Here is a 115,343-nt window from a genome sequence, read left to right on the forward strand (position 1 = left end):
TCCGGGGTGACGACGGGTGCGGGTGTGCAGACCTGCTCCCGCTCCGGCGGGGTCGTGTGCCGCAGCGCCACGGATCCCCGCTGGGGCTCGAAACGGACGGTGCGCATGGTCGCCTCCGCCCCGTCCCAGAGCGCGAGCCTGCCGATCAGCGGGGTCCCCGTTCCCGTGACGAGTTTGATCACCTCGGTGGCCATGATCGTGCCGATGACCCCGGGCAGCACCCCGAACACACCACCCTCGGCACAGGTCGGCACGGTGCCCGGTTCGGGCGGTTCGGGGTAGAGATCGCGGAGGGTGTGGCCGTCGTCGAAGACGGACACCTGACCGGAGAACCGGCTGATCGAGCCCCAGACCAGTGGGATGGCCCGATCAGCGCACGTGTCGGCCACGAGGTACCGGGTGGCGAAGTTGTCGGAACCGTCGACGACGATGTGCGGGTCCAGTCCGTCGAGGATCTCCCCGATCGTGTCCCGGGTGAGCCTGGTGTCGAAGGTCCGGACGGTGACCAGCGGGTTGAGGTCCGCGATGAACTGCGCCGCAGAACGTACCTTGGGTGCGCCGACCGCGGAGGCGGGGTGGATGATCTGGCGCTGCAGGTTGCTCAGGTCGACGACATCGTCGTCGACGACCCCGAGTGTCCCGACGCCGGCGGCGGCGAGGTACTGGAGGACCGGGGACCCCAGGCCACCGGCACCGACGCACAGGACCCTGGCGCCGACGAGCCGCTGCTGCCCCACCAGTCCGATCCCGGGAAGGCTCAGGTGCCTCGCGTACCGCTCGGCGGCACCCTCGGGCAGTTCGACCGGCTGTACGGGAAGTGCGGTGTCAGGCATGAGGGTAGGGCCAGGGGTTGTAGCGGCACACCGCCCCATCGTCCGGGTAGACCTCGGTCGGGCTGATCCCGGTCAGGACGGAGTTGGACAGCGACAGGGTCTGCTGCATCATCACCGGGGCCAGTTCACCGTCACCACCGCAGGGTTCGTGCGCGGCGAAGCCGATACCGTGCCCGACCTCGTGGTTGATGAGGTACTGGCGGTAGGAACCGAGGTCCCCGCCGAAGGGCAGGGCGCCGCGGATCCAGCGGGACTCGTTGAGCAGGACCCGGTTGCCGTCGGAGTAGAAGCAGCTGGTCTCCATCTCCAACGACTGGCCGCACAGTTCGTGGGTGGTGCCGACGGACGTCAGCTGGATCCGGAGATCCGGGGTGCGAGGGTCACTGCCGTCGATGTGCTGGAACGCGAAGCGGGGGTCGGCACTCCATCCCCGGGGGTCCGCGAGGGTCGCGTCGACCATCGCCGCTACGGCGTCGTCGCCCCCGTAGACGGATCCGTCCACGCCCTCCTCGATCTCCACGACGTACGTGAAGGTCTTCTCCCCCCTGCCGAGCGGCGGACCGGCGTAGCCGACGGTGCGGAACTCCCCGGTGCCCTTCTCCGTGTAGGGGGCACCGGGCGGGAGTTCCCCGTTGGGCAGTTCGGGCCGCCGGGCATCGGCGGGATTCGGTCCACCGCCGAGCCCGGTGTCGACGACGCCGGAATCATCCGTCGGCGCCGCGGAGGTCATCCGGGCACGTGCGTCCCCGGTCGTGGAGCCTGCACGCGGATCGGCCTGCGGCGCGGCCGCCTCCCGTGCATCGGTGGTGAAGATGCTGACCAGTACCCAGACGGTGATCACGATGAGCACCGGGATAGCGTAGGCGCGCCATCCGTATTCACGGGCGAAGCGTACAAGCATCGGTTCCACGTCTCTTCAGGTCTCTCCAGTTGCGGTGGGTGGCCGTTCCCGGTGGTGTCGACAGGCCCGGCGTCAGTCGGTCAGTGCAGGAATCCGACGGGGCGTGACGTCGCCGTCCCGACCTCGACGTAGGCGATGCGGCTGTTGCGCGCCAGGACGACGCGTCCCTTGTCGTCGGTGAGCCGGAGGACGCCCCCGTCATCGGCCAGGGCCTCGGTGACCTGCTCGATGATGGCGTCCTGTTCCTCATCGGTGCTGACCACTACTTCGCGGGCGGTGTCGGAAAAACCGATCTTGATGTCCACGTCGTGTCTCCTCGGGTTCGTTCAGATTTCATCGTGCCCACGGACCCGGCCGGATCGACCCGACGGGGGTCCGGCGGGAGTGCACGAAGGTGAAAGGGTGTCCATCGGGAGCCTACGCGCCCGCGGATTCGGGCGCACACGCGGGCCCGGACCGGCCGCTCGGGCCGTCCGGGCGAAGGTGGGCCCGGGGCGCGGTGGGCACCGGGGTGTATACCGGGCATCGACGTGGATACTATGAAGGGGTGTCTGAACAGAAGCAGAAGCCAACGTTCGCCGAACTCGGCGTCGCCAAGGAGATCACCGATGCCCTGGCTGACGCCGGCATGGTCCGGACCTTCGCCATCCAGGAGCTGACTCTCCCGCTCGCGCTCGCCGGGAAGGACCTCATCGGGCAGGCGCGCACGGGCATGGGCAAGACGATGGGTTTCGGTGTCCCGCTCCTCGACAGGGTCTTCGATGACGCCGACGTCGAGGAACTGGACGGGACCCCGCGTGCCCTCGTGGTCACCCCCACGCGTGAACTCGCGGTGCAGGTCGGTGAGGATCTCCGGAGCGCCGCGACGAATCTGCCCGTGCGCATCCTGACGATCTACGGTGGCCGGCCCTACGACGAACAGATCGAGGCGCTCGACGCCGGCATCGACGTGGTGGTCGGCACGCCCGGCCGCCTGATCGACCTGTACAACCGCGGCTGCCTGAAGCTCGACCACGTCGCTGTCCTCGTGCTCGATGAGGCCGACGAGATGCTGGATCTCGGGTTCCTCCCCGACATCGAGAAACTGCTGAAGGCACTGACCCACAAGCACCAGACGATGTTGTTCTCGGCGACCATGCCCGGGCCCATCATCGCCCTGGCCAGGACCTTCATGGATCGCCCGGTGCACATCCGGGCGGAGGAGGTCGGGGCGGCCGCGACCCACGCCAGTACACGCCAGGTCGTCTTCCAGGCACACCGGATGGACAAGACGGCCGTTCTGGCCCGGGTGCTCCAGAGCCGGGGCCGGGGGCGCACGATCATCTTCGCCCGGACCAAGCGCAGCTGCGCCACGATCGCCGAGGATCTCGCCGCGAAGGGGTTCGCGGTGGGTGCCGTCCACGGCGACATGGGTCAGCCGGCGCGGGAGAAGTCGCTCAACGCGTTCCGTGAGGGGGCCGTGGAGATCCTCGTCGCCACGGACGTCGCGGCACGCGGAATCGACATCGACGACGTGACCCACGTGATCAACTACCAGACCCCGGACGACGAGATGACCTACGTCCACAGGATCGGCCGGACCGGCCGTGCGGGGCACACCGGGACCGCGATCACGCTCGTCGGATACGACGAGCTCGTGAAGTGGGACCTGATCAACAAGGAACTCGATCTCGGACAGCCGGAGCCTCCGGCCTGGTTCTCCACCTCGCCGGAGCTCTACGAGGCGCTCGACATCCCCGAGGGCGCCGGAGAGAGCGTCGGGCCCGCGCGCAAGGTCTTCGGAGGTCCCTCCGTGACCCGCCCCGCGGGTGCCCGGTCGGCCGGCCGCCGGCCGCACCGTGACCGCCCCTCCGGCGGCGGTGGCGGAGGTTCCCGCCACGGCCGGGACACCGGCTCCCGCGGTGGACGGGGAGGACGGCGATGAACGGATCCTCCACCGGAACCCCGGAGAAGGGCACCGTCATCCTGCAGCGCAGCCGTAGGGATCTCATCGCGACCGGGGTGATCACCGCGGTGGCGCTCCTCGGCGTCGGCACCGTGTGGTTGACCTCGGAGAACCGGGCGGCGGACCTGCAGACCGCCGCCGAGCCCCACGTGGCGGCGGCGGCCCCCGCCGCAGCACCCGCGCAGGTGCACGAGGCGTGGCGCGCCACGGACTCCGCCGTCCCGGCACAGCCGCAGGTCCAGTCCGCGGCCGGGCTCGTCTTCACCGCGGAGGGCGGCACCCTGACCGCCACCGCCCCGACGACCGGTGACACCGTCTGGTCCTACCACCGCGACAACCACGAGATCTGCTCCGTGAGCACAGCCTTCGACCGGGTCTACGTCACGTACCGGACGGGTGTCGGGTGCGGGGACGTCATCGGGCTCGACGCCGCCAGCGGCGAGTACCGGGCGGCACGGTCCGCCGTCACCTCGGACGAGACCGTTCCGGTCCGCTCGAACGACGCGGTGGGCATCGTTTCCCGCGACCGGGTGGAGCTCTGGCGCAACGATCTCGTGCGCACCGTCGAGTACGGCGACGTGGAGGCCAAGCAGGAACCGAACATGCAGCCGAACGAGGACTGCACCATCAGTTCGGCGCTGACCCGCAAGGATCTCCTCTCCGTGGTCGAGTACTGTCCCCCGAGCGAGGGCCAGGGGGCGGGGTACTGGCTCAGAATGCAGGATCGGGTCCCGGATGACTCCCGGAAGCCGGAGATCAAGACCCAGGTCTTCCTGGGCGGAACCCGGGCCGAGGTCGTCGCGGCGGGCGAGGCCGGCGCCGTGGTCTACCGCGATTCAGCGGGCGGGGAACAGCCGCGGATGACGGGCTTCAACCTCGACGGCAACGAGACCGGTGTCGCCGTGGTGCCCCCGTCGCCCCTGGTCGATTCATCCGGGGAGCTGTTCTCCCCCGTCGTCGCTGACCTGCCGCACCATCTGACGTGGTTCGACGGAGTTCGCCTCTACCTCTTCAAACCCGAGGCACTGATCCTCGACCACTACTTCCAGGATGCCCTGGGTACGGGTGTCGCCGTCGGCGACCGGTTGCTCTATCCCACGGCGGAGGGGATCGCGGTGGCCAACTGGGACACGGAGGAGATCGAACGGGTCATCCCGGTGGACCGTGGCGGCTACAGCGGGCAGGTGACCCTGTCCCTCGTCGGAGATGTGCTCGTGGAGAAGCGGGGCGACGGCGGGGAGGTCGTGGCGCTCGTCAGCTGAAGACGCCGGCCGCCCAGCTGAGCGATCTTCTGTTGAATGTGAGATAGAGGCCGGCCAGGGCGCATGCCGCGACGATGACCGCGGGGACGATCAGCCCCGCGGAGGCGATGTACCAGGAGACCGGCAGCAGCAGCATCTGGAGGATGACCACCGGGCCGCGTCCCCACCGGCGTCCCCGCCGGAGAGCGAAACCCGCGGCGGCCACGGTCCCGAACACCGCGACGAAGAACGCGGCGGTCCCGTAACCGACGAAGACGTTCTCACTGCCGTCCGAGGTCACCGTGCCGTAGTCATGCTGGCCGGTGATCTCGCGGAAGACGAGGAACACCGCGTAAGCGAGTCCGACGAGGGACTCACAGATACCGAGCACCCCGGCCCGCCGGATGTCCGCCGGCGGCTTCCGGGATTCTGCCGTGTCGCCGGTTTCCGGGGACACGGACGGGGAACTGGGCACGTCGCGGTGGGAATCAGTCACTCCCCAAGCGTACCGCGTGGGTGCACGCCTTCCGTGTGCGCGGGGTTACACTCGACGCCATGCGCGCCTTGATGCTCTCCAACCCCAACTCGACGGCCCTGACGCCACAGGTCACCCGACAGGTGGTGACCCCGCTTCTGGAGGCGACCGAACTGACCTCGGTATTCACCCAGTACGCCGGGCACGCGGAGGACATCTGCAGAGGTCTGACGCGCGAGGACGTCGACATCGTGGTCGTCGTGGGCGGGGACGGTACGGTCAACGAGGTGATCAACGGGCTCCTGGGCCGCGAGCCGGAGAGCCGACCCGGTCCCGGCGAGCTGCCCAAGGTCGCGGTGGTACCGACGGGCTCCGCCAACGTGTTCGCGCGCGCTCTGGGCCTGCCCAACGAACCCGCCGGAGCCGCGGCACAGGTGCGCGACCTCATTCTCTCGGGCACGTACCGGCGTCTCCCCCTCGGGCGCGTCGAGGACCGTTGGTTCTGCGTGAATGCGGGATTCGGTCTGGACGCGAACGCCATAGCGCTCATGGAGGATCTGCGGGACGCAGGCAAGTCGGCGACACCGTGGCGCTACGCGATGGTGACGGCTACCGCCTGGCAGCGGCTCCGGCGCCGCCCTCCGGCCATCACCTATGCGGCACACTCCGCCGAGGGACTCCGCACGGGCAGCGAGGTCCCTTTCCTCATCGTGTCCAACACGAATCCCTGGACGTACGCGGGTCCGATGGCGGTGGTGACCAATCCGGAGCAGAAGCTGGACGCGGGGCTGTCCCTCTACGCCCTGCGGGACATCGAGGGCCCCGGTGGACTGGTGGCGCTGCTGCACGCCACCGGCATCGGGAACAAGATCTGGCGGCCGCTACGGGTGGATCTCCGGGAGATCCGGGTTGACGATATTAGTGAGCTCACACTCACCTCCCCGAGACCATTGAAGTGGCAGGTAGACGGTGAATCGGCAGGCAAAACAAAGAAGTTGCGGCTCAGTTCCCATGGCGACGTCATCGATATTGTGTCGCCTGTGGACAACGACAAGGTGTGACCTTAATCACTTTTAAAGGTGGAACCCTAGCGGACGCCTATGTGTACGTGTCATTATCTTGCGGTAGCACAGACACCCGGCGTTAAACCCGGGTTCATTTTCTGGCATGACGCCGGGACCATGACCGGAGTGAACCAACCACTCGCGGCCGGCCCGGTGGACCAGCACGGGAACCGCCCCAGGCGACCCACCGCCCCAGCTTTCCGAGACACCGGGACACCGGCCGTCGGAAAGTGTCCCGCCATGCCGAATGTCTGACATAGAACACATATTCTTTCTGAAGGAGATTCACCCATGGATTGGCGTCACAAGGCGGTCTGCCGCGACGAAGACCCCGAGCTTTTCTTCCCCGTCGGCAACTCCGGCCCCGCTCTGGCCCAGATCGCGACCGCGAAGGTCGTCTGCAACCGGTGCCCCGTCACCTCCGAGTGCCTCACCTGGGCTCTCGAGTCCGGCCAGGACGCCGGCGTCTGGGGTGGCATGAGCGAGGACGAGCGCCGTGCACTCAAGCGGCGCCGCAACCGTGGCCGCACCCGCACCCGCGCAGCCGTCAAGTAGTACCCCGCAGCACCAGAAACATCCGGTACCCGCCCCTCACAGGGTGTCCGCGGTACCGGATATTTCGTGTCACCGACCCGACTGCGTATAATCAACGACATTTGTCACTGCGGGTGAGCCGATCCGTCGGTCACACCCGGTGACGATCACGACAACCACACACGGCAGGATCCCCTGACCGTCATGCTGCGGCCCCGCCGTCGCATACCCCGATACCTTCCTGGAGGAACACCATGAGCAAGCGTGGACGCAAGCGTAAGGACCGTCGCAAGAACAAGGCCAACCACGGCAAGCGGCCCAACTCCTGATCCGGAGACTACCCCGAGAAGCCCCCGCACACTGTGCGGGGGCTTCTTCTCTCGGCAGGTGACCTCCGCCGCGGTCGGCGCCGGACGGCTCAGCCGCGGTAGCGTTCGACCCGGAGCCGCAGGATGATCTTCTCCCGCAACGTCACGGGCGCGTGTGCACAGCAGCACCGCCGCATGAGCTCCCGGATCTCCTCCTCTAGACCGAGCTGTGCGAAGCAGCCGGGGCAGGCCTCGATGTGGGCGCGCAGGACCGCACGCCGCTCGGGAGTCGCCTCACCGTCGAGAAGCTCGAACAGGGACTCGTAGACGTCTCCGCAGTCAGCCATGTGGTCGCCGGTCTCATTCCGCGGTGTCATCTGTCCGCTCCCTTCCGTGTCTTCTTCGCGGTCGCATCTCCCCACCCATCCGCGAGATCCGGATGGTTCAGACCGATGCCCTGCTCGCGGGCCACATCCTTCAACAATCCACGGAGCTGTTTTCTTCCCCGGTGCAGTCGACTCATCACGGTACCGATCGGGGTGTCCATGATCTCGGCGATCTCCTTGTAGGCGAGCCCCTCCACATCGGCGTAGAACACCACCATGCGGTAGTCCTCGGGGAGCTGATTCAGGGCGTCGGTGATCTGCACGTCGGGCAGCTTCTTCAACGCCTCTACCTCCGCCGACTCGAGGCCGGCGGAGGTGTGCGAGGACGTCTCGACCAGCTGGTGGTCGGTGATCTCCTCGGTGGGCAGCTGCGAGGGCTGACGCTGTGCCTTCCGGTAGGAGTTGATGTAGGTGTTGGTCATGATGCGGTACAGCCAGGCCTTGAGGTTCGTTCCCGGGGTGAAGGAGCTGAACTTCTGGAAGGCCTTCATGTAGGTCTCCTGGACCAGGTCCTCCGCGTCGGCGGGGTTGCGGGTCATCCGCAGGGCACCGCCGTAGAGCTGATCGAGCAGGGGCAGTGCCTCCTTCTCGAATCTGGCCGCCTGCTCGGCGGCACCGGTCTTCGTGTCCGGCATTGGCGTCGCGTCCCTTCCCTCTGCTTGTCGACGCCCTCCCACCCGCGGGTGTGGGGCGGGGTTCGGCGTCCGGCAAGCGCGCCGCACAGCGACGCGCACATCTCCCCCATTGTAGAAAAACACTGCTCCCGCGCGTAATACTGGCTGTATGTCGAAGCGTAGGTCGAAATCATCCGGCGCAGGAACGGCCGCCCTCGTGGCGCTGAACGAGGCGGGTGTGAATCACACGGTGCACACCTTCGAGTCCGGTCACGACCATTTCGGGGCGCAGGCCGCGGCCGAGCTGTGTGGCCCCCTCGGAATCGACGAGGGGCAGCTGTTCAAGACCCTGGTGGTGGACCTGACCGCCGGATCGGGGCCGAAACGAAGGCTCGGGGTGGTGTGCGTCCCGGTGACCGGCCACGTCAATCTCAAGGCCGCCGCGCGCGCGTTCGATGTGCCGAAGGTCTGCATGGCCGAGCCGCGCGACGCCGAGCGGTCCTCCGGCTACGTCACCGGCGGGATCTCCCCCATCGGCCAGAAGAATGCCCTGCCCACCGTCATCGATTCCTCTGCGCTGGAGTTCGGCGAGATCCTGGTCTCCGGTGGGCGCCGGGGCCTGGACGTCCAGCTCACCCCCGATGATCTCGCGGCGGTGACCGGCGCACGGTTCGCCGCGGTCGCGGCACCGGGAGCACACTGACCATCCCGACTCCACCGGGTCCGGGACCCGGGAACCCCGGTCGGAGGGGACTGAAAGGACACCACCATGAATCCCGCTGAACAGCTCGTCTCCGGCCCCCGGGGCCGGGACCTGCTGCTGAATCTGGAGGACGACACGGGCCCGTCAGGCCCTTTTAACCTGTTTCACAGGGCGGCGAGCACTCTCGACGTCGAATCCGGGGTGGGGACCGTCTACTTCCCCTCTTCCTCCCCGTCGCCGGGAAAACCGGTTTCCCACGACTGCAGTGCCGGTTGCCGCCTCCCTGACGTCGTTGATGCCGGGGACATCGCCGCCGCATTCCGGGATGTGGAACTCGCGGAGATCACGTGGCCCGTGCTGCGCGACGCACTGGCCTGCTCCGTCGACAACGCCGCCTACTGGCAGGAACCGTACGGTGCCCAGATCCTCGCGGCAGCCCCGGAGATGCGCGGACCACTGCTCCGGATCGCCGGGGAACTCACCGACTCCCCACTGATGGACGTCCTCACGGCCCCGTTCGATCCGGAGCGGCAGTGGACGCTGTCGGTGCGGGGCTCCACAGCTCTGACATCGGGGGTCGGGAAACGCCTCACCGCGGAACGTGACGGACTGATCGCCCGGGAGGCCGCTGCGGCGGAGACATTCGATCCGGAGAAAGAGGTGTCGGGGATCTGGTGGTCTTCTCCGATGGGGGCACCGGCCACCACGGCCCCGCTCCCGGACGGTGCTCCCTCCGCTCTCTGGTTCGAGGAGGACTCCTTCGACCTCGGGCCCCGGGAGACGCGCCGCATCGTCGTCCCGGGAGACGCCAGGATCCTCGAGATCACCGGTGCCGACTCGTGGGCGGATCTCTGCCGGCGGTTCCCTGTCGAGGTCACCCGGCAGCGCTACCACGACTGGCACCGCACCACGGGGCGGCGGGGACGGTGGGTGATCCCGGACTGGGCCGCCGTCGCGGAGCACCACGACGCCGTGCACCTGACCCATCTCGGATATCTGGAGGCCGCCGGTAGAGCCATCGACGTGGACGCCGGGACAGCGTCCGTGATCGCCGGCTGGAACCCCGGCGAGACCTACTGGCTGACCGATGTGGCGGTCGGTGATCCGGTGCGCTGGTCGTGGGACGAGGACGGGAGGATCTGGGCCCGGTGCTGAGGCCGCCCTCAGTCCGGTGCTCCGCCGTACCGGAGGTGCGGAGCGGATCCGGGGGGACCGGAGACGGTGATGATCTCCGCACCCGAGGCCCCGTCGCCGCCGAACCGGTGCGGGGTCGTCGTGTCGAAATCGGCGCACCCACCCCGTTCGGGAACGACGTCATCCTCACCGACGATCAGGCGCAGCCGCCCGGAGAGCACGTACATCCGTGCGCGGCCCGGATGGGTGCTTGGCTCAGGTACGGATTCGTCGGGCCGGACGATGATCTTCCGGGTGTGGGCACCCGCCGTCCGTCCGGTCAGCGGGACGACCACCCGGCTCCGGATCACTCTGGGCCGTATCCGGATGCGGTGCTCCCCGATCCCCGGCACGCCGACGGGGGTGTCCGGGTCGCCCCGGTGGACGATGGCCGGCGGCAGGAGCGGGTCGAGGGTCGGGCGGCGCCGCCCGTTCTCCAGCCGGGAGAGGGTGCTCGTCGATACTCCCGTCTTCCGGGCGACGGCGTCCAGCGTCAGGCCGCGCTGTTCACGGGCGCTCCGCAACCGCGGGCCGAGCTCCTCCAGGATGCGTGCGGTTCCGGCTGCGGTCGACGTCATTCACCCAGCACGGCAGGATTTCCCGGTTTCGGCGACACCCGTTGTCCGGTACATCTCCGGACAACCAGGGTGGAGGCATGTTCACGGATCCCCACACCGTCCGGTCGCTGCGGCTGATCACCCTGGCCCGCGGCGCGACCACCACCCAGATCGGTGTGAGCGCGGTACCCGTCGTCCTGCCCGCCGTCGCCGCGTGGTCCGGTGGCGATCCGGGGACCGCACGGTGGATCGTCACCGCTTTCCTCCCGGGGATGACGGCCATGGGGCCGGTGGTCGGGTATCTCGGGGATCTTCTCGGCCGGGATCGGGTGCTGCTCGGTGCGGCGATCCTGTTCACCGTCACAGCGGCACAGTGTGCCCCTGCCCCTCGCCCGGCGTTCTCATCGCCGTGCCAGCGATCCGGGGCGCCGCGGGCGCGGCGCTCGCGGTGCTCCCGGTCGCCGCCGTCCGGGATCTGCTCACGGCACGACGATCCGGTACCGGGCTGGGACCGCACGGTTCGGCGACCGCCGTGGGAACCGCCGCCGGTCCGGTCCCGGCCGGTGTCCTCGTGGATGCGACCGGTTGGCGGGCCGTCTTCCGGATGCTGGCGTGTATGTCACTGTCCACCGCCGTGCCGCTCCGCGCGACGTATGACGGTACCGGTGGGGCGCATCCGGTCGGGCGACATCGCCGCCGGCCGGATGCCGCGGGCACGGCGTTGCCCATGGTCGCGGTCCTCGCGTACGCGTCGGCATGCGGCGGGGCCGGGGGCTCCCCGGCCCGGACTGTCGTTCTCCTGGCGGTGACGACGGCTGCTCCGGTCGTGCTCCACCGGATCGAGGGCCGGGCCCCGCGGCTCCTTCCACCGGCGTGGCTGCTCGGTTCCTCGGCTGTACGGCGCGCCGTGACCCTCATGGTCGTCGTGGGCGCGGTGATGATGAGCACCCCGGTCATCGGCCCGTTCCATCTCTCCGTCGCACACGACCTCACGTCACGGGACATCGGCCTGATCACGGCCACAGGTCCCCTGACGTCGGTGTTCGCGGGCGTGATCACCGGGGGATTCGTCACCGGAGACACAGCCCCGGGGCTGACGGTGCCGGGGCTGGCGTGGATGAGGGTGCCGTGGCGGTTCCCGCGGTCGGCGGACCGCGGCTCGGGGTGCCCGGTCACGTCGCGGACACGGTTCTCCCCGCTCCGGGCCACCGGCTGTTCACGGCGGCGAACAACATGACCGTTCTGGAGTCCGTGCCCGGGAATCGCAGGGGCACCACCGCCGGGGTCCTCGGGTTGGCACGCAACATCGGCCTCGTCACGGGCTCGGCCGCCCTCGGTTCCGTATTCCTCCGGATCGCCGGGTCACGGATTCCGGGACAGTGCTCACGGTGACCTACGGGGCGGTGGGTGCGATGCTGATGGTCGCCGTACCCGCCTGCGCGGTGGATCTTCACCGGTCGCGGTGCACAACGACGTCCGTCAACCGGTGATCCGACCGATGTCGTCGATCAACCGCGGCCCCTCGTTGCGCGCGTTTCCCACCGCGCGGTCAACCTCCCGAAGCGCGAGCCCCGACACGAGCGTTTCCCGGGCGGGACGCAGCAGCTCACGGGCCTGATCGGTGGTCCCGGAGATCCACGTCGCCACCTCGTCGGGGGCGAGGATCCTCGGCATGCGGTCGTGCAGCCGGGTCAGCTGTTCCCCGACCGGGGTCGTCGTGATGATCGTGGCGGAGACGATGTCCATGCCGGTGTCCCGGAGTCCGGCGATCCACATCACCGGCTCCCCGTCCGCCGGGTGCACGTAGTACGGCCGCTTCTCCCGCCACTCGTACCACCCGTTGAGCGGGATCGCGCACCTCCCGCGGACGAACGCGTCCCGGAACGAGGGCTTGTCCGGTGCGGTCTCGGCGCGGGCGTTGAACAGCACCGGCCCTCCCTCATCCCTTTTCCAGGACGGCAGCAGACCCCAGCGCGCGGGTGAGATCTCCAGGTCCGGGTCGGCGCCCTCAGAGACACGCCCGACCCGGCGCAGCACCGGGATGATCTGCGTGGGGGCGATGTTGTACCGCGGCGGGGGTGTTCCCAGGGGCGCGGTGACCGAACGGACCCCGGGGAGCGCGGTCGCTGCAGCGGTGAGAGCTTCGGATGTGGTGAACAGGACGAAACGGCCGCACATATTCCCTATCATGGAGGAGTGAATTCACTGAAGCACTCTGATCCACCCCTGTGGTCCGCCCCCGTCGCATCCGCCCCCGTCGACTGCGAGGTCACGGTCCCCGGTTCGAAGTCCATCACGAACCGGGCGCTGGTGCTCGCGGCGCTGGCCGACGGTCCCTCCACGATCCGTGGCGCGCTGCGCTCCCGGGACACGGAGCTGATGATCAACGCGCTGCGCGGCATGGGCGTCACCGTCACGCCGACCGACGCCGACGGCACGACACTGTCGGTCGATCCCGGTCGTCTCGGCGGCGGCGAGGTCGACTGCGGTCTGGCCGGCACGGTCATGCGTTTCGTCCCCCCGGTCGCCGCACTCGCCGGCGCCCCGGTTCACTTCGACGGCGACCCCCAGGCCCGCAAACGCCCCATGTCCACCATCCTCGACGCGCTCCGCGATCTCGGTGTGGAGGTCACCGGCGACCGGCTGCCCTTCACCGTCACCTCTTCCACCACCCCGCGGGGCGGCACCGTGGACATCGACGCGTCGGCGTCGAGTCAGTTCGTCTCCGGACTGCTGCTGGCGGGCGCCCGGTTCGGCGACGGGATCACCGTCCGGCACACGGGCGACCGGCTCCCGAGCCAACCGCACATCGAGATGACCGTCGCGATGCTCCGCGAGGCCGGGGTCAGCGTCGACTGCTCGGCGGCGAACCGCTGGACCGTCCGCCCGGGCCCCGTCGGCGCCCGGGCCTGGCTCGTCGAGCCTGACCTGTCCAACGCCACCCCGTTCCTCGCCGCCGCCGCGGTGACCGGCGGACGGGTCCGTATCCACGACTGGCCCGTCCACACCACCCAGGCCGGTGACGCCATCCGCGGGATCCTCGCCGAGATGGGCTGCACGGTGGAGATCTCCGCCGACCCGCAGACGGGCCACTCCTCGCTGACCGTCACCGGCCCGTCCGACAGCGTCCTGCGCGGTATCTCCCGTGATCTCGGGGACATCGGCGAGCTCACCCCGACGGTCGCGGCACTGGCCGCCCTGGCGGACTCCCCCTCCGAACTCACCGGCATCGCACACCTGCGCGGCCACGAGACGGACCGGTTGAAGGCCCTGTCCGACGGACTCAACTCCCTCGGCGGCGACTGCACCGAACTGGAGGACGGACTGCGCATTCAACCGGTCGGAAGGTCCGCGCTGCACGGCGGGGTGTGGGAGTCGCACCACGACCACCGCATGGCCACAGCGGGCGCGATCCTGGGGCTCGCGGTTCCCGGCGTCGAGGTCGTCGACATCGCGACCACCGGCAAGACCCTCCCGGGCTTCGAACGGATGTGGGCGGAGATGCTCGCACCGGACGAGGAGGCGTCCGAGCGTGGGTAGGGGACGCCGCGACTGGGACGAATCCGACGTCCGGGTCCGCCCGCCCCGCCGGGGGACCCGCCCCCGGACGAAGGAGCGCCCCACCCACGACGACGCCGAGTTCGGGATGGTCGTCAGCAGGGACCGCGGCCGGTGGGGGGTCATCCTCGACGGCACGGACCCGCACTCCGATCCCCTGGTGTGCATGCGGGCCCGGGAGCTCGGCCGGACCGCCATCGTGGTCGGTGACCGCGTCGGGGTCGTCGGGGACACCTCCGGCGACCCGGGGACACTGGCCCGGATAGTGCGCCTCGAGGACCGCACCAGCGTGCTGCGCCGGACCGCCGACGACACCGACCCGTACGAACGCATCGTGGTGGGCAACGCCCGGCAGCTGCTCATCGTCTCCGCCGTCGCCGATCCCCCGCCGCGTTCCGGGTTCGTCGAACGCGCCCTCGTCGCGGCGTTCGTCGGCGGGCTGAAGCCCGTCCTCTGCCTCACCAAGTCGGACCTGGCGGACCCGACCGAGTTCGCCGCGGAGTTCCGCGACCTGGATGTCCCGGTCGTGGTCTGCGGCGTCGACGACCCCCTGGAACCGGTGCGGGAGATCGTCGATCATTCGGTGACCGCCCTGATCGGGCATTCGGGGGTCGGCAAATCGACGCTGGTGAACCGCCTCGTACCCGACGCCGACCGGGCGACCGGCGTGGTGTCCGGGGTGGGCAAGGGACGGCACACCTCCACCCAGTCGGTCGCGCTCCCCCTGCCCAACGGGGGCTGGATCATCGACACACCCGGTATCCGGTCCTTCGGCCTCGCACACGTCGACGCCGATCGGGTCGTCGGCGTCTTCGAGGATCTCGCGGCAGCCGTCGCCGACTGCCCACGGGGTTGCACGCACGCGGGGCCGCCCGCTGACCCGGAATGCGCACTCGATACCCTCGAGGGGGCTAGTGCGCGCCGCGTGACCGCGGTCCGCAACCTTCTCGAGGCACTCCGCAGCAACGACGACTGGGACCGGCAGGGGTAGAACATGGGCTGGTGGGTAGGTAGCGGGCACTCCCGCGAACAGGACAAGCAGGGTAGCCCGTTGACCGAGCGGCAACTCACCGACGCCCACCACGACCGGGACTCCCACGTCAACGAGCCCACCGGTGGGGCGAACCCCGTGGCCCGGCCGCCGATGACCGTGACGCCACTGAACCGTCTGGCGGTCCTGGCGATCGTCGCCGGTGCACTCACCGGGCTGCTCGTCGCGATGGGCAACCGCCTCATCGTGGCCACCGAGCAGTGGATCTACGGCGCCCACCACCTCATCGTCCTGGACCCGGGCAGCAACGTCTCCCCCGAGCGGCTCGCCGTGACACTGATCTGCGTCGGAGTCGTCACCTCCTGGATCTGGTACCTGCTCGAACGCTTCGGTAGGCCCGCGGTCTCGGTGCCCGGCGCGATGCACGGCACCCCGATGCCACTGTTCGAGACCGCCCTCTCCGCCTTCACCCAGGTCGTCTCGGTCGCCGCCGGCGCCCCCGTCGGCCGGGAGAACGCCCCGCGTCTGATGGGCGGCATGGTCGCCTCCCGCCTCGCGACGGCGCTGTCCATCGACGCCGGAGCCCGCCGGATCCTCGTGGCGTCGGCCGCCGGTGCGGGCCTGGCCGCCAGCTTCCATCTCCCCCTAGCGGGGGCGCTGTTCGCCCTGGAGCTCCTGCTCGTCGAGATGTCGACCCGCACTGTGGTGTCCACGATGCTCGCCTCCGCGACCGCCGTCGCCACCACCGGGATCTTCGTCGATCCGCACCCGATCTACCATTCGGTGCCGCTCAACGAGCACCCGGACATGCTGCTCGCCGCGATCCTCGTCGGCATCGTCTCCGGGATCTCCGGGCACTGGTTCGGCATCCTCGCCCGCAAGGCGGCCGCCTCCCGGCCCCGGGACACGAACATCCTCTGGGAGATGCCCTTCGTGTTCGCCCTGTGCGCCATCGCCGCCTACTTCCTGCCCGGTGTGTCGGCGAACGGGCGCTGGGCCGCGGAGACCATGTTCACCACCGGCCTGCCCATCGGCGTCCTGATTCTCCTCGGCATCGCCCGTGGAGTGATGATCCTCGCGTGTTTCCGTGCCGGGACCGTCGGCGGTACCCTCACCCCGGCCTTCGCTCTCGGGGCGCTGACCGGCGGTGTCATCGGGATCCTCTGCCAGCCGTTCTTCCCCGGTGTTCCCGTCGCGGCGTTCGCCCTCCTCGGGGCGGGGGCGTTCCTGTCGACGACGATGGCGGCACCGATGTTCGGCATGATCGCCGCGGTCGAGTTCACCGACCTCGCCGCCCAGGGGTACCTGGCGATGTTCATCGCCGTCATCACGGCGGCCCTCGCCGTACGGGTGTGGGGCGTCATCGTCGACAAGGACCAGCGCCAGCTCCCCTTCACCTACGCCGCGTGGACCGCCGAGGCAGACATCAGGCCCTGATCCGGGTGGCACGCGGACGCCCGTCCCTCCCTCTGTGCGGTACGGGGAGGGGCGGGCGTGGTGGGGCCCTGACGGGCCGGTCAGCTGCGGGTCTTCTCCACGGGGGTGTGGTAGGGGCTGCGGCCGGTGAGTCCCCGGATGCCCTCGACGACCGTGGGGCGGAGCTTCTCCAGCATCCTCAGACCGGTGCGCAGACCCTTGCGGACACCGTCCGCGGCGGCTCCGACGTGCAGCTTCTCCTCGACCTCGGGGTACTTGGTGAACGCCGCGTTCGAGCGCACCTCCGGAGCATTGTCCGGATCCGCCGCGAGATACTTGTTCGGCAGCGTCAGCTTCAGCAACGTCTTCTGCACCTTGATCAGCTGCATCGGGAAGGAGTCGGTGTTGTACGGCAGTTCGAACTCCCGCGCGATGTCCTCCACCCGCTTGCCGACGTCGGCGAGCCGGTTCGACGGCATGTCCGGGAACAGGTGGTGCTCGATCTGGTAGTTCAGGTTGCCGGAGAGGATCGTGAGCAGTTTCCCGCCCTTGAAGTTCGCCGAGCCGAGCATCTGCCGCAGGTACCACTCGTTGTGGTCCTCCGTGGCGTACTGCTCCTTGGTGAACGTCTCCGTCTCGTCGGGGAAGTGCCCGCAGAAGATCACCAGGTACGCCCACACGCTGCGGATCCAGTTGGCGAACGCGTTGGCGGTGACCGTGTGCACGTAGTTGGGTCCGGACAGCGCCGGGAACAGGACGTAGTCCTTGATCACCTGGCGCTTCGACTTGTGCACCGCCTCCCAGAACCGGACCTTCGTCTCGTCCCAGCCCTGCTTGCCCGCGAAGTAGCGGCCGAGCTCAACGTCGTAGAAGGCGATGGCCCACTGGAACAGGGACGCCAGCACGACGTTGGTGAGCGGCTGGAACGCGTGCTGCGGGGTCCACTTTCGGTCACGGGTGACCCGCAGGATGCCGTATCCCACGTCGTTGTCCATGCCGATGATGTTGGTGTACTTGTGGTGGACGTAGTTGTGGGAGTGCATCCACTGGGAGGACGGGCAGGTCATGTCCCATTCCCAGGTGGTGGAGTGGATCTCGGGGTCGTTCATCCAGTCCCACTGTCCGTGGATGACGTTGTGCCCGATCTCCATGTTCTCGAGGATCTTGGAGACCGCGAGCATTCCGCTGCCTGCCCACCAGAGGGGCTTCTTGTGGCTGAACAGCAGTGTCGCCCGGCCGGCGATCTCGAGTGAGCGCTGGAACCGGATCAGTCCCTTGATGTACCGGACGTCGTCCTCGCCAAGGTCCGCCTCGATCTCGGCCTTGATGGCGTCGAGACGACGCCCGATCTCGGCGATGTCCTCGTCGGTCAGGTGGGAGTAGGCCCGGATGTTGTCGATGGCCATGTCGGTGTCCTTTGGGGTCTTCGTTCGGTGGGTGTTCTGGGGGTGGGGTCGGTGGGTCAGACGTCGACGGAGACGTCCCCGGCGGCGACGCACACGCAGGTGCGGATCCGTTCACCCGGCCCGTGGATGTCACCGGTCCGCAGGTCGTGGACGTATCCGTCGGTCAGGGGCCGTACGCATGTCTGGCAGATACCCATGCGGCACCCGAAGGTGAGCTGGATGCCGGCGCCCTCCGCCGCCTCGAGCAGTGTCGTCGCGCCGTCGGCGTGGCAGCTGCCCCGGTGGCCGAAGGTGATCTCGCCACCGGTCGCCTCACTGCTGCGGTCGAGGGTGAAACGTTCGGTGCGCAGTTCCTCGTCGGTGTCGAGATCCGACCACCAGGCCTCCAGGGCGTCGAGCATCTCGTTCGGTCCGCAGGCGTAGGCGGTGCGCTCGGTGACGTCCGGGACGATCTCCGCGATGGCGTCCGGGGTCAGGCGCCCCTCCTCGCTGGTGATGCGCACGATCGCGGCGAAACCGGGGTGTTCCCGGCGGAGCTTCCCGATGACGTCCGCGAACAGCATGTCGTCCCCGGTTCTCACCGAGTGGATCAGGATCACGTCGCCGAACTGGTTCCGGTCGGCGAGGGTCCGCAGCATGCTGATCACCGGGGTGATGCCTGTCCCGGCGGTGATGAACAGCAGCTTCTCCGGGATCGGGTCCGTCAGGTGGAAGTCACCCGCCGGGGCGCCGATCCGCACCGTCATACCCGGGTGGGCGCTGCCGACCAGGTGGTTGGACAGCTTGCCCCGTTCGACCGCCCGGACGGTGATGGACAGAAGGTCCCCGGCGGGGCGGGGGCTGCAGGTCAGTGAGTAGGAGCGCCAGACGTAGCGTCCGTCGATCTGGACGCCGATCCCGATGTACTGGCCGGCCTCGAAATCGACGGGTACCCCCCACCCGGGGCGGATGACGAGATTGACGGTGTCACCCGTGTCCCGGGAGACGCTGACGATCTGTCCCCTCAGCTCCCGCACCGACCACAGTGGATTGACCAGCTGCGTGTAGTCGTCGGGCAGGAGGGGGGTGGTGAAACGTCGTAGTACATGGCGCAGGGCGCCGAGCCCGTCCCGCGCCCTGGCGGCTTTGGTGACCACAGGTGATTCACTGTCCTTCTGCATTCCCGGATACTCGTACGAGCCCGTAGCTTACGGCATCGTAGGTTGAGTGTCCACGCAGGACACGACACCAGGTTCCGTTGGCGCAGAGAACGTGCGGCACAGACGGAGAACTCGGGGGCACCACCGTCATCGTCACCGTCCGGCTGACTCCGTTCCCCCACGGCCGGTCCGACGGGACCGCTCAGAGAAGCTGCACCAGCGCGTCGAGCTCCTGGACCTCGTACCAGGCCATGAAGTTGTCCAGGGCGTCACCGACGGTCAGCTCGGCGTCCTCGTCACCCAGATCCGCGGCATCCACGACCTCGACGGCGGCCGCCGTGGCTGCCTCGCTGCCGGCGATGTCGACGTGGAAGCACACGATGTCGGCCAGATCGATCCGCGGAGGATCGAGCCGCACCACGGACTCACCCGATTCCGGGGAAACCTCGACGGAACCGTCGTCGATGTCCGCGGAAACCACCACCCGACGGTGCGGGAAACGCTCCGGGCTCCCCGTGGCCAGCAGGCGGAGCGAGGCGCGCGCCGCATCCTGGAACGCGAGATGTGCGATCTCCTCCTCGTCCCCCGACGTGTAGAACTCCAGCAGAGCCGGGGTCACCGCGAAGCCCCATCCCCCCCGCGCGGTGAACGACCTCTCCTCCGCGAGCGCGGACAGCATGTCGAAGGTGGCCGGAATGTAGACCCGCACCGCTCAGAACTCCCCTTCGATGCCGAACAGGCCCGTGATCTCGACGACCGCACGGTCGAACTGCTGGTAGTAGACGCCGACCAGCCCCGCACGCACGGCCGCGTGCACGTTGAGGATGGAATCATCGACCATGACGCAGTCCCGGCGCTTCAGTTCGATCGCGTCGGCGGCGGCCTGGAAGGCCCCCTCCTCGGGTTTCTCGACGCCGACCTCGCCCGAGAGCACGACCGCATCCACGATGCCGCGGTACTCCAGTTCCCGGATGTGCTCCGCTCCGGGGCCGCCGGGATCATTGGACAGCACGGCCGTGGCCACACCGTTCTTCTTGGCGGCGACCAGCAGATTCCGCCACCGGCGCTGGTCCTCCTCGGTTCCGTCCAGGACACCGCAGTAATCGACGATCAGTCCACGCACTTTTGTTCTCTCCGCTCCTCGGACACGTTGTCACGCGCGCGGCCTTCCGGTCGACGCGCACCGACGGGTGCGGCGTCAGTGGACGCCCGCAACCCCGGCACCACCAAGGTAGTCGGTCAGCGGCCCCGCTGTCGCGCCGGGTATCACACGTCCCACGGATCAGGTCCCGCCACCGGCGCCGATCCGGAACCGAATACGGGGCGCCGGGGTCCATAGGGACAGAAAGGCACCCCCAACTCATCCCGAACCAGGAGCACACGATGCTGAGCACACTCCCCGGACACGTCCACATGAAGTCCGTCGATCCCCGCGGGCACCGTACCGCGGGGCCGTCCCCCCGTGACCGACCGCGGGGAACGTTCAGCCCGTCGACCCCTGCGTCCCCGGAATCCCGGAGGGCGAGTCACCACCTGGTCGTCGTCTGTCTCGAGGCCGCGTTCGCCGTGCGGCCGCCCACGCAGCTGCGCATGTCCGAGTACTCGGCGCAGGTGCGGCAACTCGTGCAGATCCGCCACCGGCGGATCCTCCGCGAAAGACCGGCGAGATCGGGACGTGTGACCCTGACCTCCCTGCACATCCGGAGGGAGGACTCCGTCCCCGACGACACGGGGGCAACCGGGAGGAAGATCCTGGAGGTCTGCGGATCCACCCATGCCGCGGGCCGACGCTGGGCGTTCGCGGCCAGGATCGAGCGGGACAGCGGCACCCGCCCCTGGCGGATGACGGTCCTGCGCCTGTTCTGAGCCCCCCCACCCCGGACATCCGGACACGGAAAGGCGGGTGCGCCCACCACCGTCAACGGTTGGCCTGCGCACCCGCATCCGTCACCACGCCCCGCCGGGGTTGCGGTGTGGATCAGTCGATCAGGGTTCCTGCGGGCCGGAGGTCGGCAGGGACTCCGGCGAGGGACGACGGGAGCCGGCGTCCTCGAAATCCCGGCTGTCGAGCTTCCCGTCGTGGTTGAGGTCGGTCGACCCCTCCTCCTCGATCTTGGGCAGGATCTGCTTGCGCAGGATGAACAGCTGTCGGATGGTCTCCTCCTTGATCCCGTCCTTCATGGCGTTGAACATGTCCCCGCCCTCCTTCTGGTACTCGACCAGGGGATCACGCTGCGCCATCGCGCGGAGGCCGATGCCCTCCTTGAGGTAGTCCATCTCGTAGAGGTGCTCGCGCCACTTCTGGTCCACCACGTTCAGGATCACGCTGCGCTCGACAGACCGCATCTGCTCCTCGGAGCCCTGCCGGATGATCGTGTCCTCCATCTCGCTGTACTGGGTGTGCACGTCCTTGAGGACCGCATCCAGGAGCTGCTCGGAGGTCAGTTCGCCGGGCTGGCCGTACTCGGAGCCCTTGACGAGCGTCTCCCAGTCCACCGACGGACCGTAGAGGCTCTCCAGGGCGTTCCAGAGCCGGTCGAGATCCCAGTCCTCGACGTATCCGTTGGCCGTCTCACCGGCAACATAGGCGGCGATGGTGTCGTCGATCATCGACTGCACCTGGGGGCCGACGTCCCGGCCCTCGAGGATCTGGCGGCGCTCACGGTAGATGACTTTGCGCTGCTCGTTCATCACCTCGTCGTACTTGAGGACGTTCTTGCGCATCTCGAAGTTCTGGTTCTCGACCTGGGACTGCGCACCCTTGATCGAGTTCGACACCATCTTCGCGTCGATGGGCATGTCATCCGGCACGTTGAGCCGGTTCATCATGTTCTCCATCGTCGCGCCGACGAAGCGGACCATGAGGTCGTCGCGCATGGACAGGTAGAAGCGGGTCAGGCCCGGATCCCCCTGGCGGCCGGAACGGCCACGGAGCTGGTTGTCGATGCGGCGGGACTCGTGCCGCTCGGTACCGAGGACATAGAGCCCACCGGCCTCGCGGACCTCCTCCGCGAACTGCTCGGACTTCGCCTTCATCCGGGCGATCTCCTCGTCCCACGCCTCCTCGTAGGCCTCCGGATCCTCGACGGGGTCGAGGCCGCGTTCGCGCAGGTTGATGTCGGCCAGGATGTCGGGGTTGCCGCCGAGCACGATGTCGGTACCACGGCCGGCCATGTTGGTGGCGACGGTGACGGCCCCGGGCAGTCCGGCGCGTGCGACGATCTCCGCCTCCTGCTCGTGGTGCTTGGCATTCAGCACGTGGTGCCGGATGCCGCGCTTCTGCAGGAGGCCGGACAGGTACTCGCTGCGCTCGACCGACGTGGTGCCGACGAGGACCGGCTGTCCCTTCTCCACACGCTCCGCGATGTCATCGACGACGGCGGCGAACTTCGCTTCCTGGGTCTTGTAGACGAGGTCGGTCAGATCCTCGCGCTGATTAGGCCGGTTGGTCGGGATCGACACCACGTTGAGCTTGTAGATCTGGTGCAGCTCCGCGGCCTCGGTCTCGGCGGTACCCGTCATACCGGCGAGCTTGTCGTACAGACGGAAGTAGTTCTGCAGGGTGATGGTGGCGAGGGTCTGGTTCTCGCTCTTGATCTCGACACCCTCCTTCGCCTCGATCGCCTGGTGCATGCCCTCGTTGTAGCGGCGACCGGGTAGAACGCGGCCGGTGAACTCGTCCACGATCATCACCTCACCGTTGCGCACGATGTAGTCCTTGTCCCGGGTGAACAACTCCTGAGCCTTGATGGCGTTGTTCAGGTAGCTCACCAGCTGGGAGTGCTCCGGGGCGTAGAGGTTGTCGATGCCGAGCTGATCCTCGACGAACTCGACGCCCTCCTCGCGGACACCGATCGTCTTCTTCCGGTGGTCCACCTCGTAGTGGACGTCGAGGCGCATCTTCGGGACGATCGTGGAGAACGCCGAGTACCACTCGCTGGAACCGTCCGCGGGACCCGAGATGATCAGCGGGGTCCGGGCCTCGTCAATGAGGATCGAGTCGACCTCGTCGACGATGGCGTAGTGGTGCGGTCGCTGCACCAGCGCATCGACGCTCTGGGCCATGTTGTCCCGGAGATAGTCGAAGCCCAGCTCATTGTTGGTGCCGTAGGTGATGTCCGCGTTGTAGGCACGACGCCGCTCGTCGGGACGCATGCTCGACAGGATGACGTCGGTCTCCAGCCCGAGGAAACGGTGCACACGACCCATCCACTCCGAGTCGCGCTTGGCCAGGTAGTCGTTCACCGTGACCACGTGGACACCCTTGCCCTCCAGGGCGTTGAGGTAGGCGGGCAGCACACAGGTCAGCGTCTTGCCTTCACCGGTGCGCATCTCGGCGACATTGCCGAAGTGCAGGGCCGCGCCGCCCATGATCTGCACCGGATAGTGCTTCTGCCCCAGCACCCGCCACGACGCCTCCCGGGCGACGGCGAACGCGTCCAGCAGGATGTCGTCGAGGCTCTCCTTGTCGGCCAGGCGCTCCCGGAACGTGTCCGTCATCGCCTTGAGCTCATCATCACTCATTTCGGCGTACTTCGGCTCGAGGGCGATGACCTCGTCGGAGATCTTCTTCAGGCGCTTCACGGCGCGCCCCTCACCGACTCGGAGGATCCGGGACAGTCCAAACACGGGCAGTCGTCCTTTGTCTTTTGTGGGTTCAAGCGGATGGATTCCCGATCATTCTACGCGCCCACCCGGACATGGGAAGCACCCGCCACCTCACATCCGGTGTGGGTGACGGGTGCTCAGGTTCCGACCCCCGTGGAGCCGGAGCGGTGCCTGCGACTCCCGCGTAAGCGAAAGTGCTGCACACGCACCTCTATCCGATCACTCCTCGGGCTCCGTCAGTGTGATCAGACCGTAGTCGAAGGCGCGGCGACGGTAGACGACCGAGGGCCGGCCGTTCTCCTCGTTGACGAACAGGTAGAAGTCGTGGCCGACCAGCTCCATCTCCGACAGGGCGTCGTCGACGCTCATCGGGACGGCCGGGTGTTCCTTGGTACGGACGATCTGGCCGGGGACGATGTCCTGGACGCTGTCCGCGTAGGGATCGACGTCGAACTCGCCCTTCTTCTCCTTCTGCTGGGCGTTGGCCTCGGCGGTGAGTTCAGCGGCGATCTCCCCCGTCGACAGCGGCGCACGGTGTCCCGAGCGGCTGATCTTGCGGCGTGCCTTCACCTTGCGCAGTGAACGTTCCATCCTGCTGAGGGCGGTTTCCAGGGCAGCGTAGAAGCTGTCCTCCTTCGCCTCGGCGCGGGCGATGTGGCCCTTGCCGGTTGCGGTGATCTGGATCTTGTCGCTCTGATCACTGCGTCGCGGATTCGGCTCGTGCTGGAGCTCGACGTGGAAGAAGGTCAACGTCGGGTCCAGGCGCTCGATCTTGGCGAGCTTCGAGTTCACGCGTTCCGCGAAGTGCTCCGGAACCTCCACGTTACGGCCCGTGATGCTCACCTGAGTCTCAGGGCGCAGGCCGTCTTTGTTGTCAGCAGGCGTGGTCATTGCTCTTACCTCCCGGTATCGGCCACCGCACAGAAGTGGGTGGGATTACCCACGACGTCCACGGTGACGGGAACTACTGCAACCTCAAGTTTACCTGCCGGTCATAACCATCGGGCGGGATACCCCCGATAGCTAAGCGGCGGTAAGCGCGACCACCCCCGTGACCTGTATTCCGGCGACTGACAGACACTCCACTGTGGCAGCTGCGGTTGCCCCCGTCGTCACCACGTCATCGACGACCACCACCCTCTCCGGCCACCCGCCCACCCGGCGGCCCATCCTGACCGCGCCCAGCAGGTTCGTCCGGCGGGAGGCGGCGTCGAGACCCGCCGAATCGCGGACCGAGGGGGCGAGATGGACCAGGGGCACGACGTCGAATCCGCTCGTACGGCAGATCGCGGCGACGGAATCCCCGCCACGTAGCCGGGCCGCCCTGCGGCGGGTAGGCGCAGGTGAGAGGACCGGACGGGGAGTCGCGGGCAGTTCCCCCCGGGCCGTGAGATACCTGATCGCGGCGGCGAGGACCGCCCCGATCTCGGGGATGGCGTCCCTCCTGCCGCGCTCCTTGATCCCGATCACCGTGGACCGGTGCACCCCACCCCACGGCCCCAACGCGAACACCGGTACCCGGGGATCGATCCGGGGGTCGACCCGGAACGGCGGACGCCTCCACTCGCGCCTGCAGGGTTCACACAACGTCACCCCTGCGACACCGCAGCCCGCACAGCGCCTCGGCAACAGAAGCTCGAGCATCCGGACTCCCCGCTCCCCGGCCCGGCCCGCGGCCTAGTCCGCTACCACGGGGACCGCACGGGTCCCCTGGAGCGCCGGGACCTCCCGCCAGAACGCCGCGGAATTCGTCGACGCCGGCAGCTGGAGCATCGCGCGGGCGTCGGTCACGTACAGGGTGTTGGGGGATGAGGCGACGGCGACGATCGGTGCCGTGAGGTTTCCGGTCGGCAACGACGTCACCGCGGACCCGTCCACTTCGACCCGCCAGACCGGAGTATCCGGGGACGACGTCCCCACCAGCAGCGAACCGTCCTGCTGCCAGGAGAGCGCGAGCGCGGTGTCCCCGATCGCCGGTGCGATCTCGACCGGTCGAACGATCTTCCGGTCCCCGGGCGCGGGCCGGGCCACGGTCCCGACCCACACCCGGCCGCTACGGATCATCGCGACCCGCACGCCGTCCGGTGAGAGCCGGAGCACCGAGATCAGCTGTTCATCGCCCCCGTTGTCCGGTTCATCGAGAGCACTGGCGTCGACCTCCACCTGGGACAGCTCCCCCGTCGACGTCGAGCGCGCCACGCGGGCGACGGTCCGGCCGTCGAGGACGGTCCACAGTGCGGTGGCCTCGTATTCGAAGCTGGGGCGGGTCAACGTTCCCGCGGTTAGAACCTCGGCGGTCTGCCCGCCGACCGGTCCGAGCAGGAGCCGCGAGGACGCCCGGTCGCCGGCCGCGGTGACGGATGCCGGCTGACCCGGCGCGCCCGCTCCGCCCTGGTTCTCCACCACGGCGACCACGCCGCCGGACGAGGAGATCTCGGCGGATTCGATGTTCCCCGCCACTCCGAGGGGACCCGCCACGGGCCGGGCGTCGGTGCCGTCCACGAGCATCAGCGATCCCTCGTTCAGCGCGTAGAGCGGACTGATCGCGCCGGCGAACGCATTCGGGTTGAATTCCGCGACGTCCTCCACGGTCAACGCGTCGTGGGCCGGGTCTATCGGGGTCCCGTCGAGTTCGACCCGGTATGGGCCGCGGGTGCCTGAATGCGCGAGGGTCCACACCACCTGCGCCGCGAACCGGTGCCGCTGATCGATGTCGAGGTCACCGAAACCGGTGAAGTGGTAGACCCCGTCCTCGGTACCCGTGAATACGGCGTTCGGTGGTATCTCGTCGACCACTCCCGGAGCGAGATCCGCCTGGGGTCCCTCCATCAGGAGAGAGAGCAGAGCCGTGTCCAGGGAGGGCTGACCGTTGTAGACCCAGCGCCGGTCCCGGACCAGGAACTTCCCGGTCGGGGCGAAGAAGAACAGTTCATGCGGGCTGAACTTGTTCCGGAGCTCCGTGCGCTCGAGAATGATCCCCGAGGGCAACGCCGATATCCGCCATTCACCGTTTACCCGATTCAACTGCATCGTCGCCTCGTATTCCCCGTTCTCCGGGGTGTACACGCCGCCGGCGGCGAGGGTGCCCACGACGGTTCCGCGGACCTTGTACGAGATCGAGTCCTCGGTGGCCCCGGGTTCCGCGTTGAGGTCGATCCGGTCGAGGACCAGGGTGGACGCGGTGTCGTCCCATTTTGCGGCGGTCGAGTCCGTGAGGAACCCCCGTGCCGCCTGATGCTTCTGCGCCGGGTTGCCCGCGGCCGTGAAGAACCCGCGCAACAGCAGATCGGGTTCCTGCCCGGGGACCGGGGCCAGCTCGTCCTCCGTCGGGTGTGTCCGCTCGAAGGGACGGATCGCCTGCGGCGCGGAATCCCCGGGAAGGCTCGTGCATCCCGCGACCAACGCGGTGACCAGTGTCAGGGCGATGAAGGGGCGGCGACGTCGATGCTCCATCAGCTGGGCTCACCTTCCTCCCCGGTGGTGACGGGGGACGGGGATGCTGCGGTGTCCGGGTGTCCGGCGGGCACCGGTGGTTCAGTCCGGTCCGGCTCCGGGTCATCCTGATCGACCGCCAGTGGCAGCGGAGGTTGACCGCTCCACGTCGTCCCCGGGGTGGCGGGGAGCATGAGCCGGAAACAGGAACCGACGCCGACCTCGCCGGTGGCCTCCAGGGAACCCCCGTGCAGTACCGCGTCCTCGTGGGAGATCGCCAGTCCGAGTCCGGTACCCCCGGAATGCCGGACCCGGGAGGGATCGGCCCGCCAGAACCGGTTGAACACCAGTTCCTCCTGGCCCGGTTTCAGGCCGATGCCGTGATCGGTGACGGTGACGGCGACGACGTTGTCGCCTGTCGCGACGCGGACCATCACCGGTTCCCCCTCCGAGTGGTCGACGGCGTTCGCAAGGAGGTTCCGGAGGATCCTCTCTATCCGGCGGGAATCGCCCACGACGGTCACCGGGGTGGCTGGCTGGTCGAAGTCGACCTCGACCCCGAGCTCCTCCGCGAGGTGTTTCACCTGCTGCCACGCCGCCGCGACGCAGGTTCGCAGATCTATCCTCTCCTCGGACAGGTCCGCGACGCCGGCGTCGTGCCGGGAGATCTCCAGCAGGTCCGCGAGCAGGGACTCGAATCTGTCGAGTTCCCGGACCATCAGTTCCGCGGCACGCCGGGTGTACGGGTCAAGCTCGTCCGCGCGGTCCGCGATCATGTCGGCGGCCATCCGGACGGTGGTCAACGGGGTGCGCAGTTCGTGGGACACGTCCGAGGTGAATTGGCGCTGCAGATTGCCGTACTCCTCGAGCTGGCGGATCTGTTTCGACAGCGATTCCGCCATGGCGTTGAAGCTCATGGCCAACCGCGCCATCTCGTCTTCGCCGTCGACCCGCATCCGCTCCCGCAGGTGGCCCGCCGCGAAGCGCTGGGCGATCCTCGAGGCGGACCGGACGGGTGCGGTGACCTGCTGGGTCAGCAACCAGGCGATTCCGACGAGGAGGACGATGAGGACCACACCGCCGAACGACAGCAGGCCGCGCATCAGAGCGAGTGTCGCCTCCTCATTCTCCAGCGGAAGGACGAGGTACAGCTGGAGCCCGGGGATGTCGGATTCCGTCGGTGTCCCGATGATCAGTGCCTTGTAGATCGATCCGTCGACGCGGTCGATGGTGGAGTACTGGTAGGAGATCTGCCCCTGGGAGACGAAACTCCGGAGCCGGTCCGGGATCCGGTAAGCCTCCGGGGACGTGGCGACGACATTCCCGCCGTCGGCGACCACCAGGACGGGCTCGAACACCGCGACCGACTCGGCGGTTCCGCCGGTGCCCCTGTTGGTCAGGGCCGCTCGGGCGGAATTGATGCGCACCTGGGTTGAGTTGGAGGTGTCCGTCGCGGCGACCTGCTGTTCGACGATGGCCCGGGCGCGGTCGATCTCAGAGGTGGCGATCGACAGTTTCGCGTCGATCAGCCGCTGGGCGACGATACTCACCATGGCGAGTCCGAGGATCAGGACCACCGCCGCTGACGCGGCGAGAATCGATCCGATGACCCGAACCTGGAGTGACGTACGCCATGACTCCGTCAGGCGTTGCCGTACGCCCATCAGTTGACTGTTTAAAACTGTCCCGCTCCCTCATCCCGCTGATCCGGTGGCCCCGAGGACCGGTGTCGTCATTCCCCGGCGCCGGTCTTGTACCCGACGCCCCGGACGGTCAGGACGATCTGGGGATTCTCCGGGTCCTTCTCTATCTTGGCCCGCAGCCGCTGCACGTGGACATTCACGAGCCGGGTGTCCGAGGCGTGCCGGTAACCCCAGACCTTCTCGAGAAGCTCCTCGCGGGTGAACACCTGCCGTGGGCGACGCGCCATCTGGAGGAGGAGGTCGAACTCGAGGGGGGTGAGCTGGATCTCCTCGTCTCCCCGCTTGACCATGTGCCCCGGAACGTCGATGGTGAGGTCGCCGACCTCGAGCACCTCGCTCGGCTCGTCATCGGTTCTGCGCAGGCGGGCGCGGATCCGGGCGACCAGTTCCTTCGGTTTGAACGGCTTGTTGACGTAGTCGTCCGCCCCGGATTCGAGGCCCAGTACGACGTCCACGGTGTCGGTCTTGGCCGTCAGCATGACGATCGGCACCGTGGATTTCTGCCGGATGACGCGGCAGATGTCGATCCCGTTCATGCCGGGGAGCATGAGGTCGAGCAGGATCAGGTCCGGCTGCTCGCGCTCGGCCACCGCCACCGCCTGCGCGCCGTCCATCACGGCGACGGTGTCGAATCCCTCGGCCTGAAGAACGATGGTGAGCATCTCGGAGATGGCGGGGTCATCATCGACCACCAGAATCTTGGCGTTCATCTGTCCTACTTCGCGTGTTGTCCGGGATTGTCCGGTGGCGTACCCGGTGTCCGGGTCAGCTGCCGCCGATACGGGCGCCGCACGGCTCCTTCCCCCGATACTACCCAGGGTTGGCGGTCAGGTCCGGTATCTCAGACCTGCCGGGCGTGGCCCTGGATCCGCACCGCCCTGAGCCGGGACTCGACCTCCGCAGCGGCCTCACCGGCGTCTCCCGGTTCCACGGAAAGCCACGGGCCCTGCCACGACTGTTCCGCGAGCCGACGGTAGACGGCCGATGTCCGCTCCTGGAGGCCACGGTCGCGCTCGTAGTGGTCCCGGGTCCGGGAACGGTCGGCCATCTCCCTGGATTCAGCTCTCGACGCAGCGAGTTCCACTGGCGTGTCCAGGAGTACCTGGAGATCCGGCACGGGCAGGCCCAGTTCCCCGAACTCCAGATCAGCGACCCAGTCGCACAACGCGGGGTCCTGGGCCCGTGCCGTGGAGTACGCGGCGTTGCTCGCCACGTAGCGGTCGAGGATGATGACGTCGGTGCTGTCCCGGAACCGGTCGAGGACGTCCCGCGCCCCGTACCTGTCGAGGGCGAACAGGGTGGCCATTCCGTGGACGCTGTCCGTGAGATCACCCATGTCCCCGTGCAGTGCCCTCGCGGCCAACCGGGCGGGCAGGGACGTGTCGTAGCGGGGGAAGCACAGCACGTCCGCTCCGGTCCGGTTCCTCAGTTCGGTGACGAGAGTGTTCTTCCCGGCTCCGTCGATGCCTTCGATGCTGACGATCATGGGTCCATTCCTGGGATGGGGTCGGGTGAACGGCGCTCAGGCGACGACGCCGAGGGCCTCGATGTAGGGCTCCGTGTCATACTCCTCATCGACCTCCTCCAAAACCGATGTCGCGTCATCGTACAGCGATTCATCGCCGCTGCCGATGAGCTCGCGGATGAAGGGGTACTCCTCGACGACGTCTCCGGCGGAATACGGGGCCCCGGCCCAGATCGCGGCGATCGTCGCCGCACACCGCCCGTTCGCCCGGTCATCGTCGGTCACGTGCGGATCCCCCAGCAGCAGCTTGCACGCGTCCGCGACGGCCTCGACGATCTCTTCGTCATCGAGGGCGGCCAGCTCATCCAGGAAATCCGTGTTGACCGGATCGTTGAGGATCTTGTTATCCCATGCGCCCATGTGGACTTCTCCTGCTCTCTCGAGGGTAACAACGTCCCTGACCGGGCTTCCCCGATCCGGGCACCGTGCTAGTGTCTACTGTCACAGAGCCGCCACCTGCGGTTTCCGCCCCGATCCAACCGGCGGCTGATCACGGGTGGACCGGTAGCGGATCATGCAGTACCGAAGAACCAGCGAGTATCACGAGGCACCACAGGCCCCTGCCGAGGTGCCCTGAGGAGAGAAGATGAAGCGAGAAACGGGCGGGATCATCGTTTTCATCGTCACCGGGTGTCTCCTCGCCATCGCGATAGGCGTCGGTGTCTGGCGGTCAACGGCTCCGGCCCCCACCTTAGCCATATCGGCAGGGGAGTCGGCAACACCGGCCCCGACGGGCACGACCAGATCCGCGTCACCGACCGCTCCCTCCGCCGCGACGCAACCACTGTCCACGACCTCCACCGCCACGGATCCCCGGGAGGGTCCCGTCGAGGCACGTCCGCCGCTCACGGGGCGGGCCACGGTCGACAGGTCGGATCCGCTGCTCCCGCCGAACGCGCACATCCCCGCCCCGGGACCCCGGGGCACCAGATCCGTCAGCCCGACCACGTCGTTCCGGCCCCCGGCCGAGCCGGGACCGGCCACGGTGGAACCGGTCCCCGACCGTGACGAACCGGCCCCGGGACCGTCGACGGGTACGACACCCGATCCTGCGACACCGGAAACCGGTACGCCGTCGCCGTCACCGACACCGACCACCGAGGTCACGGCGCCCTCCACGACGCCGGAGGCTCCACCCACCGCGACGTCCATCCCCACGACCGAGCCGGAACCCACCGGCACCACGGGGCCGGACCCGGAGGATCCGGAGGAGCTTCCGCCCCCGGCCATCGAGCCTCCTGAACCACCGTTGGTCCCGACCGACGCCGCACCCGACGGGGACGCTCCGGCATCTCCCGCAGCAGATGTCCCGGGCAACCGGTCCGGTGGCACGGATGAGCCGGCGGACGGGACACCCGCAAGACCCATCCCGACGGATGGCCCGGCGTAGTCGGCTCTAGGCCTTCGCCACGAACAACTCCGCCCCGTCGGGTGCTGAAACGGTGACGGCGCTGTCAGAGGACGGTATCCAGAGCGCGGAACCCGGCTTCAGCACGAGGGGTTCATCCTCGACCCCGTGCCCCGCCGTGACCTGGCCCGCGGTGCACAATGCGATGACGGGGCCGTCGTGTTCCACGACCGTGGATGAGCCCGGCCCCAGGTTGTACCGGGTGAGATCGAACTCCGAGGTCGGGACCGGGTAGTGCGTGGCCTCACCGGCCACCTCGCCGCGGACGACGGGATCCTCGAGCGCCCGGAAGGTGAGCACCCGGACGAGTTCCGGGACGTCGACGTGCTTGGAGGTGAGCCCACCACGCAGGACGTTGTCCGAATTGGCCATGATCTCCACGCCCATGCCGGAGACGTATGCGTGCAGCTGACCGGCGTCGAGGAACACGGCCTCGCCCGGACCCAGGTTTATCTTGTTCAGCAGCAGAGCGCCGAGCACTCCGACGTCACCGGGGTAACGCTCGTCCAGTGCCAGGATGTTCCGGAGGACGTCCAGGATCCAGGGTTCGGCGTCGTTCCGCCGGATGGTCCGCCGGATGCACTCCGTGACCTTCTCTATCAGGGAGACCCGGGTGGCGGGCGGGATGGTGATCCACGTGGTGAACAGCGCACGGAGATTCGTCTCCTCGTGTTCCGGGTCGCTGTCCAGCATCGTCAGATAGCGCGCCAGCTCGGGGCACGCGATCGCGTCGAACAACCGGAGGGTCTCGGCGAGCGGCCGGAATCCGGCCAACGCCTCGAACTCGGTGAGGGCGACGATCAGCTCGGGTTTGTGGTTGTCGTCGCGGTAGTTGCGGTTGTTCGCGTTCCGGGGGATCCCGGCGGCGTCCTCTCTCGCGCACCCTTCGCGTGCCTGCTCGAGGGACGGGTGCGCCTGGAGGGACAACGGCTCAGCCGCGGCGAGGACCTTCAGCAGGAAGGGCAGCCGACCGTCGTACTGCGAACAGACCCGGCCGCCGAGGGCGGCCTCCGGATCGGACGCGATGATGTCGATCAACGGGGTGTCCCCGACCGTCGATGAGCCTCCCGGATGGGATCCGAACCACAGTTCCGCCTCAGGCCGGGGGGACGGTGTCGGCAGACCCCGGAGTTCCGCGATAGCTGTCCGTGAGCCCCACGGATACGTTCGGACCGTACCTGTCAGCAGATGCATGGTTCTGAAGTCACGTCCTCATTCGGTGGCGCGGTAGATGGAAGCGGCCCAGCCGCGGGTGGTCAGGCGCAGCGCGCCGGCGAGTTTGCCCGGTGCCGGTTCTCCACAGCCCTGGGCGGTAGCATCGGGCAGTTGGGTGTCATCAACGGCCCAGACGACGATCCTCAAGGATAGCATCGCAGGTTGGTCATCAAGATAGGGGTCGTGGAAAACGTCCGCGGTCCGTGGACGGAGAGCGGGCAGCGCGACCGCGAGTTCGGGCTGCGGGATGACGGCCCCCGGCAGACCCGCGGAGTCCCAGATCGCGGAGACCACATCTGCGACCGCTGCACCGACAGGCTCCTCGGCCGAGTGGATGATGGTGCGCCCCGCGACACCGTCGCGGAGTCTGCGGGCCGGATTCACCACCTCATCGCGCTCGGGCCTCAACGCCACCAGCTCGGCGTCGATCTCGTCGGCGACCCGCTTGAGGGACTCGATGACGAGCGTGCGGTCCTGTTCCAGCAGGTCCAGAACCGCGTCGACGGTGGCGGTGACCCGTGCGGGCGAGTTCGCCCGCACGGTGGGAGGCTCGGGAACCACGGCCACCCGGGCCGGAGCATCAGCGATGAGCGGACCTCGTGACGGGGCGATGAGTACGGTGGGACACCCACGCCCCACCGCAGCGGACAGTGCCCGCGCCCGCTCGGGATCATCGCCGTGTCCCGACGCGACGATGACGACGTCCAGGGGGCCTGCGTAGGAGGGGAGCACCCCGGTCACGACCATCGGCTGCCGTAGGGGCGAACGGAGCGCGACCGCGAGCTGTGCCGCCCGCTTCGAGAGCAGATCCCCGGCCACGATGATCACGCTCCTGGGGCGGGTACCGACGATGTCGTCGAGTGCGCCGTCCGCGATGAATCCGGCGACGCACCGCACCTGGGCTCCCTCGTGGGCGACATCGAAGAACCTGACTGCGTCGCTGTCGTAGCGTGATCCGTCCGACCAGTCGTATTCGTACGTGGCATTCTCCATGACCGGGATCCTCTCTGCGCACTAGTCGCCGACACCGGGAGGGGCACGGGAGGACGCAGGAGCCGTCCGTCCCCGTGCAGCAGCGCACCACCCGGTGTGGTTCGAACTCCCAGGGTAGCGTGGAACCGCCTCCGGACGCCGGTACCCGGAGGCCCGGTGACGGCTACGCCCGGATGATCCCCAGGATTTCGGTCACGAGTGCATCGACCTCCCCGTCGCTGGGCGCCTCGACATTCAGGCGCAGCAGCGGCTCGGTGTTCGACGCCCGCAGGTTGAACCACGCGGGCGTGCCCGCGAGCCGCACGGTGACCCCGTCGAGGCGGTCGACGGATTCGGTACGGTCGGCGAACGCCTCGAGGACGGCCTCGGTCCGCTCGGTCTGCGCGGTCGAGTTCTCGAGGCGTGAGTTGATCTCCCCGGAGGCCGCGTAGCGGTCGTACCGGGCCATCATCTCGCTCATCGGGGAGTCCTGGTGGCCGAGCGCCGCGAGAACGTGCATCGCCGCGAGCAGACCGGAGTCGGCGTTGAAGAACTCGGTGAAGTAGTAGTGCGCGGAGTGCTCACCGCCGAAAACGGCCTTCTCCTCCGCCATGGTGGCCTTGATGAAGGAGTGTCCGACCCGGGTGCGGACGGCGCGTCCGCCGTTCTCCGCGATGATCTCCGGGACCGCCCTGGAGGTGATCAGATTGTGGATGATCGCCGCCCCCGGACGATCCGCCAGGTAGCGTTCCGCGATGATCGCGCACACCGCGGAGGGGCTGACGGGGTTCCCCTTCTCGTCGATGACGAAGCAGCGGTCCGCATCGCCGTCGAGCGCGAGTCCGATGTCCGCCCCGGTGTCGAGGACGAACTGCTGGAGATCCCGGAGATTCGCCGGCTCCAGGGGGTTGGCCTCATGGTTGGGGAAGGTACCGTCGAGCTCGAAGAACAGCGGACGGATGTCGACGGGCAGCCCCTCGAACACCGCCGGCACGGTGAGTCCCCCCATGCCGTTGCCCGCGTCGACCGCGACGGTGAGCGGACGGATGTCGGTGAGATCCACCAGCGACCGGAGAAAGGCCCCGTAGTCGGCGAGGGCGTCGCTCTCCGTGACCTTCCCCGTGGCCCCGTCGAACTCCGGAACTCCGGCGACGAGATCGTCGGCGATGGTCGCCAGTCCCGATGCCTGACCGACGGGACGTGCCCCCGCGCGACAGAGCTTGATGCCGTTGTACTTCGCCGGATTGTGGCTCGCGGTGAACATCGCACCGGGGCAGCTCCTCGAGCCGGAGACGTAGTAGAGCTCGTCGGTGGACGTCAGCCCGAGCATCTCGACATCGAGTCCCTGCTCCGCGACGCCGGCGGCGAAGGCGGACGCGAGTTCGGGCGAGGAGTCGCGCATGTCGTGTCCGACCGCGATGGACGTGGCTCCCTCCGCCCGCATGAGCCGGGCGAAGGCGGCCCCGGTGTCGTGGACGAAGTCGGCGTCGATACCGTCCCCGACCACACCACGAATGTCGTAGGCCTTGATGACGGCGTCAACGGAATCACGGGTACGCATGTACTGGTTCTCCTTCGAGAGTGGGCGCAGAAGCTGCGGGACACCGGGGTGGCTGGTCGAACACTCACCCGCCGGCCAGACCGGGTCCGTTTTTGTTTCCGCCCGATCATACCCGGGGGTTTCCGGCGCGCCATCAGCGGACAGGCGGCGGTGGGGGTGTCCTCCCCGGATCAACGGGACGTGATCCCCTGTTCGCCCCACCCCGCACCCGGATCATCACCGTCCGGGAACCGGCGCTCCGTCACCCGTCCTGTTCACCGGACGAGTCGGGTCCGGGCTCATCGGGATCCGGGACGACGTGCAGATGGGAGCGGCGACGCTGCCGGGCCGCCTGAATGCGCGGCATGCGTCGGGCGGGATGCCGGGAATCGTCGTCCCGGGAAGCGGACTCGGGGCCCTCCGGAACCAACCCCGAGGTGGATCTCCCGGCCTCACGGACGGCTTCCGCCAGGGCGGTGAGATCGTCGTCGTCACCGAACTCCGGGTGTATGTGGTTGAAACGCAGGAGTTCCCAACCGAGAGGCGCGGTGATGGAGCCGGCGTGGTGGTCGCAGAGGTCCCAGCTGTGCGGCTCACTGTTCGGGGCGAGCGGGCCGATCACCGCCGTCGACTCGGCGTAGGCGTACGTCAGGGTGGCCACGGCGGGTTTGCCGCAGCCCGGGCGGGAACAGCGTCGAAATTGGCTCACGGGGACAAAGTCTAGACCGTAGGTTGAGGTTTAGGTAGTGCCCTCCCCCGGCGCGCCCCCTCAACGGGGACGGTGGACACCGCTACGATGGGCCCATGCCCGTCCAGTCATCCCGCAACCGTCGGGACAGGGGACCCCGGGGCCCACTGCTCCCCCCGGGAACGCCCCGGTACCGGACCGCGAGCCAGCTCTTCGATGCCGCGGTCGTCGACGCCTACACTCCGTTGCTGGACTCCTACCCCGAACAACTCCGGAACCTGGACGTCGCGGTCGACACCGTTCCCCGCATGCGACTCCGCCCGGACATGACGGTGTTCCCCGAGGAGATCGCCGCCGACGGACCCGTTCCGCTGGGCCGGGTCATCCCGGCCGGCGTCGATCCGCTCGGCCAACCGACGCGGGCGCGGATCGTCATCTTCAGGAAACCGGTCGAACAGCGTTGCTCGGGAACCGCGGAACGGACGGAACTGCTCCGACGGATACTCACCCAGCTGGTCGCCGCCCACCTCAACGTCGATCCCGCCGACATCGACCCAAGGTTCCACGACTGACCGGGAACACCGGTACGGGGAACGTCAGTGGGCGAATCGGGCGCTCAGCGGGTGCATCAGTTACCCGAGCTGCTTCTTCAACCGGCGACGCTCACGCTCGGAGAGACCGCCCCAGATGCCGAAGCGCTCGTCATGCTCCAGTGCGTACTCGAGGCACTCATCTCGAACACCGCACGCCTGGCAGATACGCTTCGCCTCGCGGGTTGATCCGCCCTTGTCCGGGAAGAACGCCTCCGGGTCGGTTTCGGCGCACAGCGCCTGCTCCTGCCATTCCTGCTCGACGGCACCGAACAGCGCATCCAGAGGCAGGGTGACTCCGCGGAGCACGGGACCGTCGGCCGGCGCCCCGCCGTCACGGCCACCCACGGGCACGCTACGCAGAGACGCATCGGACGCGTAATCCTCCATGGGCACTCCCTTCCCCTGGTTGGCGTTGAACAATTCCGGACCACGACCCGGGGGCCGCGATGCTGGCGCGGAGATCCGGATGGAGAGGATCGACCCGGCAGCCAGTTACATAAGTGTGATTACACACGCGCCCCTAGATATCGTCAACCCGGAAGGGGGCTATTTTTCACTCCCGACGCGTTTTCCCAGGAAGTAAACAACATCAGCAACAGCAGTCACTGACGAGTGGAGATGGGGGTGAACCAAGGGGGTGCCACATGTAGTGGCTCCCCCTCCGTCAGATCGCAATGGGCTGAATGCTCGGCGTGTCGCAGCCGGAAACCGGGCCCGAATGATGTTAGAGCACGGGGCGCCGTACCGTGGTGCGACGTGCCGCCGCTCAGGCGTCCGACGAGAACCTGACGCCACCGTCGGGGATGACGACCCCCGGCCAGACGCGCATCCCGTTGCGCAGCTCACAGCGTGCACCGATCTGCGCCCCCTCACCGATCACGGCGTCGAAGATCCGGGCGTTCGGTCCGATGTGCACACCCGAGGCGATGATCGAGTTCTGGATGATCGCCCCCGGCTCTATGGTCACACCGTCGAACACCACCGTGTCATCCAACCGACACCCCGCACCGATCTCCGTGCCACGGCCCACGGATGTTCCACCGAGCAGCAGAACCCCGTCCTTGACACCGGCTGACTCGTGGACGAGAGACTCCCCGGTCTTTCCCTCGAGCAGAGGAGACGGGGCGATTCCACGCACCAGGTCACTGGACCCGCGGACGAAGTCGTGGGGGGTCCCCATGTCCCGCCAGTAGGCGTTGTCCACGTGTCCGTACACCCGGCAGCCCTCCTCGAGGAGGCGCGGGAACGTCTCCCGTTCGACAGAGATGTTCCGGCCCTCCGGGATGCCCTCGATGAGCTCGCGGCGGAAGACGTAGCACCCCGCGTTGATCTGATCGGTCGGCGGATCCTCGGTCTTCTCCAGGAAATTCCGGACACGCCCCTCCCCGTCGGTGGTCACACACCCGTAGGCCCGGGGATCGGCGACGCGGACGAGGTGCATCGTCAGATCGGCGTTCTTCTCCGCGTGGGTCCGCAGGATGCCCCCTAGATCGGCACCACCGAGCACGTCACCGTTGAACACCATCACCGTGTCGTTGCGGAGACGATCGTAGACGTTCCGGATCGCACCACCGGTGCCCCGGGCGGTCTCCTCGACGACGTACTCGATCTCCAGCCCCATGTCGGAACCGTCACCGAAGTGCTCCTCGAACACCTCGGCACGGAAAGAGGTACCCATGACGACGTGGGTGATCCCCGCAGCACGGATCCGGCCGAGCAGATGCGTGAGGAACGGCACATTGGCCGTTGGCAGCATGGGTTTCGGTGTTGAAACGGTGAGCGGTCGCAGCCGGGTTCCCTTGCCACCCACGAGAATGACGGCGTCGGTGTCCTTCGCTACCTCATGTAGATCAGTCATCTGGTCTCTTTCTTCCGATCGGTTCTTCGGGTGACAGTACCGCACCTGTGGGGTGTCGGGCTGCTACGGTCAGCGGCGCAACGGGAGGGGCCGGGACGCCGCCAGGGCCACCGCGGCCCGGAGCTTCAACCCCAGCCAGAGCACGATCCGCAGCGGCGCCATCCACGGCCCCGGGTGCCGGTCGGCCTGGAAGCGGTAGGCACTGTCGTGGTGTGCCGGAAGCATGAGATCGAGGTGGGCACCGGCCGAATGCCCCTGATCATGTCCGATCAGGGCGGCGGGACAGTAGACGTTCTCCCACCCCGCGCGGCCGAGCCGGTCCCCCAGGTCGACGTCCTCGAGATACATGAAGTAACGCTCGTCGAACCCCCCGACGGCGTCGAAGGCCGACCACCGCAGCAGCAGACAGGATCCGGACAGCCATCCGGCGGTGTGTTCGGTGTCCATGTCCGTGTCCGCTCGGTACGCCGCGGTCCAGGGATTGGACGGCCAGACCTCCGAGAGCAACGCATGTCCGACACCGTTGCGCAGAGTTGGGACAGCACGCGCCGAGGGATAGGTGCTGCCGTCCGGCTGACGTATCCGGGGACCGACGGATCCCGCCCTCGGATGCCTTCGGGCACACGCGATGAGCTCGTCGATGCTGCCGGGACCGAAGGTGACGTCCGGATTGACGACGATGAGGAACTCGGGGTCCAGTTCGCCCCGGTCGCGCCGGGCCCGCAGCATCCGGGCGGCGACGTTGATGGCGCTGCCGTATCCGAGATTGCCCCCGGTACGCAGCAGCTCGACGTTCTCCCGCCCGTCGGCGGCCCGCTCCGGGACCCCGTCGGTCGATCCGTTGTCCGCCAGGATGACGTGCAGTTCCCGCCCACTGGCGTCGGGCAGTGAGCGGAGGAAACTGTCGAGATGCCGTCCCGGCGAATAGGTCACGGTCACAACGGGTAGAGGGAGGGTCACGGGGTCAGAGTCTAGCGCCCACCGCACGGGAGACGCCGGACCGCCACTCCGGAAGTTCGCCGTACCGCTCAGACCATGCCCCCGTGTCGAGAACCGACCACCCGGGCCTGGGCGCCGGCCGCGGATACTCCGTACTGCCGCAGGGCTCGACGCGTTCCGGATCCGCACCGGCCTCGGCGAACACCTGTCTCGCGAGGCCGAACCAGCTCGTGTGCCCCGCTCCGGCGGCATGCAGGATTCCGGTGGGCGCGGATCCGTCCGCCGCGAGCCGCCACAGTCCCCGGGCGAGATCCACGGCGTAGGTGGGGTTGCCGAACTGGTCGTCGACCACCCGGACCGGGCCGTCCTCCGCGGCGAGCCGCAGCATCGTGCCCACGAAGTCGCGGTGCCCCGGCAGGAGCGCTCCGGAGAAGACCCAGGCGGTCCGCACCACCGTCGCCCGGAGACCACACCGGTCCGAGACCTCACCGACGGCGCGTTCCCCGGCGCGTTTGGTGATTCCGTAGACGCTGTCGGGATCGGTCGGCGCGTCCACGGGAAGCGGACCGGCCTCCGCGCTTCCGGAGGAACCGAAGACGTAGTCGGTGCTGAGGTGTATGAATCGGGCGCCGATCTCCGCGCACCGCCCGGCCAGCAGACCGGGTGCCCGGACGTTCAACGCCTCCACCTCCGCGCGACGCCCCGGGTCCTCGGCCCCGTCGACGTCGGTGAAGGCGGCGGTGTTGATCACGACATCGGCACCGTGGAGCACAGCTGACGTCCCGACGGCCTCCGCCGATGTGACGTCGAGGGCCCGCCTGTCGAGCCATCTGACCCTGATCCCCCCGGGAGCCGTGAGCCTCAGGGCCGAGGCGACCTGTCCGTTGCTTCCGGTCACTACGACGTCCATGGCATAGACTCCTTCTCTGACAGTGGCGTGCGGCCCACGCCCGTGAGGGGGTGCCCGGTTCTCCGGGAGCGCCCCACCGCCACCTTAGAGCCCTTTTCGTCGACGCAGTTGGAGCTTGCCCGTGACCGATCACCACCGCCCGGTACGCGACATCCAGCCACCGCCGTCACCGGTACCGGAGCTCGCTCAGACCGGCCCCAGGGCACTGAGGATCCTCCTCTCGCTGATGTCGGTCGCGGTACTCGTCGTTTCCGGCATGGGCTACTTCACGGTCGGCCGTCTCGGCGACACCGTCGCAGGTGCGAGCAACCTGAATCTCGGCGGTGGGACCAGGGTGAAGAAGGGCGAACAGCTCGACGGCGCAACCGACATCCTCCTCGTGGGGTCGGATTCCCGGTCGGACGCCCAGGGAAATCCCCTCACCCCGGATGAGGTCGCCATGCTCCGGGCCGGCGACGAGGCGAACGACAACACCGACACGATCATGGTCATCCGGGTACCCAACGACGGTTCGTCGGCGACAGCCATCTCCATCCCCCGGGACACCTACATCCACGATGACGAGCTGGGCAACACGAAGATCAACGGCGTCTACGGCGCGTACAAGGCCCAGCGCAAGGAGGAGCTCGTCGAGGACGGGGTCACCGACGAGAACAAGCTCGAGGAGCAGTCCAAGGACGCGGGGCGCAAGGCGCTGATCAATTCGGTGGCGAATCTCACCGGAATCACCGTCGACCACTACGCGGAGGTCGGGCTCCTCGGCTTCGTTCTGCTCACCGATGCGGTCGGTGGCGTCGAGGTCTGTCTCAACGACGCGGTCTACGACGAGTTCTCGGGCGCGGACTTCCCCGCCGGACGGCAGAAGCTCTCCGGGCCGGACGCGCTGTCCTTCGTCCGCCAGCGGCACGGTCTTCCGCGGGGCGACCTGGACCGGATCGTCCGTCAGCAGGCCTACATGGCCTCGCTCGTCAACCACGTCCTGAGCAGCAGCACCCTGTCCAACCCGAAGACCCTCAACCAGTTGGGCGAAGCCGTGAGCCGGTCGGTGATCATCGACGAGGACTGGGACGTGATGAGTTTCGCGAACCAGCTGCAGAATCTCGCCGGCGGTCGGGTGCAGTTCACCACGATCCCGGTGACCTCCATCGACGGCGTCGGCGACTACGGCGAGTCGGTGGTGACGGTCGACGTCGACTCCGTCCACGACTTCTTCGACACCCTCCTCGGCGATGAGGACGGTGGCCGTGGAAACACCTCCGGTTCCACCGCCTCCCCGACCGAGGACAGGAAACCGGTGCCGGAACTCGACGTCCACGTCCTGAACGCGACCACCGTCTCCGGGAAGGCGGGCAGGGTCGCCGGCGCCGTGAAGGAACTCGGTTACCGGATCGGCGAGGTCACCAACGCCCCCGACGGCCTCTATCCGGAGAGCGTCATCGTCGCGGCGGATGCCTCCGATCCGGCGGTCAGACTCCTGTCCGAACAGTTGGGCGGCCTCGAGATCACCGAATCCCCGACCCTGGTCGACGGTGAGGCGGTCGTCGCGGTCGCAGCGGACTGGTCCGGCCCCGTCGCGGCGGAACCGGTCGACGGCTCCGCCGCGACGGGAACGGACGGGGCCACCGTGGGACAGCCAGGGCCGGACCCCGCCCCCTCGGCACCGGTCATCGATGCCGGTGGGAACGGTCCGAGGTGCGTCAACTAGGACCGTCCCCGCGGGTTTCACCTACCCTCGGGGTATGGACCTGCTCCGAGATCTGTTGGCCGCCGACCCCGGTGTGCCCCGTCTGACCGTCTACAACGAGACCACCGGCGCACGCCTCGATTTCTCCGCGCAGACCCTCGACAACTGGGCATCGAAGGTGGGGAACATGCTCTACGAGGAGTTCGATCTCCAGCCCGGTTCCCGGATCGCCGTGGACCTCCCCGCCGGTTGGCAGTCGGTCGCCGTGGTTCTCGGCGCCCTGGCCGCCGGGATCGACTACGCGATAGGCTCCGACCCCTCCGCGGAGGTTCTGTTCACGTCACCTGACCGGGTCGACTCCACGTTCACCGGCGACACCGCGGTGGTCACCGACGACCCCTTCGGCCGCGGAGTCGAGGAATGCGGGGGCACCATGCCGGACGGAGTCGTCGACTTCGGCCCCGTGGTGCGCTTCTACGGCGATCAGTTTCCTTATCCGACGAAGACGCTGCGCGAGGTCGTCGGTGATTCCGCGGTCCTTCCCCCCGTGGGAGCCAGGACCCTGATCACCGGGTGGACCGACAACGCGGGATTCCGCTCCGGGGTACTCGCCCCTCTGGCTGCGGGAGGCTCGGTGGTGGTGGTGAACGGTCCGGTCGACTCGGCCCGCCTGGAGGCGATCTCCACCACCGAACGGGTGACGCACAGGTGAGACGCCGCCACCGCTGCTAGATTCTCCTCATGGCTACCGTTCGCTTCGACAACGTCACCGTCCGCTACCCCGGCGCAGAACGCCCTTCGGTCGACACCTTCGATCTGGAGATCGGGGACGGCGAATTCCTGGTTCTCGTGGGCCCCTCGGGCTGCGGGAAGTCCACCACACTCCGGGCACTGGCGGGCCTGGAGGACGTCGAGAGCGGAAGCATCCTGATAGACGGCCGCGACGTAACCCGTGCGGAACCCGCCGACCGGGACATCGCGATGGTCTTCCAGAACTACGCCCTCTACCCCCACATGAGTGTCGCCGAGAACATGGGCTTCTCCCTGAAACTGGCGAAGCTGCCGAAGAAGGACATCGAGTCCAAGGTCCGTGACGCCGCGGAGCTGCTCGGACTCACCCCGTTCCTCGACCGGAAGCCGAAGGACCTCTCGGGAGGTCAGCGGCAGCGCGTCGCGATGGGCCGGGCCATCGTCCGGAATCCAGCGGTGTTCCTGATGGATGAGCCCCTGTCGAACCTGGACGCCAAACTGCGCGTGCAGACCCGGACCGAACTGGCTGCGCTGCAGCGCCGACTCGGCACCACGACGGTGTACGTCACCCATGACCAGGTCGAGGCAATGACCATGGGAGACCGCGTCGCGGTACTCAAGGACGGCATCCTCCAGCAGGTCGCCCCACCCCGGGAACTGTACGAACGTCCCGTCAACGCGTTCGTCGCCGGGTTCATCGGGTCCCCCTCGATGAACCTGATCGCCGCGGACGATCCCGAGCGGGGCCGGGTCACCCTCGGCATCCGCCCGGAGCACGTCCGTCCACTGGGCGACGGAGAGCCGCAGCCCACCGGGACGGTCGTCGACGCCGAGGTCGATCTCGTGGAGGAACTGGGATCGGAATCGTACCTGTATTCCCACCGGGTCGACGCACCGGATGTCACCGTGGTCGCCCGGCTGCGGGACATCCCGACTCCCGCCCGCGGTGATCGCGTCCGGCTGGCGCTGGACATGGATCGGGCACACTGGTTCGACGCGGAGACCGGCGACAGACTGGGGTGAGCGCCCCCGGGACGACCGGCCGAACGGCGTTCCCGTGTGCACCGGCGGGGAGCCGGTACCCGACGCTTCACCTGCACAATCAGTTTGACCGCTCCCCCACGGATGTGACGTGACTCCCCCCACATACGACATCTCTCCACCTGATCCCGTCCGTTTTGAACGGTATCGAAGGTATAGTCGGTCACAACCGCCCCGATGTGTGTCCCACTTCATCACCCGCACTCCGGGACACGCGGGACCACACCGGGGAAAACCGAACGAGAGGTAGTCACCTTATGACGATCAGATTCAACCGCAGAGCCGTCACCGCCGTCGCGGCCACCGCTTTCCTCGCGACCGGCGCCCTGACCGCCTGTTCCTCCGACTCCGGCGAGCCCGCGGAGAAGGCCACGTCGGCCAGCTCCGCCGCCTCTTCCGCGGCGAAGGACGCGACCTCCTCCGGCGATGAGGCCCGCGGCCCGATCACCTTCGCGATGGGCAAGAACGACACCGACAAGCTCAAGCCCGTCATCGAGAAGTGGAACGCCGAGCACCCGGAAGAGAAGGTCACCCTCAAGGAACTCGCCGGCGAGGCCGACGAGCAGGCCGACACCCTGAAGCAGGCGCTGCAGGCCAAGAGCACCGACTACGACGTCATGGCACTCGACGTCATCTGGACCGCCGAGTTCGCCGCGAACCAGTGGCTCGAGCCCCTCGAGGGCGACATGGCCGTGGACACCTCCGGGCTGCTGCAGTCCACCGTCGACTCCGCGACCTACGTCAACAAGCTGTACGCGGTGCCGCAGAACACCAACGGCCAGCTCCTCTTCCGGAACACGGCCCTCGTCCCCGAGGCCCCGGAGAACTTCGGGGAACTCGCCGAGGACTGCGAGAAGGTCTCGGAGCAGGACAAGGACTGCCTGACCCTGCAGCTGAAGAAGTACGAGGGCCTGACCGTGAACACGGTCGGCTTCATCGAGGGCTGGGGCGGCCACGTCATCGACTCCGATGAGAAGCCCGTCGTCGACTCCGACGACTCCAAGGCCGGGCTGAAGGCACTCGTCGACGCCTACGACGACGGGGTCATCGCGGGTGACTCGATCTCCGCGACCGAGGAGGAGACGAACCTGGCCTTCACCGAGGGCCGTACCGCCTTCGCCATCAACTGGCCCTACATGTACGGCAACGCGGAGAAGGACAACTCGGCGGTCAAGGGCGAGTTCGCGGTGCAGCCGCTGGTGGCCAAGGACGGCGTCGGTGTCTCCACCCTGGGCGGATACAACAACGCCATCTCGGTCTACTCCGAGCACAAGGCAACCGCGCGTGACTTCATCGAGTTCATCATCTCCGAGGACAACCAGATGAGCTTCGCCGAGGCCTCCTTCCCGCCGGTGCTCGCATCGATCTACGACGATGAGGATCTCATCAAGGAGTTCCCCTACATGCCCGCGCTGAAGATCTCCCTCGAGAACGCTGTCCCGCGTCCCGTAAGCCCCTTCTACCCGGCGATCTCCAAGGCGATCCAGGACAACTCCTACGCCGCGTTGACCGGTGAGAAGAGCGTCGATGACGCAGCGTCCGACATGCAGGCGGCCATGGAACAGGCCAGCCGCTAGTCGGCCCCCGGGTGGGCGGTGGGACACCGCTGACCCGGATCCCCCCCCACACCGCGGATCCGCCCCGGTGGCCGACACGTCGTCGGGCACCGGGGCGGACCTCTGCGTACCGACCGCGTTCCACCGCACTCCGCCCCCGCGCCACCCCCGGCCTCCGGGGAGGATGTCCACCCCGGTGCCCGGCGGGTAGATGTAGTAGTGGGATGACCCCACCGGGCCCACCGCCTTCAACCGGGCCCCCACCACCGGACCGAGGAGTTCCATGTCCAGGTTGAAACAGACCCGCTCTGCGGTAGCGCTCATCGCACCGACGATGATCGTGCTGGCCATCGTCATCGGGTATCCCATCATCCGCGCCATCTGGTTGTCGTTCCAGGCGGACAAGGGTCTCGACCCGACGACGGGATTCTTCGTGGAGGGGGGATTCGCGGGGCTCCGGCACTACCTGTACTGGCTGACCCAGAGCTGCCCCGCCGGGGGCGGGGAATACAGCACGTGCCCCCCGGGTGTGTTGTCCACGGACTTCTGGCCCGCGCTCCGGATCACCCTCTTCTTCGCTGTGGTCACCGTGAGCCTGGAGACCGTCCTCGGCATGTGGATGGCGACCGTCATGAACCGCGAGTTCCTCGGCCGGGGGCTGCTCCGTGCCGCGGTCCTGATCCCCTGGGCGATCCCGACCGCGGTCACGGCGAAACTGTGGCAGTTCATCTTCGCCGATCAGGGCGTGGTCAACGCCGTCCTCGGACTGGATGTCCGGTGGACGACCGACCCGTGGGCGGCGCGGACGGCGGTCATCCTCGCCGATGTGTGGAAGACGACGCCATTCATGGCGCTGCTCATCCTCGCCGGCCTGCAGATGATCCCGAAGGACGTCTACGAGGCCGCACGCGTCGACGGCGCCTCCAGGTGGCAGATCTTCACCAGGATCACCCTCCCGCTGGTGCGTCCGGCGCTGATGGTGGCGGTCCTGTTCCGCACCCTCGACGCACTGCGCATGTACGATCTCCCGGTCATCATGATCTCCGGGGCGTCCAGTTCACCGACCGCCACCATCTCACAGCTCGTGGTCGAGGACATGCGGCAGAACCACTTCAATTCGGCCTCGGCGCTGTCCACCCTGATCTTCCTGCTCATCTTCGCGGTGGCGTTCGTGATGATCCGGTTCCTCGGCGCGGACATCCGCGGCAGTTCACGGACGGCCAAGGGCACCGCACCCGCCCCCGTCGATGAGGCGCCCGCGGCCCACAATCCACTCGTCCTGGTGGCCCCGGGCGCCGGTGTGGGGACCGCTGACCGACACGGAAGCAGCACTGAAGGAGAGGAACGGCGATGAAGACCGTCCGCAACTACATCGGTGTCCTGGCGATCCTCGTCTGGGGGCTCGCGCCCTTCTACTGGATGCTGGTCACCGCACTCCGGGACTCGGACTGGACCTTCGACACGACCCCCTGGCCGACGCACGTCACCCTCGACAACTTCCGCGATGCCCTGGCGACGGACGCCGGCAACAACTTTCTCGCCGCGATCGGTAACTCGCTGATCATCGGTCTGATCACCACCGTGGCCAGCGTCCTCGTCGGGGTCTTCGCAGCGTATGCGCTGGCCCGGCTGGACTTCCGCGGCAAGGGCATCGTCACCGGCATCGTCCTGGCGGCCAGCATGTTCCCGGGAATCGCCCTGGTCACCCCCCTCTTCCAGCTCTTCGGCGATCTGGGGTGGATCGGGACCTACCGGGCCCTGATCATCCCGGACATCTCCTTCGCGCTGCCGCTGACCATCTACACGCTGGTGAGCTTCTTCCAGCAGCTCCCGTGGGAGCTCGAGGAGGCCGCGCGCGTGGACGGCGCCTCCCGGGGCCAGGCGTTCCGGCTCGTCCTGCTCCCGCTGGCGGCGCCCGCACTGTTCACGACCGCGATCCTGGCTTTCATCGCGGCATGGAACGAGTTCATGCTCGCCAAGCAGCTCTCCACGACCGCGACGGAACCGGTGACGGTGGCGATCGCACGCTTCTCAGGCCCGTCCGCGTTCGAGTACCCGTACACCTCGATCATGGCCGCGGGTGCGCTGGTGACGGTCCCCCTCGTCATCATGGTGCTCGTGTTCCAGCGTCGTATCGTCGCCGGCCTGACGGCCGGCGGTGTGAAGGCCTGAGCGGCGACCCGTACCCGAAACCGCACCTCAGGGAGGAGCACCCTTGTCCACGCCCCGACCAGACCGCGACCCGTCCGAGGCCCGCCGCCGGAGACTGCAGCGTGACACCCTCACCGGATTCGTGTCCTTCTTCGCGGCGGTGGCACTGCTCCAGGCGGTGATCAACGTGACGCGCCCCGAACCGGAGGTGTGGCCCGCGGTGCTCGCGCTCGTCCTCGTTCTCGCCGCCGTCTGGTTGTGGCGTTCCGGCAGGAGGCACTGACCGGCCCGGGGAACGGTCGTTCAGGAGCGGATCCGCCGCCAGACGATGCGCAGTAGAGAATGAACGAGCGCGAATACCTCGCGGGTCCACAGGTGGGGGATCCTGACGAGCGGGGTTCTCGCGGCGACCATCCGCACACGGTACCCGTGGTGCCAGGCCCAGAGCTTCACCCGGGGGGTGTGGAATTCGTTGGTGACCACGATCCACTCCGGCCAGTCGGCGAGCAGTTCACGGGTGTTCTCGAGATTCTCGTTGGTCGAGGTCGCGCGATCCTCGGTGATGATCCGCGCCGCGTCGACCCCGTTGTGGACGAGCCAGTCCCGCATCGCGGGGGCCTCCCCGTATCCGGTCACCACGACGGGTGAGTCCCGTTGCCGACGCACGGCGGGAAGGGCCGCGACGAGGCGCTGCTCGAGGGCGCGCCCGGGACGACCGTCACGGAGACGGCAGCCGAGGATGACGACCGGGAGCCGGGAGCCGTCGCCGACGGGCGGGGTCACTGCCCCAGCAGCCGCTCACGCAGCGCCGCATCCTTGGCGAGCACCGCGTCACGCATCTCGTCCTGATAGGCGGCCATCCGCTCGACGAGTGCGGGGTCACCGGCACCGAGAATCCGGGCGGCGAGGAGCCCGGCGTTCTTCGCTCCACCGATGCTCACGGTGGCCACGGGGACACCGGCGGGCATCTGGACGATCGACAGCAGGGAGTCCATCCCGTCGAGGGTGTCGAGGGCACGGGGAATGCCGATGACCGGCAGCGGGGTCGCCGCGGCGACCATACCGGGAAGGTGCGCCGCGCCGCCCGCACACGCGATGATGCAGGACAGGCCGCGGGTGTGCGCCGAGCGGGCGTAGTCGAGCATGCGTTCAGGGGTCCGGTGCGCGGACACGACACCGACCTCGAAGGGGATGCCGAACTCGGCGAGGACCTCAGCCGCCGGTTCCACGGTCGGCCAGTCTGAGTCGGATCCCATGATCAGGCCGACGAGCGGGCCGGTGGGGCGTTCGGAGACGCTGCGTTCGGTGGTTTCCATGACCGTCCTTCCGGTGAGCTGATGGGGTGCGGGACGTGGGGCGTGGGTCAGTCGGAGATCCAGCCGTCCGCCCAGGTCGCGTGGACGAGGTAGTGGGCCGCGAGACGCGCCCGCCTGCGCAGTTCGGGGACGTCACCGTCGTGACCGGGGCCGGCGACCAGGTTGACGTGTCCGATCTTACGTCCGGGGCGCCAGTCCTTGCCGTACATGTGGATCTTCGCGTCAGGGAACCGGTTCCACACCTCGATCATCCGGTCGTGCATGCTCTGCCCGGGGTCCTCGTCGGCGCCGAGGACGTTGGCCATGACCGTCGTGCCACCGACGGTTTCGGGGGAACCGAGCGGGAGATCGAGGACGGCACGGATGTGCTGCTCGAACTGGCTGGTGCGGGACCCGTCCTGTGTCCAGTGACCCGTGTTGTGCGGCCGCATGGCCAGCTCGTTGACCAGTATCCGGGGTTCATCGTCCCCGCCCGCGTGGGTGAGGAAGAGCTCGACGGCGAGGACACCGGTGACACCGAGTTCGTCGGCGATCTCCACCGCGAGCTTCTCGGCCTGTTCCGCGAGTTTCGGGGGAAGCTCGGGCGCGGGCGCGACCGCTTCGGTGCAGACACCGGAGGTCTGGACAGACTCGACGACCGGCCACGTGGCGCAGCGTCCGGAGGGGGTCCTGGCGGCCATCGCCGAAAGTTCCCGGTCGAGGCGGACCTTCTCCTCGGCCATGAGCGGGATCCCACGGCCGAGGAGTTCGGTGACCAGCCGGACCAGTTCCTCCCGGGTCCCGGGGAACCAGACCCCCTTGCCGTCGTACCCTCCGCGGCGTGCCTTCAGGCAGACCCGTGCGTCGACCTCATCGAAGAAGGTGGTGGCGTCATCGACCGACCCGATCGCGGCGAACGGGGGTACCGGGGCGCCGAGATCGCGCAGTCGTTCCCGCATGACGAGCTTGTCCTGCGCGTGAACCAGGGCATCGGGACCGGGTTGGACGTTGACCCCGGCGTCGATCAGGGCACGGAGGTGCTCGGCGGGGACGTGCTCATGGTCGAAGGTGACGACGCTCGATCCCTCGGCGGCGGTTTCGAGCGACTCGAGGTCGGTGTAGTCCCCGATGACGACATCGGCGGCGACCTGAGCCGCGGACGCCCCGTGGGATCCGGCGAGAAGTCTCACGGACTGGCCCATCTCGATCGCCGCGGTCTGCATCATCCGGGCGAGTTGACCGTCACCGATGACGGTGACGACGGGCATTCCGGCGGCGTGCGCCTCGGGTTTTCCACCGGCGGGCAGGGGGTCACGGGGATGGTTGCTCACACCGCACAACTATAGCGGTGCGGTGGACCGGTTCAGGCGAGGGGATCGTTGATCATCCGGGCGATCTTCCGGATCTTCGGCAGACCGCCGTAGTAGACGGGTAGATCACTGTCCCGCAGGTAGACGGCGAGTCCACCCCGTTCCTTCTCCGCCCACGTCACCGCGGACATCGCCAACGACCGGGGACGTGACCGGAAGCCGTCGGCGCGGAAGATGATGCGCCGGTCCGTGACGATCATCCGGCGGCGCCGCTTCCGCAGGAGCGGGACCACGAAACGCCAGACGACCAGCATCATCCAGAGGAGGACGAAGCCGTTCCGCCACTCCGGAGGCAGGTGCAACGGCCCCACCCCGTACCTGCCGGCGTCCGTGGCGTCGAACCATCCGATGATGATCCAGAGCACGCCGGTTGCCGCGATCATCTCCAGGAACGGGAAGACCATCTCCCGCAGCGGTGCCCGCACATCGACCAGGACGTGTTCACCGGGTACCGGGACCATCCCCCCTCTCATACGGACCTCAGGTGGGTGACGTCCCCGGCCGCCAGTTCGTGGTCGGTCCCGTCCTCGTCGTGGAACAGCAGCCGACCATCGTCGGCGACCCCGGTGACGGTGCCGTAGATGGTCCGGTCCCCGTTCGCGGCCGGCACGACGACCTTGGCACGGGCGCCGATCGAGGAGCAGACCCGACGGTAGTCGACCAGGAGACCGGGTTCCCCGGCCGCCCACTGGGTCAGTCGTCTGTGCAGGGCGAGAAGGACGTCCCCGGTAAGGAGGGTCCGGTCGAAGGTGTGCGCGGGATCGGCGAGGTCCAGGGAGATCGCGTGCGGGACGGGCAGCTCCTCCTCCGTGAGGGACACGTTGATGCCGAGACCGACCACCACCGCGGGGGCGTCGGAGAGATTCGCGGCCTCGGCGAGGATGCCGCAGAGCTTCCGCCCACCGAGCAACACGTCATTCGGCCATTTCAGCACCGGGTCCAGGGAACACGGGCAACCGGATTCCGCGGTGGCCCGCTTCCCGGCGTCCCTGACGGCGTCGACGACCGCCAGTCCGGCCGCCAGCGGCAGGGTACCGAGACGTCCGAGGCTCGACCGGGGCGGGCGGATGAGGACGCTGACGATGACCTGGCTGCCCGCGGGGGCCGTCCAGACCCGCCCGTGCCGTCCCCTACCGGCCGACTGGTCCTCCGTGACGGCCGCGGTCCACTCCGGCGCTCCCCGACCGGACGCGGCGACCAGATCGGCGTTCGTGGAACCGGTCCGCGCGGTGTGGTCGATGCGGTTGTAGGGTCCGCCGTCCACACAGCGGCGACGCAGGGCGTCGGTGTCGACCGGGTTACGTGGGGTCCGCGAGATCATGCCTGTCACGATAGCGCGTACGTGGTCGGCCGGGCGACACGCCCGAAACCACCTCGACCCCAGGAAACGCCCTTTAACCAGCACTTTCTCTAATTGTGATGCAGATCACCACGTTTTTGCTTTGAAAACTAAAACCGCTGCCCTAGACTCCCCAAACATGACGATTTCCTCACCTTTGATCGACGTTTCCTCGATGTCCGGCCCGATGACCACCGCCGACAAGATCGCGGACCTCAAGGCACGCCGCGCCGAGGCCACCTTCCCCATGGGCCTCGCACCGGTGGAGAAAGTTCATGCCGCCGGTCGCCTCACCGCCCGGGAACGACTGGATTTCCTCCTCGACGAGGGCTCCTTCATCGAGACGGACCAGCTGGCCCGTCACCGCACCACCGCCTTCGGGATGGGTGGACGTCGACCGGCCACCGACGGCATCGTCACCGGCTGGGGCACCATCGACGGCCGTGAGGTCTGCATCTTCTCCCAGGACGGCACCGTGTTCGGTGGCGCACTCGGCGAGGTTTACGGCGAGAAGATGATCAAGATCATGGAACTGGCCGTCGAGACCGGCCGTCCCCTCATCGGCCTCTACGAAGGGGCCGGCGCACGTATCCAGGACGGTGCCGTGTCCCTGGACCTCATCGCGCAGACCTTCTACCAGAACATCAACGCCTCGGGCGTCGTCCCCCAGATCTCCGTGATCATGGGAGCCTGTGCCGGCGGCAACGCATACTCCCCCGCACTCACCGACTTCGTCGTCATGGTCGACCAGACCTCGAAGATGTTCGTCACCGGACCCGACGTCATCAAGACCGTCACGGGCGAGCAGATCACCCAGGAGGAACTGGGCGGTGCGAGCACCCACATGGAGACCGCCGGCAACAGCCACTACACAGCCGCCTCCGACGAGGACGCCCTCGAGTGGGTTCAGGAACTCGTCGGCTACCTCCCCTCGAACAACCGGAGCTACGCACCGCTCGAGGAGCACGATCGCGACGAGGGCTCCATCAGCGACAACATCACCGCGGACGACCTCAAGCTGGACGGGATCATCCCCGACTCCCCGACCACGCCCTACGACGTCCGCGAGGTCATCGAGTGCCTGACCGATGACGGCGACTACCTGGAGATCCAGGAGGACCGCGCGGCGAACGTGGTGATCGCGTTCGGCCGTATCGAGGGACAGTCGGTCGGGTTCGTCGCGAACCAGCCCACCCAGTTCGCCGGCTGCCTGGACATCGACGCCAGCGAGAAAGCCGCCCGGTTCATCCGCACCTGCGACGCCTTCAACATCCCCATCGTCATGCTCGTCGACGTCCCCGGATTCCTCCCCGGAGCGGGGCAGGAGTACGAGGGCATCCTCCGCCGGGGCGCGAAGCTGCTCTACGCCTACGGAGAAGCCACCGTCCCGAAGATCACCGTGACCATGCGCAAGGCCTACGGTGGCGCGTACTGCGTCATGGGTTCCAAGGGACTCGGCGCGGACCTCAACCTGGCCTGGCCCACCGCACAGATCGCCGTCATGGGCGCCAAGGGTGCCGTCGGCTTCATCTACCGCAAGCAGCTGAAGGACGCGGCCGACCGGGGTCTCGACGTCGCGGAGTTCGCGGCCTCGTTCGAGCGTGAGTACGAGGACTACATGCTCACCCCGTACCTAGCCGCCGAACGCGGCCTGATCGACGCGGTCATCCTGCCCAGCGAGACCCGCGGTCAGATCGCCCGCAACCTGCGCCTCTTCGCCGGAAAGAACGTCCAGCGGCCCGCACGGAAGCACGGGAACATCCCCCTGTAAACCCGGAAAACCGGGCCCACCGTCCGGAGGGAGGCCACACCACGGCCCCCTGCCCGGGGGTGACGGACATGAAAACCCGGGAGCCTCCCCGGTTCCGTGACGGAACCGGGGAGGCTCCTTCATTTCCCGATGTTCCAGGGGCAAAAGTGCTGTACAACTCGCACCCACAGGCTTCGGGAAGGTGCGGAGACCCCTGCTAGAGTGTCCCCGTCCGCGGGGCTTTCCCACCGGCAACGCGTCCCGACAAGAGAATGCCGACCGATTTTCACTCCTTCGGCGGGCCCCACCCCTATAAACTTGGAAAACATGACGACCGAAAACTCCACACCCGACCTGACCACCACGGCCGGTAAACTCGCCGACCTCCGCGCGCGCCTGACAGAGACCGTCGCCCCCATGGGAGAGGCCTCCGTCGAACGTGTCCACGAGGCGGGCAAGAAGACCGCCCGCGAACGCATCGAGTATCTGCTCGACGACGGCTCCTTCGTTGAGGTGGATGCTCTCGCACGCCACCGGTCGAAGAACTTCGGTCTCGACGCGAAGCGTCCCGTCACGGACGGTGTCGTGACCGGTTACGGAACCATCGACGGGCGGAAGGTCTGCGTGTTCTCGCAGGACGGCGCCGTGTTCGGCGGCGCACTCGGTGAGGTCTACGGTGAGAAGATCGTCAAGATCATGGACCTGGCCATCAAGACCGGGGTCCCGCTCATCGGCATCAACGAAGGTGCCGGTGCCCGGATCCAGGAGGGTGTGGTCTCCCTCGGCCTCTACTCCCAGATCTTCTACCGCAACACCATGGCCTCCGGTGTGATCCCGCAGATCTCCATGATCATGGGCGCCTGCGCCGGCGGCCACGTCTACTCCCCCGCACTGACGGACTTCATCGTCATGGTGGACAAGACCTCCAAGATGTTCATCACCGGTCCCGACGTCATCAAGACCGTCACCGGTGAGGAGGTCACCCAGGAGGAACTGGGCGGTGCCGACACCCACATGTCGATGTCGGGTACCTCGCACTACACCGGGTCCGACGACGCCGACGCCCTCGACTGGGTCCGCGAGCTCATCACCTACCTGCCGCAGAACAACCGTGCGGAGACGCCGCGCCAGGAAGCCGAGATCATGGAGGGCTCCATCGCGGACAACATCACCGACGCCGACCGCGAACTCGACACGATCATCCCGGACTCCCCGAACCAGCCGTACGACATGAAGGACGTCATCACCCGCGTCGTCGACGACGGCGAGTTCCTCGAGATCCAGGAGGGCTACGCGGAGAACATCCTCATCGGGTTCGGCCGCATCGAGGGCCGGAGCGTCGGATTCGTCGCCAACCAGCCGATGCAGTTCGCCGGCTGCCTGGACATCAAGGCCAGCGAGAAGGCCGCCCGGTTCATCCGTACCTGCGACGCCTTCAACGTCCCCATCGTCGAGTTCGTCGACGTCCCCGGATTCCTCCCCGGCACCAACCAGGAGTACGACGGCATCATCCGCCGCGGCGCGAAGCTGCTCTTCGCCTACGCCGAGGCCACCGTCGGCAAGATCACCGTCATCACCCGGAAGGCCTACGGCGGAGCCTACTGCGTCATGGGTTCCAAGGACATGGGCGCGGACATCTGCCTCGCATGGCCGACCGCACAGATCGCCGTCATGGGCGCCTCGGGCGCCGTCGGCTTCATCTTCCGCAAGGAGCTGAAGGCCGCCGCGGCGGAGGGCAAGGACGTCGCCGCCGTGATGAAGGGGTACGAGAAGGAGTACGAGGAGACCCTGTGCACCCCGTACATGGCGGCCGAGCGTGGCTACGTGGACGCCGTCATCCCGCCGTCCGAGACCCGCGGCCAGCTGATCGAGGGGCTGCGTCTGCTCGACCGTAAGGTCGTCAACGTCCCCGCCAAGAAGCACGGCAACATCCCGCTGTAGAGAAACGCCCCTTCCCACCGCACCTTCACAGAGACACAAACCGGAGGATCCATGTCCGACACCACCACCGCGCCGGCCGACGCCGCGGAGACAACCGATGCGGAGAAGCCCGCGAAGCCGGTCCTGCAGATCGTCAACGGCAATCCGGATGACGCCGAGACCGCCGCGCTCACGGTGATCTTCGCCGGCCTCGCGGCACAGGCCGCTGCGGAGGCGGAGAACTCTGAGCGTACCCGGAACCTGTGGGGGAATCTCGAGGAGCGGCTGCGCCGCCCGGTCACCCACAACCCGACCGCGTTCCAGAACGTCAGCTTCTACTGATCCCCGCGTAAGACGCGGTCGACCCCCACCCAGACATCCGTGATGGTCAGGGCGGGGGTATTCGCGCGTCAGTCAACGGAGACAGCTGCACTACCGTAGCCGGCGGGTACGCGGCCCCTCCAGCGAACCGACCGAAGAAACAGTGCTTCAGATCGGGACCGGATCCAACGAAGTGACCGGACAGCTCGAGGCTGATCGTCCCTTAGCTCTGCGCTCAGAACCCGATGGTCTCCGCAGTCAGATCGACCAGCTCCAGACGGAATCCTTCCGGACGTATGGTGCGGCTGAGAGTGTCGATGATGAGTCCACCGCCCTGTACGGATGGTCCGCGCCGCCGAGAGCCACGCCGGAATCCTCGCCTGCACGGATCCTCCCCGCCACCGTTGGCCGACCTGTCACCCTCTCATCGAGTCAGTCAAGCCGCTGCGCGCACCGGCTGCCGCGTGGTGCTCATGGCCCCCACCCCTACGGAGATCCCGGCGGAGTACGCGTGCACCCCGACTCCCCCGAACTCACCACCGGGGCCCAGATCCGGGGCACGCTCGGAGATCTGCCGCCGTCTACCCGCCGCAGGGTCCGAACACGGGTTCGTCGCCACCGAGCTCCGGGCGAGCGACCACTTCGGGGCCGACGCACATTCCGGCGCGATCCACGGGGAGAGATTCTGCCGGTGCCCACCCACCGGCCGCACCTGTCGGATCCCCGGCGACGCCGATGCTGTCCACAGTTTGTCCCCGCCGCCCCGATACCGGCACCGCTCCGGCGGCCTCGGCCACAACCGACCAGCACGTGTCCGGGTGGATCTGGAGGGCCTTCCGGCGACGCGAGCATGCGGGAGAGGGTGGAGACATGTCGGAGCACCAGCAGAATCCGCGGGCCCCGGCACCGGAGATCCGGGTGGTCGGGATCCGTGAACCCACTGGCACATGGGCTGCGCGTGGTCCTCCACCGGCACACTTCGCGGTATGTGCTGGATGACTCGGATCTCCGCACGGAGACGGGCGCCGCCCTGATCTCCGGATGAGAGGACGGCTACAGTACCGGACCGATGGTGGCGAGGACGTTGTGCCGGGCACGCCGGTACCAGCTCCAGCCGAGCACCTCGGTTTCGCTCACCTCCCTGGATGAGGCGAGGTACTCGGACTGGCGGGCCCGCACCGCCCCGGTGGTCCGTCGGTCCTGCAGGAGAATGTTGTTCTCGTAGTTCAGGTCGAAACTGCGTAGGTCGACGTTCGTCGACCCGATGAGGGTGATCGTGTCGTCGATCGTGAGCGTCTTCGCGTGCAGGAGCCCACCCCGGAACTCGTGGATGCGGACCCCCGCCGCGAGGAGCTGACGATAGTAGCTGCGGCTGGCACCGGCGACGATCCAGCTGTCGTTGTTCTCCGGGAAGATCATCGTGACCTCGACACCCCGGAACGCGGCGGCCATGAGCGCCTGAACCACGGTCTCATCGGGCACGAAGTACGGGGTGGACATGGTCAGCCTGTGGTGTGCCGAGGCGATCAGGGTGGCGAACAACTGCGGCGTGGCCCCCTGACGCTCGGTCGGTCCGTCCCCCATGACCTGTGCGGGGAAGCCGGCCGGGTCCGCGGGTTGCGGCGGAACCGGGATGACGTCGAGGTTCTCCCCCGTCGTCTGTGCCCAGTCGCTGGCGAACAGCAGCTGGTTCTGGGAGACCACCGGTCCGGTGAATCGGAGCATGATGTCCACCCACGGCGCGTACTTCGGCTTGACCCGGAACTCGGGGTCCGCGGAGTTCCGGGAGCCGCAGTAGGTAACGGAGCCGTCGATGACGGTGATCTTCCGGTGGTTGCGCAGATCGATTCTCGACGTGATCATCGTCCGGAGTGGATTTCGTAGCGGAAGTGCGACCCCCAGCTGCACCCCCGCGTCAGCCATCTCCCGCCAGAGGTCCGACCGGATGAGTGCCCGGGAGCCGAGTCCGTCGGCGAGTGCCCGACAGGTCACACCGCGCTCCGCTGCGCGGATCAGCGCTCTCGCCACGTCGGTGCCGGTGGTGTCCGTCAACCAGATGTAGTACAGGACGTGGACGTGGTCGGTGGCACCGTCGATGTCCGCGATGAGCCGGCGGTTGGTCTCCGCAGCATCAGTCATGAGCTCCGCACGGTTGCCGGGGACCGCGTGGAAGCCGTTGATCGAGGCGGAGTAGCGGAAGGCGGGCCGGTACCGGGCATCGACCAGATCATCGGTGACGGCGGGGTCGCCCAGGAAATTCGCGCCCCACCGTCGCATCCGGGCCCAGACCTCATCATGCCGCCGGTTGGCGGACTGCCCGAGGTCGACCTCACCGAAGAGGAAGTAGATGATGGCGCCGATGAATGGCAGCACGAGGAGGATGATCAGCCAGGCGAGCCGTACCGGTGGCTCGAGATCGTCCCTGATGAGGATCCGGAGCCCGAAACCGATCAGGATCAGGATGTGGAGGATGACGACGATTGTCACGGAGTACCGCCTTTGCGTTATCGGTCCCGGAGAGCCCGGTGTGGCGAACCGGATTCTACCCCGGCCCCCGGCCCGCCGTTTCCCACCGGAGCGCGGGGATCATGCCTCCGCGGCGAGGTCGCCGTAGTCCCTGATCCTCAGGAGATGCCATTCACGGACGAGGCTGATGCAGGGCCGGACTCCGAACAGGACTGAACCGATGAGGAACATCCAGGTGGCGATGGTCGTGGTCGATTCCCGGAAGAAAAGGATCGAACCGATGACGAACAGTACGGCGGCGGCCACATCGACGACGGTGTAGGCGATGGCGTACCACGCGTAGATCCGCTTGCTGGCCGGGGAACAGGTCGCGTTTCCCGGATCGAACATCTTGCCGCTCAGTGCACTCATCTCCTCGTCGTCCGAAGGGTCGGGGCATTCATGCTAGCACCATCGCTTCACCCACCGTTGCCGCTCCCGGGAACCGGGCAATAGAGTCGGGGCATGAACATCGTCCTCGCATCCGCGTCCTCCTCCCGCCGGTCCATCCTCAATTCGGCGGGGGTGGAGCCGGTCATCCATCCCGCGGACGTCGACGAGGACGCGCTGATCGCCGGGTTGCCGGAGGCCGAACCCGGCGATGTGGTCGCCGCCCTGGCGGAGGCGAAGGCACGGAAGGTCGCACCGGATCACCCGGACGACATCGTCATCGGGTGTGACTCGATGCTGCTCCTCGACGGTGAGCTGCAGGGCAAACCGCACACCGCGGCCGCCACGGCGGAACGCTGGCGGCGGCAACGGGGGCGGACCGCCGAGCTCATCACCGGCCACTGTGTCGTCGGCCCCGGGGGCGCCTGCAGGGTCACGGTCTCCCGCACATCGGTGGTGTTCGCGGACGTGTCCGATGCGGACATCGAGGCATACGCCGCGACGGGGGAACCGTGGCAGTGCGCCGGGGCCTTCACCCTCGAGGCGCTGGGTGGCTGGTTCATCGACCGGATCGAGGGGGATCCGTCCAATGTCATCGGCCTGAGTCTCCCCGTCGTCCGGCGCGCGATCTACGAGCTCGGCCACGACGTGAACCGGTTCTGGAACCTGCCGGCCCGGTCATCCGTCCGGTGACCCGGGCGCGATGGTTCACCCGCCCGGGTCACCGGCGGCTAAACTCCGGGTATGAACAACACCAGGACAGTCCTATCCGGTATTCTCGCCGCCACGGCATTCTGTGTCACGGCCTGCGGTTCAGCCGGCGGCCCGGATCCCGCAACCACCGACGACACGCCGGGATCGGCGACCACGGCGTGTGAGTACACGGTCTCACGGGCGGCGGCGAAGGACGTGGCCCTGCCCCCGTCGGAGCCGGAGGGCGGCACGGTCTCCATGACTCTGGAGACCAGCGCCGGTGAGATTCCGGTCAGCCTGGACGGTGACCGCGCGCCGTGCACGGTCAACGCGATCTCCCATCTCGCCCGGGTGGGCTACTACGACGACACCATCTGTCACCGGATCACCACATCGGGTATCTACGTGCTGCAGTGCGGGGATCCCACCGGGACGGGAACCGGCGGACCGGGGTTCACCTACGCCGACGAGTACCCTGTCGGCTCGGGCGAGTCACCCACGTACGCGGCCGGGGTCCTGGCGATGGCGAATGCGGGCCCGGGAACCAACGGATCACAGTTCTTCATGAACTACGACGACTCCCCGCTGCCCCCGAGCTACACGATGTTCGGCACCGTGGAGCCCGAGGGGATGAAGGTACTCGCGGAGATCGCCGGGAAGGGCGCGGTCGGCGGCGCCGCGGACGGTGCCCCCGCCGAGGAGGTCCGCATCAGCCACGTCAGGATGAACTGACGGAGAAGTACGGAAGGGGTGCCCGGCGGAACATTCGGTGCAGCGTACCGTCGGGATTGTTAGGCTCGGACCCATGCAGCAGTTCCTGGCTCTCCTCGGTGCACTCGGTGCGGTACTGACGCTCGTCGCTCAGCTCCTCACAGGGTCCCCCGCCGCCGGGATCGGATCGACGGGTTCCCCGGTCCCGGGCGTATCCGCCGTCATCGTCACGGACGACCTCGGGGGCGTGCGCGTCAACGGCATCACCATCGGACAGTCCCTCGTTCAGGTGCGGGCGCTGAACGACGATTTCCCCGAGACAGGCATCTCGGTGTACCTCGAGACCGGTGATGCGCGGATCCGCTACGACTTCGGTGGAGCAGAGTACTACGTCGATGACGGGTCGGTGATCACCCGCATCGGAATGCCGCACACCCCCGAGGGCATCCGCGGGGGATCGAGCCTGGCGGAGGCGACCGCCGCCTACGGACGGCCGGTCCACGGGTACGGATCCTCGAGCGGGGGAAGGTACGCCGTCTACCTCGCGGAGGAGCAGCTGAACCTGGTGTGGATCTTCGGGTACAGCGGAAGAACCGTGCAGTCGATCTATCTGGATGATTCGCTCGAGCGGATGCGCGGGGACGCCGGGGGTGCTCCCGCCGCGATGGTCCCCCAACAGGGCTCCAGTTAGACGGGATCATCACGGTGCGCCGCATCGGGATGGCCCCACCACGTAGTGTTGGCGGCATGAATCAGTTCAAGGACATGCTCGCCCCACCGCCCGTCACGCTCCCCGACGATCCTGCCGCGGCCGCGGTCGCCGACGCCCCGGACGACATCTCGGTTCTCGCGGCGAAGGCGCGGGAACAACCGGAGTCCCCCCTGGTCTGGGCCGTGCTCGCGGAACATGCGCTGGCCACGACCGCCACCGACTCAGTGTCCGATGTGGACGCGATCACCGCCTACGCGTTGTCGCGTACCGGATACCACCGCGGACTCGACAGGCTCCGTGGTAACGGGTGGAAGGGATTCGGCCCGGTACCCTACGCACACGAACCGAACCGGGGCGTGCTGCGGGCCATCGCCGCTCTCGCGCGCGCGGCCCGTCTGATCGGCGAGGACGACGAGTACGACCGGTGCCGTGCACTGCTCTCCGACTGTGATCCGGAGAGCGTGGCCACGCTTCTCGGCCCCTGACAGGGTCAGGAAAAGAACACCCACCGACGCGAGAGCGTCGGTGGGTGTTCTTTTCCGTCACCCGGGGTGTCAGGCGCGGTTCTTGTCCTCGACACGCTTGATGGCCTCTTCGGCGACGAGTTCCTGGATCCCCATGTCCAGCTCGGAGGTGAACCCGACGCAGGAGCAGTTGATCTCACCCAGGACGTAATCGTCGCCGCCGCCGACACCGTCGGCGAGCATGAAGTCGGCGGTCCAGATCAGCGGAATGTTGTCGCCACCCAGCTTCTCGGCGATGACGGGGCGGGCCGCGGAGAACTGGTCGATGAGCTCCTGCCACGCCTCCGGCTTGTCGTAGGTGTACTTCGCACCGGAGAACAGGGTCGCGGAGAAGTTGTCGCCGCCGGCGGCGGGCTTCTTGTGCACGACGAAGACGGGGTGGGGTCCGACCAGGAGGATGCGGATCTCGCCCTCGACGATGCGCGGCATGAAGCGCATGTCAACGAGCATGCCGTTGTCGCCGATGATGTACTGGTCGCAGAAGTCCATGAACTCGCCGAGCTCACGGACCTCGGTGTGGTTGTCCACGGCCTCGGTGCACTTGAGCTTGGTGTCGAGGGGCAGGGACGTTCCGGGTTCGACGGAGGCGGCGAGCTCCTTGTCGACGAGCTGCACACGCCAGATCCCGGATCCGGTGGAACCGCGGTTCTGCTTGAGCACGCGCTCACCGTAGGACAGGGAGGACGGGAACGTTGCGTGGAAGTTCTCGACGTCGTAGTACGCGTAGGTGTCCTCGGGGACGAGATCGGTGTCGGCGAGCTTCACGAGCGCGTCCTTGGCGCCGTAGGACATCATCTCGTCAGGGCGGGACATGCCCACGAGACCGGCCTCATCGGACAGCCGGGTCAGAAGATCGAAGTAGCCGCGCTCGCCACCGGGGATGTTCCCGGGGTTGACGCGCGAGATGTAGGCGTCGAAGTTGTTCGACACGTACTCGAAGAGGGCATCGGCCCACTCCGGGCGGTAGAAGACGACCTCCGCGTCCCATCCCTTCTCGCGGATGGCGCGGACGATGGGCATGGTGTCCTTGCGGTGGCCGTCGATGAACTTGTCGGAGCCGCCTTCTACCTCGAAAACGACGATGCTCTTGTGCACGTAATTTCTCCTTGTTTCTTCGGGTGTTTCAGTTGGTGCGGGATAATGTGCCCGTGGTTGCGCCGCTCCGTTTTCCGGTGTCCCGGAACCCGGCCCGACGCTCCCCCGGATTCCTCAAGGCTATGTCAGATCGGGGGGCTGCACCGGGGTTGCGGAGACAACGTAACTAAGCCCACACCACCTCCACCCGCGTGCCGTGAGCTGCACGACATAATATGCTTGGTCCAGACGTGCGCCACACAGCGCTCAACATCCGGCGACCTCCGCCGTTTGCCGCATCCGAGAGCCACGAAGAAGAGGAACCGATGTCCGCAGCATCCGATCAGAACCCGCCGACCGCCACCCCCGGGTCACAGGAGAAGCAGGGCTACGCCCACCCGGATCGTCTCGTCGAGGCCGCATGGCTGAGCGCCCGCCTGGGCGGCAGGGGACTCAAGGTCGTCGAGTCCGATGAGGATCTGCTCCTCTACGACATCGGACACATCCCGGGGGCGATCCGGATCGACTGGCGTCGGGAACTGAACGATCCCGTCCAGCGCGATTTCATCAGCCCGGAGGCCTTCGCCGAGCTGATGCGGTCCAAGGGAATATCCAGGGACGACACGGTGGTCATCTACGGAGACCGCTCCAACTGGTGGGCGAGTTTCACCCTGTGGGTGTTCGAGCTCTACGGACACCCCGATGTCCGCCTCCTCAACGGTGGACGGGACGCCTGGATGGCCGAGGAACGGGAGACCTCCTACGTCGTCCCGGAATACCCCCGCACCGACTACCCCGTTCCGGAACGCAGGGAGTCGGAGTTCCGCGCCTTCGTGGACGACACCCTCGCGCAGATCGGAACCGGTCCCCTCGTCGATGTCCGCTCCCCCGCCGAGTACACCGGCGAACCGGTCCCCGCGGATTCGGCCCCCTGGGAATTCGTCATGCGCGACGGCCACATCCCGACTGCGGTGAACATCCAGTGGACCCGGTCCGTCCACCCGAACAGCCGCTTCCGGTCCCGCGAGGAACTGGAGGAGATCTACTCGGGTCTCGATCCGAAGGAACCGACGATCGTGTACTGCCGTGTCGGCGATCGCAGCGCCCACACCTGGTTCGTCCTGAAGCACCTGCTCGGTTTCGAATCGGTGCGCAACTACGACGGCTCCTGGATCGAGTGGGGCAACATGGTTCGGATGCCGATTGCAGTGGGTGCGGAGCCGGGGGAAGCCCCGAACGCCACCCCCGGTGCCCCCACCCGTAAATGAACAGCGTTCAACTCCGCTGTTCACACGACGCCCACCATCACCCCCTCCCCCCGAAGTGACGGAAAAGCTACCCCAGATACAGTATTCCGGCCCAAAGCAGGCCCCATATTGTGCAAGAATGTGGGGTATCCCGAAATTCGACCGTGACGTGTCTGCTACGCGTCACAGCCGAATCCAACGGTAAAAATGTCAGGCCCGCCCACGCCCGCCCCCGTCGGGGTGCGCTCGTCGGTGGCGCAGCAATCTATCAGGAGTGTTTTCAGTGACCGTCGAGACGAAGAAGATCACCAAGGTTCTGGTGGCCAACCGCGGTGAGATCGCCATCCGCGTTTTCCGGGCCGCCCGGGACGCAGGCATCGCCAGCGTCGCCGTCTACGCTGAGCCGGACGCGGACGCGCCGTTCGTGACCATGGCAGACGAGGCCTTTGCCCTCGGCGGACAGAACTCCGCCGAGTCCTACCTCGTCTTCGACAAGATCCTGGACGCCGCCAAGAAGTCCGGCGCGGACGCCATTCACCCGGGCTACGGCTTCCTCTCCGAGAACGGTGAGTTCGCGCAGGCCGTCATCGACGCCGGACTCATCTGGATCGGCCCCTCACCGCAGTCCATCCGTGACCTCGGCGACAAGGTCACCGCACGTCACATCGCACTGAAGGCCAACGCCCCCATGGCGCCGGGCACCAAGGAACCGGTCAAGAACGCCGAGGAATGTGTCGCCTTCGCCGAGGAGCACGGCCTGCCGATCGCGATCAAGGCCGCCTTCGGCGGCGGCGGACGCGGCATGAAGGTCGCCTACGAGATGGAGGAGGTCGCCGATCTCTTCGACTCCGCGACCCGTGAGGCCACCGCCGCATTCGGTCGCGGCGAGTGCTTCGTGGAACGTTACCTGGACAAGGCCCGCCACGTGGAGTGCCAGGTCCTCGCTGACCAGCACGGCAACGTCATCGTCGCCGGCACCCGTGACTGCTCCCTCCAGCGCCGGTTCCAGAAGGTCATCGAGGAGGCCCCCGCCCCCTTCCTGACCGATGATCAGCGTAGCCGCCTGCACGAGTCCGCGAAGGCCATCTGCCGCGAGGCCGGCTACTACGGTGCCGGTACCGTCGAGTACCTCGTCGGCGCCGACGGCCTGATCTCCTTCCTCGAGGTCAACACCCGTCTCCAGGTCGAGCACCCCGTCACCGAGGCAACCACCGGCCTGGATCTGGTGCGCGAGCAGTTCCGCATCGCCGAGGGCGCCGAGCTGCACCTGAAGGAGGACCCGAAGCCGCGTGGCCACGCCTTCGAGTTCCGCATCAACGGCGAGGACGCCGGAAACAACTTCATGCCGGCCCCCGGCAAGGTCACGAAGTACGTCGAGCCCTCGGGCCCGGGCGTCCGGATGGACTCCGGCATCGTGGAGGGATCGGTCATCGGCGGCCAGTTCGACTCCATGCTCGCCAAGCTCATCGTCTTCGGCGAGACCCGCACCGAGGCGCTCGAACGCTCGCGTCGTGCTCTTGCCGAGTACGTGATCGAGGGTCTTCCCACCGCTCTCCCCTTCCACCGTCACATGGTCGAGAACCCCGCCTTCGTCGGTGACGAAGAGGGCTTCGACGTCTACACCAAGTGGATCGAGGAGGAGTGGGAGAACACCATCGAGCCGTTCGTCGATCCCGCCGACGCGGAGGACGAGGACGAGTCGGTCCCCGCCAAGAAGGTCGTCGTCGAGATCAACGGCCGTCGCGTGGAGGTCGCCCTGCCCGGCGATCTCGCGCTCGGTGGTGGCGCCGCCAAGAAGAAGGCCAAGAAGCGCCGCGCCGGCGGTGCGAAGAAGGCCGTCTCCGGCGATGCGGTCGCGGCCCCCATGCAGGGCACCGTCATCAAGGTGAACGTCGAGGAGGGCCAGGAGGTCAACGAGGGCGACACCGTCGTGGTCCTCGAGGCCATGAAGATGGAGAACCCGGTCAAGGCACACAAGTCCGGCACGGTCACCGGCCTCGACTGTGAAGCCGGCGCCGGCGTCAACAAGGGCGCCGTCCTGATGGAGATCAAGTAGCACTTCCCCGCTCCAGCACAAACGCCTCTCCCGGATTCCCGGAGGGGCGTTCCCCATTCACATCCACCACTCAGCGTTACACTGGACCCATGGATCACGATGTTCCCAGACAGTCACCCGCTCCCAGTCTCGTTCCCCCGTCACGGGAGACCCGAATCGGTGACGAGGACCGCGCCAGGGCTCTGGATCTGCTCGCCGGATACCTCGAGACGGGCCACCTCACGATCTCCGATTTCGAGGAACGGTCCGCCGCTGTACCCGGCTGTCGGACGGCCAGCGATCTGGAGATCATCCTCGCCGATCTACCCGCCCGCGGCGACGCCCAACGTTCCACGGAGCACGTCACCGCACGTCCGGCATCCGGCCGCGTGTCCGGGCTCCGCACCCGGATCGGGATCTTCCTCGCCATCGGCGTGGTCTGCATTACCGCCATCGCCGCGACGGAGAGCCCGGCGCCACTGGTGGTGTGGGCACTCAGCGCCATCGCACTGTTCATCCTCAACGTCGGTCCCGACAGCTGGTACACACCGACACTACGGCAGCTCGAGCGCCGCAACCGTCGCCCCGGCGGAGACCGCGGGGAATAGGGCCTCCACTTCCCGGAAACCTCGTTCTCCCGGGTGGGTCCTTCCGTAGACTGGGACGCATGGAACCGATGGAGATCAACGGCGGCAGGTTCTACGCCCGCCCCCTGCACGACGACGACCGTATCGACGACCGCCCGGCGCTCGGTGAGGTGTTCGGGAGACCCGTGGAGCCGGATTTCGTCGACCGGGCTCGCGCGGACTGGACGGCCGACCGGGCCTACACGTGGGCGATCTGCGAGCAGACCTCGGTGTTCATGCTCGCCCTCGCCACCCTCACCCTCCACGGGGACGGCGAGGCGAGTCTGGAGGTTCTGCCCGCCGGCGCCCCGGACAGAATGCTGCCCAACGACCCGACCCTCCCCCCGAAGTCCGTGGGCGACGGCGTGATCGAGGGGACCGGAACCGTCGAACGCTGGGCCCGGGGCTTCCGCGGACTGACTCTCCGATGAGTTCCGGCCGTGGCGCGATGAGCGAGGTCGGCGAGATGGTCAGCCGGGTCACCGGCCGGAGCCAACGCAAGCGGAACCGCGACCGGAGGGACGCGGCGATCATCGCGGCACTCGACCACGGCACCACGTCGACACGCTGCATCCTCTTCGACGCCCGGGGCAACTCGCTCGCGACATCGCAGCTCGAGCACCGGCAGATCTTCCCCCGGGCGGGCTGGGTCGAACACGACCCGACCGAGATCTGGGCGAACACCCGTCGGGTACTCGCGGATGCCGTCGCCCGCTCGGACGTGAACCCCGGGGACATCGCGACACTCGGCATCACCAACCAACGGGAGACCGTCGTCGTCTGGGACGCGGCGACGGGCACACCGGTCCACAACGCGATCGTCTGGCAGGACACCCGCACCAAGAAGATCTGCGCCGGACTCGACCCAGACCTGTTCACCCGCACCGGCCTTCCGGTGTCCACCTACTTCTCCGGACCGAAGATCGCCTGGATCCTGGACAACGTACCCGGCGCGCGGTCCCGCGCGGAATCCGGCGAGCTGCTCGTCGGCACGATGGACACGTGGCTGGTGTGGAACCTGACCCGGGGCGAGCGGCACATCACCGACGTCACCAACGCCTCCCGCACCATGCTGATGGATCTGGAGACGCAGACGTGGGACCCGGAGCTGTGCGCGGCGCTCAAGCTACCGGAGTCGATGCTGCCGGAGATCGTTCCGTCCTCCGGCGACCTGGGGACGGTGACCCGCACGGGTGACTTCTCCGGGGTTCCGATCGGCGGAATCCTGGGCGACCAGCAGGCGGCCACGTTCGGGCAGGCGTGCCTCGAACCGGGAGAGGCGAAGAACACCTACGGCACGGGGAACTTCCTGCTGCTCAACACCGGCACCGAGGTCAAGCGCTCGGAGCACGGGCTGATCTCGACGGTCTGCTACAGGATCGGCGACGAGCCCACCGTGTTCGCCCTGGAGGGCTCGATCGCGGTCACGGGTTCACTGGTGCAGTGGCTGCGCGACAATCTCGGGATCATCCGCAGCGCACCGGAGGTCGAGCGGCTGGCCCGAACGGTCGACGACAACGGCGGCTGCTACATCGTCCCGGCGTTCTCCGGGCTACTGGCGCCGCACTGGCGGGACGACGCCCGGGGCGTGATCGCCGGCCTGACCCGCTTCAACAACAAGGGACACATCGCCCGCGCGGCACTCGAGGCCGTGGCCTACCAGACCCGGGAGGTCGTGGAGGCGATGAACGCCGACTCCGGGGTTCCGCTGACCGCACTGCGGGTGGACGGCGGAATGGTGGCCAATGAACTGCTCATGCAGTTCCAGGCCGACCAGCTGGGCGTCCCGGTGACGGTGCCCGCGGTGCACGAGACCACAGCTCTGGGTGCGGCGTACGCCGCCGGACTCGCCGCGGGGATCTACTCCTCCACCGACGAGATCCGCACGCTGTGGCGGGAGGAGCGCACCTATCAGCCGGAGATGCCGGAAACCGAGCGGGAGAGCCTGTACGCGGGGTGGCACAAAGCGGTGGAACGGACGCTGAACTGGGTGGACTAGCCGGCCTGCCGGCGTCCGATCCCCTCCGCGACGTCGTCCATCAGTTCCAGGACGGCGGGCGCCCGCCAGGCCCGGTGTCGCTTCCCGATCTGGTACGCCACGACTATCCCCGCCTCCTCCAGTGACGACAGTGCCCGCCGTGCGGTGATCCCGGTGCAGCCGAGGTTGTCCGTCACCGTGGTGACGTCGACCACCGGTTGCGAGGTCAGGAGATCGCAGATCTTCCGGTCAGCGGCGTCCGCCCGCGAGGTGAGCATCGGTTCCCACTCGATGTCACGTATGGAACGGAGTTCAGCGGCGGTGTCCACACCGAGTTCAGCAGCCTGGCGTGCACACGTGGTGAACAACCGGATGACGGGTTCGGGATCACCTGCACGATAGGCCGTCAGGGCGGCGAAGTAGTCCGCGACCCGCGTGAGCAGTCGCGCGGAGAGCGGTAGCGCCGCGGTCGCCGTCAGACCGGCATTGCGCAGCAGCACATGGACGAGCGCCCGCCCTGTCCTGCCGTTGCCGTCGGCGAACGGGTGGATCGTCTCGAACTGGGCGTGCGCCACCACGATCTTCGCCAGCGCCGGAAGATCCGTCCGCCGCATGAACGCACAGAGATCGTCGATGAGGTCGGGGACCGTGGCACTATCGGGGGCGACGAATTCCGCACCTGCGGGGCTGTGATCCGACCCACCGATCCACACGGGTTCACCACGGAACAGGCCCGCGATCTCCGGGTTGGTGCGCTCCATCAGTATGCGGTGCATCTCGAGGATGGTCCCGGGGTTCAGTGGATCGACCGTCCGGGACGCCAGCTCCATGGCTCTGGTGTTGGCGACGATCTCGGGTGCGTTGCCCCGTGAGCCGGGTTGACCGGTGCCGAAAATCTCTTCCTCGACCAGTTTCCGCGACGAGACGGTCAGGCGTTCCATCCGTGAGGAAGCGCTGGCTTCGCTACGGAGCAGCAGGGCGGTGAACGGCAGCGGTGAGGTGTGCCGGGCGGCATCGAAGCGGACGATCTCCAGGGTCGCCGCCTCTATCTCGGCGAACAGATCCGTCGGAAGGCTGAGCGTTGCACCTGAGATATCCGGGACCACCGATTCCCGGTAGGTGGCGGGGAGCCGTGTGCGCCGGCGCGTGGACAACAGATCGGTGTTGCGGGGCTTCCAGGGGCGTTCACGGATGTGGACACCGGGCCATCCCCGTTCGGCCATGTCCACACCCGTCCGGCCTCTTCCACTTCAGCAATGAACGAACAGTTATCCGGTCACGTGTTCACGAGGCTACCACCGGTGAACATTTAGGGTCTCAACTGTTCACTTTCCTCCCTTTCGGGGACAGATCCGCCGGTTGATGACCACGATCCCGCACAGACGGGCGCCCCCGTCCCCGACGATGACGGTCAGGGACAGGGCGCACCGGGTGGGTCTCTGCGGTGGGTCTACTCCGCCGGATCGATGACCACGAGCAGGTCACCGCCCTCCACCTTGACCGCGGCACCGAGGACGACGCGACTGATCGTGCCGGCGACCGGCGCGGTGATGGTGGCCTCCATCTTCATGGCCTCGATGACGGCGACCGGATCACCGGCCGCGACGGCCGCGCCCTCCTCCACGTTCACGGTGACGACGCCGGCGAACGGGGCCGCGACGTGACCCGGGTTCGAGGTGTCGGCCTTCTCCGCCTCGGGAGTCTCGGACTTCACGGCACGGTTGCGGACGCGGACCGGGCGGATCTGGCCGTTGACCGTGCAGACGACGGTGCACATGCCCTTGGAGTCCGCCTCGGACACGGCGTCGAGACGCACGGTGATCTCCTGACCCGTACGAAGCCGGACGGTGATCTCCTCCCCGTGCTCCAGTCCGTAGAAGAACTGGTTGTCGCAGAGCACGGTGGTGTCACCGTGCAGGCGGCGGTGCTCGGCGAGTTCCTTCGCCGGAGCCGGGAACAGCAGCCGGTCGAGCGTGGCGCGCCGGACCATCGGATCCTCGTCCGAGAGCAGTGCCGCGTCATCGTCGGAGACCGGGGTGAGGGTGGAGGGCTTCTCCGCACGGCCCTCGAGGGCACGGGTGCGCAGCGGCTCGGGCCAGCCGCCGGGCGGGGTGCCGAGCTCGCCACGCAGGAACGCGATCACCGAGTCGGGGATGTCGTACCTCTGCGGATCCGCGACGAAATCGGCCGGGTCGACGCCCGCACCGACGAGATGCAGCGCCAGGTCACCGACGACCTTGGAGCTCGGGGTCACCTTCGTCGGGCGGCCGAGCATCTCGTTCACCGCGGCGTAGTTGTCCTCGATGAGCTCGAAACGGTCGGCCAACCCGAGTGCCGTGGCCTGGGCGCGGAGGTTCGACAACTGACCCCCGGGGATCTCGTGGTGGTAGACACGCCCGGTGGGTCCGGGGGTTCCGGACTCGAAGGGTGCGTAGACGCGGCGGACGGCCTCCCAGTAGGGCTCGAGGTCACAGACCGCACGCATGTCGAGCCCGGTGTCGTGCTGGGTGTTCTCGAACGCTGCGACGATCGCGGACAGGGACGGCTGGGACGTGGTTCCGGACAGCGGAGCCGAGGCGCCGTCGATCGCGTCGGCGCCCGCGGTCACCGCGGCGATGTAGGTGGCCAACTGGCCACCGGCGGTGTCGTGGGTGTGCACGTGCACCGGCAGGTCGAACTCACTGCGCAGCGCGGAGACGAGGTTCGCCGCCGCGATCGGGCGCAGCAGACCCGCCATGTCCTTGATCGCGAGGACGTGGGCCCCGGACTCCACGATCTGTTCCGCGAGCTTCAGGTAGTAGTCGAGGGTGTAGAGCTTCTCCCTCGGACTGCTCATGTCACCGGAGTAGGCCATGGCGACCTCCGCGACGGCGGTGCCGGTGGACAGGACCGCGTCGATCGCGGGACGCATCTGGGAGACGTCGTTGAGTGCGTCGAAGATGCGGAAGATGTCGACGCCGCTCCGCGCGGCCTCGTCGACGAAGGCGTCGCAGACGGTGTCCGGGTAGGGCGTGTAGCCGACGGTGTTGCGGCCGCGCAGAAGCATCTGGATATTCACGTTGGGCATCGCCCGGCGCAGCTGGTCGAGCCGCTCCCACGGATCCTCGAAGAGGAAACGCATCGCGACATCGTAGGTCGCTCCGCCCCACGCCTCGACGGACAGGAGATCGGGGGTGGAGTGGGCGACGTGGCGTGCGGCGTCGACCAGAGCACTGGAGCGGACCCGGGTCGCGAGCAGGGACTGGTGTGCATCGCGGAAGGTCGTCTCGGTGACCGCCACGGCGCGCTGGGCGCGCAGCTGCTCGGCGAAGGCCTTCGGCCCGAGCTTCAGCAGCCGGTCGCGGGACCCCTCGGGCAGCGGTGCGTCGAGATCCAGGGTGGGCAGCTTGTCCGACGGCAGCGGCGCCTCGGGGCGGGGACCGTGGGGACGGTTGACGGTGGTGTCCGCCAGGAAGTTCAGCACCCGGCCGGCCTCGTTGTCCGCGGGCGGGGCGGCGAGCAGCCAGGGGTGTTCGTTGATGAAGGACGTGTCGATCCGCTTCTTCTGGAAGTCCGGTTCCCGCAGCAGTGCGCGGAGGAAACCGATGTTCGTCGCGACACCCGCTACGGTGAACTCAGCCAGCGCACGCTGGGCGCGGGTGACCGCGGCGGCGAAATCGCCACCGCGGCAGGTCATCTTCACCAGCATCGAGTCGAAGTGGGCGGTGATCTCACCGCCGAGCTGCGCCGCGCCGTCGAGACGCACGCCCGCGCCGCCCGGCGATCGGTAGGCGGTGACGATACCGGTGTCGGGGCGGAATCCGTTGCCCGGGTCCTCGGTGGTGATACGGCACTGCAGGGCCGCGCCGTTGAGTTCGATACGGTCCTGGGTCAGACCGAGCTCCTTGAGCGTCGCGCCCGCGGCGAGCTGCAGCTGGGCCCGGACGAGATCGACGAGGGTGACCTCCTCCGTGACGGTGTGCTCCACCTGGATCCGGGGATTCATCTCGATGAAGACGTGTCGGCCCTGCTCGTCGACGAGGAACTCCACGGTGCCGGCCCCGGTGTAGTTGATCGACCGGCAGAACTTCACGGCGTCGGCGCAGATGGCCTCGCGCTGTTCCTGGGTGATGTGCTGCGCGGGGGCGATCTCGACGACCTTCTGGTGGCGGCGCTGCACCGAGCAGTCGCGCTCGAAGAGGTGGACGACCTCGCCGGTGTGGTCGCCGAGGATCTGCACCTCGATGTGCTGCGGTTTGATCACCGCGCGCTCGAGGTACACCCGGGAATCACCGAAGGCGCTCATCGCCTCGCGGGACGCCTCGGCGGCGAGAGCGGCGAGCTTGTCGGGCGACTCGATGAAGCGCATGCCGCGCCCGCCGCCTCCGGCGACGGCCTTGACGAACAGCGGGTACTCCTGTCCCTCCGCCTGGCGGACGATCTCGTCGATGTCGTCGGTGGGCGGGGACTCGTTCAGGGTGGGCAGCCCGGCGCGGCGGGCCGCGGCGACGGCCTGCGACTTGTCGCCGGTGAGGTCGAGCACCTCGGGGGATGGTCCGATGAACGTGATGCCGTTCTCCGCGCACTCGCGCGCCAGCTGGGCGTTCTCGGAGAGGAAACCGTAGCCCGGGTAGATCGCGTCGGCCCCGGAGAGCTTCGCCACCCGGATCATCTCGTCGATGTTGAGGTAGGCCTTGACCGGAGAATCGTCCTTGCCGATCAGGTAGGCCTCGGTGGCGTGGCTCCGGTGGAAGGAGTTGCGGTCCTCCTGCGGGTAGACCGCGACGGTGGCGGCACCGACCTCGTAGGCGGCGCGGAACGCCCGGACCGCAATCTCACCGCGGTTGGCTACCAGTATCTTCTTCAGCATCTCGTCTGCTTCCTTGGAACTAGAACTGTGGATCACGGAACGGGTCGGATCCCGCCTGTGTCGGTCGGGGCCGGAACCGGGCTGCGGGACACCGGGGCATCACCCCGGTGAGAATGACGGTGCGCCACCGCCGGGAGCGACAGTGGCGCAGGACACTTTCAATCTAGCAAGTGGCGGGCGTCTCCCGCAGTGGTTTGGGGCGCCCCCACCATCCCGGACGACCGAGAACGGGATGGTGGGGACGGGTCTTGTGGGATCAGGCGGCTCCGGAAACCGGGACGTCCCGCTGGGAGTGACCGTGGTAGGCCGACAGGGGCCGGATCAGCCGGTTGTCCTCGCTCTGCTCGATGATGTGCGCGATCCACCCGGTGATCCGCGCCATGACGAACAGCGGGGTGAAGAACTCGACCTCGAAGCCGAGCAGGTAGTAGGTCGGGCCGGAGGGGAAGTCGAGGTTCGGCTTCATTCCCTTCGCCTCGTCGACGGTGGCGGCCATCCGGTCGTACATCTCGACCCACTTCCCGCCGTCGTGGTTCGCGGCGAGCGCCTTGAACGCGGCCTCCATCGTCGGCACGCGGGAGTCGCCCTTCTTGTACACACGGTGCCCGAAGCCCATGATGAGCTCCTTCCTGGCCAGGGCGTCGGTGACCCACTGTTCGGCCCTGGCGGGGTCACCGATCTCGAGCATCGTGTGCATGACGGCCTCGTTCGCGCCGCCGTGCAACGGGCCCTTGAGCGCCCCGATCGCGGCGGTGATCGCGGAGTAGCTGTCCGACATGGTGGACGTGGTGACGCGGGCGGTGAAGGTGGAGGCGTTGAAGGAGTGCTCCGCGTAGAGGATCATCGACACATCGAAGGCGTGGATGTCCTCGGGATTCATCGCGGGCGAGCCCTCTCCCCTGCCGAACGCCATGGAGAGGAAGTTCTCCGAGAAGCCCAGATCAGGGTCCGGCGCGATGAACTCCTGGCCACGACGGCGACGCATGTCCAGGGCGACGATGGTCGGCAGCTTGGCCAGCAGGTGCATGCCACTGTCACGGATGTGCTCGGAATCGCGGCTGTAGGCATCCGGGTCCTGGGTGCCGATCCAGCTCACCGCGGTGCGGAGCACGTCCATGGGGTGACAGGTGGTCGGGAGTCCGCGGACCAGGTCAACCAGACCCGGCTCGAGGTCGCGGAGTGAGCGCTCGCGGTCGGAGAACTCCCTGAGCTGCTCCGGCGTGGGCAGTTCGCCGTGCCACAGGAGGTAGGCCACCTCCTCGAAGCTGCAGTTCGCGGCGAGATCCTGCACGGGGTAGCCGCAGTAGGTGAGCGAGTTGGTTTCGGGGACGACCTTGGACACCGCGGTGGAGTCGACGACGACGCCACCGAGGCCCTTGTGGATGGTCGGCTGGGTGTTTTCGGACATGACGGATACTCCTTGGAGGTGAGCTGGGGGAACGCTGGGGGACTAATCGACGTCCGTCTGGGTCGCGGCGTCGCTTCCGGGTCGCTGGTGTCGGCGTTGTCCGGGAAAGTCTGTGGGGTGGGCCGGTCCCGAAATGTCAGGAACGGGACCGGCCCCGTCCACCTAGTCGCCCGGAGGTCGGCGGTAGGTGAACAGCTTCTGGTCGAAGACGTTGTACTCGGCGTAGCGCAGGAGCTCGTAGAGCCGGGAGCGGTGCTGCATCCGGTCGAGCCACCCGGTCTGGGTACCCGTCGCGGCGATGTCGGCGAGGGCGTCCTCGACCTGTCCCATCGCGATGCGGAGGGTGGTGACCGGGTAGATCACCGCGTTGTAGCCGATGTCCTCGAGTAGTTCGGCACCGATCAACTCGGTCTTGCCGAACTCGGTCATGTTGGCCAGCAGTGGGATGTCCACGGCGGCCCGGAACTTCTCGAAGTCCGCCGGGGTGCGGAGCGCCTCGGTGAAGATCATGTCCGCACCGGCGTCGGCGTAGGCCTTCGCCCGTTCGATGGCGGAGTCGATCCCCTCGGTACCCGCGGCGTCGGTCCGGGCGCAGATGACGAAGCTGTCGTCACGCCGGGCGGAGACCGCCGCACCGAGCCGACGCACCATCACGTCCGTCGGGACGACCTCCTTGCCGTCGAGGTGGCCGCAGCGCTTGGGGTTGACCTGGTCCTCCAGGTGGCAGCCCGCGATCCCGGCGTCCTCGAGTTCGCTGACGGTGCGGGCCGCGGACATGGGCTCACCGAAGCCGGTGTCGGCGTCGACGAGGACGGGCAGTTCCGTGGCGCGGGCTATCTGCCGTGCACGTCCGGCGACCTCGGTGAGGGTGGTCAGTCCGATGTCGGGAAGGGCCAGGTCAGCGGCGACGACGGCGCCGGAGACGTAGACGCCCTCGAAACCGGCGTCGGCGATGGCGCGGGCCACCAGCGGGGAGAACGCCCCGGGCAGCCGCTGGATGCGGTCACCCGCGAGTCCCGCGCGGAAAGCCCTGCGCCGTTCGGTGGGGGTGGGTGCGGCGGAGAACAGGTTGGTCATCTAGAACAGCCCCTCCGGGGTCTCGGGTGCGCGGGCCAGCACATCATCGGTCAGTTCGATGTTGAGCTGGTCGAGCTCGCCGGCGCCGAGGTCGTCGAGCCGCTGGACGACGTCGAGGAAGCGATCCTGCTCCTCGGCGGGGACCACGCCCTCGGCGAGGGTCCGGAACTTGTTGATGTACTGCTCGCGGGCGAAGGGGCGGGCGCCCAGCGGGTGGGCGTCGGCGATGGCGAGCTCGTCCGTGATGACGGTGCCGTCCTTCAGCGTGACCTCGGCACGGCAACCGAAGGCCTTCTCGTTGGGGTCCTCGGCGTGGTAGCGACGGGTCCACTCCGGGTCCTCCACGGTCGAGATCTTCCGCCACAGCTCGATGGTCTCCGGGCGGTGCGCACGCTCGGGCGCGTAGGAGCGCTCGTGGTGCCAGTCGCCGTCCTCGAGGGCCACGGCGAAGATGTACATGATCGAGTGGTCGAGGGTCTCACGGGAGGCGTCCGGGTCGAACTTCTGCGGATCGTTGGAGCCGGTGCCGATGACGTAGTGGGTGTGGTGTGAGGTGTGCAGCTCGATCTTCTCCACCCGGGTGAGGTCGCCGATCCGCTCCCGCATACGGCGGGCCAGGTCGATGGGCGCCTGGGACTGGTACTCGGCGGAGTGCTCCTTGGTGAAGGTGTCGAGGATGGCGCGCTTCTCCTCACCGGCGGTGGGCAGCGGGATGGTGTAGCTGGCCTCGGGGCCACCGAGCATCCAGGCGATGACGCCGTCCTCGCCTTCCCAGATCGGGGCGGGTGCGCCCTCCCCGCGCATGGCGCGGTCGACGGATTCGATGGCCATCTTTCCGGCGAACGCCGGGGCGAAGGCCTTCCAGGAGGAGATCAGGCCCTTGCGCGACTGACGGGTCGCTGTGGTGGTGTGGAGCGCCTGGCCGATGGCCTGGTACACGGTCTCGTCATCGAGGTGCAGCAGGGTTCCGAGGCCCGCGGCGACGGAGGGGCCGAGATGAGCGACGTGGTCGATCTTGTGCTCGTGGAGGCACATGCCGCGGACGAGGTCGACCTGGATCTCGTAGCCGGTGGCGATGCCGCGGATCAGGTCATGGCCGGTGGAGCCACGGTGCTGGGCGACGGCGACGATCGGCGGGATGTTGTCGCCGGGGTGGGAGTACTCGGCGGCGAGGAAGGTGTCGTGGAAGTCGAGTTCGCGGACGGCGGTGCCGTTGGCCAGGGCGGCCCACTCGGCGGAGTAGGTGCCCGGCACACCGAAGACCCTGGCGCCCCCCTTGTTCGTGGGATGGGCGGTGGCCTGCCTGCGGGCGACGCTGACGGGGCGGCGGAGGACGGAGGCGGCGGACACCGCGGCGTTGTCGATGATCCGGTTGATGATCATCTCCCGGGTGTCGTCCGGAACCTCCACCGGGTCGGTCGCCACTTCGGCGATCCGCTGTGCGAGGTGTTCACCGCGGGGGAACTCCTCCGCGGAACGGCGGGTGCGGACTTCGATGTTCTCCATGTTCTGTCCTAACGGGGTCGGGGCCGGCGCGCTGCGGCGTCTCGGATGGTCAGTCACCGCCACACCCCCGTTAGGAGGTATGAAACGGATATCTTGTTGCCCGACTATACAGTGGTCCACAACCCCTCCAAGCTGCGGAAACAGCATAATCCTGCGGTACGTAAACGGCCTTTCCGCAAAGTTTGCGGAAACGTCAGGCCACAGCCGCCTTACCAGGAAGTGACACCCATGGAGAAGATGTACGCGGGGGCACGGATCCGGACCCTGCGCCGGGCGGAAGGCCTCACCCAGACCGAGATGGCCAAACACATCGGCCTGTCCACCAGCTATCTCAACCAGCTGGAGAATGACGCGCGACCACTGACCATCACCGCCCTGATGGCCTTCGTCCGTGCCTTCAACGTCGACGCCTCATACTTCGCCCCGGACTCCAACTCGCGCATGGTCGCCGACCTGAAGGACATCCTGACGCTCACCGGGACATCCGGGGTGGACGATGCCGAGCTCGTCGAATTCGCCGAACGACACCCGGAGATCGCGCGGGGAATGCTGCGGCTCACACACCGCGGCACCGCCACCGGAACGGCCGACCCAACCAGCCCCTCCCCCACCCCCGAATCGGTTCTGAAGGTACAATCCCCCCCCCTTTCCGGAGGAAGCACGTCCGCTTACGAGCACGTCCGCGACTTCTTCTACGCGCACCGCAACCACATCCCGGAGCTCGATGACCGTGCGGAGGAGTTCGCCGCGACACTGGGCCGCCCGGGGCTCCGACTCACGCGCCTGACCGCGCTGCTCGACGGGACACACGGAGTGACGGTTCGGTTCAACGCTCACGACCGCGGTGCGCGGCGCATCTTCGACGACAGTGCCCGGACCGTCCGGCTCCGGGCGGATCTCACGGAGGCCCAGCAGACCTTCGAGCTGGCCCTGCAACTCGCGTTCCTGGTGCACGGGGACCTCCTGACGCGGCTCGCGGATTCGCCTGAACTGCCCACCGCCGAATCCCGGGAACTGGGCCGTTTCGGCCTCGCCCAGTACTTCGCCGCGGCCGTCGTCATGCCGTACACGGAGTTCCTGGAGACCGCGCGCACCAGCGACCACGACATCGACCGTATCGCCGCCCACTTCGGGACCGGATTCGAGACGACCGCCCACCGGCTGTCCACCCTCCAGCGTCCGGGCAGGGAGGGTGTCCCCTTCTTCTTCGTCCGGACCGACCGGGCCGGGAACATCTCGAAGCGACAGTCGGCGACCGGTTTCCACTTCTCCCGCACGGGCGGTTCCTGCCCGTTGTGGGTGGTGCACCGGGCGTTCGAGAATCCGGGGCACATCGTCCGCCAGATCGCCTCCATGCCCGACGGCCGCACCTACCTGTGGATCGCGCGCACCGTCCGCAGCCGGACGCGGGAGTACGGCGAGGTGCCGCGGGAATTCGCGATCGGGTTGGGCTGTGACCTGGATCAGGCCCACAAACTGGTCTATTCCCGGGGGCTGGAACTCAACCCGGACGCCGCGACCCCCATCGGTTCGGGGTGTCGGACCTGTCCGCGCGGGCACTGCCGGCAGCGGGCGTTCCCGGCGACGGGGCTCACCCTCGACATCGACGAGCGCTACTCCCCCGACGAGCCCTACCGCGCTTTCAGCCCCTCGTGCGAGAAACGCTGAAGGGGCGCCACCCGGTCACGGGCGCGCCCCTTCCCGGGGTTCCGGTCAGCTCAGGTCGTCGTGGGCGACGAGCTGGCGGGCGGCCTCGGTGACGGAGCCCGACAGGGTCGGGTAGACGGAGAACGTGTTCGCCAGATCGTCCACGGTCAGGCGGTTGGTGACGGCGACCGCGATCGGCAGGATCAGCTCGGAGGCCGTCGGCGCGACGACGACACCGCCGATGACGAGGCTGGAGTTCCTCCGGCAGAACAGCTTCACGAAGCCGTGGCGGAGGGAACGCATCTTGGCCCGCGGGTTCGTGGTCAACGGTAGGACGATGGTCCGGGCGGTGACCTCACCGGACTCGATGTCGCTCTGGGTGTGTCCGACGGCGGCGATCTCCGGACGGGTGAACACGGCCGTGGCGACGGTCTTCAGCCTGATCGGGCTCACCCCCTCACCGAGGGCGTGGTACATCGCTACCCGACCCTGCATGGCCGCGACGGAAGCCAGCGGGAACAGGTCGGAGCAGTCGCCCGCGGCGTAGATTCCGGCGACCGACGTCCGGGAGACCCGGTCGACGATGATGTGTCCCGAAGGGGCCGTCTCCACGCCGACGGTCTCCAGGCCGAGGTTCTCCGTGTTGGGTACGGAACCGACGGTCATCAGGGCGTGGGAACCGAGGATCTCACGTCCGTCGGTCGTCCGGACGCAGACCCCGCCGTCGTCGGTCCGGGTCACGGACTCCACGCGGGCGTGCTTCTCGAGTGAGACCCCACGCTCGGCGAGCACGGTCTCGAGGACGTCGGCAGCGTCGGCGTCGTCGTGCGGGAGAATCCGGTCCCGAGAGGCGACCATGGTCACCTTCACGCCGAGCTCCGCGAACGCGGAGACGAACTCGGCACCGGTGACACCGGAACCGACGACGATCAGGTGTTCCGGCATCTCGTCGATGTTGTAGACCTGCCGCCAGGTGAGGATCCGCTCCCCGTCGGGCTGCGCACCGGGCAGGATACGGGGTGAGGCTCCCGTGGCCAGGAGCACGAGATCGCATTCGATGACCTCGTCGTCACCGCCGTCATTCGGGGTGACCGCGATGTAGTGGGTGCTCTGCTTGGGCTTGTAGTCGTCGAAGCGGGCCCGTCCGTCGATCAGCCTCACACCTGCGGACTCCATCTGTGCGCGGACGTCCGCGGACTGCGCGGCCGCCAGGTTCCGCACGCGGTCATTGACCTCGTCGAGCTGGAGCAGAGTGGAGGTCTCGGTCCGTTCGAGCCCCATGTCGTCCGCGCGCCGGAGGTCGGTCTGGATGCCGGTGGCCGCGATGAAGGACTTGGAGGGGACACAGTCATGGATGACGGCGGATCCACCGAGCCCCTGGTCCTCGATCAGGGTGATGTCGGCGCCGTACTTCGAGCCGGCTAGTGCGGCTTCGTAGCCGGCGGGGCCACCGCCGATGATCACGATTCGCTTGGACACAGATATCCTCCAGGTACGCGTCGGGTGCAGGTCAGTGCGTCAGTGTCGGGTCACACCGCGGGGGCGGCGCAGCCGCCTTCCACGGACAGTGTGGGCTGTCCCACGGTGCAGTCTAGTGCACCGGTCACGCACGCGACCGCCGACCTGTCCCGGGGTCACCTGGTGGGCAGGAAACCGTCCGGTCCGACGGGCCGCTGCGCGTCCTTGTTCATCTCGCGGGAGTAGCCGTCGACGACGGCGCCGAACAGGCGCACACCGACGCCGAGGCACCGTTCATCGACCACGAAATCCCCCTGGTGCAGGTCGAACTGGCGGCCGGTCCCGGACCAGCAGCCGAGCCGCGCCATCGAACCGGGGACATGTTCCAGGTACCAGGAGAAGTCCTCACCCCCGGAGGACTGCGGCGCCGCGACGATCGAGTGGGCGTCGATTCCGCGTGCGGCGTTGGCCATCAGGGCGGTGGCGACATCGTCGTTGATCACCGGTGGAACGCCCTTGGTGTAGACCACCTCGTGGCTGCAACCTGTCGGCGCGATGACCTGACCGATGAGTTCGGTGATGAGCGGCTCGGCCGCACGCCACACCCCGATGTCCGCGGTCCGGAGGGTACCCGAGACCCGCCCGTTCTCGGGGATCGCGTTCGCCGCGTAGCCGGCGTTGATCGAACCGAAGACGAGGACCGTCCCGGTCCGCGGATCGACCCTGCGGCTGAGGAGCGCGGGAAGCTGTGTCACGACACTGGACAGGGCGTAGACGACGTCCGAGGTCATCTGCGGACGGGATGTGTGCCCACCGGGCCCGTTGACCTTGACCTCGAGGATGTCCGCGGCCGAGGTGATCGCGCCGGTACGCAGTCCGATCTTCCCGGTGCGGAGTTTCGGCTCGACGTGGACGGCGAAGATCGAGGCGACGTCCTCGAGGCCGCCCCACGAGATGACGTCCGGGGCACCTCCGTCCATGACCTCCTCAGCGGGCTGGAAGATGATCCGCACGCCGTGGTCGAGGTCGGCCGCGTGCAGGGCGCAGGCCGCGCCCATCACGATCGCCGTGTGGACGTCGTGGCCGCACGCGTGCATGACCCCGGGGGTCCGCGAGCTGAAATCCACGACCGCCTTCTCCTCGATGGGGAGGGCGTCGATGTCCGCCCTCAGCGCGATCCGGTGCCCGGTGTCCGGCCCGAGGTCGACCATCAGGCCAGTTCCCGGGAAGAGCTTCGGCTCCATGCCGTACCCCGACAGTGTGTCCGCGATCCAGGCGGTGGTGTCGTACTCCATGTGGCTCAGCTCGGGATGGGTGTGCAGGTGCCGTCGCCACCGGATCAGCTCATCGGTGTGCTCAGCCAGCCAACCGTCGACCTGTGCCCGGATGCTCATCTGATCCTCTCACGCTGTGGGTGTTGATTATGTGTCTGCACTGAACCGTGGGAACGCCCCACGCATCGGCGCCTCCGTTGCGGCGGAGACGAGCCACCGGATGCGGTGGGCCTGGCCAACGGTCCTGAGTTGATTCTATATTTGACGCATGATCCGGCCCGCACCGCCCCGTCCCCCCGCCCCTGAACACCGGACCGGGCCACGTCCGGGGGCGCCACTCCGATCCGACCGGAGCGTGTGATGCACACCCGTCACCTGTCCTTCGGGACAGCCGGCCTCCGTGCACCGGTGGGACCCGCACGCGGTCAGATGAATGTCACGCAGGTGACCCGGGCCACCGCCGGACTGGCCGCATGGCTCGCCCGGAACGCCGCCACAGCGTCGCCGGCGTCAAACCGGATTCCCGTCGAACAGATCTCCGATGAGGATCCGCGGGGCTTCGGTTTGTCCATCTACGGGGAGAACGGTCCGCTCCGGGTCGCGGTGGGATATGACGCCCGCTACGGATCCCACACCTTCGCCACCACCGCCGCGGAGGTGTTCGCCGGGGCGGGCTTCGAGGTGACGCTGCTGCCCACCCCGACACCGACCCCGGTGCTCCCCTGGCTGGTCCGCTACCGGGGACTGGACGCGGGCGTCCAGATCACCGCCTCCCACAATCCCGCGGCCGACAACGGCTACAAGGTGTACGGGCCGGACGGCTCCGAGATCGACGTCGCCACCGAGAAGGATGTCGAGGCCGCGATCAGGGCAGTCGAGGACCCGCTCTCGGTTCCCCGGGTCGCGGTACGCCCCGCGGGGAACCAGCTGCGCCGGTACCTCGACCAGGTCGTGGCCGAGATCAACCCCGATGAGAACGACAGGCTCCGGGTGAACAACGAACGGGCCGCGCTGACTGTCGTCTACACCGCTCTCCACGGGGTCGGGGGTCGCCCGCTGGCCCAGGCTCTCGGTGCGGCCGGTTTCGCACGCACGATCCCGGTCATCGCGCAGCAGCACCCGGATCCGACATTCCCGACCGTGAGCTTCCCGGATCCGGAGCAGCCGGACGCGGTCGCGCTTCTCCTCCGGCAGGCCTCGGAGACGGACGCCGACCTGCTGATCGCGCTCGATCCGGACGCCGACCGTTGCGCTGTGGGATTCCGACTCCCGGACGGGACCCATCGCATGCTCAGGGGCGATGAACTGGGCCCGCTCCTGGCGACCCGGCTGCTGGCTCCGCATGACGGTGACGGCCCGCCGCCGGTGGTCGCCACGTCACTCGTCTCCTCGACACTGCTGCCGGACATCGCCGGTGAGCTCGGGTGGGACTGCGTGATAACCCCGACCGGCTTCAAGAATCTCATGCGAGCCGGTGACCGTAGACCGGGTCCCCTCATGTTCGCCTACGAGGAGGCGCACGGGACCTGCCCGGTGCCGCATCTCGTCGCGGACAAGGACGGGTTGGCCACCGCGCTCCATGCGTGTGCGTGGGCGGCCGAGCTCAAGGCCCGGGGCAGGACCCTCGGCGACGAGCTGGCTCGGCTGCACCGGCGCTTCGGGGCCCGTGCGGGCACCCAGATACACGTGCGGACGTCCGACCCGGAAGGCCTCGTGGATCAACTCCGCACCGATCCGCCGGAAACACTCGCCGGAATCGACGTCGACAGCACGGATCTCCCGGCTGAGCAGGGGGTCCTCATCAGCGGCCGGCACCGGGACGGAACATGTGTCCGGATGATCGGCCGGGTCTCCGGGACGGAGACCAAGACCAAGGTGTATCTGGAGGTGTCCCACTGCTCCGACCCCCGCGGGGCCGAGGATCTCCTGGACCGGCTCCGGGCCGAGGTCGAGGAGCTGCTGCACGGGATCTGAACGGTCTACAGGTGGATGTTGCGGGGACCGTAGAGGCGGTCGCCCGCATCCCCCAGGCCGGGAACGATGTAGGCGTCGGTGTTCAGCTCGGGATCGACGGTCGCGGTGACCAGCCGCACGGGGTATCCGGAGTCGGCCAGTGCATCGACGCCGGGCTGTGCGGACACCATGCAGACCGCTGTGATGTCCTTCGCCCCCCGGTCGCAGAGCAGTTTCAGCGAGTGGAGGAGGGATCCCCCGGTGGCGAGCATCGGATCGACGATGAACACCGTCTCATCGGACATGTCCTCCGGCAACGCCTCGAGGTAGGGCACCGGCTCATGGGTCTCCTCGTCGCGGGCGATCCCGATGAAGCCGACCTGTGCGTCGGGGATCATCGACAGTGCGGGGTCGACCATCCCCAGCCCCGCCCGGATCACGGGCACGATGATGGGCGGCTTACGCAGCCGGGTTCCGGTGGCGGTGGCCACGGGGGTCTCGGTGTCGAAACGCTCCACATCCAGGTTGCGGGCCGCCTCGTAGATGAGCATCGCCCCCAGGTCCCGCAGCGCCGCACGGAACACGGAGTTGTCGCTGCGTCGGTCGCGCATGATCGTCAGGCGGGCTGCAGCCAGAGGGTGGTCGACGATTGTGATGTCCATGACCCCAATCCTAAGGCACCCCGACCACGGGAAGGGAACCTCTCCGACCCCTCCCCGGTCTGACGGTGCATGAACACTCTCACTCTCGATCCAGACCACGCCCGGGCCCTGGCCCGGGACCTGGTGCACTGCGCCGATGCCACCCCGACCGAGGAAGCCCCGGTTCCGGCTCCGACCCCGGGCACCTTCGACCTCATCCCCGCGTTCGCCGATGCGGCACGGAACCTGAACCGACGGCGGATCACACTGGCGGACCACGTCCGGGACCTCGCAACGATCCACGGCGGTCCCGGCGGGCACATCGACACCGTCGTCGATGCGGACACCGCGCTGGCGAGGGGGTGCGGAGCATGAATGCCCTGGCCCGGGCGACGGCCCCGTTCGCCGGGTTGCTCGACGGCCTGAACACGATCTCGTCTCTCCTCCCGCCGGAGATCCATCCCCCGGACACCTGTGTCACCGACGTGTCCTCGGCACCCGCTCTGGCCGGGATGTTCGGTACGGACGCCTCAGCACTCCTGGAAGCTGCGGAATCACTGACGGAGGACTTCGGCTCATTCCTACTGACCACCGGAAACGCGTTGGTGGTCCTCCGCTCCACCCGGGATGATCTCATCCTGATCGCCTCGACGGCCGTGAACGCCGCCCGACCGGTCCTGCCGCTCCTCTGCGCCCCGAATCCCGTCACCGCCGCGGCCGCGGTCCTGCGGTTGGCGGCGATCGTGGCGGGGGCGGTGGCCGCCGCCACCGGGCGGATAGCGACGATGGAGATGGCCCTGCGTCCACTCGCGGCCAGGTTCCGCGAACTCGCGGTGACCGACACACGGCTGCCCCGACTCGTTCCCGCCGACGCAGCTCCGCATGCACCCGCTCCGGTGCCCCGTCCGACGCTCTCCCCTCCCGAACCTTCAGGTCTGGACGCGGGGCGGCGGGCCGCGGATGCCGCCCGTGCGATGATCGGGACCCCGTACGTCTGGGGTGGTTCGGAACCCGGCGGATTCGACTGCTCGGGCCTGACCAGGTGGGCCTGGGCCCAGGCCGGGGTCGAGCTGCCGCGTCTCGCGGAGCAGCAGACCGTCGGCCGACGGGTCAGCGCCGAGGAGCTCATCGCGGGTGATCTGGTGGTGTGGAACGGACACGTCGCGATGTACGTCGGTGACGGCGAGATCATCGAGGCGGGGAGCCCGGTGGGGATCTCCCCGCTACGCACCACCAACAACGGCATGGACTTCTACGGGTTCTGGCGCCCCACGGGGTAGATCATTCACGGCACGGCAGGTGACGGCGCCGGAAACAGCACGCTAGAATCTGCACCCATGGCATTACAAGGCATCGTCCCCATCACCATCGCCCTGACAGAGGGCGACTTCCACACCCTGTGGGCCCCGAAGTGGAGGGAGCACGGGCAGGAGTGGCAGGCGTTCCTCGGAAACGGGGATGATGTCTACCTCTTCCGGTCCACGGGCGAACTGCTCGCATTCATCGAATCCGATGCCCGCCACGACCTGCGCGACCACCCGAAGTGGCAGGCGTTCCAGCACGGGGATGCGGCCAGGGTCGTCCCCGGCAAGCGGGACTACTGCGATGTGATCGGCGTCCCGGAACTGCTCGCGGGCCGGCCGAGCCACGAGAACGTCACCGGTGCAGCGCGCGCACTCGCCGTCGCACGTTCCCTCGGCGACGTCATCGACTCCACCACGATCGGCTCCTTCTTCTCCTCCTACTCCGTGCTCGCCAACGTCGAGCGCGGCGCCGACCACTACGCGGTCGAGAACGGGGAGTCGGAGTGGTCCGCCGTCGGACGGGCGGTGCTGTCCAACTGGGACCGGGTCGTCGACGAACTAGACCAGTGCTACGTCATCCCGGAACAGGACGCCGCGGCCGTCGAGGCCGCGCAGAAGAATATCGACGCCGCCGTCGAGGCCCGTGAGCAGGCCCGTATCGAGAAGGAGAAGGCCGCCGAGGAGGCGGCTTCGCAGATAGACCCCTATGACGTGTCGCTGTGGGGTACCGCAGGCATCGACCCGGTGAAGATCGCCATCGAGGGCCGCACCCTCTACACCCTGCGCACCTACGTGGACGGCCAACCGGTGTTCCTCGGACACTTCGGCCAGATCTACACCTTCAACAACCGTCGGGCGATGCTCCGCTGGCTGGCGGAACACGATGAACATGATCTGGCTGCCACGGCCACCTGGTCGGAGATCATGGACGGCATCAACGGCGGGACGCTCGAGGTCCTCGCCCACCCGGACAACACCTACGTATTCACCGGGCTGACCGAGGACATCACCAGGGGTCCGAAGGAAGTCGACACCGAGCAGATGCGACAGGCCTACGAGCTGCTCGCCGATGCCGCCGACTGGGCCCGCGACGACGCCGTGAACTCCGTTCTGGTGGCCAACCCGGCACTGCAGGAGTACATCGCCTACATGCTCGGCGGTTCCTCCGGGTACTCCCCGTCAGCGCCCTACACCGCGGAAGCGGAGGGCTGGCGCCAGCTGGAGAACGGGCTGATCGGCCGCTTCAGCCGGTTCTGATCCCACCACGACGACGAAGGCCCCGCCCCGGTACCGGGGTGGGGCCTTTCCGCATCCGAGGGAACGGTCCCGGTTCAGTCGCGGGGTCTCAGATCATCCGGATCGATGCCCAGTTCGGCGAGGAGCTGCGGGTCTATCCCGGCGAGGTCCTCCTCCGGGAGATCGAACGACGCACCCGGGTCCCGGTCCCCGTCCACGGTCCCGGAGCCGGTGGTTCCGCCGGTTCCGTTCTCCGCAAGTTCTTCCCAGCCCGGCACGATGAGCGTGGACATGATCTCCCTGCGCTCCGGCTCGGGGATGAACGCACCACTGATCGCGGTCGCGGTGAGCTCGAACAATTCACCGACCCCGTACCCGAATGTGTCGACGAGCAGCATCATCTCGTCAGTCATCGTCGTACCGGACATCAGACGGTTGTCGGTGTTCACGGTGCAGGCGAACCCGAGCTGCTGGAGCAGCGGCAGGGGATGGTCGACGAGATCGTCCACCACGCCCGTCTGCAGGTTGGAGCTGGGTGCGAGTTCGAGGATGATCTGCCGGTCGCGGACGAAGGCCGACACCCGACCGGGTTCGATGCCGGTGTCGAGGTCGGCGGTGAAGTCCTCGTACAGTCGCGCACCGTGGCCGATCCGCCAGGTCCCCTCTCTCACGGCGCCCTCGAGCGAGTCGATACCGGCGGCTTCACCTGCGTGGATGGTGAATGGGACGAGTTCTCGGCGCAGTGTCGCGAACGCCCCCGCGCAGCAGCTCGGCGGGAATCCGTCCTCCGCCCCGGCGATGTCGAAACCGACGACGTACCCGCGGTGCTCCCGTTCCGCACCGTTCCGGTAGTCCACCAGCAGATCGGCGATCTCCTGCGCCCGGTCGGCGTGCCGCATCGCGCAGAGGATGATCCGCGCCCGGATGGTGCGGCCGGCCAGCGCCGCGGTCTTCTCCCCCTCGATGATCCCCTCGACGACGGCGTCCACGATGGCCCCGAGCCCCAGTCCCCGCTCCTGGTGCTGCTCCGGCGCGAAACGCAGCTCGGCGTACACGACCCCGTCCTCGGCGAGATCCTCGACGGCTTCCCGCGCCACCCGGTGGAGTGCCGGGATGGTCTGCATGACCGCGCAGGTGTGCGCGAAGGTCTCCAGGTACTTCTCGAGGGATCCCGAATCGGCGGCGTCGACGAACCATCTGCCCAGTTCATCGGGGTCGGTCGCGGGGAGCGCGTCGTAGCCGCACCCGGTCGCCAGATCGATCACCGTACGGGGACGGAGTCCCCCGTCGAGGTGATCGTGGAGGACGACCTTCGGCAGGGTGGCGACGGTCCCGCGGGTGAGGCTCTTGTGTTCCGGGGTGTAGTCCGGTGTCTGCCTGCTGCTGATGTCCATGGACCACAATCTACCTTCGGATCCCCTCCGGAGAGATCGTGGTGCCGGTGCCCGGCCACGGTGGGTCACCCCGTCCCGGCACCTCACCCGCAGTAGTCTGGGCAACCATGAGAAGACGTCTCCTCGGTGCAGTCACAGCGACGGCACTGCTCTCCGCCTCCCCGTTCACAGCGGCCGCGGAACAACCGGACACCGCCACCCTGACTGTCACGACCACACCACCCCAGACCGCGCTGTCGGGACGACCCTCCGCCCCACTGACTGACGGCTGCCCCTGGGCCACCACGCCCGCGGAGCCGGTCGACGCCTCGGAGATACCGACCGACGGACGACCCGTGCCGCCACCGCTACCCGTCGCGGCGACGCCGGCGGGCGGGCCGGCGATGGCCGAATGCGGTGTGTCCGCGGCGCCCGGGTTCCTCGTCCCGGAGGAGCAGACGGCGACCGCCTGGATCGTCTTCGACCTCGACACCGGCGACGTCATCGCCGCCAAGGACCCGCACGGCAGATACCGGCCCGCGTCAATCATCAAGGCTCTGCTCGCGCTGGTGACGCTCGAGCATCTGCCCCTCGACCGGGAGGTCGTCGCGACACACGACTCCGCGGACATGGAGGGCTCACGCGTCGGGCTGGTCGAGGACGGCCGCTACACGGTGGAACAGCTGCTGCAGGGCCTGCTCATGGCCTCGGGCAACGATGCCGCTCACGCACTGGCGCAGGAGCTCGGTGGCGACCAGCGGACCCTGGAGCTGGTCAACGCGAAAGCACGGGAACTGGGCACCCAGGACACCCGCGTCGCCGACTACACCGGTCTCGACGGGCCGGGGATGTCCACCTCGCCGTTCGACCTCGCCCTGATCTACCGGGAGGCGTGGAGAAACCCGGTGTTCGCCCGTATCGTCGACACCGATTTCGTGGACTTCCCCGGCGGGCCGGAGAACGAGGGATTCCAGGTCTGGAACGACAACCATCTGCTGCTCAACGATCCGGACGGCATCGGCGGGAAGACCGGTTTCACCGACGACGCCCGGCACACGTTCGTCGGTGCCAAGGACGTCGACGGGCGCCGTCTGGCGGCGATCGTCCTGGACACGACCGTCGACAGGGGCCGGCCGTGGGAGCAGGCGAGACGCCTCCTCGACGCGGCGTACGCGGTCCCGCGGGGCACCGGCATCGGATCGGTGGAGAAGCTCCCGGTGGTCTCCGCCGCCCCGTCCCCGTCGGTGACGGCGGCCGGCTCCCCGACCGTGACCACACCGACCAGAACCGGCGGGGACGGCGTTTCCGGGGCCTCCGGGACGCGGTCGCACGCGTGGGGCCCCGCGGCGATCACCACCGGAGTGCTGTTCCTCGTGGTTCTCATCGCCGGGATCGCCCTCAACCGGAGACTGGCGGAGCGGCGCCGCGCCCGGCAGCGACGTCGGTAGCCCGTGAAAAAGGGGCTTGGCGTGCCGGAATACACACACCACGCCCCGGGGACCGGAGGAGACGGGGAAGGCCTGCGCCTACTTCCCGACCATCTTCCGGGCGACCGCGATCCCGGCCGCACCGATCGCGGCACCGGTACCGACCAGCATCGCGGAGGCCTTCGGATCGGGAACCGGGTCGACGTCATTGCGGACCCGGATCACGGCGGGCTCGGGAACAGGTGTATGGGTCTGCTCGAGGGATTCCTCCGTCGTCGCCGCCCACGCGGAACTGTAGAGCAGGATCCGCCAGACGAAGTACAGCAGGACCATCACGCCGATGATCGGACCGAAGGTTGCACCCGCCGGATTGTCGAGCGCCTTGGAGAAGAAAACGGTACCGATCTGCTTGAAGATCTCGAAGGCGACGGCGCCCAGGATCGCGCCCTTGACCGCAGCGGCCCTGGGAACGTGGGTCCGCGGAAGGTAGCGGAGCAGCCCCACGAACACGATGAAGTTCACCAGCAGTCCGATGACGAGGGTCAGCGCGAACACGATGTACGTGATACCCGGGATGTGGTCCAGGCTCAGTTTCTCGAGGAGAATCGCCGTCAGGCTCGAGGAACCCGCCGCCGTGACACCGAACGCGACGATCAGCGCGAACAGCAGCGCGATCAGCCCGATGAGATCCCGGAGTTTCCGGATGGCGAAGTTCCCCTCGGTCGGGTCGGCCTTCCACATCATGGAAACGCCGTACCGGAGGTGGTTCATCCAGTTCAGCCCCGACCACAGTGCGGTCAGACCACCGATACCGGCGACCGTCGAACGCTGCTCGATCGCGGTGTCGAGGATCTTATTCACCGGCTCCGACAGGTCACCTGATATCGAGCTGTTGATCCGGTCCTGGACCTCGATCACCGCGGTGGGGTGGTTGGCGAGAGCGAAACCGACCGCGGCGAACACGAGCATGAGGATGGGGAACATCGACAGCACCGAGAAGTACGTGATGCCTGCGGCGTACTGGTTTCCCCCCATCGAGCCGTACCGCTCCTGCATGCGCATCACGTGGTCGAACCACGCCCACTTCTCGCGGTACCTGTCCACCACGCCTGGATCGTCCTGGGTCACCCGCTCAATGCCGAACTCATCGGTTTTCTTCGGCGCGGTCTTCGTTGATGCCACAGTCGTGTCGGTCCTTCTGGGTCGGTGAAAAAGATCATCTGAGAAACAGCAGGTGCCTTCAGAGTAGGCATAGTAGGCGACAAGGCGGCAATCAGCACAGCCACATTCCCCGGGCGGTCGAAGCCGTCCACCCGGTCCGGGGCCGCCCCCGCCGTCATCCGCCGACACCGGGGGCCGTCCCGGACGACAACGACGCCCGGAGCCACCGCCCTTGTCGTCGACCGACCACACCGCCCCCTCACCGACCACACGGTGCACGTCACCGGCGCCACGGCGAATGCACAGGTCACCGTCGTTCCGGTGACGTTCCCCACCCTCGACGTGGAGATCCATCCCCTCCCAGGCGTCGCTCGGTGACACCGTGATTCCACGGTCCACTACCGGACGGCCGGAGGGAATCCCCGGGCAACGGTGTCCGTACCGGTACCGCCACCACCGACGGGTACGGGACCGCAGTCCCGCCCCGTCGACCCCGCGGGCCCGACGAGTTCATCTTCACAGCCTTCGCACCGAGCGCACCGGGACGGACGAGCACCACCGCAGTGCGGCGGATCCCGAGGCCGTCCGCATCTCGGTCGAGACCCCGGGGTGCCCCCTCCCCAACCACGCTCAGCCGCACCCTCCCCGCCGGGGGAGACACCTTCGCGGCCGGTGAAGACGCGGAGTCCACCGCCACCGTCGACACCGACGGGGCCCGGGTCGAAGATACGGTTTCGTTCTACAGCGGCGACGTCCTCCCGGACACCGCGGAACCCGACCCCGACATGAAGGCCACGGCTCTCCGGCACACGTTCACCACGCCGGGCAAGGTCACCGTTCACGCGGTGTCCAGCGGCAGGGAGGTCCGTACCGGTGACGTCACCACCGCGACCTACACCTACGCTCCAGCCTCCGGTACTCACCGTGGCACCCCGCGACATCGTGGTCCCCGCCCCGGCGGGGGAGACGGCGCCTCCGCCGATGGGGTCGGGGCGGTGCTGCAGAAACTGTCCGGTTCTCTCGGAAACACCTCATTCACAGACTTCTTCAGCGGTATCATCAGTGCGATCCGGGCCTTATCCACCGGTTTCGGGAAGCGCCGATTCTCTCTTCCCTGAGCGTGGGGTCCGTTCGCGGTACCCTGCCGGACCCGACGTCCGTTCGCGGCCGGACCCCGGGGCGCGACGTACACTGCTCTCCATGAGGATCGCCGTGCTCTCCCCCGCGTTCGCCGTACCTGCCGTGTTCCCGGGGATACACGAGCAGGCCATGAGGCGGATGCGGGAACTCGGATGGGACCCCGTCGAGTATCCGACGACGAGACAGCTCGGTGCGGCCCCCGCAGCCCGGGCGGCCGACATCCACGCCGCGTTCACCGATCCCTCGATCGACGCGGTCTTCGCCACCATCGGCGGAAACGACCAGATCACCGTGATTCCGCATCTCGACGCCGATCTGATCGCGGCACGCCCGAAACAGTTCTTCGGATACAGCGACAACACCAACCTGCACAATTTCCTCTATACCCTGGGCATCCCCAGCATCTACGGAGGTTCCACGCAGGTGCACCTCGGGTCGGGCACCGGCATTGACGACGCCCACCTCCGCACCCTGCGCGCCGCTCTCGCCGGGGACAGCATCGAACTGACCGCACCCTCGTGGGGCGCGAGTGTAGGGATAAGCTGGGAGGATCCCCGGTCGCTCACCGAGGACGGCCCCCGCCACACCCCGATCCCGTGGCAGTGGTCCGGCCCTGCGGAACGCGTCAGCGGCCGCACCTGGGGTGGGTGCATTGAGGTGCTCAACCAGATCGCCATCGCCGGACGACTGCCCGAACGTATCGACGGCGCGGTGCTCCTGCTCGAGGCGTGCGAAGATCTCACCCCCGCCGGGCGCATCAATGACATCGTGCGGGCGTTCGGCGAACGCGGTTTCCTGCAGCAGGCGGCGGGCGTCCTCGTTGCTGCGCCGCCCACCACCAATCTCGAGGGGCGCACCCTGGACCCGGACACCTGGCGCGACACCGTGCTCGGCACCATTGACCACTATGCCCCGCACGCGGTGTGCTGCTTCGGGGTTCCTTTCGGCCACACCCTGCCACAACTGGTCGTACCCTACGGAGGGCGTGTCACCCTCGACGGGCGACAACAGCGCATCTGGGCTCACTACGAGGTCACCGGACGCTGCTGACCCCCCACAACGCGCGCGACGGCCGCGAACCTCCGGGAGGCGCGGCCGTCGATACGCTGACGCGGGGATGCTGCGCTAGGTACGGCGCAGGAAACCGATGTTCTCGTAGACGTCGGCGAGCGTGCGGGAGGCGATCTCGCGGGCATGATCCGCCCCCTGGGCGAGCACGCGCTCCAGCTCGGCGCGGTCGGACATGTACATGTCGTACTTCGCGCGCAGCGGGGTGACGAAAGCCTCGAGGGCCTCGGCGGTGTCCTTCTTCAGGTCGCCGTATCCGGAGCCCTGGTAGCCGGCCACGAGATCATCGATACTGGTTCCGGTGAGCCCCGACTGGATGACCAGGAGGTTGGACACGCCCGGCTTGTTTTCCTTGTCGAAGCGGATCTCACCGTCGTTGTCGGTGACGGCGCTGCGGATCCGCTTGGCGGAGACCTTCGGGTCATCGAGCAGGTTGATCAGGCCCTTGGGGTTGTCCCCAGACTTGCTCATCTTCGATGTCGGGTCCTGCAGATCGTAGATCTTCGACGCACCGGTCGGGATGAATCCCTCCGGCACCGGGAACGTCTTCCTGAACCGGCCGTTGAACCGCTCCGCGAGGTTGCGGGTGAGCTCCAGGTGCTGCCGCTGGTCCTCTCCCACGGGCACGAACTGCGGACGGTAGAGCAGGATGTCCGCGGCCATGAGCATCGGGTAGGCGAACAGTCCGGCGGAGGTGCGGTCCGCACCCCGCTTGGTCGACTTGTCCTTGAACTGTGTCATGCGGGAGGCCTCACCGAAGCCGGTCAGGCAGGTGAGCACCCACGCGAGTTCGGCGTGCTCCGGCACATGGGACTGCACGAACAGGCTGGACTTCTCCGGGTCGATGCCGAGGGCGAGGAGCTGGGCGGCACCGCCGACGGTGCGGGCGCGCAGCTCCTTCGGGTCCTGGTCGACGGTGATGGCGTGGAGGTCCGGGATGAAGTAGAACGCCTCGAACTCGTCCTGCAGGTTGATCCACTGCTTCAGCGCACCCAGGTAATTGCCCAGGTGATAGGAATCGGCGGTCGGCTGGATGCCGGACAGCACACGCTGTCTCGTGGTGGGTCGGTCCTGCCCGGAGGCGTTCTGTTCACTCATGGGAACCACTGTAGTCCGGGCCGGTTTCCGGGCTCAACGGAAGGTGCCGGTCGGCGTTCCCCGCGTGTCGACACTCGCCCGGATCCGGTCCTCCCCCGGTTTCCCGCCCGCCGCGCGGGGTCGGCACCGGCCGGGGCGAACCGTCAGTCCGCCGTCACCCCGGGGCTGAGGCGGCGACGCAGGGAGGTGGTGAACCTCTGCGAGAGCTTGAATGACTGGGTCGGCAGTTGTCCGCTGGCGGGGATGACGAGGAACATCATCTGCCGTACGTAGCTGTACTCCTCGACGGTGAAGGTCACGGTCGCGCGACCCGGGGAAGTGGCCGCGTAGTCGATCCGGTACCGGTCGAGCCCGGTCCCGACGATGTCGCTGAGCTCGTACCAGATGCTCTCGTCACTCTCACCGACCCGATCCAGTTTGATCCCCGACTTCCGGAGAACGTCAGCGGATTCCTCGGCCGCCTCGGACACCTCGTCGAACGTGAGGGACGTCTCCTCGGAGAACTCCACCAGCTCGTACTTCTTCGCCAGGGACATGAATGTGGTTCCCTCGAACCGGTCATCGACCCCTTCTGCAGGGATGGTCGCCTCATAGGCGGTTCTCGCCTTCAGGGCCATACCCCCGAAGACGGCGGCCACCAACAGTGCCATCACGATGTCGCCGTCCTTCAGACAGAGCAGGACGAAGATCGCCCCGATCCCGGAGACACCGTAGAAAACCCACTTCAATACCTGATTGATGGCCTGATTCATGACGATCCTCAGCGGGGAATTCCCCTGTCTGTGCTGCGCGGATCCACGGAAGGGCGGGGACACGCTCCCGGCGAGCCCCCCCCCCACGGGGAACACCGGGAGACGGACCGAAAAACGCCCGACCGGCGGATTATGGTTCGTCACCGAGTCAACGCCGATTCCCCGGGACCGACAATCGGGTGGCCCCGATCAGGTTCGCCTGTAGGAGTTCTCAAGCCATTTCTCACCAGCACTTTCCGACATCCGCCGGGCCGGTCCTTACTCATCGACGGTATCCACCGGAGCACCATCCACCGGCTCCCGCGGGATCCTGAACTGCAGCTCATGCCCGCGGCTCCGGAGCATTACAGTGGATACCGTCCTCCCGTCCCGACCTCGTCCCCGCCCACGGAGCCGCACCACACATGACCACCACCATCGTCGCCTGGGGTTTCACCGGCCCGGCGCTACTGACCATCGGACGCGCCGCCGACGAGCTGGACCGGGAGCACGGCATCCGCCTGATCCGCGTGCCCCTCGACGAGGACCTGCCCCCGCAGGCGGACGTGGTGTGGGTGCAGGGGGCGATGAATCCGATGCTCGGCGAACGGATCCTCGCCGCGGTTGGTGGACGGCCCCTGTTCTCCTCACCGCCCGTGGCACAGTCCCTCCAGATCGCCACGGCACACGGCACCGGGATGGGGCGTCCGCCGAGGAATCCCTCGCCGGAGGCCCGGATCGCGCTCGCGCTGCGGCTGGTCACGCCGGGCCGTCTGGTGCACGCGGGCCGACTGTCGGCCCTGGTCGCGGGCCACACCGATGTCGACCCGGGGCCGATGCCCGACGACATCCCCCGGGGCATCTTCGACACCGGTCGCGGGCCCGAACACCCGGTGGGTACCTGCGGGATCATCGGCACCGGCCTGAACGTCGCCGCGGGCGACGCCGACTATCTGCGCACCATCGCCCGCGCCCTCAACAGTCTGGACGTCGCCACCTGCACGTGGCTCGGTTCCCCGGAGGACATGCCGGGCGACATGAAGAACCGGGTGGACGTGTGGCTGAATCTCACCGGCTTCACCGCCTGCGGCAACCACGGTGCCCCCGCCACGGACAAGGGCACCGCACTCGCGGAGGAGACGGACGCGCAGCTGCTGACCCCGGTCCCCCTGCAACGCGGCACGCTGTCGGACTGGCGCGCGGACCCCGGGCCGGTGGGCCTGTGGCCCGCGGCGGTGAGCATGAACATCGCCGTGCCCGAGCTCGAGGGCGCCACGGTGCCCTGGGTGTTCATGGGCCGCGACGCGGACACGAACCACCTCACCCCGGACGACACGGCGGTCGCGCGCCTGGCGGAACGGGTGCGGCGCACCATCGACCTACGCCGGGCACGACCCGCCGACCGGAAGGTCTCGGTGACGATCTTCGGCTACGACGGCGACGGCACCATCGGCACCGCCGCTCAGCTCGACGTCTTCGCCTCCCTCCACGCGCTCCTGCGTCGGCTGAAGGAGGAGGGCTACACCGTCGAGGTACCGGACACCGTCGAGGAACTGACGGACATCCTCGTCGGCGACGGCGCAGGCGGGGCACGCTCGCAGGCCAGTGAGCTCGCCCGGTGGCGGGCGCCTGAGTACGCGAAGGTGCTGGGTGAGCACGCCGCACGCATCAACGGCCCCTGGGGGCGACTGCCCGGCACCGTGGACACCGACGGCCGCGACCTGATCATCCGGGGAGCCCGCTTCGGCAACGTCATCGTCGGCGTGCAGCCGCAGTTCGGGGACGTGTCAGACCCGGCTGAACTGCTCATGGCGAACGACTCCACACCGTCGCACAGTTTCGCCGCCTACTACCTGTGGCTGGAACACGTCTTCGGCCACGACGTGATGCTGCACTTCGGCACACACGGCGCACTCGAGTTCATGCCCGGCCGCCAGACCGGGCTCGCCGCCACCGACTGGCCGGTCCTGCTCACCGGCTCGGTACCGCACCACTACCTGTACGTGATGGCCAATCCCGGCGAGGGAACCATCGCGAAACGGCGCGCCGCGGCGAGCCTCGTCACCTACCTCACCCCACCGCTGGCGGACGCCGGTCTCTACGGCGCGCTGGACGAGCTGGCCGAGCTTCTCGACGCCCATCTGTCCTCCGGCACGGGACCGGAACCGGTGCCGCGGGAGATCACCGACGCCGCGCTCCGCGCGGACTTCAGCGAGGAACAGGCGCAGGATCCGGCCGGGCTGCGGCGCGAACTGGAACGGGTGCGCCGCTCCCCCATCGCCCTCGGCCTGCACACCGTGGGGCGTCCGATGGAGCGGCGGCAGACGGCCCGCTCCCTGGAACTCGCCGCCACATACCTCGCGGAAACCGGCGAGCCGGAGCGCACGGCGATCCTCGCTGACCTGGAGCAGAAACTGCAGTCCAACACCGAGCTGGACGCCCTGGTCCGGGCCCTCGCCGGCGGCTACACCCCACCGGTCGTCGGTGGTGACCCGGCCCGCCGCCCCGACGCCCTGCCGACGGGTCGGAACCTGCACGCCATCGACCCCGTCTCCGTCCCCTCCGCCTCCGCCATCGCGCGGGGCAGGAAGACCGCGGAGCAGCTCATCGCCGCGCACGTCGACGCGCACGGGAGCTTTCCGGAGTCGGTGGCGATCGTGCTGTGGGGCATCGACAACATCAAGACCGGCGGCGAGGGCCTCGCCCAGGCGTTCGCGCTGCTCGGCGTGGAACCGGTCGCCGGACCCCGGGGCCGGGTGGACACCTTCCGCATCCTCTCCCCCGAAGAGCTCGGCCGCCCCAGGGTCGATGTGGTGTGCACCCTGTCCGGCGTGTGCCGCGATGTGCTGCCGCAGCCTGTGCAGCTCCTCGACGAGGCGGTGCGCGCCGTTGCGGCGCTCGACGAACCCGATGAACTCAACCCTCTGGCGGCCCACGCCCGCGCCCACGCCGAGGAGATGGACACCACGGCGGTGGAGGCCGCGACCCGGATCTTCTCCGCTGCGGCCGGGTCCTACGGCACCGGGGTGAACAAGCTGGTTCAGGCCGGCGACTGGGACGGTGGGGAGGATCTCGCCGAGATGTACCTGACCCGCATGGGCCACGCCTGGGGCACCGGATCCGACGGCGCGGACGCGGGCGCGGTCCTGCGGAAGGTGCTCGGCACCGTCGATGCCACCTTCCAGAACGTCGACTCGGCCGAGACCTCCATCGCCGGAATCGACCACTACTTCGAGTTCCTCGGCGGGGTTACCGGTGCGATCACCCAGATCCGGGGCGACGCGCCGGCGTCCTTCGTCTCCCAGTCGTGGGCGGCCGACGTCAACGTCGGCACGCTCCGGGACGCGATGCAGCTCGAATCACGCACCCGGCTGCTCAACCCGAAGTGGGTCGAGGGGCAGCTCGCCCACGGCTACGCCGGAGTCGCTCAGGTTCGGACCCGGCTCGAGAACACCTTCGGCATGCAGGCCACCACCGGCACCGTCGACGGCTGGGTTTTCGACCGCGCCGCAGAGAATCTCCTCCTTGACGAGGACGTGCGCGGGCGCATGCAGCGGGCCAACCCCGCGGCGGTGAACTCCATGACCAACCGCCTGCTCGAGGCCGCCGACCGGGGACTGTGGGACGCCGACCGGGACACGCTCGACCGGTTGGAGGACATCGCCGACCGGCTGGACGGGGTGCTGGAGGGTATCGAGGAGGTGTGAGCGGGGACGACGCCGGGAGACCGTCATGGCTTGGCGTCAAGTATCTCCCGCACCCTGGAGCGGTAACTGAGGAACGTGTGCAGGTCCCGGTCGAGCATCGCAGCCAGATGCATGGTGTCCTCGTGCGCCTCCATCGCGGTCACCCGCACCCGCTGCCCCGGTAGGGGAAGCCCGTTGATCAACGGCCCGTGGTGGGCGACCCTGTTACGGAGTTCGTTGACCCTGCTGACAACGGCGAAGGCGTACTCCCGGTTCCGGTGTTGATTCTCGGCCCTCGCCAGGGCACGACCTCCGGGAAAAGCCTTGTCGAGAACACCACGCCACAGCACCTCGTAATCGCATTTGATCCGCCGTGGTTTCTTTCCCGTGTAGCTCCCTGCGTCGAGCAATCCACGCCAGAAACCGAACATGCACTGTGCGACGAGCCTGTCCGCGGTCTTCTCTCCCGTGATTCTCCGCCAGGCTGTGCTGAGGGTGTTCGGGGACCGGTCATCGAGTGGCATGCCTGTGTTCCTGTACCACTCACAGCCCCATTCATCCTTCAGTCGGGCGGACATCGCGTTGCGCAACGCCACCTCGAGAATCACGAGGTCCGCGGAGAAGGCCGCCGCCAGCTCACGGCCCCACAGGTACAGTGCCCGTGCCCGATCACTGTCCCCCTCGGCGGCAGCCACGTAGGTTCCCATCCGCACCGGTCCGATCGACCGGTCCAGTGCGACCCGGTGTTCAGGCAGCATGTCCACTTGATTCAACCTCCAGAATCGGAGTAGCCTTTCTGACGCAGTCCCCAGCGCACGCCTCTGCCGAACCCGAGTCGGTATGCAGCTGGGGTTTCTTTTTGCCCAGTGCAGATCAGCGGGTCTGAAGCGTCTCCCACCTCCATGGAGACCGTGAGGGGGACGGCGCGGTACCCCGACTGCCCGGTGACCGCCCGTGATCACACTTCACGCAGCTCACGGCAACGGGCGTTCCCGGGGGATGCCGGTGCACATGGCAGCGTGACGACCGGAGCCACGGTTCCCCCGGCGAGGTACCCTGATCCCGTACATCACCGTCCGCCGACAAGGAGCCCGACCAGTGCCCACCTACCCGTTCACCGGAATCGTCGGCCAGGACGAGATGAAGACCGCCCTGCTGCTGTGTGCGGTGGATCCACTGATCGGTGGTGTGCTCGCGCTCGGCGACCGGGGCACCGGGAAGACCACCACGGTGCGTGCTCTCGGAGCCCTTCTGGAAGGGGCGGGACTGAGCACTCCGGTGGTGGACATGCCGCTGGGTGTGACGGAGGACCGCGTGATCGGTTCCCTCGACATCGACGCCGCCCTCGCCCGCGGGGAGACGAAGTTCCGCCCGGGGCTGCTGGCTGACGCACACGGCGGTTTCCTCTACATCGACGAGATCAACCTGCTCGACGACCACCTGGTGGACGTGCTCCTCGATGTCGCGGCGTCCGGGGTGAACATCGTGGAGCGTGAGGGCGTGTCACACACCCATCCGGCGCGCTTCGTGCTCGTGGGATCGGGAAATCCGGAGGAGGGGGATCTGCGGCCGCAGCTGCAGGACCGGTTCGGGTTGGCGACGTGGGTCACCACCATCACCGATCCCGCGGTCCGCCTGGAGATCGTACGCAACCGTCTGGCCTTCGACCGTGACCCGGATTCCTTCCTGGAGTCCGTGTCCGCCCGGCAGGATGAGCTGGGTGAGCGGGTGGTGGCCGCCCGCGGCCTGCTGCCCGATGTGACGCTCGATGACGGGCTGCTGGCACGGATCATCGAGGTCTGTGCCGCCGCGGGCACCGTCGGGCACCGGGCTGAACTCGTGGTCAGCCGTGCGGCCGCGGCGCACGGCGCGCTCGAGTCCAGGTCCTCGGTCGAGGAGCGGGACGTGCGCGCCGTCGCGAAGCTGTGTCTGCGGCACCGTGTCGTCCGCGAGGCCTTCGAGACGCCCGCGGACGTGGAGGAACGGCTGGATTCGGTGCTGGCGTGATCTCCACCGATCTGCACCGTTGGCTGGATGGCTGGGCCCGTGCACCGCGGGTGGGGCTGGTGGTCACCGGCGATCCGGCCCTCGTCGACGCCGCATGGCCGACGCTCCGGGAACTCGCCGGTGGCGTGTCGGTCACGCCCGGGATGGAGCTGCCGGAGATCAACCGGACCACCCGGACCGCACGGACCGCGGTGGTGGCCCACGGTGACGTGCTCGCCACGGAGCAGGCCGCCGCGATCACGAGCCCCCGGGTGCTCGTGCGTGCGGCGGATCTGACCGAGGTGCCGGGTGCGCTGATGGACCGCTGCCACCTGATCCTCCCGTTGACGGACGACGGTGGCGGCGACCCGGTCGCGGTGCTCCGTTCGCTTCTCGACGGCACAGGCGTGCTCGGGGAAATGACCGCGGGTGGTTCTCCCCGCGCGGAGGTGCCGGTCGAGCGGATCGTGGATCTCCTCACCGCTGCCGGGCTGGCTGCCCACTGCCTCGATGTCCCGGCCGCCCGTTTCGCCGCGGCACTCGCGCGGGCCGGAGCAAGTGAGGATGAGATCCTGGCCGCGGTGCACGCGCTGATCGTCGCACCCCGGGTGCCGGACTCCCCACCACCGGCACAGCAACCGCCGCCACCTGACGAGCCCACAGAGGAACCGGAGCCTCCGGAGGACACGGAGCCGGATCAGGAACCGGAAGAGAAACCGGAACCGCCGCGTCCCCGGGACGTGGAGGAACCGCCACAGGACGCCGACGGGGAGGAGTCCCCTCCCCCGCCACCGCGACTCGGCCGGGGGCGGGCCCGCGGACCGCGCTGGCCGGGCGACGGGGGCGCACTCGAGCCTTCCCGGACACGCGGACGGCCGCGCCGCTCCGTGGCGATGCGGAATCCGGGTGAGTCCCTCGCACTGTCGCCGACGCTCGCGACCGCGGCCCCCTGGCAGCCGGTCCGGCGACGCGCGAACCCGGACGATCCCCGCGGTGTACTCCTGGAACGGGACGATCTGCGCACCCAGGTGCGCCTGTCCCGGGGCGGCGAGCTGGTCGTCATCGTCGTCGACGCGTCGGGGTCGATGGGCGTCGGGGCGATCCGCACGGCGAAGGCCGTGGCGCTGGGTGTGCTGGAACAGGGCTACCGGCAGCGGAACCGGGTCGCGATTGTCATCGCCCGCGGTCGGGAGGCCTACGTCGGGCTCCCCCCGACTAAGTCCGTGTCCCGCGCCCGCGACTGCGTGCGTTCACTTCCGACCGGTGGCGGTACACCGTTGGCGTCGGCCCTGCTGCTGGCGGCCCGGATCGCCGGAAGGCAGGATCCCGGGCGGGTCCGCGCGCTGATCCTCACGGACGGTGCCGCGAACGTCGGCCTCAACGCGACGGGAAAGGAGGCCGCCCGCGCAGACGCGGTGCGGGCGATACGGTTGCTCGCAGCCGTGGTCAGCGCCGTCGACGTCGTTCCGCTGAACGCGGGTCGGGGACGGCGGCGCCGCCGGCAGCCCGGCGCCGGGGACATCGGGTGGCTGCGGGCGGCCACGGGAACATGAGGCAGCGGTGCCGGTCGGTGACGGCGGGAAGACCCGGCTCTCTCAGTGTCCGCGCTCGATCCACTCCCGCAGATGCGGCTTCTCCACACCGATGCTCGTCTCCTCACCGTGTCCGGTCTTGACCACGGTCTCGTCGGGCAGGGTGAACAGCCGCCCGCGGATGGACTCGATGATGGTGTCGAAGTCGGAGTAGCTGCGTCCGGTGGCCCCCGGTCCGCCGTTGAACAGGGTGTCCCCGGAGAACACGACGCCGAGGGACTCCGCGTGGAAGCAGGTCGATCCCGGGGAGTGCCCGGGGGTGTGGAGTGCGGTGAGGGTCGTTTCCGCGATGTCGAAGGTGTCGCCGTCCGCGATCCGGTGATCGGGGGTCGTGCCGGGGAACACCTTCTCCCAGAGCACCTGGTCCTCCGGGTTCATGTGAATGGGCGCGTCGACGAGCTCAGCGAATTCGCGGGCGTAGCGGATGTGATCGTCGTGACCGTGGGTGAGCAGAATCCTCGTGACCCTCCGGTCGCCCACCGCCTCCCGGATGGCTGCGGGGTCGTGGGCGGGGTCGATGACGATGACCTCTGTGTCATTCCCGATGATCCAGACGTTGTTGTCCACCTCCCACGTTCCCCCGTCGAGGGAGAAGGTGCCGGAGGTGACGACGTTCTCGATGCGCGCGGCCATCACAGCTCCACCACCGAACGCAGTACCGTGCCGTTGCCCATTTTGTCGAAGGCCTCCTCGATGTCGTCGATGCCGATGCGCTCGCTGACGAACGCATCCAGATCCAGTCTGCCCAGTTTGTACTGTTCCACCAGCATCGGGAAGTCCCGCGACGGCAGGCAGTCGCCGTACCAGGAGGACTTCAGTGAGCCTCCGCGCGCGAAGACTTCCAGGAGGGGCAGTTCCAGTTTCATGTCCGGGTTGGGCACCCCGACCAGGACGACACGACCCGCCAGATCGCGGGAGTAGAAGGCCTGCTCGTAGGTCTCCGGGATCCCCACGGCGTCGATGACGACGTCGGCGCCGAATCCGCCGGTGGCCTCACGGATGGCCGCGACAGGATCGGTGTCACCGGAGTTGACGGTGTGTGTGGCCCCGAGTTCCCGGGCCGTGGCCAGTTTCCCGTCATCGAGGTCCACGGCGATGACGGTCGTCGCACCGGCGAGCTGTGCCCCCGCGATGGCCGCGGTACCGACCCCACCACAGCCGATGACGGCGACGGATTCTCCGCGCCTGATCTCCCCGGTGTTGATGGCCGCGCCGATACCGGCCATGACGCCGCAGCCCAGAAGCCCGACGGCGGCGGCGTCGGCGTCCGCGTCGACCGGGGTGCACTGGCCCGCCGCGACGAGGGTCTTCTCGGCGAAGGCACCGATCCCGAGGGCCGGGGACAGTTCCGTTCCGTCCTCGAGGGTCATCTTCCGGGTCGCGTTCGCGGTGTTGAAGCAGTACTGCGGTTGCCCCTTGGCGCAGGCGCGGCACTGCCCGCAGACGGCCCGCCAGTTGAGGATCACCCGGTCGCCGACGGCGACATTGGTCACGCCCTCCCCTACCTCCGCGACGACCGCGGTGGCTTCGTGCCCGAGGAGATAGGGGTACTCGTCCCCGATCCCACCGAGCTTGTAGTGCAGGTCGGTGTGGCAGACCCCGCAGGTGAGCACGTCCACCACCACCTCTCCCGGTCCCGGGTCGGGGACATTGATGGTGACGGTTTCCACGGGGGCATCCTTGGCCCTGGATACGACCGCTCTCACCTTGTACGGCACGACAACCACTCCAGACTTCCGGGACTCGGTGCTACGGACGTCGGCCACCCTACCAAGGGTGTCCCAGTCGGCAACGGGGGCACCGACTCCGGGGATGCCGGTGCCGCTGACGGAGTCGACTGAGCCTCGCCTGCATGGCGGGGTTCCGCTGAGGTACCTAACCTCATGGCATGACCGACAAGAAAAAGATCATCATTGTTTCCACCGACTTCGGCACCGAGCAGGCGGAGATCGTGCAGCCCGCCGACAAGCTCCGGGCTCTCGGCCACGACGTCACCGTCGCGACCCCCACCGGCGAGGACGTCCGGACACTCGAGGGCGACAGGGAACCGGCATCCGTCATCCCGACCGATGTCCGGCTCAGCGAGGCCGTCGGCCCGTTCGACGTCGTCGTGCTGCCCGGAGGCACCCTCAACTCCGATGCCGCCCGCATGGATGAAGACGTCCGGGACCTCGTCAGGCGACAGGCTGACGAGGGCCGGGCCGTCGCCGCGATCTGCCACGCTCCGTGGGTTCTGATCGAGAGCGGGGTGGCGGCCGGCAAGACGATGACCGGCTACGACTCGGTACGCACGGACCTGCGCAACGCCGGCGCCACCGTCGTGGACGAGTCGGTGAAGGTCTGCACGGCGAACGGCTGGACGCTGATCACCTCCCGTACCCCTCGGGACCTCGACAACTTCATCGATGCGATCGACCGACTCTGATCCTTCGCGGGCGCCGGAGAACCGCTGACCGGCGGGGACAATCCCATCCCCTTCCGCTCCCCGGTTCCCCGCCGCCCCGGACCGGCCCGCCGCCCGACTGGGGAAGATCTTTCCCTGCTGTCGGGTGCCGCCTCCACGGCGGATACCTCAGGTGACACGAAGCTCGCCCACTGGGAACGGTCACATTCACTCCGCAGGCGTATAGTCGTTATCGCGTCCGGTTGCTCTGAAGGACTTGTTTCCAGCGTGTGGTTGAGACAGGTCCGATCATCTCCGGACGGCCGCCCGGGACCCCGGTCGGCGAACGGACCTGACCCGGGCCACCCCCGTGGCCCAGAAAGTCGAAACCCATGACGCACAGAATGATCTTCAACCAGACCTCCTACTTCGGTCGCGGTGCGATCTCCAACCTCGTCCCCGAGCTGCGCTCCCGCAACCTGAACAAGGTGCTGCTCATCACCGATGCGATCCTCCTGGAGACCGGGGTGACCGCGAAGATCACCGATCTGCTCGACGACGCCGGATTCCCCTACGAGATCTTCAGCGACGTCCGCCCCAATCCCCCCGTGGAGAACGTCAAGGCCGCGGTCGAGGTGTTCAGGGAATGCGGTGCGGACGCACTGATCGGACTCGGTGGCGGCTCACCGCAGGACACCGCCAAGGCGGTGGGCATCATCGCCGCCAACCCCGAATTCGCGGATGTCATCTCCCTCGAGGGTGTCGCGGACACCAAGAACCCCTCGGTGCCGATCATCGGCATCCCGACCACCGCCGGGACCGCCTCGGAGACGACGATCAACTACGTCATCACCGACACGGACAACCAGCGGAAGTTCGTGTGCGTCGATCCGCACGACATCCCCGTCCTGGCGATCGTGGATCCCGATCTGACCGATTCGATGCCCCGTGGACTCAAGGCCGCGACCGGACTCGACGCACTGACTCACGCGATCGAGGGGTACATCACAAAGGGAGCCTGGGAGCTGTCGGACTCGGTCCACATGACCGCGATCCGGATGGCCGCGGAGAACCTCGAGAAGTCCCTCGAGGGCGACGCGGAGGCCGGCGAGAAGATGGCCTACGCCAGCTACATCGCGGGCATGGGCTACTCCAACGTCGGCCTGGGACTGGTGCACGGCATGGCCCACCCGCTGGGCGGCCGCTACGGCGCGCCCCACGGTGTCGCCAACGGCATTCTCCTCGCCCCGGTCATGCGCTACAACGCCGAGTACTCCGGGGAGAAGTACCGCGACATCGCCGACGCATTCGGTGTCAAGGGAGCCTACGACATGCCGCTCGAGGAGGCCCGCAAGGCGGCGTGCGACGCGGTCGCCGATCTGACCGTGCGCGTCGGCAACCCGACCAAGGTCTCCGAGGTCGGGGTCGACGAGTCCGGCCTGGACGCCCTCGCCGACGACGCGTTCGCCGACGTCTGCACCCCGGGCAACCCGCGTGAGGCCACCCGCGACGAAATCCGCGAGATCTACGCCTCGCTGCTCTGATTCAGGTACGGGTACCACACCCTCGTCCAGGGGTGAGACGGTACCTGCCGTAACCGGCCGCCCACCCGGACCCGATCCGCTGCGCCCGCCCAAGGCGGGCGTGCGGTGATCCACTCCACGGACACCGGGCCGGCGGCCTGTTCGCGGCTCCACGACCGCGGCCGGGCCGCCGGCCCGGTCAGAACACGGGACGAGCGATTCCGTACACCACCGGCGCGGTGGATCCGGACCCCCTCCGGTGGTCTTTCTTTTCTTGCTACTGTTTCCGTCATGAAGCGGCGCAACGGCATAACCAGAGCTGAACTGACAATCTCCAGCATCGCATTCGCGCTGCTGATGGCGTGGACGGCCGGGTACATCGACGCTGATCGACCCCTTGCGTCGATCGGCATCGTCGCGTTCATCTTCGTTCTGTGTCTCATCGTCTTCGGCCTGGCCGCCAAGGCCTACAGCCATTTCTTCCGCAACTAGCCGACCCCCCGGCGACACCACTCCCTCCCACATCTCCCCGCCCCGCACTCCGCAAGCCTGCGCCCGGAGGCGGGGCCCTCGTGCATTCACCGGCTCTGGCCCTGTCGGCTTCTCTCCGGGGCCGCGGTCCGCCAGGAAAAGCCCATATGTGAACGCTCCCAATCTCCTCAAGTAGTGATTGCGAACACTGGGAAACCTATATAAAGGGGCATTCAACAGGCATTATGTGACAGTGATGTGGATCACCCTTGACTTTGACGCGGCTCCTCCGTCACACTCAGGTAAGAACGTTCACATCAGTGGACGAACACAGGCTGGAGTGCTTGAAGTTGCTGTTGATAGCGCACCAACCACATGGGATCGTTCACACAACCTGGAAAGGATCCATCATGACCAACCATCCGGCAATCGGTATCCGCCCCCTCATCGACGGTCGTCTCGGCGGCGTTCGGGAGTCCCTGGAGGACCAGACCATGGAGCTCGCGCACAATGTCGCGAAGCTTCTGCGCGAGAACGTCCGCTACACCGACGGCGAGCCGGTCGAGGTCGTCATCGCCGACACCACGATCGGTGGCGCCGCAGAGGCCGCCGCCTGCAAGAAGAAGTTCGACGCCCACAACGTCGGCGCCGATCTGACCGTCACCTCCTCCTGGAACTACGTCACCGAGGTCATGGACCTCGATCCCTCCATCCCCCACGCCATCTGGGGCTTCAACGGCACCGAGCGCCCGGGCGCAGTCACCCTCGCCGCCGCACTGGCGGCCTACACGCAGCTGGGTATCCCGGCCTTCGGCATCTACGGCCACGACGTCCAGGACGCCTCCGACGACGGACTGACCGACGATGTCGTCGCGCAGATCCTCAAGTTCGCACGCGCCGCCATCGCCGTCGGCCAGATGAAGGGCCGCAGCTACCTCGCGATGGGCACCGTGTCCATGGGTATCGCCGGCTGCCGAGTCCCCGAGGTCGACATCCTCAAGTACCTGGGACTGAAGTCCGAGTACATCGACATGATCGAGTTCGACCGCCGCATCAACCAGGGCATCTACGACAAGGACGAGTACGAGATCGCCCGCAAGTGGGTGCGGGAGAACTTCGTCGAGGGTGAGAACCCCAACCCGGAGGACAAGCGACTCTCCGACGCCGAGTACGAGGAGCAGTGGGACTACATCACCAAGATGACCCTCGTCGCCAACGACCTCATGAACGGCAACCCGAAGCTCGCCGAGATGGGCTTCGCCGAGGAGGCCCACGGCCACGACGCCATCGCGGCAGGCTTCCAGGGTCAGCGCCAGTGGACGGACTACAAGCCCAACGGCGACCTGCTGGAGACCATCCTCAACACCAGCTTCGACTGGAACGGCAAGCGTCAGCCCTCCATCCTCGCCACCGAGGGTGACGTCCTCAACGGACTGGCCATGCTGCTCAACAACCTGCTCACGAACCGCGCCCAGCTGTTCAGCGACGTGCGCACCTACTGGTCGCCGGAGGCCGTCAAGCGGGTCACCGGCTACGAGCTCAGCGGACACGCGGCCAACGGTTTCGTGGATCTCCGCAACTCGGGTGCGACCACTCTGGACGGCGCCTGCGGCGCCAAGGACGCTGACGGCAACCCCACGATCAAGCCCTGGTGGGAGATGACCGACGAGGACATCGAGGCCGACATCAAGGCCAGCACGTTCCACGCGGCCATCAAGGAATACTTCCCGGGCGGCGGATTCTCCACCCACTTCAACACCCCGGGTGACCTCCCGGTCACGGCTTCCCGCCTGGTGATGGTGGATGGCCTGGGTCTCGCGCTCCAGGTCTCCGAGGGCTGGACGGTCATGGTGCCCGATGAGGTTCGCGACGCCATCGCCGACCGCACCAACCCCACCTGGCCGACCACCTTCTTCGCCCCGCGTCTCACGGGCGAGGGCGCACACCGCAGCGTCTACGACTGGATGGACAACTGGGGCGCCAACCACACGGCGACCGGCTACGGCCACTTCGGCGACGAACTGCTGACCCTGGCATCGATGCTCCGCATCCCGGTGTTCATGCACAACATCGAACCCGAGCGCATCTTCCGCCCGCGGGCATGGTCCAGCTTCGGCACCACCGATCTGGAGAGCGCGGACTTCCGGGCCTGCGCGAACTTCGGGCCCCTGTACCGCTGATCCCCCGCCCATCCCCTCACTGAAGTAAGGAAGACTGTCATGTCCCCGAGCCAGTACGCCGCCGTAGCTCTCGATCTCGGTTCGTCAAACGGCCGCGCGATCGTCGGAGTCCTCAACGGCGGAACCCTGAAAATGCAGGAGGCCCATCGTTTCCCGCACAAGGTGGACACCGTTGACGGCGCGCTGGCCTGGGACATCGACCGTCTCCTGGACGGTGCGATCGCCGGAATCACCATCGCCCGTACCCGGGTCCCGATCGCGATCGACTCCATCGGTGTCGACAGCTGGGGCGTCGACTACGCGCTCGTCAAGAAGGACGGGCAGGTCGCGCTCCCGGTGCGGTCATACCGTGACACCCGGATGGCGGAACACCGGGAGAAGTTCGCCGAGGCCCTGCCCGCGGACCGGGCCTTCGCCCTCACCGGTATCCAGCCCGCAGACATCAACACGGCGAACCAGTTGTTCGCCGACCTCCAGCAGCACCCGGAGCTCGTCGACTCCGTCGAACGGGTCCAGCTGCTCCCCGACTACTTCGCGTCCCTGCTGTGCGGGGAACAGGCCCACGGCCGCGCGATCTCATCGACCACCGGTCTGGCCACTCCGGGGGCCACCACGTGGTCGGATGAGGTTCTGGACGCCCTGGGAATCCCCCGGCGGTGGTTCTCCGAGATCTCCCGGGACTCGATGGTCCTCTGCCCGGAGACCATCACCGGGATCCCGATGGTCCGCCCCGGCGGACACGACACCGCCTGCGCCGTCCACGCCATCCCGCACGACGAGGTGTCCGCCGAGGAGTCGGTGTTCATCTCCTGCGGATCCTGGACCCTGGTCGGCGCCTGCACCGACGAACCCGTACTCAGCGACGCCTGCTTCACCAGCGGCTTCACCAACGAGGTCCGAATCGACGGCGGCATCCGCCTCCTCAAGAACATCACCGGACTGTGGATCCTGCAGGACTGCATGCGCGCCTGGCAGCAGGCGGGGAAGAGCACCGACCTCCCGGCGCTCCTGGTCTCCGCGGAATCCGCCCCGAGCATGAAAATGGTCTTCGACCCGAACGACGAGGTGTTCACCACCCCCGGTGACATGCCCGAGAAGATCCACGCCCGGATGCGGGAACTGTACGGACGGGAGCCGGAGAGCACCGGCCAGCTCATCCGCCTCATCCTCGAGTCGCTGGCCATCGCGCACGCCACCGCGATCTCCGAGGTCACGGAGCTGACCGGGGCCCGCCCCAAGGTGGTCAACATCGTCGGCGGTGGCTCCCGGAACGGTCTGCTCTGCCAGATGACCGCCTCCGCGACGGGCCTTCCGGTCTTGAGCGGGCCCGCGGAAGCCTCAGCGGCGGGCAACCTGCTCAGCCAGTTCGAGGCGATCGGCGCGATCGAGCCGGGTGAACGCGACGGGATCATACAGCGTTCGTTCACCCCCCTCCGATTCGAGCCACGTGACCCGACCCGCTGGAACGACATGCGCAGGCGTCTCGCAGAGGTCCAATGACGCACCCCGGTGCCGCCCCGTGCGGCACCGCCCCATCACTCTCATCCGATGAAAGGAACACCCAGAATGTCCCACACCGAGTACTCCCACCAGGAACTGCGTGAAGCCATCTGCAAGGTGGGTTACATGCTGTGGTCGCGGACCATGGTCGCCGCCAACGACGGCAACATCACCGCCAAGGTCGATGACAACCACATCCTCTCCACCCCGACCGGCGTCTCCAAGGGACAGCTCACCCCGGACAAGCTCATCCTCATGAACCTGGACGGCGACATCGTCGAACCCGCTCCCAGCGGGATCCACAAGCCGACCAGCGAAGTGAAGATGCACCTGCGGATGTACCGCGTGAACCCCGACATCAAGGCCTGCGTGCACGCCCATCCGCTGCACGGCACCGCCTTCGCCATCAAGGGCGAGGCGCTGACCAAGAAGATGATGCCCGAATCGGTCATCGCCATGCCGGAGATCCCGCTGGCGCCGTACGGCACCCCCTCGACCGAGGCGGTCCCGGATTCGGTGGAGCCCTTCGCCTTCACCCACAAGGTCGCCCTCCTGGAGCAGCACGGTGCACTGAGCTGGGGCTCCGATGTCTGGGACGCCTACTTCCAGATGGAGCGCCTCGAGTACACGGCGCAACTCACCTTCCTCACCCGCCTGATCGACGGCGAACGTGAACTGCCCGCAGATGAGATCGAGAAGCTCATCGGCATGCGTGCCCAGTACGGACTCTAAAGGTCCACCCACCCCCTTCCCCTCCGGACGTTGAAGGACAAAGACCATGACCCACTCATCTCCACCCAGTGCACCCGCCGCGAGCACGAAGCCCCCGCGAACCAAACCGATCGTCTACGTGTTCGCCGTTCTCGGTGGCCTCGCAGGCCTGCTCTACGGCTACGACTCGGGCGCCATCTCACTGGCGTTGCCGGACATCTCCCGGCAGTTCGGTCTGAACCCCACCGCGGAAGGTCTGATCGTGTCCTTCCTGCTGTTCGGTGCACTTCCCTCCATCGCCGTGGCGACCGCCTTCGAGAAGAAGATCGAACGGCGTAATCTCCTGGTCGTCGGCGCCATCATCTTCGGTGTCGGCTCACTGGGCTGCGCCCTCGCCCCGAACCCCGAGACGCTGATGGCTTTCCGGTTCATGCTCGGCATGGCCGCCGGTATCGCCAACATGTTCGGCCTCATCTATCTCTCTGAGATCGCCCCGGCACACCTCCGCGGCATGATGGCGTCGCTGTACCAGCTCTCCGTGAACTTCGGCATCCTGATCTCCTACGGGGTCGGCCACTACTTCTCGCTCACGGACAGGTGGCAGTGGACCCTCGGCCTCGGACTGGTGCCCGCACTCATCTTCGGCATCGGAATGGCACTGTCCCCGCAGTCCCCGAGGTGGCTGATCCGTGACGGACAGATCGAGAAGGCCCGCAAGACCCTCAGCCGTGTCCGGGAGACCAAGGAAGAGGTGGACCGTGAGGTCTCCGACATCCAGAAGTCCCTGGAGCAGCAGAGTGCCGGAATGAAGGAGCTGTTCGGCACCTTCCGCCCCGTCGTCATCCTCGCTTTCGTGCTGGTCATCTTCCAGGTCTTCACCGGTATCAACGCGGCCGTCTACTACGCCCCGAAGATCTTCGAGCACCTGGACATGGGGGTCAACGCCGGTATCATCGCCAACTACGGCGTCGGCGTCGCACTCGTGATCTCGACGCTGGTCTCCCTGCCCTTCATCGACCGGTGGGGACGGAAGAAGCTGCTGACGGTCTCACTGGCCGGACAGATCCCTCCGCTGCTGATCCTCACGTTCTTCGCGGAGTCGAACGCGACGCTCGCCATCATCGCGGTCTTCCTCTTCGTCTTCTCCTTCGGTTTCGGACTCGGTCCGGTGTTCTGGACCTACGTCCCCGAGATCTTCCCCCTACGTGCCCGCGCCCTGGGTGTCGGCATCATCACCTTCGCGCAGTACACCATGAACGCGCTGCTGTCGCTGATCTTCCCCGACCTCATCGCCGCCATCGGCACCTGGGTGTTCCTGCTCTTCGCGGTCATGAGCGGCCTGGCCGTCTGGTTCATCCTGACCCAGGTGATCGAGACGAAGGGCAAGTCCCTGGAGGAGATCGAGGAGTACTGGCAGGAGCGGGCGGACATCCCCGCCGAAGCACTGGCCACCAAGTGATCCGCTGATCCGACCGATACCGAACAGGAGTATCCACCATGCTGAACAGAATCCCGAAGATCCTGAGTCCGGACCTCGTCCATGTACTCATGGACATGGGTCACGGTGAGGAGATCGTCATCGCCGACGCCAACTTCCCGGGAGCCGAATTCAACGACCACGTCCTCCGGGCCGACGGACACGGCATTCCCGAGATCCTCGAGGCGATCCTCGAGCTCATGCCGCTCGACCCCTACAACGACTGGCAGTTCGCGTTGATGAACACGCTCGGCGATGATCCCACCCCGGAGATCTGGCCGACCTACCGGAAGATCATCGAGAACGCCGAACCCGAGCACCACACCGAGGGACATTTCGACCGCTTCGATTTCTACGACCAGGCGCGTAAGGCCCGGGCCGTACTCATCACCGGCGAAACCGCCCTCTACGGCAACATCATCCTGAAGAAGGGTGTCGTCCTCTGACCCGACGGGACCGATGACCCACGGCGCCCCACGAATCCTGAACGGGTTCTGTGGGGCGCCGTACATTCTTTTCCGTGTCCCGATTACACTGAAGGCGCCAAAACCGCAGCACCACGGAGACGATCACTGTGAAACCCGCACCGAACCGCGCGACCATGCGCGACGTTGCCGCGCTCGCCGGGGTGAGCGTCCAGACGGTGTCCCGCGTGCTCAACAACTCGGGTCCGGCTTCCGAGGCCACCAGGCGTCAGGTCGAGGACGCCGCCGCGATGCTCAAGTACGAGGTGAACCTCGCCGCACGGGCGCTCGCCTCGAAGCAGTCGAAGACGACGGGGCTCCTCGTGACAGGGGAGATCCGGCACGGCGTGGCCCGGTTGTTCTCCGCCCTCGAATCCGAACTGGCCTCCCGCGGCCGGCACATCGTGATCGCCACCTCCCCGACCGACAGCCCCAGCTCACTGCGACGGGCGATCTCCTATCTGCACGGGACGAATCCGGACGGCATGGTGGTGCTCGCCCGCACCTCCGACGTGCTCCCGGTCATCGCGGCGAAGGCACAGGTCCCCTGCACGGTCATCATCGCCGGGCGACACGAGACCAACCGGGTCTCCACGGTGTCCATCGACCAGTACGACGGAGCGATCGCCGCGAGTCAGTACATCTTCGACATCGGATGCACGTCACCGGTCTACCTGACCGGTGATCTCCGCTGGCAGGATGCACAGGTGCGACTCAACGGTTTCCGGACGGTGTGCGCCGTTAACGACACCGAGCCCGACTGGCTGATCGGCGACAGCTGGTCGAGTGCCAGCGGCTACGCGATGGGGCAGCAGCTCCTCTCGAGGGGCCTGCCCGACGCGATCGTCGCCGGCAACGACGACATCGCCATCGGTGCGATGCACGCACTGTACAAGGCGGGGATCTCGGTTCCCGACGACGTCTCGGTCGTGGGTTTCGACGACATCCCGCAGGCCAAATTCCAGAATCCCTCCCTCACCACGGTGCGGCAGGACTTCACGACCCTGGGGAGAACCGCGCTGGAGGAACTCGACAGGATCATCGCCGGGGAACCACGCAGGCACCGACAACTGCCCGCCGAACTCGTCATCCGGAAATCGACCCGCCCGCTCAGCGATACGTGACGTTCAGCGGCGAGTGGTCGGACCAGCGCAGCGCGTAGTCGCTGGCCTTGTCCACCCAGGTCTTCTCCGCCCGCTCCAGCATGGCACTGGTCGCCGCCTGGTAGTCGATGCGCCACCCGGCGTCCGTGTCGAAGGCCTTTCCACGGTAGGTCCACCAGGTGTAGGGTCCCTCCCCTTCCGGCTGCAGACGCCGTGCGACGTCGAACCACCTGGGCTCCTCCGGGATCACACGTTCGGGCAGATCTTCGCCACGGACGTAGTCGACGGCGCCGGCGAACGCCCCGGCGCCCTCCACCTGGGTGGAGTCATCGGGAAACGTGCCGAACACGGAGTCCATGAACGCGCGTTCGTCGGGCAGGAAGCCGGACTTCTTCCTGTTGGTCCGCCAGTTCTTCAGGTCCTCACGGCGGTGGCAGATGTTCCAGTCCCCGCCGATGACCATGTTCTCGTGGGCGGCGGCCTGTGCCGCCAGGACATCGGTGAACTCGTCGAGGAAGAGGTACTTCTCGTCCTGCTTGGCGGTGTCCGCGGAACCGGAGGGCAGATACAGTGACGCCACCCGGACACCGTGCGCGGCGAGGTCCGCTGCTATCCACCTGCCTGCGTCGGTGAAGGAGCCGAAGCCGATCTCGATGTCCGTCAACGGCGTCCGGGACAGGATACCGACACCGGCCCGCCCCTTGGCCACCGATTCCGCACCGGCCCAGTGCCAGCCGGCGTCCAGCGCCGGCGCGAGGGCCTCCCGCGCCTGTCTGTCGCTGGCCCGGACCTCCTGCATGAGCACGACGTCGGCGGTGGATCGCTCCAGCCAGGCGTGCAGCCCGAGGTTCTCCTCGCTCCGCTTCTTCACGGCGGCCCGGATTCCGTTGACGTTGACGGTGGTGACGGTGAAAGACATGCCCACAACGATAGTCAGCCTCCACGGCACGGACATGCCCGCCCCGGATCAGGACCCGGTGCACGGTCGCAGGCGGTTTCCCGGTCATGTGCCGCAGCTGCCGTGATCAGGACAATCGCCGGTGGCGGCGCAGTGCACGCCGTCGCAGCAGGTAGGTCGGTACCCAGATGCCGAGGGCGGTGACCGCGAGCGCCGCCCCGGCGAGCGCCGGCGCCGAGTAACCGAAGCCGTGGGCGATGACCGCGCCGCCGATCGCGGCACCGGACGCGTTCGCCGCGTTCAGCGCCGAGTGGTTGAGTGCCGCGGCGAGCGTCTGTGCGCGTCCGGCGACGTCCATCAGTCGGATCTGCAGGGCGGGAACGAGCGTGGAACCGCAGAACCCGATGATCCCGAAGTTCAGGGTGCCCAACCAGGGGCCGGACGAGGTGGCGGAGAATCCGACGAGAGCGACCGCGATGGCGACGAGGGAGGCGGCGATCCCGATCTCCAGGTTCCGGTCCGCCATCCGACCACCGACGACGTTGCCCAGGACCATGCCGATGCCGTAGGCGGCGAGCACCACCCACATCAGGTCCGGACGCATCCCCGCGTGCTCCGTCATGGTCCAGGTGATGTAGGTGTAGACGGCGAACATGCCGCCGAAACCGACGGTACCTATGGCCAGCGTCAGCCACACCTGTGATCTGGCCA

106 protein-coding genes (2 of these 106 cut by a window edge) are annotated in these 115,343 nt (G+C 67.8%); 52 read left to right on the forward strand and 54 right to left on the reverse strand.

Translation table 11 applies throughout. The features are described from left to right. From KRX55_RS02445 to KRX55_RS02455, 3 genes are all read right to left on the reverse strand, one after another. Positions 1–833 carry the 5' portion of a ThiF family adenylyltransferase gene (locus KRX55_RS02445; RefSeq protein WP_218406270.1) on the reverse strand. Its footprint begins 307 nt before the window's first position, so 833 of the gene's 1,140 nt are visible here — the first part of the coding sequence; its start codon is at positions 831–833; the stop codon falls past the left edge of the window. Further along, on the reverse strand, positions 826–1,734 hold the full coding sequence (locus KRX55_RS02450; RefSeq protein WP_218406490.1) for a DUF3152 domain-containing protein: 909 nt from the start codon (positions 1,732–1,734) through the stop codon (positions 826–828). Before KRX55_RS02450 ends, KRX55_RS02445 begins: the two co-directional genes overlap by 8 nt. Positions 1,735–1,814: 80 nt before the next feature. After that, positions 1,815–2,039, reverse strand: coding sequence for a DUF3107 domain-containing protein (locus tag KRX55_RS02455; protein ID WP_200256006.1), 225 nt, complete (start codon positions 2,037–2,039; stop codon positions 1,815–1,817). Positions 2,040–2,281: 242 nt separating this feature from the next. Here KRX55_RS02455 and KRX55_RS02460 point away from each other — a divergent pair, with 242 nt between their 5' ends. Continuing rightward, positions 2,282–3,658, forward strand: coding sequence for a DEAD/DEAH box helicase (locus KRX55_RS02460; protein WP_218406271.1), 1,377 nt, complete (start codon positions 2,282–2,284; stop codon positions 3,656–3,658). After that, on the forward strand, positions 3,655–4,941 hold the full coding sequence (locus KRX55_RS02465; RefSeq protein WP_218406272.1) for an Rv3212 family protein: 1,287 nt from the start codon (positions 3,655–3,657) through the stop codon (positions 4,939–4,941). Before KRX55_RS02460 ends, KRX55_RS02465 begins: the two co-directional genes overlap by 4 nt. Here the strand turns inward: KRX55_RS02465 and KRX55_RS02470 are convergent. Then, positions 4,934–5,416: a hypothetical protein gene (locus tag KRX55_RS02470; RefSeq protein ID WP_218406273.1), complete on the reverse strand. Its 483-nt coding sequence runs from the start codon at positions 5,414–5,416 to the stop codon at positions 4,934–4,936. The two genes, KRX55_RS02465 and KRX55_RS02470, sit on opposite strands and share 8 nt — an antisense overlap. Before the next feature lie 59 nt (positions 5,417–5,475). Between KRX55_RS02470 and KRX55_RS02475 the strand changes: the two genes are divergently transcribed. The 3 genes from KRX55_RS02475 (at position 5,476) to KRX55_RS12000 (ending at position 7,322) form a co-directional block, all read left to right on the forward strand. Then, complete coding sequence (locus KRX55_RS02475) at positions 5,476–6,456, forward strand: diacylglycerol/lipid kinase family protein (RefSeq protein WP_218406274.1); 981 nt, start codon at positions 5,476–5,478, stop codon at positions 6,454–6,456. A gap of 294 nt (positions 6,457–6,750) precedes the next feature. Then, entirely contained in the window at positions 6,751–7,014 is a 264-nt protein-coding gene (locus tag KRX55_RS02480) for a WhiB family transcriptional regulator (protein WP_198737105.1), read from the forward strand. Positions 7,015–7,247: 233 nt separating this feature from the next. After that, a complete protein-coding gene (locus KRX55_RS12000) occupies positions 7,248–7,322 on the forward strand; it encodes a 50S ribosomal protein bL37 (protein WP_014300525.1) in 75 nt (24 codons plus the stop codon). Between the two features lie 89 nt (positions 7,323–7,411). Here the strand turns inward: KRX55_RS12000 and rsrA are convergent, their stop codons facing one another. Both rsrA and KRX55_RS02490 read right to left on the reverse strand, forming a co-directional pair. Then, entirely contained in the window at positions 7,412–7,678 is a 267-nt protein-coding gene (gene rsrA, locus KRX55_RS02485) for a mycothiol system anti-sigma-R factor (RefSeq protein WP_218406275.1), read from the reverse strand. Next, positions 7,675–8,322: a sigma-70 family RNA polymerase sigma factor gene (locus KRX55_RS02490; protein WP_218406276.1), complete on the reverse strand. Its 648-nt coding sequence runs from the start codon at positions 8,320–8,322 to the stop codon at positions 7,675–7,677. Before KRX55_RS02490 ends, rsrA begins: the two co-directional genes overlap by 4 nt. 148 nt (positions 8,323–8,470) lie before the next feature. On the opposite strand from KRX55_RS02490, the gene KRX55_RS02495 reads away from it, so the two are divergent. Continuing rightward, positions 8,471–9,004 carry an aminoacyl-tRNA deacylase gene (locus KRX55_RS02495; protein ID WP_218406277.1) on the forward strand — a complete coding sequence of 178 codons (534 nt, stop codon included), beginning with the start codon at positions 8,471–8,473 and terminating at the stop codon, positions 9,002–9,004. A gap of 66 nt (positions 9,005–9,070) precedes the next feature. Continuing rightward, positions 9,071–10,159, forward strand: a complete 1,089-nt coding sequence (locus tag KRX55_RS02500; protein ID WP_218406278.1) for a hypothetical protein — start codon at positions 9,071–9,073, stop codon at positions 10,157–10,159. A gap of 8 nt (positions 10,160–10,167) precedes the next feature. Here KRX55_RS02500 and KRX55_RS02505 read toward each other — a convergent pair whose 3' ends face one another. Continuing rightward, positions 10,168–10,755 (reverse strand): helix-turn-helix domain-containing protein, encoded by a 588-nt coding sequence (locus KRX55_RS02505; RefSeq protein ID WP_218406279.1) that lies wholly within the window; start codon positions 10,753–10,755, stop codon positions 10,168–10,170. Between KRX55_RS02505 and KRX55_RS02510 the strand changes: the two genes are divergently transcribed. Continuing rightward, complete coding sequence (locus tag KRX55_RS02510) at positions 10,724–11,971, forward strand: MFS transporter (RefSeq protein WP_255567511.1); 1,248 nt, start codon at positions 10,724–10,726, stop codon at positions 11,969–11,971. The two genes, KRX55_RS02505 and KRX55_RS02510, sit on opposite strands and share 32 nt — an antisense overlap. A 242-nt stretch (positions 11,972–12,213) precedes the next feature. Here the strand turns inward: KRX55_RS02510 and KRX55_RS02515 are convergent, their stop codons facing one another. Then, entirely contained in the window at positions 12,214–12,912 is a 699-nt protein-coding gene (locus KRX55_RS02515) for an SOS response-associated peptidase (protein WP_218406281.1), read from the reverse strand. An 18-nt stretch (positions 12,913–12,930) separates the two neighbouring features. Between KRX55_RS02515 and aroA the strand changes: the two genes are divergently transcribed. The 3 genes from aroA (at position 12,931) to KRX55_RS02530 (ending at position 16,720) form a co-directional block, all read left to right on the forward strand. Then, positions 12,931–14,274 (forward strand): 3-phosphoshikimate 1-carboxyvinyltransferase, encoded by a 1,344-nt coding sequence (gene aroA / locus KRX55_RS02520; RefSeq protein ID WP_370625738.1) that lies wholly within the window; start codon positions 12,931–12,933, stop codon positions 14,272–14,274. Then, positions 14,267–15,283 carry a ribosome small subunit-dependent GTPase A gene (rsgA, locus tag KRX55_RS02525; RefSeq protein WP_218406282.1) on the forward strand — a complete coding sequence of 339 codons (1,017 nt, stop codon included), beginning with the start codon at positions 14,267–14,269 and terminating at the stop codon, positions 15,281–15,283. Before aroA ends, rsgA begins: the two co-directional genes overlap by 8 nt. 153 nt (positions 15,284–15,436) lie before the next feature. Further along, positions 15,437–16,720 carry a chloride channel protein gene (locus KRX55_RS02530; RefSeq protein ID WP_218406492.1) on the forward strand — a complete coding sequence of 428 codons (1,284 nt, stop codon included), beginning with the start codon at positions 15,437–15,439 and terminating at the stop codon, positions 16,718–16,720. 80 nt (positions 16,721–16,800) lie between these two features. Here KRX55_RS02530 and KRX55_RS02535 read toward each other — a convergent pair whose 3' ends face one another. The 4 genes from KRX55_RS02535 to KRX55_RS02550 form a co-directional block, all read right to left on the reverse strand. Then, positions 16,801–18,105: a fatty acid desaturase family protein gene (locus KRX55_RS02535; RefSeq protein WP_200255980.1), complete on the reverse strand. Its 1,305-nt coding sequence runs from the start codon at positions 18,103–18,105 to the stop codon at positions 16,801–16,803. Between the two features lie 56 nt (positions 18,106–18,161). Next, positions 18,162–19,265, reverse strand: coding sequence for a ferredoxin reductase (locus tag KRX55_RS02540; RefSeq protein ID WP_218406283.1), 1,104 nt, complete (start codon positions 19,263–19,265; stop codon positions 18,162–18,164). A gap of 181 nt (positions 19,266–19,446) precedes the next feature. Then, the gene (locus KRX55_RS02545) at positions 19,447–19,953 is read right to left on the reverse strand and encodes a DUF6912 family protein (RefSeq protein ID WP_218406284.1); all 507 of its coding nucleotides are present in this window, start codon (positions 19,951–19,953) and stop codon (positions 19,447–19,449) included. 3 nt (positions 19,954–19,956) lie between these two features. Then, positions 19,957–20,367 carry an HAD family hydrolase gene (locus tag KRX55_RS02550; RefSeq protein ID WP_218406285.1) on the reverse strand — a complete coding sequence of 137 codons (411 nt, stop codon included), beginning with the start codon at positions 20,365–20,367 and terminating at the stop codon, positions 19,957–19,959. Positions 20,368–20,627: 260 nt separating this feature from the next. Here KRX55_RS02550 and KRX55_RS02555 point away from each other — a divergent pair, with 260 nt between their 5' ends. Continuing rightward, positions 20,628–21,110: an Rv3235 family protein gene (locus tag KRX55_RS02555; protein ID WP_218406286.1), complete on the forward strand. Its 483-nt coding sequence runs from the start codon at positions 20,628–20,630 to the stop codon at positions 21,108–21,110. Positions 21,111–21,230: 120 nt separating this feature from the next. Here the strand turns inward: KRX55_RS02555 and secA are convergent, their stop codons facing one another. From secA to KRX55_RS02620, 13 genes are all read right to left on the reverse strand, one after another. After that, positions 21,231–23,873 (reverse strand): preprotein translocase subunit SecA, encoded by a 2,643-nt coding sequence (secA, locus tag KRX55_RS02560; RefSeq protein WP_218406287.1) that lies wholly within the window; start codon positions 23,871–23,873, stop codon positions 21,231–21,233. A gap of 198 nt (positions 23,874–24,071) precedes the next feature. Then, positions 24,072–24,743, reverse strand: coding sequence for a ribosome hibernation-promoting factor, HPF/YfiA family (gene hpf / locus KRX55_RS02565; RefSeq protein WP_218406288.1), 672 nt, complete (start codon positions 24,741–24,743; stop codon positions 24,072–24,074). Between the two features lie 132 nt (positions 24,744–24,875). Then, positions 24,876–25,496 (reverse strand): ComF family protein, encoded by a 621-nt coding sequence (locus KRX55_RS02570; protein ID WP_218406289.1) that lies wholly within the window; start codon positions 25,494–25,496, stop codon positions 24,876–24,878. A 33-nt stretch (positions 25,497–25,529) separates the two neighbouring features. Further along, positions 25,530–27,305: an MtrAB system accessory lipoprotein LpqB gene (gene lpqB, locus KRX55_RS02575; protein WP_218406290.1), complete on the reverse strand. Its 1,776-nt coding sequence runs from the start codon at positions 27,303–27,305 to the stop codon at positions 25,530–25,532. Then, on the reverse strand, positions 27,305–28,948 hold the full coding sequence (gene mtrB / locus KRX55_RS02580; protein WP_304505528.1) for an MtrAB system histidine kinase MtrB: 1,644 nt from the start codon (positions 28,946–28,948) through the stop codon (positions 27,305–27,307). The genes lpqB and mtrB overlap by 1 nt, the downstream gene beginning before the upstream one ends. A gap of 68 nt (positions 28,949–29,016) precedes the next feature. Beyond that, on the reverse strand, positions 29,017–29,697 hold the full coding sequence (gene mtrA, locus KRX55_RS02585; protein ID WP_200255961.1) for an MtrAB system response regulator MtrA: 681 nt from the start codon (positions 29,695–29,697) through the stop codon (positions 29,017–29,019). Positions 29,698–29,828: 131 nt separating this feature from the next. After that, on the reverse strand, positions 29,829–30,473 hold the full coding sequence (locus tag KRX55_RS02590; protein ID WP_218406291.1) for a dTMP kinase: 645 nt from the start codon (positions 30,471–30,473) through the stop codon (positions 29,829–29,831). Positions 30,474–30,509: 36 nt separating this feature from the next. After that, positions 30,510–30,872 (reverse strand): hypothetical protein, encoded by a 363-nt coding sequence (locus KRX55_RS02595; protein ID WP_218406292.1) that lies wholly within the window; start codon positions 30,870–30,872, stop codon positions 30,510–30,512. 180 nt (positions 30,873–31,052) lie between these two features. Continuing rightward, a complete protein-coding gene (locus KRX55_RS02600; protein ID WP_218406293.1) occupies positions 31,053–31,742 on the reverse strand; it encodes a hypothetical protein in 690 nt (229 codons plus the stop codon). A 166-nt stretch (positions 31,743–31,908) separates the two neighbouring features. Further along, complete coding sequence (gene manA, locus KRX55_RS02605; RefSeq protein ID WP_218406294.1) at positions 31,909–33,114, reverse strand: mannose-6-phosphate isomerase, class I; 1,206 nt, start codon at positions 33,112–33,114, stop codon at positions 31,909–31,911. A gap of 18 nt (positions 33,115–33,132) precedes the next feature. Then, positions 33,133–34,128, reverse strand: a complete 996-nt coding sequence (locus tag KRX55_RS02610; RefSeq protein ID WP_218406295.1) for a hypothetical protein — start codon at positions 34,126–34,128, stop codon at positions 33,133–33,135. Between the two features lie 163 nt (positions 34,129–34,291). Beyond that, complete coding sequence (locus tag KRX55_RS02615; protein ID WP_218406296.1) at positions 34,292–35,668, reverse strand: phosphomannomutase/phosphoglucomutase; 1,377 nt, start codon at positions 35,666–35,668, stop codon at positions 34,292–34,294. Positions 35,669–35,909: 241 nt separating this feature from the next. Further along, positions 35,910–36,356, reverse strand: a complete 447-nt coding sequence (locus KRX55_RS02620) for a DUF3499 domain-containing protein (protein ID WP_218406297.1) — start codon at positions 36,354–36,356, stop codon at positions 35,910–35,912. A gap of 95 nt (positions 36,357–36,451) precedes the next feature. Here KRX55_RS02620 and KRX55_RS02625 point away from each other — a divergent pair, with 95 nt between their 5' ends. Then, positions 36,452–36,907 carry a metallopeptidase family protein gene (locus KRX55_RS02625; protein WP_218406298.1) on the forward strand — a complete coding sequence of 152 codons (456 nt, stop codon included), beginning with the start codon at positions 36,452–36,454 and terminating at the stop codon, positions 36,905–36,907. Positions 36,908–36,967: 60 nt separating this feature from the next. Here the strand turns inward: KRX55_RS02625 and KRX55_RS02630 are convergent, their stop codons facing one another. From KRX55_RS02630 to rfbD, 4 genes are all read right to left on the reverse strand, one after another. Further along, entirely contained in the window at positions 36,968–37,315 is a 348-nt protein-coding gene (locus tag KRX55_RS02630; protein WP_255567512.1) for a WhiB family transcriptional regulator, read from the reverse strand. Between the two features lie 379 nt (positions 37,316–37,694). Then, positions 37,695–38,786, reverse strand: coding sequence for a sugar phosphate nucleotidyltransferase (locus KRX55_RS02635; protein WP_218406299.1), 1,092 nt, complete (start codon positions 38,784–38,786; stop codon positions 37,695–37,697). 69 nt (positions 38,787–38,855) lie between these two features. After that, positions 38,856–39,746 carry a glycosyltransferase family 2 protein gene (locus tag KRX55_RS02640; RefSeq protein ID WP_218406300.1) on the reverse strand — a complete coding sequence of 297 codons (891 nt, stop codon included), beginning with the start codon at positions 39,744–39,746 and terminating at the stop codon, positions 38,856–38,858. A gap of 4 nt (positions 39,747–39,750) precedes the next feature. Further along, positions 39,751–40,635, reverse strand: coding sequence for a dTDP-4-dehydrorhamnose reductase (rfbD, locus tag KRX55_RS02645; protein ID WP_218406301.1), 885 nt, complete (start codon positions 40,633–40,635; stop codon positions 39,751–39,753). 121 nt (positions 40,636–40,756) lie between these two features. Here rfbD and KRX55_RS02650 point away from each other — a divergent pair, with 121 nt between their 5' ends. The 7 genes from KRX55_RS02650 to KRX55_RS02680 all read left to right on the forward strand — a co-directional run bounded on the left by KRX55_RS02650 (position 40,757) and on the right by KRX55_RS02680 (position 48,100). Next, a complete protein-coding gene (locus KRX55_RS02650) occupies positions 40,757–42,340 on the forward strand; it encodes an LCP family protein (protein ID WP_218406302.1) in 1,584 nt (527 codons plus the stop codon). A gap of 34 nt (positions 42,341–42,374) precedes the next feature. Then, positions 42,375–43,031: a TIGR03089 family protein gene (locus tag KRX55_RS02655; RefSeq protein WP_218406303.1), complete on the forward strand. Its 657-nt coding sequence runs from the start codon at positions 42,375–42,377 to the stop codon at positions 43,029–43,031. A gap of 29 nt (positions 43,032–43,060) precedes the next feature. Next, a complete protein-coding gene (locus tag KRX55_RS02660) occupies positions 43,061–44,092 on the forward strand; it encodes an ABC transporter ATP-binding protein (protein ID WP_218406304.1) in 1,032 nt (343 codons plus the stop codon). Positions 44,093–44,367: 275 nt separating this feature from the next. Further along, positions 44,368–45,687 (forward strand): ABC transporter substrate-binding protein, encoded by a 1,320-nt coding sequence (locus KRX55_RS02665; RefSeq protein WP_218406305.1) that lies wholly within the window; start codon positions 44,368–44,370, stop codon positions 45,685–45,687. Positions 45,688–45,949: 262 nt separating this feature from the next. Beyond that, positions 45,950–47,020 carry a carbohydrate ABC transporter permease gene (locus tag KRX55_RS02670; RefSeq protein ID WP_218406306.1) on the forward strand — a complete coding sequence of 357 codons (1,071 nt, stop codon included), beginning with the start codon at positions 45,950–45,952 and terminating at the stop codon, positions 47,018–47,020. Next, on the forward strand, positions 47,017–47,838 hold the full coding sequence (locus tag KRX55_RS02675; protein ID WP_218406307.1) for a carbohydrate ABC transporter permease: 822 nt from the start codon (positions 47,017–47,019) through the stop codon (positions 47,836–47,838). The genes KRX55_RS02670 and KRX55_RS02675 overlap by 4 nt, the downstream gene beginning before the upstream one ends. A 43-nt stretch (positions 47,839–47,881) precedes the next feature. Beyond that, the gene (locus KRX55_RS02680) at positions 47,882–48,100 is read left to right on the forward strand and encodes a hypothetical protein (protein WP_218406308.1); all 219 of its coding nucleotides are present in this window, start codon (positions 47,882–47,884) and stop codon (positions 48,098–48,100) included. Between the two features lie 20 nt (positions 48,101–48,120). On the opposite strand, the gene KRX55_RS02685 is transcribed toward KRX55_RS02680, so the two are convergent. Genes KRX55_RS02685 through KRX55_RS02705 form a run of 5 tightly spaced genes read right to left on the reverse strand, consistent with a single transcriptional unit; the run spans position 48,121 to position 51,800 of the window. Continuing rightward, entirely contained in the window at positions 48,121–48,600 is a 480-nt protein-coding gene (locus tag KRX55_RS02685; protein ID WP_218406309.1) for a YdcF family protein, read from the reverse strand. Beyond that, a complete protein-coding gene (gene purE / locus KRX55_RS02690; RefSeq protein ID WP_218406310.1) occupies positions 48,597–49,133 on the reverse strand; it encodes a 5-(carboxyamino)imidazole ribonucleotide mutase in 537 nt (178 codons plus the stop codon). The genes KRX55_RS02685 and purE overlap by 4 nt, the downstream gene beginning before the upstream one ends. 47 nt (positions 49,134–49,180) lie before the next feature. Next, positions 49,181–50,443: a 5-(carboxyamino)imidazole ribonucleotide synthase gene (locus KRX55_RS02695; RefSeq protein ID WP_370625739.1), complete on the reverse strand. Its 1,263-nt coding sequence runs from the start codon at positions 50,441–50,443 to the stop codon at positions 49,181–49,183. A 32-nt stretch (positions 50,444–50,475) separates the two neighbouring features. Continuing rightward, the gene (locus KRX55_RS02700) at positions 50,476–50,943 is read right to left on the reverse strand and encodes a hypothetical protein (protein WP_218406311.1); all 468 of its coding nucleotides are present in this window, start codon (positions 50,941–50,943) and stop codon (positions 50,476–50,478) included. A gap of 8 nt (positions 50,944–50,951) precedes the next feature. Next, positions 50,952–51,800: a biotin--[acetyl-CoA-carboxylase] ligase gene (locus KRX55_RS02705; protein WP_370625747.1), complete on the reverse strand. Its 849-nt coding sequence runs from the start codon at positions 51,798–51,800 to the stop codon at positions 50,952–50,954. A gap of 160 nt (positions 51,801–51,960) precedes the next feature. On the opposite strand from KRX55_RS02705, the gene KRX55_RS02710 reads away from it, so the two are divergent. The 3 genes from KRX55_RS02710 to KRX55_RS02720 all read left to right on the forward strand — a co-directional run bounded on the left by KRX55_RS02710 (position 51,961) and on the right by KRX55_RS02720 (position 55,833). Further along, positions 51,961–53,592, forward strand: a complete 1,632-nt coding sequence (locus KRX55_RS02710; RefSeq protein WP_218406313.1) for an acyl-CoA carboxylase subunit beta — start codon at positions 51,961–51,963, stop codon at positions 53,590–53,592. Between the two features lie 306 nt (positions 53,593–53,898). Further along, on the forward strand, positions 53,899–55,512 hold the full coding sequence (locus KRX55_RS02715; protein ID WP_218406314.1) for an acyl-CoA carboxylase subunit beta: 1,614 nt from the start codon (positions 53,899–53,901) through the stop codon (positions 55,510–55,512). 51 nt (positions 55,513–55,563) lie between these two features. Continuing rightward, on the forward strand, positions 55,564–55,833 hold the full coding sequence (locus KRX55_RS02720) for an acyl-CoA carboxylase subunit epsilon (protein ID WP_218406315.1): 270 nt from the start codon (positions 55,564–55,566) through the stop codon (positions 55,831–55,833). 1,032 nt (positions 55,834–56,865) lie between these two features. On the opposite strand, the gene cls is transcribed toward KRX55_RS02720, so the two are convergent. Beyond that, positions 56,866–58,299: a cardiolipin synthase gene (gene cls / locus KRX55_RS02725; RefSeq protein WP_218406316.1), complete on the reverse strand. Its 1,434-nt coding sequence runs from the start codon at positions 58,297–58,299 to the stop codon at positions 56,866–56,868. A 99-nt stretch (positions 58,300–58,398) separates the two neighbouring features. Further along, on the reverse strand, positions 58,399–58,689 hold the full coding sequence (locus KRX55_RS02730; RefSeq protein ID WP_255567513.1) for a YrhK family protein: 291 nt from the start codon (positions 58,687–58,689) through the stop codon (positions 58,399–58,401). A 93-nt stretch (positions 58,690–58,782) separates the two neighbouring features. Here KRX55_RS02730 and KRX55_RS02735 point away from each other — a divergent pair, with 93 nt between their 5' ends. The 4 genes from KRX55_RS02735 to KRX55_RS02750 all read left to right on the forward strand — a co-directional run bounded on the left by KRX55_RS02735 (position 58,783) and on the right by KRX55_RS02750 (position 61,308). After that, positions 58,783–59,400, forward strand: a complete 618-nt coding sequence (locus KRX55_RS02735; protein WP_218406317.1) for a Maf family protein — start codon at positions 58,783–58,785, stop codon at positions 59,398–59,400. Between the two features lie 51 nt (positions 59,401–59,451). After that, on the forward strand, positions 59,452–60,132 hold the full coding sequence (locus KRX55_RS02740; protein ID WP_218406318.1) for a peptidylprolyl isomerase: 681 nt from the start codon (positions 59,452–59,454) through the stop codon (positions 60,130–60,132). Between the two features lie 73 nt (positions 60,133–60,205). Beyond that, positions 60,206–60,802, forward strand: a complete 597-nt coding sequence (locus KRX55_RS02745; RefSeq protein WP_218406319.1) for a hypothetical protein — start codon at positions 60,206–60,208, stop codon at positions 60,800–60,802. A 56-nt stretch (positions 60,803–60,858) separates the two neighbouring features. Beyond that, positions 60,859–61,308, forward strand: coding sequence for a DUF3151 domain-containing protein (locus KRX55_RS02750; RefSeq protein ID WP_218406320.1), 450 nt, complete (start codon positions 60,859–60,861; stop codon positions 61,306–61,308). 69 nt (positions 61,309–61,377) lie between these two features. On the opposite strand, the gene KRX55_RS02755 is transcribed toward KRX55_RS02750, so the two are convergent. Next, positions 61,378–62,442 carry a Cj0069 family protein gene (locus KRX55_RS02755; protein ID WP_218406321.1) on the reverse strand — a complete coding sequence of 355 codons (1,065 nt, stop codon included), beginning with the start codon at positions 62,440–62,442 and terminating at the stop codon, positions 61,378–61,380. Between the two features lie 305 nt (positions 62,443–62,747). Here KRX55_RS02755 and KRX55_RS02760 point away from each other — a divergent pair, with 305 nt between their 5' ends. The 5 genes from KRX55_RS02760 (at position 62,748) to glpK (ending at position 68,328) form a co-directional block, all read left to right on the forward strand. Continuing rightward, positions 62,748–63,689, forward strand: coding sequence for a sulfurtransferase (locus tag KRX55_RS02760; RefSeq protein ID WP_218406322.1), 942 nt, complete (start codon positions 62,748–62,750; stop codon positions 63,687–63,689). Positions 63,690–63,951: 262 nt separating this feature from the next. Continuing rightward, positions 63,952–65,724 (forward strand): acetyl/propionyl/methylcrotonyl-CoA carboxylase subunit alpha, encoded by a 1,773-nt coding sequence (locus KRX55_RS02765; RefSeq protein ID WP_218406323.1) that lies wholly within the window; start codon positions 63,952–63,954, stop codon positions 65,722–65,724. Between the two features lie 89 nt (positions 65,725–65,813). After that, complete coding sequence (locus KRX55_RS02770; protein WP_218406324.1) at positions 65,814–66,311, forward strand: DUF1707 SHOCT-like domain-containing protein; 498 nt, start codon at positions 65,814–65,816, stop codon at positions 66,309–66,311. Between the two features lie 59 nt (positions 66,312–66,370). After that, the gene (locus KRX55_RS02775) at positions 66,371–66,760 is read left to right on the forward strand and encodes a hypothetical protein (RefSeq protein ID WP_218406325.1); all 390 of its coding nucleotides are present in this window, start codon (positions 66,371–66,373) and stop codon (positions 66,758–66,760) included. Positions 66,761–66,795: 35 nt separating this feature from the next. Beyond that, entirely contained in the window at positions 66,796–68,328 is a 1,533-nt protein-coding gene (gene glpK / locus KRX55_RS02780) for a glycerol kinase GlpK (RefSeq protein ID WP_218406496.1), read from the forward strand. Here the strand turns inward: glpK and KRX55_RS02785 are convergent. The 5 genes from KRX55_RS02785 to prpD form a co-directional block, all read right to left on the reverse strand. Further along, positions 68,325–69,530 (reverse strand): Fic family protein, encoded by a 1,206-nt coding sequence (locus KRX55_RS02785; protein ID WP_218406326.1) that lies wholly within the window; start codon positions 69,528–69,530, stop codon positions 68,325–68,327. The two genes, glpK and KRX55_RS02785, sit on opposite strands and share 4 nt — an antisense overlap. A 227-nt stretch (positions 69,531–69,757) precedes the next feature. Continuing rightward, the gene (locus KRX55_RS02790) at positions 69,758–73,156 is read right to left on the reverse strand and encodes a pyruvate carboxylase (protein WP_218406327.1); all 3,399 of its coding nucleotides are present in this window, start codon (positions 73,154–73,156) and stop codon (positions 69,758–69,760) included. 256 nt (positions 73,157–73,412) lie between these two features. After that, on the reverse strand, positions 73,413–74,564 hold the full coding sequence (locus tag KRX55_RS02795; protein WP_218406328.1) for a bifunctional 2-methylcitrate synthase/citrate synthase: 1,152 nt from the start codon (positions 74,562–74,564) through the stop codon (positions 73,413–73,415). Between the two features lie 162 nt (positions 74,565–74,726). Continuing rightward, the gene (gene prpB, locus KRX55_RS02800; RefSeq protein WP_218406329.1) at positions 74,727–75,641 is read right to left on the reverse strand and encodes a methylisocitrate lyase; all 915 of its coding nucleotides are present in this window, start codon (positions 75,639–75,641) and stop codon (positions 74,727–74,729) included. Further along, on the reverse strand, positions 75,642–77,147 hold the full coding sequence (prpD, locus tag KRX55_RS02805) for a 2-methylcitrate dehydratase PrpD (protein WP_200255889.1): 1,506 nt from the start codon (positions 77,145–77,147) through the stop codon (positions 75,642–75,644). A 228-nt stretch (positions 77,148–77,375) separates the two neighbouring features. Between prpD and KRX55_RS02810 the strand changes: the two genes are divergently transcribed. Next, complete coding sequence (locus KRX55_RS02810) at positions 77,376–78,815, forward strand: short-chain fatty acyl-CoA regulator family protein (protein WP_218406330.1); 1,440 nt, start codon at positions 77,376–77,378, stop codon at positions 78,813–78,815. Between the two features lie 45 nt (positions 78,816–78,860). On the opposite strand, the gene KRX55_RS02815 is transcribed toward KRX55_RS02810, so the two are convergent. Both KRX55_RS02815 and KRX55_RS02820 read right to left on the reverse strand, forming a co-directional pair. Then, a complete protein-coding gene (locus tag KRX55_RS02815; RefSeq protein WP_218406331.1) occupies positions 78,861–80,273 on the reverse strand; it encodes an NAD(P)H-quinone dehydrogenase in 1,413 nt (470 codons plus the stop codon). 155 nt (positions 80,274–80,428) lie between these two features. After that, complete coding sequence (locus KRX55_RS02820; RefSeq protein ID WP_218406332.1) at positions 80,429–81,646, reverse strand: amidohydrolase; 1,218 nt, start codon at positions 81,644–81,646, stop codon at positions 80,429–80,431. A gap of 240 nt (positions 81,647–81,886) precedes the next feature. Between KRX55_RS02820 and KRX55_RS02825 the strand changes: the two genes are divergently transcribed. Further along, the gene (locus tag KRX55_RS02825; RefSeq protein WP_255567515.1) at positions 81,887–83,500 is read left to right on the forward strand and encodes a phospho-sugar mutase; all 1,614 of its coding nucleotides are present in this window, start codon (positions 81,887–81,889) and stop codon (positions 83,498–83,500) included. Positions 83,501–83,505: 5 nt separating this feature from the next. Here KRX55_RS02825 and upp read toward each other — a convergent pair whose 3' ends face one another. Next, positions 83,506–84,141: a uracil phosphoribosyltransferase gene (gene upp / locus KRX55_RS02830; protein ID WP_200255884.1), complete on the reverse strand. Its 636-nt coding sequence runs from the start codon at positions 84,139–84,141 to the stop codon at positions 83,506–83,508. Between the two features lie 69 nt (positions 84,142–84,210). On the opposite strand from upp, the gene KRX55_RS02835 reads away from it, so the two are divergent. Genes KRX55_RS02835 through KRX55_RS02845 form a run of 3 tightly spaced genes read left to right on the forward strand, consistent with a single transcriptional unit; the run spans position 84,211 to position 86,681 of the window. Beyond that, complete coding sequence (locus KRX55_RS02835; RefSeq protein WP_218406334.1) at positions 84,211–84,495, forward strand: hypothetical protein; 285 nt, start codon at positions 84,211–84,213, stop codon at positions 84,493–84,495. Then, the gene (locus KRX55_RS02840) at positions 84,492–85,400 is read left to right on the forward strand and encodes a C40 family peptidase (protein ID WP_218406335.1); all 909 of its coding nucleotides are present in this window, start codon (positions 84,492–84,494) and stop codon (positions 85,398–85,400) included. Before KRX55_RS02835 ends, KRX55_RS02840 begins: the two co-directional genes overlap by 4 nt. Before the next feature lie 57 nt (positions 85,401–85,457). Then, on the forward strand, positions 85,458–86,681 hold the full coding sequence (locus KRX55_RS02845) for a hypothetical protein (RefSeq protein WP_218406336.1): 1,224 nt from the start codon (positions 85,458–85,460) through the stop codon (positions 86,679–86,681). 74 nt (positions 86,682–86,755) lie between these two features. Here KRX55_RS02845 and KRX55_RS02850 read toward each other — a convergent pair whose 3' ends face one another. Then, positions 86,756–88,054: an adenosine deaminase gene (locus KRX55_RS02850; protein WP_218406337.1), complete on the reverse strand. Its 1,299-nt coding sequence runs from the start codon at positions 88,052–88,054 to the stop codon at positions 86,756–86,758. A 107-nt stretch (positions 88,055–88,161) separates the two neighbouring features. Between KRX55_RS02850 and KRX55_RS02855 the strand changes: the two genes are divergently transcribed. Beyond that, on the forward strand, positions 88,162–89,481 hold the full coding sequence (locus tag KRX55_RS02855; protein ID WP_218406338.1) for a D-alanyl-D-alanine carboxypeptidase family protein: 1,320 nt from the start codon (positions 88,162–88,164) through the stop codon (positions 89,479–89,481). 78 nt (positions 89,482–89,559) lie between these two features. On the opposite strand, the gene KRX55_RS02860 is transcribed toward KRX55_RS02855, so the two are convergent. After that, positions 89,560–90,642, reverse strand: coding sequence for a YhjD/YihY/BrkB family envelope integrity protein (locus KRX55_RS02860; RefSeq protein ID WP_370625740.1), 1,083 nt, complete (start codon positions 90,640–90,642; stop codon positions 89,560–89,562). Positions 90,643–91,184: 542 nt separating this feature from the next. Here KRX55_RS02860 and KRX55_RS02865 point away from each other — a divergent pair. Then, a complete protein-coding gene (locus KRX55_RS02865; RefSeq protein WP_218406339.1) occupies positions 91,185–91,739 on the forward strand; it encodes a hypothetical protein in 555 nt (184 codons plus the stop codon). A gap of 82 nt (positions 91,740–91,821) precedes the next feature. Further along, positions 91,822–92,811 carry an LD-carboxypeptidase gene (locus tag KRX55_RS02870; RefSeq protein WP_218406340.1) on the forward strand — a complete coding sequence of 330 codons (990 nt, stop codon included), beginning with the start codon at positions 91,822–91,824 and terminating at the stop codon, positions 92,809–92,811. Between the two features lie 75 nt (positions 92,812–92,886). Here the strand turns inward: KRX55_RS02870 and trpS are convergent, their stop codons facing one another. Both trpS and KRX55_RS02880 read right to left on the reverse strand, forming a co-directional pair. After that, on the reverse strand, positions 92,887–93,927 hold the full coding sequence (trpS, locus tag KRX55_RS02875; protein WP_218406341.1) for a tryptophan--tRNA ligase: 1,041 nt from the start codon (positions 93,925–93,927) through the stop codon (positions 92,887–92,889). Positions 93,928–94,070: 143 nt separating this feature from the next. Further along, the gene (locus KRX55_RS02880; protein WP_218406342.1) at positions 94,071–94,679 is read right to left on the reverse strand and encodes a hypothetical protein; all 609 of its coding nucleotides are present in this window, start codon (positions 94,677–94,679) and stop codon (positions 94,071–94,073) included. 404 nt (positions 94,680–95,083) lie between these two features. Here KRX55_RS02880 and KRX55_RS02885 point away from each other — a divergent pair, with 404 nt between their 5' ends. After that, positions 95,084–98,365, forward strand: a complete 3,282-nt coding sequence (locus KRX55_RS02885) for a cobaltochelatase subunit CobN (RefSeq protein WP_218406343.1) — start codon at positions 95,084–95,086, stop codon at positions 98,363–98,365. A 23-nt stretch (positions 98,366–98,388) separates the two neighbouring features. On the opposite strand, the gene KRX55_RS02890 is transcribed toward KRX55_RS02885, so the two are convergent. Next, positions 98,389–99,102 (reverse strand): hypothetical protein, encoded by a 714-nt coding sequence (locus KRX55_RS02890; RefSeq protein WP_218406344.1) that lies wholly within the window; start codon positions 99,100–99,102, stop codon positions 98,389–98,391. Positions 99,103–99,442: 340 nt separating this feature from the next. Here KRX55_RS02890 and KRX55_RS02895 point away from each other — a divergent pair, with 340 nt between their 5' ends. Both KRX55_RS02895 and KRX55_RS12005 read left to right on the forward strand, forming a co-directional pair. After that, positions 99,443–100,351 (forward strand): ATP-binding protein, encoded by a 909-nt coding sequence (locus KRX55_RS02895; protein ID WP_370625741.1) that lies wholly within the window; start codon positions 99,443–99,445, stop codon positions 100,349–100,351. After that, on the forward strand, positions 100,348–101,883 hold the full coding sequence (locus KRX55_RS12005; protein ID WP_218406345.1) for a VWA domain-containing protein: 1,536 nt from the start codon (positions 100,348–100,350) through the stop codon (positions 101,881–101,883). Before KRX55_RS02895 ends, KRX55_RS12005 begins: the two co-directional genes overlap by 4 nt. Before the next feature lie 42 nt (positions 101,884–101,925). Here the strand turns inward: KRX55_RS12005 and KRX55_RS02905 are convergent, their stop codons facing one another. Together KRX55_RS02905 and KRX55_RS02910 are read right to left on the reverse strand one after the other, a co-directional pair. Then, positions 101,926–102,555, reverse strand: a complete 630-nt coding sequence (locus KRX55_RS02905) for an MBL fold metallo-hydrolase (protein ID WP_218406346.1) — start codon at positions 102,553–102,555, stop codon at positions 101,926–101,928. Next, positions 102,555–103,640, reverse strand: coding sequence for an S-(hydroxymethyl)mycothiol dehydrogenase (locus tag KRX55_RS02910; protein WP_218406347.1), 1,086 nt, complete (start codon positions 103,638–103,640; stop codon positions 102,555–102,557). The genes KRX55_RS02905 and KRX55_RS02910 overlap by 1 nt, the downstream gene beginning before the upstream one ends. Before the next feature lie 170 nt (positions 103,641–103,810). On the opposite strand from KRX55_RS02910, the gene KRX55_RS02915 reads away from it, so the two are divergent. The 9 genes from KRX55_RS02915 to KRX55_RS02955 all read left to right on the forward strand — a co-directional run bounded on the left by KRX55_RS02915 (position 103,811) and on the right by KRX55_RS02955 (position 113,755). Continuing rightward, positions 103,811–104,347, forward strand: coding sequence for a DJ-1/PfpI family protein (locus tag KRX55_RS02915; RefSeq protein ID WP_218406348.1), 537 nt, complete (start codon positions 103,811–103,813; stop codon positions 104,345–104,347). A 350-nt stretch (positions 104,348–104,697) separates the two neighbouring features. Beyond that, positions 104,698–105,849: a lactaldehyde reductase gene (fucO, locus tag KRX55_RS02920; RefSeq protein ID WP_200255858.1), complete on the forward strand. Its 1,152-nt coding sequence runs from the start codon at positions 104,698–104,700 to the stop codon at positions 105,847–105,849. Between the two features lie 270 nt (positions 105,850–106,119). Beyond that, complete coding sequence (locus tag KRX55_RS02925; RefSeq protein ID WP_200255857.1) at positions 106,120–106,320, forward strand: hypothetical protein; 201 nt, start codon at positions 106,120–106,122, stop codon at positions 106,318–106,320. Between the two features lie 389 nt (positions 106,321–106,709). Next, the gene (locus KRX55_RS02930) at positions 106,710–108,479 is read left to right on the forward strand and encodes an L-fucose isomerase (RefSeq protein WP_200255856.1); all 1,770 of its coding nucleotides are present in this window, start codon (positions 106,710–106,712) and stop codon (positions 108,477–108,479) included. Positions 108,480–108,518: 39 nt separating this feature from the next. Next, a complete protein-coding gene (locus KRX55_RS11955; RefSeq protein WP_200255855.1) occupies positions 108,519–109,979 on the forward strand; it encodes a rhamnulokinase in 1,461 nt (486 codons plus the stop codon). 66 nt (positions 109,980–110,045) lie between these two features. Continuing rightward, positions 110,046–110,711: a class II aldolase/adducin family protein gene (locus KRX55_RS02940; protein WP_200255852.1), complete on the forward strand. Its 666-nt coding sequence runs from the start codon at positions 110,046–110,048 to the stop codon at positions 110,709–110,711. A gap of 46 nt (positions 110,712–110,757) precedes the next feature. Next, a complete protein-coding gene (locus KRX55_RS02945; protein ID WP_200255850.1) occupies positions 110,758–112,149 on the forward strand; it encodes a sugar porter family MFS transporter in 1,392 nt (463 codons plus the stop codon). A 38-nt stretch (positions 112,150–112,187) separates the two neighbouring features. Then, positions 112,188–112,613 (forward strand): RbsD/FucU family protein, encoded by a 426-nt coding sequence (locus KRX55_RS02950; RefSeq protein ID WP_200255848.1) that lies wholly within the window; start codon positions 112,188–112,190, stop codon positions 112,611–112,613. 128 nt (positions 112,614–112,741) lie between these two features. Continuing rightward, on the forward strand, positions 112,742–113,755 hold the full coding sequence (locus KRX55_RS02955) for a LacI family DNA-binding transcriptional regulator (protein ID WP_200255846.1): 1,014 nt from the start codon (positions 112,742–112,744) through the stop codon (positions 113,753–113,755). On the opposite strand, the gene KRX55_RS02960 is transcribed toward KRX55_RS02955, so the two are convergent. Both KRX55_RS02960 and KRX55_RS02965 read right to left on the reverse strand, forming a co-directional pair. Beyond that, the gene (locus KRX55_RS02960) at positions 113,742–114,653 is read right to left on the reverse strand and encodes an exodeoxyribonuclease III (RefSeq protein ID WP_218406349.1); all 912 of its coding nucleotides are present in this window, start codon (positions 114,651–114,653) and stop codon (positions 113,742–113,744) included. The two genes, KRX55_RS02955 and KRX55_RS02960, sit on opposite strands and share 14 nt — an antisense overlap. A gap of 106 nt (positions 114,654–114,759) precedes the next feature. Further along, positions 114,760–115,343, reverse strand: the 3' portion of a protein-coding gene (locus KRX55_RS02965; RefSeq protein WP_248113357.1) for an MFS transporter. The gene runs 643 nt beyond the window's last position; 584 of the gene's 1,227 nt are visible here — the last part of the coding sequence; its start codon lies off the right edge, out of view — the gene reads right to left on this strand; it ends in the stop codon at positions 114,760–114,762.

The sequence above is a fragment of the Corynebacterium sp. TAE3-ERU16 genome (assembly GCF_019209935.1).
In the GTDB taxonomy this organism is placed as follows: domain Bacteria; phylum Actinomycetota; class Actinomycetes; order Mycobacteriales; family Mycobacteriaceae; genus Corynebacterium; species Corynebacterium antarcticum.

What these genes read in the sequence shown, in the direction of transcription:
- KRX55_RS02885 (WP_218406343.1), top strand. Translation starts at nt 95,084, where the DNA reads ATGACCACCACCATCGTCGCCTGGGGTTTCACCGGCCCGGCGCTACTG.
- lpqB (WP_218406290.1), bottom strand. Translation starts at nt 27,305, where the DNA reads ATGGAGCATCGACGTCGCCGCCCCTTCATCGCCCTGACACTGGTCACC.
- purE (WP_218406310.1), bottom strand. Translation starts at nt 49,133, where the DNA reads ATGGAAACCACCGAACGCAGCGTCTCCGAACGCCCCACCGGCCCGCTC.
- KRX55_RS02510 (WP_255567511.1), top strand. Translation starts at nt 10,724, where the DNA reads ATGCGTGCGGTTCCGGCTGCGGTCGACGTCATTCACCCAGCACGGCAG.
- KRX55_RS02530 (WP_218406492.1), top strand. Translation starts at nt 15,437, where the DNA reads ATGACCGTGACGCCACTGAACCGTCTGGCGGTCCTGGCGATCGTCGCC.
- KRX55_RS02870 (WP_218406340.1), top strand. Translation starts at nt 91,822, where the DNA reads ATGAGGATCGCCGTGCTCTCCCCCGCGTTCGCCGTACCTGCCGTGTTC.
- KRX55_RS02730 (WP_255567513.1), bottom strand. Translation starts at nt 58,689, where the DNA reads ATGAGTGCACTGAGCGGCAAGATGTTCGATCCGGGAAACGCGACCTGT.
- hpf (WP_218406288.1), bottom strand. Translation starts at nt 24,743, where the DNA reads ATGACCACGCCTGCTGACAACAAAGACGGCCTGCGCCCTGAGACTCAG.
- KRX55_RS02945 (WP_200255850.1), top strand. Translation starts at nt 110,758, where the DNA reads ATGACCCACTCATCTCCACCCAGTGCACCCGCCGCGAGCACGAAGCCC.
- KRX55_RS02775 (WP_218406325.1), top strand. Translation starts at nt 66,371, where the DNA reads ATGGAACCGATGGAGATCAACGGCGGCAGGTTCTACGCCCGCCCCCTG.
- KRX55_RS02450 (WP_218406490.1), bottom strand. Translation starts at nt 1,734, where the DNA reads ATGCTTGTACGCTTCGCCCGTGAATACGGATGGCGCGCCTACGCTATC.
- prpB (WP_218406329.1), bottom strand. Translation starts at nt 75,641, where the DNA reads ATGACCAACCTGTTCTCCGCCGCACCCACCCCCACCGAACGGCGCAGG.
- KRX55_RS02655 (WP_218406303.1), top strand. Translation starts at nt 42,375, where the DNA reads ATGGACCTGCTCCGAGATCTGTTGGCCGCCGACCCCGGTGTGCCCCGT.
- KRX55_RS02790 (WP_218406327.1), bottom strand. Translation starts at nt 73,156, where the DNA reads ATGCTGAAGAAGATACTGGTAGCCAACCGCGGTGAGATTGCGGTCCGG.
- KRX55_RS02675 (WP_218406307.1), top strand. Translation starts at nt 47,017, where the DNA reads ATGAAGACCGTCCGCAACTACATCGGTGTCCTGGCGATCCTCGTCTGG.
- KRX55_RS02880 (WP_218406342.1), bottom strand. Translation starts at nt 94,679, where the DNA reads ATGAATCAGGCCATCAATCAGGTATTGAAGTGGGTTTTCTACGGTGTC.
- KRX55_RS02660 (WP_218406304.1), top strand. Translation starts at nt 43,061, where the DNA reads ATGGCTACCGTTCGCTTCGACAACGTCACCGTCCGCTACCCCGGCGCA.
- KRX55_RS02745 (WP_218406319.1), top strand. Translation starts at nt 60,206, where the DNA reads ATGCAGCAGTTCCTGGCTCTCCTCGGTGCACTCGGTGCGGTACTGACG.
- mtrA (WP_200255961.1), bottom strand. Translation starts at nt 29,697, where the DNA reads ATGAACGCCAAGATTCTGGTGGTCGATGATGACCCCGCCATCTCCGAG.
- KRX55_RS02760 (WP_218406322.1), top strand. Translation starts at nt 62,748, where the DNA reads ATGTCCGCAGCATCCGATCAGAACCCGCCGACCGCCACCCCCGGGTCA.
- KRX55_RS02630 (WP_255567512.1), bottom strand. Translation starts at nt 37,315, where the DNA reads ATGGAGGATTACGCGTCCGATGCGTCTCTGCGTAGCGTGCCCGTGGGT.
- KRX55_RS02735 (WP_218406317.1), top strand. Translation starts at nt 58,783, where the DNA reads ATGAACATCGTCCTCGCATCCGCGTCCTCCTCCCGCCGGTCCATCCTC.
- KRX55_RS02555 (WP_218406286.1), top strand. Translation starts at nt 20,628, where the DNA reads ATGCTGAGCACACTCCCCGGACACGTCCACATGAAGTCCGTCGATCCC.
- fucO (WP_200255858.1), top strand. Translation starts at nt 104,698, where the DNA reads ATGACGCACAGAATGATCTTCAACCAGACCTCCTACTTCGGTCGCGGT.
- KRX55_RS02590 (WP_218406291.1), bottom strand. Translation starts at nt 30,473, where the DNA reads ATGATCGTCAGCATCGAAGGCATCGACGGAGCCGGGAAGAACACTCTC.
- KRX55_RS02750 (WP_218406320.1), top strand. Translation starts at nt 60,859, where the DNA reads ATGAATCAGTTCAAGGACATGCTCGCCCCACCGCCCGTCACGCTCCCC.
- KRX55_RS02665 (WP_218406305.1), top strand. Translation starts at nt 44,368, where the DNA reads ATGACGATCAGATTCAACCGCAGAGCCGTCACCGCCGTCGCGGCCACC.
- KRX55_RS02495 (WP_218406277.1), top strand. Translation starts at nt 8,471, where the DNA reads ATGTCGAAGCGTAGGTCGAAATCATCCGGCGCAGGAACGGCCGCCCTC.
- KRX55_RS02785 (WP_218406326.1), bottom strand. Translation starts at nt 69,530, where the DNA reads ATGGCCGAACGGGGATGGCCCGGTGTCCACATCCGTGAACGCCCCTGG.
- KRX55_RS02625 (WP_218406298.1), top strand. Translation starts at nt 36,452, where the DNA reads ATGCCCGTCCAGTCATCCCGCAACCGTCGGGACAGGGGACCCCGGGGC.
- KRX55_RS02740 (WP_218406318.1), top strand. Translation starts at nt 59,452, where the DNA reads ATGAACAACACCAGGACAGTCCTATCCGGTATTCTCGCCGCCACGGCA.
- KRX55_RS02950 (WP_200255848.1), top strand. Translation starts at nt 112,188, where the DNA reads ATGCTGAACAGAATCCCGAAGATCCTGAGTCCGGACCTCGTCCATGTA.
- KRX55_RS11955 (WP_200255855.1), top strand. Translation starts at nt 108,519, where the DNA reads ATGTCCCCGAGCCAGTACGCCGCCGTAGCTCTCGATCTCGGTTCGTCA.
- KRX55_RS02890 (WP_218406344.1), bottom strand. Translation starts at nt 99,102, where the DNA reads ATGCTGCCTGAACACCGGGTCGCACTGGACCGGTCGATCGGACCGGTG.
- KRX55_RS02720 (WP_218406315.1), top strand. Translation starts at nt 55,564, where the DNA reads ATGTCCGACACCACCACCGCGCCGGCCGACGCCGCGGAGACAACCGAT.
- prpD (WP_200255889.1), bottom strand. Translation starts at nt 77,147, where the DNA reads ATGGAGAACATCGAAGTCCGCACCCGCCGTTCCGCGGAGGAGTTCCCC.
- KRX55_RS02670 (WP_218406306.1), top strand. Translation starts at nt 45,950, where the DNA reads ATGTCCAGGTTGAAACAGACCCGCTCTGCGGTAGCGCTCATCGCACCG.
- glpK (WP_218406496.1), top strand. Translation starts at nt 66,796, where the DNA reads ATGGTCAGCCGGGTCACCGGCCGGAGCCAACGCAAGCGGAACCGCGAC.
- KRX55_RS02930 (WP_200255856.1), top strand. Translation starts at nt 106,710, where the DNA reads ATGACCAACCATCCGGCAATCGGTATCCGCCCCCTCATCGACGGTCGT.
- KRX55_RS02465 (WP_218406272.1), top strand. Translation starts at nt 3,655, where the DNA reads ATGAACGGATCCTCCACCGGAACCCCGGAGAAGGGCACCGTCATCCTG.
- KRX55_RS02905 (WP_218406346.1), bottom strand. Translation starts at nt 102,555, where the DNA reads ATGGCCGCGCGCATCGAGAACGTCGTCACCTCCGGCACCTTCTCCCTC.
- KRX55_RS02490 (WP_218406276.1), bottom strand. Translation starts at nt 8,322, where the DNA reads ATGCCGGACACGAAGACCGGTGCCGCCGAGCAGGCGGCCAGATTCGAG.
- upp (WP_200255884.1), bottom strand. Translation starts at nt 84,141, where the DNA reads ATGGACATCACAATCGTCGACCACCCTCTGGCTGCAGCCCGCCTGACG.
- KRX55_RS02770 (WP_218406324.1), top strand. Translation starts at nt 65,814, where the DNA reads ATGGATCACGATGTTCCCAGACAGTCACCCGCTCCCAGTCTCGTTCCC.
- KRX55_RS02925 (WP_200255857.1), top strand. Translation starts at nt 106,120, where the DNA reads ATGAAGCGGCGCAACGGCATAACCAGAGCTGAACTGACAATCTCCAGC.
- KRX55_RS02820 (WP_218406332.1), bottom strand. Translation starts at nt 81,646, where the DNA reads ATGAGCATCCGGGCACAGGTCGACGGTTGGCTGGCTGAGCACACCGAT.
- KRX55_RS02635 (WP_218406299.1), bottom strand. Translation starts at nt 38,786, where the DNA reads ATGACTGATCTACATGAGGTAGCGAAGGACACCGACGCCGTCATTCTC.
- trpS (WP_218406341.1), bottom strand. Translation starts at nt 93,927, where the DNA reads ATGAGTGAACAGAACGCCTCCGGGCAGGACCGACCCACCACGAGACAG.
- KRX55_RS02505 (WP_218406279.1), bottom strand. Translation starts at nt 10,755, where the DNA reads ATGACGTCGACCGCAGCCGGAACCGCACGCATCCTGGAGGAGCTCGGC.
- KRX55_RS02835 (WP_218406334.1), top strand. Translation starts at nt 84,211, where the DNA reads ATGAACACTCTCACTCTCGATCCAGACCACGCCCGGGCCCTGGCCCGG.
- KRX55_RS02500 (WP_218406278.1), top strand. Translation starts at nt 9,071, where the DNA reads ATGAATCCCGCTGAACAGCTCGTCTCCGGCCCCCGGGGCCGGGACCTG.
- rsrA (WP_218406275.1), bottom strand. Translation starts at nt 7,678, where the DNA reads ATGACACCGCGGAATGAGACCGGCGACCACATGGCTGACTGCGGAGAC.
- KRX55_RS02915 (WP_218406348.1), top strand. Translation starts at nt 103,811, where the DNA reads ATGACCGACAAGAAAAAGATCATCATTGTTTCCACCGACTTCGGCACC.
- KRX55_RS02940 (WP_200255852.1), top strand. Translation starts at nt 110,046, where the DNA reads ATGTCCCACACCGAGTACTCCCACCAGGAACTGCGTGAAGCCATCTGC.
- manA (WP_218406294.1), bottom strand. Translation starts at nt 33,114, where the DNA reads ATGCATCTGCTGACAGGTACGGTCCGAACGTATCCGTGGGGCTCACGG.
- KRX55_RS02825 (WP_255567515.1), top strand. Translation starts at nt 81,887, where the DNA reads ATGCACACCCGTCACCTGTCCTTCGGGACAGCCGGCCTCCGTGCACCG.
- rfbD (WP_218406301.1), bottom strand. Translation starts at nt 40,635, where the DNA reads ATGGACGTCGTAGTGACCGGAAGCAACGGACAGGTCGCCTCGGCCCTG.
- KRX55_RS02715 (WP_218406314.1), top strand. Translation starts at nt 53,899, where the DNA reads ATGACGACCGAAAACTCCACACCCGACCTGACCACCACGGCCGGTAAA.
- KRX55_RS02615 (WP_218406296.1), bottom strand. Translation starts at nt 35,668, where the DNA reads ATGCGTACCCGTGATTCCGTTGACGCCGTCATCAAGGCCTACGACATT.
- KRX55_RS02795 (WP_218406328.1), bottom strand. Translation starts at nt 74,564, where the DNA reads ATGTCCGAAAACACCCAGCCGACCATCCACAAGGGCCTCGGTGGCGTC.
- KRX55_RS02480 (WP_198737105.1), top strand. Translation starts at nt 6,751, where the DNA reads ATGGATTGGCGTCACAAGGCGGTCTGCCGCGACGAAGACCCCGAGCTT.
- KRX55_RS02710 (WP_218406313.1), top strand. Translation starts at nt 51,961, where the DNA reads ATGACGATTTCCTCACCTTTGATCGACGTTTCCTCGATGTCCGGCCCG.
- KRX55_RS02810 (WP_218406330.1), top strand. Translation starts at nt 77,376, where the DNA reads ATGGAGAAGATGTACGCGGGGGCACGGATCCGGACCCTGCGCCGGGCG.
- KRX55_RS02855 (WP_218406338.1), top strand. Translation starts at nt 88,162, where the DNA reads ATGAGAAGACGTCTCCTCGGTGCAGTCACAGCGACGGCACTGCTCTCC.
- KRX55_RS02535 (WP_200255980.1), bottom strand. Translation starts at nt 18,105, where the DNA reads ATGGCCATCGACAACATCCGGGCCTACTCCCACCTGACCGACGAGGAC.
- mtrB (WP_304505528.1), bottom strand. Translation starts at nt 28,948, where the DNA reads ATGGGCGTACGGCAACGCCTGACGGAGTCATGGCGTACGTCACTCCAG.
- KRX55_RS02700 (WP_218406311.1), bottom strand. Translation starts at nt 50,943, where the DNA reads ATGGTCCCGGTACCCGGTGAACACGTCCTGGTCGATGTGCGGGCACCG.
- KRX55_RS02515 (WP_218406281.1), bottom strand. Translation starts at nt 12,912, where the DNA reads ATGTGCGGCCGTTTCGTCCTGTTCACCACATCCGAAGCTCTCACCGCT.
- KRX55_RS02600 (WP_218406293.1), bottom strand. Translation starts at nt 31,742, where the DNA reads ATGGCCGGGGGCGGAAGCTCCTCCGGATCCTCCGGGTCCGGCCCCGTG.
- KRX55_RS02840 (WP_218406335.1), top strand. Translation starts at nt 84,492, where the DNA reads ATGAATGCCCTGGCCCGGGCGACGGCCCCGTTCGCCGGGTTGCTCGAC.
- KRX55_RS02845 (WP_218406336.1), top strand. Translation starts at nt 85,458, where the DNA reads ATGGCATTACAAGGCATCGTCCCCATCACCATCGCCCTGACAGAGGGC.
- KRX55_RS02540 (WP_218406283.1), bottom strand. Translation starts at nt 19,265, where the DNA reads ATGCAGAAGGACAGTGAATCACCTGTGGTCACCAAAGCCGCCAGGGCG.
- KRX55_RS02960 (WP_218406349.1), bottom strand. Translation starts at nt 114,653, where the DNA reads ATGTCTTTCACCGTCACCACCGTCAACGTCAACGGAATCCGGGCCGCC.
- KRX55_RS02570 (WP_218406289.1), bottom strand. Translation starts at nt 25,496, where the DNA reads ATGCTCGAGCTTCTGTTGCCGAGGCGCTGTGCGGGCTGCGGTGTCGCA.
- KRX55_RS02595 (WP_218406292.1), bottom strand. Translation starts at nt 30,872, where the DNA reads ATGGGCGCATGGGATAACAAGATCCTCAACGATCCGGTCAACACGGAT.
- KRX55_RS02610 (WP_218406295.1), bottom strand. Translation starts at nt 34,128, where the DNA reads ATGGAGAATGCCACGTACGAATACGACTGGTCGGACGGATCACGCTAC.
- KRX55_RS02475 (WP_218406274.1), top strand. Translation starts at nt 5,476, where the DNA reads ATGCGCGCCTTGATGCTCTCCAACCCCAACTCGACGGCCCTGACGCCA.
- KRX55_RS02850 (WP_218406337.1), bottom strand. Translation starts at nt 88,054, where the DNA reads ATGGACATCAGCAGCAGGCAGACACCGGACTACACCCCGGAACACAAG.